Annotated in this window: 82 protein-coding genes, 2 pseudogenes and 1 riboswitch; of the genes and pseudogenes, 44 read left to right on the forward strand and 40 right to left on the reverse strand. The window is 64.1% G+C overall.

Annotation, left to right across the window (positions count from 1 at the left end; translation table 11 throughout):
• The first annotated feature begins 360 nt into the window (after positions 1-360).
• Positions 361-621 carry a hypothetical protein gene (locus tag BZL41_RS24725; protein WP_095601717.1) on the forward strand — a complete coding sequence of 87 codons (261 nt, stop codon included), beginning with the start codon at positions 361-363 and terminating at the stop codon, positions 619-621.
• A 39-nt stretch (positions 622-660) separates the two neighbouring features.
• Here the strand turns inward: BZL41_RS24725 and BZL41_RS24730 are convergent, their stop codons facing one another.
• Both BZL41_RS24730 and BZL41_RS24735 read right to left on the reverse strand, forming a co-directional pair.
• Positions 661-1752, reverse strand: a complete 1092-nt coding sequence (locus tag BZL41_RS24730) for a GlxA family transcriptional regulator (protein ID WP_095601718.1) — start codon at positions 1750-1752, stop codon at positions 661-663.
• Positions 1753-2168: 416 nt separating this feature from the next.
• Positions 2169-3545 carry an L-serine ammonia-lyase gene (locus tag BZL41_RS24735; RefSeq protein ID WP_095601719.1) on the reverse strand — a complete coding sequence of 459 codons (1377 nt, stop codon included), beginning with the start codon at positions 3543-3545 and terminating at the stop codon, positions 2169-2171.
• 524 nt (positions 3546-4069) lie between these two features.
• Here BZL41_RS24735 and BZL41_RS24740 point away from each other — a divergent pair.
• From BZL41_RS24740 to dbpA, 8 genes are all read left to right on the forward strand, one after another.
• The gene (locus BZL41_RS24740; RefSeq protein ID WP_143518157.1) at positions 4070-4282 is read left to right on the forward strand and encodes a hypothetical protein; all 213 of its coding nucleotides are present in this window, start codon (positions 4070-4072) and stop codon (positions 4280-4282) included.
• 275 nt (positions 4283-4557) lie between these two features.
• Entirely contained in the window at positions 4558-5496 is a 939-nt protein-coding gene (locus tag BZL41_RS24745) for a choline ABC transporter substrate-binding protein (protein WP_095601721.1), read from the forward strand.
• Between the two features lie 43 nt (positions 5497-5539).
• Positions 5540-6385, forward strand: coding sequence for a choline ABC transporter permease subunit (choW, locus tag BZL41_RS24750; protein ID WP_084336124.1), 846 nt, complete (start codon positions 5540-5542; stop codon positions 6383-6385).
• Positions 6382-7623, forward strand: coding sequence for a choline ABC transporter ATP-binding protein (gene choV / locus BZL41_RS24755; RefSeq protein WP_095601722.1), 1242 nt, complete (start codon positions 6382-6384; stop codon positions 7621-7623). The genes choW and choV overlap by 4 nt, the downstream gene beginning before the upstream one ends.
• Before the next feature lie 360 nt (positions 7624-7983).
• Positions 7984-8577, forward strand: a complete 594-nt coding sequence (betI, locus tag BZL41_RS24765) for a transcriptional regulator BetI (RefSeq protein WP_095601723.1) — start codon at positions 7984-7986, stop codon at positions 8575-8577.
• A 179-nt stretch (positions 8578-8756) separates the two neighbouring features.
• On the forward strand, positions 8757-10229 hold the full coding sequence (gene betB / locus BZL41_RS24770) for a betaine-aldehyde dehydrogenase (protein ID WP_095601724.1): 1473 nt from the start codon (positions 8757-8759) through the stop codon (positions 10227-10229).
• Positions 10230-10309: 80 nt separating this feature from the next.
• Entirely contained in the window at positions 10310-11992 is a 1683-nt protein-coding gene (betA, locus tag BZL41_RS24775) for a choline dehydrogenase (protein WP_095601725.1), read from the forward strand.
• A 91-nt stretch (positions 11993-12083) separates the two neighbouring features.
• On the forward strand, positions 12084-13460 hold the full coding sequence (gene dbpA / locus BZL41_RS24780) for an ATP-dependent RNA helicase DbpA (RefSeq protein ID WP_095601726.1): 1377 nt from the start codon (positions 12084-12086) through the stop codon (positions 13458-13460).
• A gap of 101 nt (positions 13461-13561) precedes the next feature.
• On the opposite strand, the gene BZL41_RS24785 is transcribed toward dbpA, so the two are convergent.
• Positions 13562-13969: a helix-turn-helix domain-containing protein gene (locus BZL41_RS24785; RefSeq protein ID WP_095601727.1), complete on the reverse strand. Its 408-nt coding sequence runs from the start codon at positions 13967-13969 to the stop codon at positions 13562-13564.
• A gap of 206 nt (positions 13970-14175) precedes the next feature.
• Between BZL41_RS24785 and BZL41_RS24790 the strand changes: the two genes are divergently transcribed.
• The 3 genes from BZL41_RS24790 to BZL41_RS24800 all read left to right on the forward strand — a co-directional run bounded on the left by BZL41_RS24790 (position 14176) and on the right by BZL41_RS24800 (position 18337).
• Positions 14176-14607, forward strand: a complete 432-nt coding sequence (locus BZL41_RS24790) for a hypothetical protein (RefSeq protein WP_095601728.1) — start codon at positions 14176-14178, stop codon at positions 14605-14607.
• Between the two features lie 287 nt (positions 14608-14894).
• Entirely contained in the window at positions 14895-17078 is a 2184-nt protein-coding gene (gene yccS, locus BZL41_RS24795; protein ID WP_095601729.1) for a YccS family putative transporter, read from the forward strand.
• A gap of 77 nt (positions 17079-17155) precedes the next feature.
• Positions 17156-18337, forward strand: coding sequence for an NAD(P)/FAD-dependent oxidoreductase (locus BZL41_RS24800; RefSeq protein ID WP_256578240.1), 1182 nt, complete (start codon positions 17156-17158; stop codon positions 18335-18337).
• A 150-nt stretch (positions 18338-18487) separates the two neighbouring features.
• Here BZL41_RS24800 and BZL41_RS24805 read toward each other — a convergent pair whose 3' ends face one another.
• From BZL41_RS24805 to BZL41_RS24825, 5 genes are all read right to left on the reverse strand, one after another.
• Entirely contained in the window at positions 18488-18673 is a 186-nt protein-coding gene (locus BZL41_RS24805) for a hypothetical protein (RefSeq protein ID WP_095601730.1), read from the reverse strand.
• A gap of 81 nt (positions 18674-18754) precedes the next feature.
• Positions 18755-19408, reverse strand: a complete 654-nt coding sequence (locus BZL41_RS24810) for a protocatechuate 3,4-dioxygenase (RefSeq protein ID WP_095601731.1) — start codon at positions 19406-19408, stop codon at positions 18755-18757.
• Positions 19409-19414: 6 nt separating this feature from the next.
• Positions 19415-20536, reverse strand: a complete 1122-nt coding sequence (ald, locus tag BZL41_RS24815) for an alanine dehydrogenase (RefSeq protein ID WP_095601732.1) — start codon at positions 20534-20536, stop codon at positions 19415-19417.
• Positions 20537-20718: 182 nt separating this feature from the next.
• Complete coding sequence (locus BZL41_RS24820) at positions 20719-21483, reverse strand: slipin family protein (protein ID WP_168191066.1); 765 nt, start codon at positions 21481-21483, stop codon at positions 20719-20721.
• Complete coding sequence (locus BZL41_RS24825) at positions 21480-22868, reverse strand: nodulation protein NfeD (protein WP_095601733.1); 1389 nt, start codon at positions 22866-22868, stop codon at positions 21480-21482. Before BZL41_RS24825 ends, BZL41_RS24820 begins: the two co-directional genes overlap by 4 nt.
• Before the next feature lie 386 nt (positions 22869-23254).
• Here BZL41_RS24825 and BZL41_RS24830 point away from each other — a divergent pair, with 386 nt between their 5' ends.
• On the forward strand, positions 23255-24652 hold the full coding sequence (locus BZL41_RS24830) for a cytochrome B6 (protein ID WP_095601734.1): 1398 nt from the start codon (positions 23255-23257) through the stop codon (positions 24650-24652).
• A gap of 25 nt (positions 24653-24677) precedes the next feature.
• Here the strand turns inward: BZL41_RS24830 and BZL41_RS24835 are convergent, their stop codons facing one another.
• Positions 24678-25448: an ABC transporter substrate-binding protein gene (locus BZL41_RS24835; protein ID WP_095601735.1), complete on the reverse strand. Its 771-nt coding sequence runs from the start codon at positions 25446-25448 to the stop codon at positions 24678-24680.
• A 273-nt stretch (positions 25449-25721) separates the two neighbouring features.
• Here BZL41_RS24835 and BZL41_RS24840 point away from each other — a divergent pair, with 273 nt between their 5' ends.
• A complete protein-coding gene (locus BZL41_RS24840) occupies positions 25722-26186 on the forward strand; it encodes an aminoacyl-tRNA deacylase (protein ID WP_095601736.1) in 465 nt (154 codons plus the stop codon).
• Positions 26187-26233: 47 nt separating this feature from the next.
• On the opposite strand, the gene BZL41_RS24845 is transcribed toward BZL41_RS24840, so the two are convergent.
• Together BZL41_RS24845 and BZL41_RS24850 are read right to left on the reverse strand one after the other, a co-directional pair.
• Positions 26234-26440 carry a hypothetical protein gene (locus tag BZL41_RS24845; protein WP_084336110.1) on the reverse strand — a complete coding sequence of 69 codons (207 nt, stop codon included), beginning with the start codon at positions 26438-26440 and terminating at the stop codon, positions 26234-26236.
• 205 nt (positions 26441-26645) lie between these two features.
• Positions 26646-27404: an ABC transporter substrate-binding protein gene (locus tag BZL41_RS24850; protein ID WP_095601737.1), complete on the reverse strand. Its 759-nt coding sequence runs from the start codon at positions 27402-27404 to the stop codon at positions 26646-26648.
• A gap of 296 nt (positions 27405-27700) precedes the next feature.
• Here BZL41_RS24850 and BZL41_RS24855 point away from each other — a divergent pair, with 296 nt between their 5' ends.
• Positions 27701-29311, forward strand: coding sequence for a M28 family metallopeptidase (locus tag BZL41_RS24855; protein ID WP_095601738.1), 1611 nt, complete (start codon positions 27701-27703; stop codon positions 29309-29311).
• A 496-nt stretch (positions 29312-29807) separates the two neighbouring features.
• Positions 29808-30200, forward strand: a complete 393-nt coding sequence (locus BZL41_RS24860; protein ID WP_095601739.1) for a GFA family protein — start codon at positions 29808-29810, stop codon at positions 30198-30200.
• 15 nt (positions 30201-30215) lie between these two features.
• On the opposite strand, the gene BZL41_RS24865 is transcribed toward BZL41_RS24860, so the two are convergent.
• From BZL41_RS24865 to BZL41_RS29570, 3 genes and pseudogenes are all read right to left on the reverse strand, one after another.
• Positions 30216-30725 carry a YgjP-like metallopeptidase domain-containing protein gene (locus tag BZL41_RS24865; RefSeq protein ID WP_095601740.1) on the reverse strand — a complete coding sequence of 170 codons (510 nt, stop codon included), beginning with the start codon at positions 30723-30725 and terminating at the stop codon, positions 30216-30218.
• A 46-nt stretch (positions 30726-30771) separates the two neighbouring features.
• Positions 30772-31653, reverse strand: a complete 882-nt coding sequence (locus BZL41_RS29565) for a methyl-accepting chemotaxis protein (protein WP_371916568.1) — start codon at positions 31651-31653, stop codon at positions 30772-30774.
• Positions 31630-32394: pseudogene (locus tag BZL41_RS29570) on the reverse strand (MCP four helix bundle domain-containing protein); the annotation flags it as partial. The pseudogene BZL41_RS29570 and the gene BZL41_RS29565, both read right to left, overlap by 24 nt.
• A 344-nt stretch (positions 32395-32738) precedes the next feature.
• On the opposite strand from BZL41_RS29570, the gene BZL41_RS24875 reads away from it, so the two are divergent.
• The 3 genes from BZL41_RS24875 (at position 32739) to BZL41_RS24885 (ending at position 35444) form a co-directional block, all read left to right on the forward strand.
• The gene (locus tag BZL41_RS24875) at positions 32739-33410 is read left to right on the forward strand and encodes a polysaccharide lyase family 7 protein (protein ID WP_095601742.1); all 672 of its coding nucleotides are present in this window, start codon (positions 32739-32741) and stop codon (positions 33408-33410) included.
• A gap of 509 nt (positions 33411-33919) precedes the next feature.
• Positions 33920-34594 carry a polysaccharide lyase family 7 protein gene (locus tag BZL41_RS24880; protein ID WP_095601743.1) on the forward strand — a complete coding sequence of 225 codons (675 nt, stop codon included), beginning with the start codon at positions 33920-33922 and terminating at the stop codon, positions 34592-34594.
• Positions 34595-34769: 175 nt separating this feature from the next.
• Positions 34770-35444 carry a polysaccharide lyase family 7 protein gene (locus BZL41_RS24885; RefSeq protein WP_095601744.1) on the forward strand — a complete coding sequence of 225 codons (675 nt, stop codon included), beginning with the start codon at positions 34770-34772 and terminating at the stop codon, positions 35442-35444.
• 64 nt (positions 35445-35508) lie between these two features.
• On the opposite strand, the gene fba is transcribed toward BZL41_RS24885, so the two are convergent.
• The 8 genes from fba to BZL41_RS24925 form a co-directional block, all read right to left on the reverse strand.
• Positions 35509-36573 carry a class II fructose-bisphosphate aldolase gene (fba, locus tag BZL41_RS24890; RefSeq protein WP_084339792.1) on the reverse strand — a complete coding sequence of 355 codons (1065 nt, stop codon included), beginning with the start codon at positions 36571-36573 and terminating at the stop codon, positions 35509-35511.
• Positions 36574-36679: 106 nt separating this feature from the next.
• Positions 36680-36874, reverse strand: coding sequence for a hypothetical protein (locus BZL41_RS24895; RefSeq protein ID WP_095601745.1), 195 nt, complete (start codon positions 36872-36874; stop codon positions 36680-36682).
• Between the two features lie 11 nt (positions 36875-36885).
• A complete protein-coding gene (locus BZL41_RS24900) occupies positions 36886-37203 on the reverse strand; it encodes an MliC family protein (protein WP_095601746.1) in 318 nt (105 codons plus the stop codon).
• A gap of 26 nt (positions 37204-37229) precedes the next feature.
• Positions 37230-37430 carry a hypothetical protein gene (locus BZL41_RS24905; protein WP_095601747.1) on the reverse strand — a complete coding sequence of 67 codons (201 nt, stop codon included), beginning with the start codon at positions 37428-37430 and terminating at the stop codon, positions 37230-37232.
• A gap of 72 nt (positions 37431-37502) precedes the next feature.
• On the reverse strand, positions 37503-38663 hold the full coding sequence (locus tag BZL41_RS24910; protein ID WP_095601748.1) for a phosphoglycerate kinase: 1161 nt from the start codon (positions 38661-38663) through the stop codon (positions 37503-37505).
• 26 nt (positions 38664-38689) lie between these two features.
• A complete protein-coding gene (gene epd, locus BZL41_RS24915) occupies positions 38690-39736 on the reverse strand; it encodes an erythrose-4-phosphate dehydrogenase (protein WP_095601749.1) in 1047 nt (348 codons plus the stop codon).
• A gap of 85 nt (positions 39737-39821) precedes the next feature.
• The gene (gene tkt, locus BZL41_RS24920; protein ID WP_095601750.1) at positions 39822-41819 is read right to left on the reverse strand and encodes a transketolase; all 1998 of its coding nucleotides are present in this window, start codon (positions 41817-41819) and stop codon (positions 39822-39824) included.
• Positions 41820-41965: 146 nt separating this feature from the next.
• Positions 41966-42901: a LysR substrate-binding domain-containing protein gene (locus BZL41_RS24925; RefSeq protein WP_095601751.1), complete on the reverse strand. Its 936-nt coding sequence runs from the start codon at positions 42899-42901 to the stop codon at positions 41966-41968.
• Positions 42902-43065: 164 nt separating this feature from the next.
• Here BZL41_RS24925 and BZL41_RS24930 point away from each other — a divergent pair, with 164 nt between their 5' ends.
• From BZL41_RS24930 to metK, 4 genes are all read left to right on the forward strand, one after another.
• Positions 43066-43956 carry a TauD/TfdA family dioxygenase gene (locus BZL41_RS24930; protein ID WP_095601752.1) on the forward strand — a complete coding sequence of 297 codons (891 nt, stop codon included), beginning with the start codon at positions 43066-43068 and terminating at the stop codon, positions 43954-43956.
• Positions 43953-44558, forward strand: coding sequence for a LysE family translocator (locus BZL41_RS24935; protein ID WP_095601753.1), 606 nt, complete (start codon positions 43953-43955; stop codon positions 44556-44558). The genes BZL41_RS24930 and BZL41_RS24935 overlap by 4 nt, the downstream gene beginning before the upstream one ends.
• A 74-nt stretch (positions 44559-44632) precedes the next feature.
• Complete coding sequence (locus BZL41_RS24940; RefSeq protein ID WP_095601754.1) at positions 44633-45634, forward strand: metalloregulator ArsR/SmtB family transcription factor; 1002 nt, start codon at positions 44633-44635, stop codon at positions 45632-45634.
• A 15-nt stretch (positions 45635-45649) separates the two neighbouring features.
• Positions 45650-46840 carry a methionine adenosyltransferase gene (gene metK / locus BZL41_RS24945; protein ID WP_095601755.1) on the forward strand — a complete coding sequence of 397 codons (1191 nt, stop codon included), beginning with the start codon at positions 45650-45652 and terminating at the stop codon, positions 46838-46840.
• Positions 46841-46899: 59 nt separating this feature from the next.
• Here the strand turns inward: metK and BZL41_RS24950 are convergent, their stop codons facing one another.
• The 4 genes and pseudogenes from BZL41_RS24950 to BZL41_RS24960 all read right to left on the reverse strand — a co-directional run bounded on the left by BZL41_RS24950 (position 46900) and on the right by BZL41_RS24960 (position 49637).
• Entirely contained in the window at positions 46900-47346 is a 447-nt protein-coding gene (locus BZL41_RS24950; RefSeq protein ID WP_095601756.1) for a cytochrome c, read from the reverse strand.
• 73 nt (positions 47347-47419) lie between these two features.
• Entirely contained in the window at positions 47420-48283 is an 864-nt protein-coding gene (locus BZL41_RS29575) for a methyl-accepting chemotaxis protein (protein WP_371916569.1), read from the reverse strand.
• Positions 48275-49018: pseudogene (locus BZL41_RS29580) on the reverse strand (type IV pili methyl-accepting chemotaxis transducer N-terminal domain-containing protein); the annotation flags it as partial. The pseudogene BZL41_RS29580 and the gene BZL41_RS29575, both read right to left, overlap by 9 nt.
• Before the next feature lie 166 nt (positions 49019-49184).
• The gene (locus BZL41_RS24960; protein ID WP_095601758.1) at positions 49185-49637 is read right to left on the reverse strand and encodes a hypothetical protein; all 453 of its coding nucleotides are present in this window, start codon (positions 49635-49637) and stop codon (positions 49185-49187) included.
• A 272-nt stretch (positions 49638-49909) separates the two neighbouring features.
• On the opposite strand from BZL41_RS24960, the gene BZL41_RS24965 reads away from it, so the two are divergent.
• The 6 genes from BZL41_RS24965 (at position 49910) to BZL41_RS24990 (ending at position 58744) form a co-directional block, all read left to right on the forward strand.
• Entirely contained in the window at positions 49910-51157 is a 1248-nt protein-coding gene (locus tag BZL41_RS24965) for a sodium:proton antiporter (protein WP_095601759.1), read from the forward strand.
• Between the two features lie 93 nt (positions 51158-51250).
• Positions 51251-51360, forward strand: a riboswitch (S-adenosyl-L-homocysteine riboswitch).
• A gap of 22 nt (positions 51361-51382) precedes the next feature.
• Complete coding sequence (gene ahcY, locus BZL41_RS24970; RefSeq protein WP_095601760.1) at positions 51383-52792, forward strand: adenosylhomocysteinase; 1410 nt, start codon at positions 51383-51385, stop codon at positions 52790-52792.
• Positions 52793-52888: 96 nt separating this feature from the next.
• Positions 52889-53734: a methylenetetrahydrofolate reductase [NAD(P)H] gene (gene metF, locus BZL41_RS24975; RefSeq protein WP_095601761.1), complete on the forward strand. Its 846-nt coding sequence runs from the start codon at positions 52889-52891 to the stop codon at positions 53732-53734.
• A gap of 47 nt (positions 53735-53781) precedes the next feature.
• Entirely contained in the window at positions 53782-55944 is a 2163-nt protein-coding gene (locus BZL41_RS24980) for an outer membrane assembly lipoprotein YfiO (RefSeq protein WP_095601762.1), read from the forward strand.
• Between the two features lie 3 nt (positions 55945-55947).
• Positions 55948-56685 (forward strand): DUF3142 domain-containing protein, encoded by a 738-nt coding sequence (locus tag BZL41_RS24985; RefSeq protein ID WP_095601763.1) that lies wholly within the window; start codon positions 55948-55950, stop codon positions 56683-56685.
• A 250-nt stretch (positions 56686-56935) separates the two neighbouring features.
• Complete coding sequence (locus BZL41_RS24990) at positions 56936-58744, forward strand: DEAD/DEAH box helicase (protein ID WP_168191067.1); 1809 nt, start codon at positions 56936-56938, stop codon at positions 58742-58744.
• A gap of 70 nt (positions 58745-58814) precedes the next feature.
• On the opposite strand, the gene BZL41_RS24995 is transcribed toward BZL41_RS24990, so the two are convergent.
• The 3 genes from BZL41_RS24995 to BZL41_RS25005 all read right to left on the reverse strand — a co-directional run bounded on the left by BZL41_RS24995 (position 58815) and on the right by BZL41_RS25005 (position 61711).
• A complete protein-coding gene (locus BZL41_RS24995; RefSeq protein WP_095601764.1) occupies positions 58815-59393 on the reverse strand; it encodes a YceI family protein in 579 nt (192 codons plus the stop codon).
• 73 nt (positions 59394-59466) lie between these two features.
• A complete protein-coding gene (locus BZL41_RS25000) occupies positions 59467-60012 on the reverse strand; it encodes a cytochrome b (protein WP_095601765.1) in 546 nt (181 codons plus the stop codon).
• A gap of 214 nt (positions 60013-60226) precedes the next feature.
• Positions 60227-61711 carry a flavin monoamine oxidase family protein gene (locus BZL41_RS25005; RefSeq protein WP_095601766.1) on the reverse strand — a complete coding sequence of 495 codons (1485 nt, stop codon included), beginning with the start codon at positions 61709-61711 and terminating at the stop codon, positions 60227-60229.
• A 138-nt stretch (positions 61712-61849) separates the two neighbouring features.
• On the opposite strand from BZL41_RS25005, the gene BZL41_RS25010 reads away from it, so the two are divergent.
• Positions 61850-63253, forward strand: a complete 1404-nt coding sequence (locus BZL41_RS25010) for an adenosylmethionine--8-amino-7-oxononanoate transaminase (protein WP_095601767.1) — start codon at positions 61850-61852, stop codon at positions 63251-63253.
• Between the two features lie 95 nt (positions 63254-63348).
• Positions 63349-64068 (forward strand): 16S rRNA (uracil(1498)-N(3))-methyltransferase, encoded by a 720-nt coding sequence (locus BZL41_RS25015; protein ID WP_095601768.1) that lies wholly within the window; start codon positions 63349-63351, stop codon positions 64066-64068.
• Positions 64069-64130: 62 nt separating this feature from the next.
• On the opposite strand, the gene BZL41_RS25020 is transcribed toward BZL41_RS25015, so the two are convergent.
• From BZL41_RS25020 to pilG, 8 genes are all read right to left on the reverse strand, one after another.
• On the reverse strand, positions 64131-64601 hold the full coding sequence (locus tag BZL41_RS25020; RefSeq protein ID WP_095601769.1) for a chemotaxis protein CheW: 471 nt from the start codon (positions 64599-64601) through the stop codon (positions 64131-64133).
• A gap of 22 nt (positions 64602-64623) precedes the next feature.
• A complete protein-coding gene (locus tag BZL41_RS25025) occupies positions 64624-65643 on the reverse strand; it encodes a chemotaxis protein CheB (protein ID WP_095601770.1) in 1020 nt (339 codons plus the stop codon).
• Positions 65636-73000 (reverse strand): Hpt domain-containing protein, encoded by a 7365-nt coding sequence (locus BZL41_RS25030; protein ID WP_095601771.1) that lies wholly within the window; start codon positions 72998-73000, stop codon positions 65636-65638. The genes BZL41_RS25025 and BZL41_RS25030 overlap by 8 nt, the downstream gene beginning before the upstream one ends.
• 20 nt (positions 73001-73020) lie before the next feature.
• The gene (locus tag BZL41_RS25035) at positions 73021-73884 is read right to left on the reverse strand and encodes a protein-glutamate O-methyltransferase (protein WP_095601789.1); all 864 of its coding nucleotides are present in this window, start codon (positions 73882-73884) and stop codon (positions 73021-73023) included.
• 56 nt (positions 73885-73940) lie between these two features.
• Positions 73941-75989 carry a methyl-accepting chemotaxis protein gene (locus BZL41_RS25040; protein WP_084335789.1) on the reverse strand — a complete coding sequence of 683 codons (2049 nt, stop codon included), beginning with the start codon at positions 75987-75989 and terminating at the stop codon, positions 73941-73943.
• 84 nt (positions 75990-76073) lie between these two features.
• Positions 76074-76610 (reverse strand): chemotaxis protein CheW, encoded by a 537-nt coding sequence (locus tag BZL41_RS25045; RefSeq protein ID WP_095601772.1) that lies wholly within the window; start codon positions 76608-76610, stop codon positions 76074-76076.
• A 43-nt stretch (positions 76611-76653) separates the two neighbouring features.
• Positions 76654-77019: a twitching motility response regulator PilH gene (gene pilH, locus BZL41_RS25050; protein ID WP_084335791.1), complete on the reverse strand. Its 366-nt coding sequence runs from the start codon at positions 77017-77019 to the stop codon at positions 76654-76656.
• Between the two features lie 44 nt (positions 77020-77063).
• On the reverse strand, positions 77064-77471 hold the full coding sequence (gene pilG / locus BZL41_RS25055; protein ID WP_084335792.1) for a twitching motility response regulator PilG: 408 nt from the start codon (positions 77469-77471) through the stop codon (positions 77064-77066).
• A 252-nt stretch (positions 77472-77723) separates the two neighbouring features.
• On the opposite strand from pilG, the gene gshB reads away from it, so the two are divergent.
• The 7 genes from gshB (at position 77724) to BZL41_RS25090 (ending at position 83639) form a co-directional block, all read left to right on the forward strand.
• Positions 77724-78674 (forward strand): glutathione synthase, encoded by a 951-nt coding sequence (gshB, locus tag BZL41_RS25060; RefSeq protein ID WP_095601773.1) that lies wholly within the window; start codon positions 77724-77726, stop codon positions 78672-78674.
• Positions 78675-78804: 130 nt separating this feature from the next.
• Positions 78805-79698 carry an energy transducer TonB gene (locus BZL41_RS25065; RefSeq protein WP_095601774.1) on the forward strand — a complete coding sequence of 298 codons (894 nt, stop codon included), beginning with the start codon at positions 78805-78807 and terminating at the stop codon, positions 79696-79698.
• 60 nt (positions 79699-79758) lie between these two features.
• Positions 79759-80328, forward strand: coding sequence for a YqgE/AlgH family protein (locus BZL41_RS25070; protein ID WP_095601775.1), 570 nt, complete (start codon positions 79759-79761; stop codon positions 80326-80328).
• A complete protein-coding gene (ruvX, locus tag BZL41_RS25075; RefSeq protein ID WP_084335796.1) occupies positions 80325-80753 on the forward strand; it encodes a Holliday junction resolvase RuvX in 429 nt (142 codons plus the stop codon). The genes BZL41_RS25070 and ruvX overlap by 4 nt, the downstream gene beginning before the upstream one ends.
• A 72-nt stretch (positions 80754-80825) precedes the next feature.
• On the forward strand, positions 80826-81341 hold the full coding sequence (gene pyrR / locus BZL41_RS25080) for a bifunctional pyr operon transcriptional regulator/uracil phosphoribosyltransferase PyrR (RefSeq protein WP_095601776.1): 516 nt from the start codon (positions 80826-80828) through the stop codon (positions 81339-81341).
• Positions 81342-81354: 13 nt separating this feature from the next.
• Positions 81355-82365: an aspartate carbamoyltransferase catalytic subunit gene (locus tag BZL41_RS25085; protein ID WP_084335798.1), complete on the forward strand. Its 1011-nt coding sequence runs from the start codon at positions 81355-81357 to the stop codon at positions 82363-82365.
• Positions 82365-83639: a dihydroorotase gene (locus tag BZL41_RS25090; RefSeq protein WP_095601777.1), complete on the forward strand. Its 1275-nt coding sequence runs from the start codon at positions 82365-82367 to the stop codon at positions 83637-83639. Before BZL41_RS25085 ends, BZL41_RS25090 begins: the two co-directional genes overlap by 1 nt.
• A gap of 64 nt (positions 83640-83703) precedes the next feature.
• Here the strand turns inward: BZL41_RS25090 and BZL41_RS25095 are convergent, their stop codons facing one another.
• Positions 83704-84102, reverse strand: coding sequence for a TM2 domain-containing protein (locus BZL41_RS25095; protein WP_095601778.1), 399 nt, complete (start codon positions 84100-84102; stop codon positions 83704-83706).
• A 235-nt stretch (positions 84103-84337) separates the two neighbouring features.
• Between BZL41_RS25095 and BZL41_RS25100 the strand changes: the two genes are divergently transcribed.
• A complete protein-coding gene (locus tag BZL41_RS25100) occupies positions 84338-84868 on the forward strand; it encodes a C40 family peptidase (protein WP_095601779.1) in 531 nt (176 codons plus the stop codon).
• Positions 84869-84917: 49 nt separating this feature from the next.
• On the opposite strand, the gene BZL41_RS25105 is transcribed toward BZL41_RS25100, so the two are convergent.
• Together BZL41_RS25105 and pilT are read right to left on the reverse strand one after the other, a co-directional pair.
• Positions 84918-86063: a PilT/PilU family type 4a pilus ATPase gene (locus tag BZL41_RS25105; protein WP_095601780.1), complete on the reverse strand. Its 1146-nt coding sequence runs from the start codon at positions 86061-86063 to the stop codon at positions 84918-84920.
• Between the two features lie 105 nt (positions 86064-86168).
• Positions 86169-87203 carry a type IV pilus twitching motility protein PilT gene (gene pilT, locus BZL41_RS25110; RefSeq protein WP_095601781.1) on the reverse strand — a complete coding sequence of 345 codons (1035 nt, stop codon included), beginning with the start codon at positions 87201-87203 and terminating at the stop codon, positions 86169-86171.
• Positions 87204-87274: 71 nt separating this feature from the next.
• On the opposite strand from pilT, the gene BZL41_RS25115 reads away from it, so the two are divergent.
• From BZL41_RS25115 to BZL41_RS25135, 5 genes are all read left to right on the forward strand, one after another.
• Positions 87275-87976 (forward strand): YggS family pyridoxal phosphate-dependent enzyme, encoded by a 702-nt coding sequence (locus BZL41_RS25115; RefSeq protein ID WP_095601782.1) that lies wholly within the window; start codon positions 87275-87277, stop codon positions 87974-87976.
• 14 nt (positions 87977-87990) lie between these two features.
• Positions 87991-88812, forward strand: coding sequence for a pyrroline-5-carboxylate reductase (gene proC / locus BZL41_RS25120; RefSeq protein ID WP_095601783.1), 822 nt, complete (start codon positions 87991-87993; stop codon positions 88810-88812).
• A 9-nt stretch (positions 88813-88821) separates the two neighbouring features.
• The gene (locus BZL41_RS25125; RefSeq protein ID WP_095601784.1) at positions 88822-89415 is read left to right on the forward strand and encodes a YggT family protein; all 594 of its coding nucleotides are present in this window, start codon (positions 88822-88824) and stop codon (positions 89413-89415) included.
• Entirely contained in the window at positions 89415-89711 is a 297-nt protein-coding gene (locus BZL41_RS25130; protein WP_095601785.1) for a DUF167 domain-containing protein, read from the forward strand. The genes BZL41_RS25125 and BZL41_RS25130 overlap by 1 nt, the downstream gene beginning before the upstream one ends.
• A 200-nt stretch (positions 89712-89911) precedes the next feature.
• Positions 89912-91900 carry a dynamin-like GTPase family protein gene (locus tag BZL41_RS25135; protein WP_095601786.1) on the forward strand — a complete coding sequence of 663 codons (1989 nt, stop codon included), beginning with the start codon at positions 89912-89914 and terminating at the stop codon, positions 91898-91900.
• Positions 91901-92013 lie beyond the last annotated feature (113 nt).

The following is a 92013-nucleotide window of genomic DNA, read 5'->3' on the forward strand; positions in this document are numbered from 1 at the left end:
ATCAGAACGGCGGTTTTGGTTTTAGGGGTTTGGTCGCACAAACATCTTCAACCAAATCGCCGTTCTTGTTCAGGGCTCCCCGGAAATGCGCGAAGAACCAAAAAAAACCCCCGCAAAAGCCGACACGAAAGCGGGGGTACAAGAGGGTCCTGTGCTCGGGACCGCATGGCTGCATGCCCCGGTGGCGACCAACCACCTGAAGGGGCGAGCTGGAAAGGATTGTGCGGGGTCGCCGGCCGGGTGGATTAGCCGAAAACGACCTGTTCATGTGCGTTCCTGACATCTCGCCACATGGCCCCTTGCCGCGTTCCGGTGGGCTCACCAGAATCGAACCACAGCGACTCTCATGAGGACTTGGCGATGATGTATGCGGATTTGATCGATCAGGACGATTTGCGCGAACGCCTGCAGGCGCTGGGTATCGAGATTCCACCGGGGGCCACCGCCGAGCAGGCCTGCGAACGCGCCCTGGTGGGGCTCAGTGGGCCGCGCGCCCAGGCCTTGCGGGGGCTGGTGGAGCAGATGCTGGCCAGCGGTGCGGAGATGCTGCCGGCCGTGCGCGAAGCCATTTCGCGCCAGTTGCTGCCGGCACTGGCCCAGTACCGGCAGACCCACGGCTGATTTGCCGGCCCCGGTACAAACCGGGGCACGGGCATTCCCTTACAAGCGGACGCTTGCGAACGTGGACTCCCCACGCGCCTGGCTGAGTGCCGACATGGCGCCGGGCATGAGCGCCTGCGGAATCGGCAGCAGCGCCACCGGCTGGCTGTTGCTCGGCGTCATGCGTTCGTCGCGCGGCGGGATGCCGAAGTATTCGCGGTAGCACTTGGAGAAGTGCGGCGTGGAGACGAAACCGCACACCGAAGCCACCTCGATGATCGACATCGGGGTCTGTTTGAGCAACTGACGGGCGCGGATCAGGCGCAGCTTGAGGTAGTAGCGCGACGGCGAGCAATGCAGGTACTTCTGGAACAACCGCTCCAGTTGCCGGCGCGAGACGTTGACGTAGACCGCCAGCTCATCAAGGTCGATGGGCTCCTCGAGATTGGCTTCCATCAGCGCGACGATTTCCTGCAGCTTCGGCTGGTTGGTGCCGAGCATGTGCTTGAGCGGCACGCGCTGGTGGTCCTGCTCGTTGCGGATGCGCTCGTAGACGAACATCTCGGAGATCGCGGCGGACAGCTCGCGGCCGTGCTCGCGGGAGATCAGGTGCAGCATCATGTCCAGCGGCGCGGTGCCGCCGGAGCTGGTGTAGCGGTTGCGGTCGAGGGTGAACAGGCGGGTGCTCATGACCACGCGCGGGAAGGCTTCCTGCATCGCCGCCAGACATTCCCAGTGCACGCTGCAATCGAAACCGTCGAGCAGACCGGCGCACGCCAGCGCCCAGCTGCCGGTACAGACGGCACCCAGTCGGCGGCCCTGGCGGGCCTGGGACTGCAGCCAGCTCACATGTTCGCGGGTCACGCTGCGCTGGATGCCGACGCCGCCGCAAACGATGACGGTATCCAGCGCCGGGGCGTTGGCCACCGAGGAATCCGGGGTGATCTGCAGGCCGTCGCTGGCCCAGACCTGACCGCCATCCAGAGTCAGGGTACTCCAGCGGTACAATTCACGGCCCGATAGCTGGTTGGCCATGCGCAAGGGTTCGACGGCCGAAGCCAGGGAAATCAGGGTGAAGTTGTCGAGCAGCAGGAAGCCGATGGATTGCGGCGCACGGTTCTGGGCTTGCGCCCCGGGGTTGAACTGCGACATCACGGTATCTCCTCACGCAAAGCGGATTAGGCCCATTGGGGCTCTTGTTCTTTTATGCCGGCCGGTACGCCTGGCGTCCGGACTGTGAGAATTCGGAACGCAAATGTCGTGCCTATTTTGAATGACTGTTCAATCAAAAAAGGCGGAGTCACCGGAGTGCCTCTGTCATGCGGTTCCGAGGCACTCCTGCCCGGGTCGTCCGGCGGCCTTGCCGCTGCTCGCCACCTGCGTGACTGAGCAGTTTCGTAGCACCTTGACGGGTGCTACCGGGTCAGGATTGTCACCCCTTGCCTCGGGATTCCCCTACCCGTTCCCAGCCTCGTCCTTGAGGCCGGTACTTCATCCGGTGGGCGCGCCAAAAGATGGCATTGCCCGGCGCCCGTGTGCGAAGAACGGGCAGCCGCGGGAGCTCGGCATCAGCACTCGATGGCGCTGACCGCCAACCCTCCACGCGAGGTTTCCTTGTACTTGTCGTGCATGTCCGCACCGGTGTCGCGCATGGTGCGGATCACCCGGTCGAGGGAGATGAAATGCTCGCCATCGCCACGCAGTGCCATCTGCGCGGCGTTGATCGCCTTCACCGCGGCGATCGCATTGCGCTCGATGCAGGGCACCTGCACCAGCCCGCCGACCGGGTCGCAGGTCAGCCCGAGGTTGTGCTCGAGGCCGATCTCGGCGGCGTTCTCCAGTTGTTCCGGGGTAGCACCGAGCACTTCGGCGAGGCCGGCCGCCGCCATGGCGCAGGCCGAACCCACCTCGCCCTGGCAACCGACTTCAGCGCCGGAGATGGAAGCGTTCTTCTTGCACAGGATGCCCACCGCAGCGGCGCCCAGGAAAAATCTGACGACATCGTCATCGCAGGCATCCGGGTTGAACTTCATGTAGTAGTGCAGCACAGCCGGGATGATGCCGGCGGCGCCGTTGGTCGGCGCGGTCACCATGCGCCCGCCGGCGGCGTTTTCCTCGTTCACCGCCAGGGCGAACAGATTGACCCACTCCATGGCGCTCATGGTCGAGCCGATCACGTTGGGCTTGCCCAGCTCCTGCAGACTGCGGTGCAGCTTGGCGGCACGCCGGCGCACGTTGAGCCCGCCGGGCAGGATGCCCTCTTCGCTGAGCCCGTTGTCCACGCATTCGCGCATGGCCTGCCAGAGGCGCATCAGCCCTGCGCGGATATCCGCTTCGCTGCGCCAGGCCTTCTCGTTTTCCAGCATCAGTTCGGAGACCCGCAGCCCATGCTGACGGCACAGTTGCAGCAGCTCCACCGCGCTGGAGAAGTCGTAGGGCAGGCGGGTATGGTCCTGATCGAGCTGGCCGGCGGCGGCCTGCTCGGCATCGACGACGAAGCCGCCGCCGACGGAGTAGTAGGTATCGCTGTGCAACTCGCCGTTGTCGTCGCAGGCGATCAGCGTCATGGCGTTCGGATGGTAGGGCAGGTTTTCGTCGAGCAGGCGCATGTCGCGCGCCCAGTCGAACGCCACCGGCCGCTCACCGGCCAGCAGCAGGCTGCCGGTCTCCTTGAGAGCAGCGATACGCGGTGCGATCTGGCGCGGGTCGATGCGATCCGGCCATTCACCCATCAGCCCCATGATCACGGCGTTATCGGTGCCATGGCCGACACCGGTGGCCGACAGCGAGCCATACAGCTTCACTTCGACACGGGTGACCCGTGCCAGCAGGCGACGCTCGCCAAGGGCCTGGACGAAGAGCGCGGCGGCGCGCATCGGCCCCACGGTATGGGAACTGGAAGGCCCGATCCCGATCTTGAACAGGTCGAACACACTGATGGCCATGGAACAACCTCCTGAGACGAAGCGGCATGCGGACTGCCTTTACGGGCGGGCATCATCGGTCCTTTGTCCGATGTCACGGAGTCCCATTCCGACGCACCCTTATCCACCAGCGTCGTCGCCATACGTGCTTCATAAATACGCCTGGACGTCGCGGACCGACGCACCGGAAACGACATTCCACACACCAAAAACGACGACCCGATAGGCGTACCGTTTCATCTGGCCGCTCCCTCGGTTGCCGGAAGCGGCTTCGGCGTCGGTCGCATACGGGCATGGCAGATTCAGGGCGGACGGCGCGGGCCGCCCCACCGGGCTTCGTCGAACGCATCCGCGTGGACTCATCCAGATAAAAGGAAGTGGGGCGATGAAAACCATGACCTCCACGCTCCCGCTCCCGGCTCTCCGCAGTCCATCCGCGACACATGTAACGGAACCGGAAAGCTGCCGGCTGGTCCGTTTCTCCGATGTCGACTGCACCGACATCGCATGACCACCTGCAACGCCCCACCTGGGACCCCACTCTGGTGCTCGACCTCCTCACCCAGGTCAAGCACCTGTCGGGCCGGAGACCAGACAAGCAGCTCGAGGTGTTCAACGAGAACGCCAACCGTCGCCAGGCGGCCAAAGCGTGGCCGACGCCCGCCCGCAGGTGCTCGGCACCTGGCTGGCCGGAGTCGCCAGTAGGGACGATCGCCGACACTGGAGTGATCAAGGTACGGCTTGGTTTGTTTGAATGAAAAAGAGCCGAGGGCAGTCCAGCAGCGCCCCCGGATATTGCGCGGAAGGGGCCCGAATTACCGGATACGACCCCTCTCATGCTGGATACGACCCCGGCTGCACTGGTTGCGACGCCCCCCATAGGCGTTTGTTTTCCGCTGTTCCATGATCCTCTCGACTCAACCGCTAGGCTTGGTGTGCAGGCCGCCACGCACGAAGTGGCCTCACATTTTTCATACCGACTGCCAATGCCGCTCCCGAGAGGAGCTACAACAACCAGAAACGGAGTCCGCCCATGAAAATACGAACGTTTGCGATGGCCGCCACCCTAGCCAGCCTCCCTCTGCTGGCCCAGGCCGCCGAACCAGAATCTTGTGGCGTCGTTCGCTTTGCCGATGTCGGCTGGACCGACATCACCGTTACCACCGCAGTCACCAGCGAAGTGCTGGAAAGCCTCGGTTACCAGACCAAGACCAACATGCTGTCGGTGCCGGTGACCTACCGTTCGCTGCAGAACAAGGACATCGACGTCTTCCTCGGCAACTGGATGCCGACCATGGAGAACGACATCAAGGAATACCGCGACAAGGGCACCGTGGAAACCGTACGGGCCAACCTCGAAGGCGCCAAGTACACCCTCGCCGTACCGGACTACGCGTATGAAGCCGGCCTGAAGAGCTTCGCCGACATCGCCAAGTTTGCCGACAAGCTAGACAACAAGATCTACGGCATCGAGCCGGGCAACGACGGCAACCGCCTGATCCAGGGCATGATCGACGCCAACACCTTCGACCTCGGCAAGTTCAAGGTCGTCGAATCCAGCGAAGCCGGCATGCTTTCCCAGGTCCAGCGCGCCGTTCGGCGCAACCAGTGGGTCGTGTTCCTCGGTTGGGAACCGCACCCGATGAATACCCGCTTCCCCATGAAGTACCTCGAAGGCGGCGACGACGTGTTCGGCCCGAACTACGGCGGCGCCACCATCTACACCAACGTGCGCAAAGGCTATACCCAGGAATGCGCCAACGTCGGCAAGCTGCTGCAGAACCTGCAGTTCAGCCTGGATATGGAAAACCAGCTGATGGATGCCGTGCTGAACCAGAACCAGAAGCCGCGTGAAGCCGCCAAAGCCTGGCTGAAAGCCAACCCGCAGGTTCTCGATACCTGGCTGGCAGGCGTTACCACTCGCGACGGAAAACCCGCACTGGGCGCAGCCCAGGCCAAGCTGGCGCCCTGACCGGGGCGCCTTCCGCTCCTCCTGCAAGTGGATGTACGAGACCATGTTGACTGACCACAAACTCCCCCTAGGGCAGTACATCGCCGACTTCGTCGAATGGCTGACCCTCAATGGCGCCGAATTCTTCGACTCGGTGGCCGACACGCTGGAAATGCTGATCCAGGGCGTCACCCATGGACTGCTCTGGTTCAACCCGCTGGTGCTGATCGGCCTGTTCGCGCTGCTGACGCAACTGATCCAGCGCAAGTGGGCCCTCACCGCGTTCTGCGCGCTCTCCTTCCTGCTGATCCTCAACCTCGGCTACTGGCAGGAAACCATGGAGACCCTGGCCCAGGTGCTCTTCGCCACCCTTGTCTGCGTGGCGATCGGCGTGCCGCTGGGCATCGCCGCCGCGCACAAGCCGATGTTCTACACCTTCATGCGGCCGGTGCTGGACCTGATGCAGACGGTGCCGACCTTCGTCTACCTGATCCCTACCCTGACCCTGTTCGGCCTGGGCGTGGTACCGGGGCTGATTTCCACCGTGGTGTTCGCCATCGCCGCGCCGATCCGCCTGACCTACCTGGGCATCCAGGACGTGCCGCACGAACTGCTCGACGCTGGCAAGGCCTTTGGCTGCTCGCGCTGGCAACTGCTGAGCCGCATCGAGCTGCCGCATGCCATGCCCAGCATCGGCGCCGGCGTGACCCAGTGCATCATGCTGTCGCTGTCGATGGTGGTGATCGCCGCCCTGGTCGGTGCCGACGGTCTCGGCAAGCCGGTGGTCAATGCCCTCAATACCGCGGATATCGCCCTCGGCTTCGAAGCCGGTTTGTCCATCGTTCTGCTGGCCATCCTGCTCGACCGCGTCTGCAAACAACCCGAAGCCAAGCGGAGGACTGAAGCGTGAGCATGATTCGCTTCGAGAAGGTCGACGTCATCTTCTCCAAACAACCGCGTGAAGCCCTCGCCCTGCTCGATCAAGGCCTCACGCGTGACCAGATCCTGAAGAAGACCGGCCAGGTGGTGGGCGTGGAAAACGCCAACCTGGACATCGAGCGCGGCGAAATCTGCGTACTGATGGGCCTTTCCGGCTCCGGCAAATCCAGCCTGCTGCGCTGCATCAACGGCCTCAATACCGTGAGCCGCGGCCGCTTGCTGATCGAGCACGAAGGTGCCGAAGTGGACATCGCGTCCTGCTCCCCGGCTACCCTCAAGGCCATGCGCACCAAGCGCATCGCCATGGTGTTCCAGAAGTTCGCCCTGATGCCCTGGCTGACCGTGGAGGAAAACGTCGGCTTCGGCCTGGAGATGCAGCACCGCCCGGCCGCCGAGCGCAAGAAGCTGGTCGACGAGAAACTCGAACTGGTCGGCCTCAGCCAATGGCGCGACAAGCGTCCGGACCAGCTCTCCGGCGGCATGCAGCAGCGCGTCGGCCTGGCCCGCGCCCTGGCCATGGATGCCGACATCCTGCTGATGGACGAGCCCTTCTCCGCCCTCGACCCGCTGATCCGCCAGCAGTTGCAGGATGAGTTGCTGGTGCTGCAACGCAAGCTGCACAAGACCATCGTCTTCGTCAGCCACGATCTGGACGAAGCGCTCAAGCTCGGCTCACGCATCGCCATCATGAAGGACGGCCGGATCATCCAGTACAGCAAGCCGGAAGAGATCGTCCTCAATCCCGCGGACGATTACGTGCGCACCTTCGTCGCTCATACCAACCCGCTCAACGTGCTGTGCGGCGAGAGCCTGATGCGTCCGTTGCAGCAGTGCCGTCACGAAGGCAACGAAATCTGCGTGGATCAGGGCCGCGACTGCTGGCTCGGCCTGGACGACAACAACGGCGTGCAATGCGCTCGCCAAGGCGGCCAGGACCTCAAGCTACAGCGCTGGGCGCCAGGCGACCTGGTGGGCAACCTGCGCCGCGAACCGACCCTGGTCAATGTGCGCATCGCCATGCGCGACGCCCTGCAGATCCGCTACCAGACCGGGCACAAGCTGGTGCTGGAGGATAACGGCCAAGTGGTCGGCATCCTCGGCGACAGCGAGCTGTACCACGCATTGCTCGGCAAGAACCTGGAAAAGGACGACAACAGCGCGGCCAAACCGGTCCAGGTGCAGCCAGCGGAGCTCTCCCGAGTCGTCTGACCCGCCACACTGCTCGGCCCCTAGCAGGCCGTTGAAAAACGTAGGCGAGGCAGGCAAGACAAGGCAAAAACGGCCGAAAAAGCGGAGTTTACGTGCTGTAAATGAGCATATTGAGGCCGTTTTAAACGCAGTATTGCCAACGCAGGTAGTTTTTCAACGGCCTGCCAGTGCTCCGCCCCAACGGAGCGCAGGGGGGCTGCCGCGCACGGAGCGTTGAAAAACGCCCCGTGTCGTGGTTAGCAATGCCAGGTCGTTTTTGTTGATTGTTCGTTCAATAAAGATTCCATAGACTGCTCCAAGCTTAGTGCCATGCTGGCTCCAGCCATCCGGAGCAGTCGCCGAACGAACAGAGGTGTCGCCATGCCCAAGCTTGGAATGCAACCGATCCGCCGCTCGCAACTGATCCACGCCACCCTCGAAGCAGTCGACCAAGTCGGCATGGGCGAGGCCAGCATCGCCCTGATCGCCAAGCTGGCGGGCATGTCCAACGGCATCATCAGCCACTACTTCCAGGACAAGAACGGCTTGCTCGAAGCCACCATGCGCCACCTGATGGCGGCCCTGCGCCAGGCGGTGCGCGAACGCCGCCAAGCGCTGCCCGACGACAACCCGCGCGACCACCTGCGGGCGATCATCGCCGGCAACTTCGACTCCAGCCAGGTCAACGGCCCGGCAATGAAGACCTGGCTCGCCTTCTGGGCCAGCAGCATGCACCAGCCCTCGCTGCGCCGGCTGCAACGGATCAACGACCACCGGCTGTATTCCAACCTCTGCGGCGAATTCCGCCGTGTGCTGCCGTGCGAGGACGCGCGCGCCGCCGCCCGTGGGTTGGCTGCGCTGATCGACGGCCTGTGGCTGCGCGGCGCGTTGTCCGGCGATGCCTTCGACACCCAGGAAGCCTTGCGCATCGCCTACGAATACCTGGACCAGCAACTGGCCAAGCAGGCCGGCTGAACCGATAGACACTCCCTCTCCCTTCTGGGAAGAGGGCTGGGGTGAGGGGCGGAGGACCGTTCCAACACCCTGGCGGCGTCCCTCGCCTGACGCTCTCGAAAAACGAGGGAGATGCGAGGAGCGCGAACCCCTAACCCTGGCCCGTATCCCGGTATCGGCCACCTTATTCAGGAGTTCCCATGTCCCGATTCGAACTGCAAAAGCTCTACATCCACGGCGGCTACGTGGACGCCACCAGCGGCGCCACTTTCCAGAGCATCGACCCGGCCACCGGCGAAGTGCTAGCCGAGGTGCAGCGCGCCTCCCAGGCCGATGTCGAGCGCGCCGTGGCCAGCGCCGAGGAAGGCCAGAAGGTCTGGGCGGCGATGACCGCCATGCAGCGCTCGCGCATCCTGCGCAAGGCGGTGGACATCCTCCGCGCACGCAACGACGAGCTGGCCGAACTGGAAAGCCTGGACACCGGCAAGCCGCTGGCCGAGACCCGCTTCGTCGACATCGTCACCGGCGCCGACGTGCTGGAGTACTACGCCGGCCTGATCCCCGCCATCGAGGGCGAACAGATCCCGCTGCGCGAGACCAGCTTCGTCTACACCCGCCGCGAGCCGCTGGGTGTGGTAGCTGGCATCGGCGCCTGGAACTACCCGATCCAGATCGCCCTGTGGAAATCCGCCCCGGCCCTGGCCGCCGGCAACGCAATGATTTTCAAGCCCAGCGAGGTCACCTCGCTGACCGCGCTGAAGCTGGCCGAGATCTACACCGAGGCCGGCGTGCCGAACGGCGTGTTCAACGTGGTCACCGGCAGCGGCCGCGAAGTCGGCACCTGGCTCACCGAGCACCCGCGCATCGAAAAGATTTCCTTCACCGGCGGCACCGACACCGGCAAGAAGGTCATGGCCAGCGCCTCCAGCTCTTCGCTAAAGGAAGTCACCATGGAACTGGGCGGCAAGTCGCCGCTGATCATCTTCGACGACGCCAACCTCAACCGCGCCGCCGACATCGCGGTAATGGCCAACTTCTTCAGCTCCGGCCAGGTCTGCACCAACGGCACCCGCGTGTTCGTCCCGCGCGCCCTGCAATCGCGCTTCGAGTCCAAGGTGCTGGAGCGGGTCAGGCGCATCCGCCTCGGCAACCCGCTGGACGAAAACACCAACTTCGGTCCGCTGGTCAGCTTCGCCCACATGGACAGCGTCCTCGGCTACATCGAGAAGGGTAAGGCGGAAGGCGCACGCCTGATCTGCGGCGGCGAGCGGGTGACCGTCGGCGACTACGCCAAGGGCGCCTACGTGGCACCGACGGTATTCAGCGATTGCAGCGACGACATGACCATCGTCCGCGAGGAAATCTTCGGCCCGGTGATGAGCATCCTGGTCTACGACGACGAGGACGAAGTCATCCGCCGCGCCAACGCCACCGACTACGGCCTCGCCGCCGGCGTGGTGACCCAGGACCTGAACCGCGCGCACCGGGCGATCCACCGCCTGGAGGCCGGCATCTGCTGGATCAACACCTGGGGCGAATCCCCGGCGGAAATGCCGGTGGGCGGCTACAAGCAATCCGGCGTCGGCCGCGAAAACGGCCTGACCACCCTGGCCCACTACACCCGGATCAAATCCATCCAGGTCGAGCTGGGCGATTACGCCTCGGTGTTCTGACGAAAACAGCCCGTAGCCCGGATGCAATCCGGGACAGTCACCTCGTTTTCCCGGATTGCATCCGGGCTACAGGAGCTTCCATGCCCCAAGAATTCGATTACATCATCGTCGGCGCCGGCTCCGCCGGTAACGTACTGGCCACGCGGCTGACCGAAGACGCCGACGTCAGCGTCCTGCTGCTGGAAGCCGGAGGCCCGGACTATCGCCTGGATTTCCGCACCCAGATGCCCGCCGCCCTCGCCTATCCGTTGCAGGGCCGCCGCTACAACTGGGCCTACGAGACCGACCCGGAACCGCACATGAACAACCGCCGCATGGAGTGCGGACGCGGCAAGGGCCTCGGCGGTTCCTCGCTGATCAACGGCATGTGCTACATCCGCGGCAACGCCCTGGATTACGACAACTGGGCAAAGAACAAGGGCCTGGAAGACTGGACCTACCTCGACTGCCTGCCCTACTTCCGCAAGGCCGAGACCCGCGACATCGGCCCCAACGACTACCACGGCGGCGACGGCCCGGTCTGCGTGACCACACCGAAGCCGGGCAACAACCCGCTGTTCCACGCCATGGTGGAAGCCGGGGTGCAGGCCGGTTTCCCGCGCACGGACGACCTCAACGGCTACCAGCAGGAAGGCTTCGGCCCGATGGACCGCACCGTCACGCCCCAGGGCCGCCGCTCCAGCACCGCGCGCGGCTATCTGGACCAGGCACGCAACCGGCCGAACCTGACCATCGTCACCCACGCCCTCACCGACCGCATCCTGTTCAGCGGCAAGCGCGCCATCGGCGTCGCCTACCTGCACGGCAACGGCAGCGAGCCGGTCACCGCTCATGCCCGCCGCGAAGTGCTGCTCTGCTCCGGCGCCATCGCCTCGCCGCAAATCCTGCAACGCTCCGGGGTCGGCCCCGGCGCCCTGCTGCGCGACCTGGACATCCCGGTGGTGCTCGACCTGCCGGGCGTCGGCGCCAACCTGCAGGACCACCTGGAAATGTACGTGCAGTACGCCTGCAAAGAGCCGGTGTCGCTCTACCCCGCGCTGCAATGGTGGAACCAGCCGCCAATCGGCGCCCAGTGGCTGTTCCTCGGCAAGGGCGTGGGCGCCAGCAACCAGTTCGAAGCCGGCGGTTTCATCCGTACCCGCGACGAATTCGAGTGGCCGAACATCCAGTTCCACTTCCTGCCGGTGGCGATCAACTACAACGGCAGCAACGCGGTGAAGGAACACGGCTTCCAGGCCCACGTCGGCTCCATGCGTTCGCCCAGCCGCGGGCGTATCCAGCTCTGTTCGAAGGACCCGCGCAAGCACCCGAGCATCCTGTTCAACTACATGAGCACCGAGCAGGACTGGCAGGAGTTCCGCGACGGCATCCGCATCACCCGCGAAATCATGAACCAACCGGCACTAGACCCGTTCCGCGGCCGCGAAATCAGCCCCGGCGTCGACTACCAATCCGACGCCGACCTCGACCGTTTCGTCCGCGAGCACGCCGAAACCGCCTTCCATCCGTCCTGCTCGTGCAAGATGGGCGAGGACGACATGGCGGTGGTCGACGGCCAGGGCCGGGTGCACGGTCTGGATGGGCTGCGAGTGATCGACGCTTCGATCATGCCGCTGATCACCACCGGCAACCTCAATGCCCCGACCATCATGATGGCCGAGAAGCTCGCCGACAAAATCCGTGGGCGGACGCCGCTGCCCCGCAGCAACGCGCCCTACTACGTCGCCAACGGCGCGCCGGTCCGCGGCAAGCCGCTGCGCTGACCCACCTGCGGCGGCCTCCCGGTCGCCGCGCCCCGGCAACCGGCGCCGGGGCTGTTACACTGCGTGCCCATCCCCCTGCCGGACCCTCGCCGTGACCGCCGCCTTCACCTCCCTGCCGCTCTCCGCCGCCATGCTGGCCAACCTCGACGCCCTCGGTTACACCGAGATGACGCCGATCCAGGCGCAGAGCCTGCCGCTCATGCTCAAGGGCCAGGACCTGATCGCCCAGGCCAAGACCGGCAGCGGCAAGACCGCCGCCTTCGGCATCGCCCTGCTCGCCCCGCTGAATCCGCGTTTCTTCGGCTGCCAGGCGCTGGTGCTCTGTCCGACCCGCGAGCTGGCCGACCAAGTGGCCAAGGAGATCCGCCGGCTGGCCCGCGCCGCCGACAACATCAAGGTCCTCACCCTCTGCGGCGGGGTGCCGTTCGGACCGCAAATCGGTTCGCTGGAACACGGCGCCCACGTCATCGTCGGCACGCCGGGACGGGTGCAGGAACACCTGCGCAAAGGCACCCTGACGCTGGACGGCCTCAATACCCTGGTGCTGGACGAAGCCGATCGCATGCTGGACATGGGCTTCTACGATGCCATCGCCGACATCATCGGCCAAACCCCGGCGCGCCGGCAGACGCTGCTGTTCTCCGCCACCTACCCAGCCGGCATCGAGCAGCTCGCCGCCACCTTCATGAAAATGCCGCAGCGCGTGCAAGTGGAGGCCCTGCATGACGACAGCCAGATCGAGCAACGCTTCTACGAGATCGACCCGCGCCAGCGCCTGGACGCGGTGCTGCGCCTGCTGCTGCACTTCCGTCCGCAATCCAGCGTCGCCTTCTGCCACACCCGGCAGCAGTGCCAGGAATTGGTGGAGCACCTGCAGGCACGGAAGATTTCCGCCCTGGCCCTGCACGGCGACCTCGAACAGCGCGACCGCGACCAGGTCCTGGCGATGTTCGCCAACCGCAGTTGCAGCGTGCTGGTAGCCACCGACGTGGCGGCCCGCGGCCTGGACATCGCCGGGCTGGAAGCTGTGATCAACGTCGAACTGGCGCGCGACCCGGAGGTGCATATCCATCGCATCGGCCGCAGCGGCCGTGCTGGCGAAAAGGGTCTGGCCCTGAGCCTGGTGGCCCCGGCCGAAGCCAGCCGCGCCCAGGCCATCGAGAACCTGCAGAAGGCGCCGCTGAACTGGCACGAGCTGGACAACCTGAAGCCGAAGAGCGACGAACCACTGCTGCCGCCCATGACCACCCTGTGCATCGCCGCCGGACGCAAGGACAAACTACGCCCCGGCGACATCCTCGGCGCCCTCACCGGCGAAGCCGGCATTCCCGGCGCCCAGGTGGGCAAGATCGCCCTGTTCGACTTTCAGGCCTACGTCGCGGTAGACCGCAGCGTCGCCCGCCAGGCGCTCAAACGGCTGAGCGAAGGCAAGATCAAGGGACGCTCGATGAAGGTGCGGGTGCTCTGAGGGCCCCCTGCGGTTTGTCTTTCCCGGATTGCGCTTCGCTTATCCGGGTTACATTCATGTCGAGCCCAGGGAGCACACTCTGGGTTTCCGCCCTGTCCGACTCAGTCGGCGAGTGCCTGTTTCTTCTCTGAGGCACTTCTCCCAGCGTAGGACCTGCGGGCTTCGCAAATGGCCCCGTGGTGGGCATCCGCCCAGGCAACCAGCCCTTTCATGGGCACGAGGAACGAGCGACCGAGTGCGGTCAGATCATATTCCACTCGCGGCGGAACCTCCGGATACAGCGTGCGCCGGACAAAGCCATCCTGCTCCAAGTGCTTCAGCGTCCTGGACAGCATCTGCTTCGAGATATCGCCAATGGCTCGCATCAACTCGTTGAAGCGCATCGTCCCACCTTCCAGCGTTTCCAGGACAAGCAGGCTCCATTGATCGCCGATTCGGTCGAGTACGTCCCGGATCGCACAGGGCTGATCGAATTGATTGGCTTCGGTTTGGGTTTCATTCTCGAGCACAACAGTTTCTCCAAAGGTCAGGCCGCGCTGACCTGATGACGCAGCGATGACTTCTTGTGGAACCGCACCGGATTCCCGAGAATTTCGCACGAAGGTCTACATAGTAGACCTGATATGAATTTCGAACCAATGCCGGTATGGCCGCGCACTCGCAGCCGCCATGGTTGGCCTCCGGCGCCCCAGCCGGCAAATGAATCGGTACCGCCATGTTCACGTTCACCCCATTCACTCTCATTGCCGCTCTCCTGATGGCGCTCGCCATCCCTTCGTTCTCGCAGGCAGGCAATGGCTCCATCAAAAAGGAAACAACCGCTATGACCGCCATCGCCTTTCCCGCCATTGGCCACGTTTTCCGCGCCGACTATGGTGAGCGGGTCTACCGAGTCGCCTTCGATGCGGACGGCAAGACACTGCGCTGGGCTCCATTCCCCGCCGAAGATTTCGACGCCGCCGCGACGACGGAAACCTACCGGGCCCTGCCAATCCGCCCGGGCGTGTTCATGGTGACCTGGAAGGAAGCCGACGGTACGACGGTCACGCATGTGGAGGACTTCGAACATGACACTGTCCATGCCGCCATCACCTTACCCGACCACACATTCCTGAACCTGACGGGCTCCTGGACACGAGTCGATTGAGCAAGGAAACGCCCTTGCCAAGGATCCAGTTCCGCCACGCAGAGGCGAGGCAATATCTCGATCCAGACACCACCGGGCGGATGAATCCGCCCCCTGCAAGTCATCCCTAAAGGATGGCGAAACATGAACCGCCCCGTCCTCCGTCACGGACCTGCCTCACACCGGTCGGCAATGCCCATCGCGGAATGTTCCTTGCTTGCTCGAGAGCGGCTACGCTGGCGGCGTGACGGTCGTCGCGCCACGGCGTCCAACACTCCCAACGCAGTCACAAGGCCCCGCGCATTCCCATGCTTTCACCTTCGCTCCGGCAATCCCTGCGCCGTCTCTGGGCACTGGACAAGTTCGGCTACAGCCTGCGGGTCTTCGTCGCCCTGGCCGGAGCCATGGCGCTCGGCTGGTGGCAGGACCAGATGGGCATGGTCATCCCGCTGTTCCTCGGCATCATCGCCAGCGCCCTGGCGGAAACCGACGACAGTTGGCTCGGCCGCCTCAGCGCGTTGCTGGTCACCCTGTTCTGCTTCAGCGTGGCAGCACTGGCGGTGGAGCTACTGTTCCCCTATCCCTGGCTGTTCGTCGCCGGCCTGGCCCTGGCCACCTTCTGCCTGGTGATGCTCGGCGCCCTCGGCGAGCGCTACGCGGCCATCGCCTCGGCCAGCCTGATCCTTTCCATCTACAGCATGATCGGCGTCGACCAGCGCGCCGGCGTGACCGGCGATCTGTGGCGCGAACCGCTGCTGCTGGTGGGCGGCGCCGCCTGGTACGGCGCGCTCTCGGTGCTGTGGAACGCACTGTTCGCCCATCAGCCGGTGCAACAGAGCCTGGCCCGGCTGTACCGCGAGCTGGGCCTGTACCTGAAGCTCAAGGCCGCGCTGCTCGAACCGTTGCGCCAGCTCGACCTGGAAGCCCGCCGCCTGGAGCTGGCGCGGCAGAACGGCAAGGTGGTCTCGGCGCTCAACGCCGCCAAGGAGACCATCCTCAACCGCATCGGCAGCAGCCGTCCGGGGCCGAAGGTGAATCGCTACCTGAAACTGTATTTCATGGCCCAGGACATCCACGAGCGCGCCAGTTCCTCGCACTACCCGTACAACGCCCTGGCCGAGGCCTTCTTCCACAGCGACGTGCTGTTCCGCTGCCAACGCCTGCTCAAGCTGCAAGCCCGTGCCTGCCGTGAGCTGGGCGAAGCCATCCAACTGCGCCAGCCGTTCGACTATGGCGAAGCCAGCGCCCAGGCGATGGAGGATCTGCACGCCTCGATCGACTACCTGCGCCAGCAGAACAACCCGGCCTGGCGCGGCCTGCTGCGCTCGCTGAACGCGCTGTCCGGCAACCTCGCCACCCTGGAGCGGCAACTGGCCGGGGCCAGCAACCCCGACGCCCTCGCCGAGGAGCAGGACAGCAGCCTGCTCGACCGCTACCCGCGCTCGCTGCGCGAAGCCATCGAGCGCATCCGCCTGCAACTGACGCCCACCTCGCTGCTGTTCCGCCATGCCCTGCGCATGGCTGTAGCGCTGGCCACCGGCTACGGCGTGCTGCACCTGATCCACCCGACCCAGGGCTACTGGATCCTGCTGACCACGGTATTCGTCTGCCAGCCCAACTATGGCGCCACGCGGATCAAGCTGGTGCAGCGGATCAGCGGCACCGTGCTCGGCCTGGTCGCCGGCTGGGCGCTGTTCGAGCTGTTCCCCAGCCCGCTGGTGCAATCCCTCATTGCGGTGGTCGCCGGGGTAGTCTTCTTCGCCACCCGTGCCACCCGCTACACCCTGGCCACGGCGGCGATCACCCTGCTGGTGCTGTTCTGCTTCAACCAGGTGGGCGACGGCTACGGGCTGATCTGGCCGCGCCTGGTGGATACCCTGCTCGGCAGCCTGATCGCCGGTGCCGCGGTGTTCCTCATCCTGCCGGACTGGCAGGGCCGCCGGCTCAACCAGGTGGTGGCCAACACCCTCAGTTGCAGCAGCCTTTACCTGCGGCAGATCATCCAGCAGTACCGCAGCGGCAAGCGCGACGACCTGGCCTACCGCCTGGCCCGCCGCAACGCCCATAACGCCGACGCGGCGCTTTCCACCACGCTATCCAACATGCTGCTCGAGCCCGGCCACTTCCGGAAGGAAGCGGAGACCGGCTTCCGCTTCCTGGTGCTGTCGCACACCCTGCTGAGCTACCTCTCGGCCCTCGGCGCCCATCGCGAAAGCCTGCCCGCCGACACCAGCGACGCGCTGATAGACCGCGCCGCCGAGCAACTGACCCGGACCCTCGACCAGTTGGCCCAGAGCCTGATCGACAAACGCCCGGTGGCCATCTACAGCGACGAGGAGGAATCCCTGGCCAAGGAGCTGGAGCAGATCCCCGAGGAACTGGACGACGGCCACCGCCTGCTACAGACCCAGCTCGCCCTGATCTGCCGCCAGCTCGCGCCGCTGCGCAGCATGGCCAGCCACCTGCTCAAGCAGGAACAGGCGGCGGCCTGACCGGCGTGCGGCTGCGCGTCGCTCCTTTCGGGTAAGATGCGCGCGCCCGACCGGGTCGCAGTTCGACGAGGTTTTCCGTGCTCCCTTCTTCCGATGTCATCGTCCTCGGCGCTGGCGCCGCCGGCCTGATGTGTGCCTTCACCGCCGCCCAGCGCGGCCGCCGGGTGCAGCTGCTCGACCACGCCAACAAGGCCGGCAAGAAAATCCTCATGTCCGGCGGCGGGCGTTGCAACTTCACCAACCTGTACACCGAACCGACCAATTTCCTCTCGCGCAACCCGCACTTCTGCAAGTCGGCCCTGGCCCGCTTCACTCAGTGGGATTTCATCGGTCTGGTGGCCAAGCACGGTATCCCGTACCACGAGAAGAAGCTCGGCCAACTGTTCTGCGATCACAAATCCAGCGACATCCTCGAAATGCTGCTGAAGGAATGCGCTGAGGCCGGCGTCGACCTGCGCCTGAACACCTCCATCGAGCGGATCGAAAAGACCGACGGCGGCTACCATCTGGACACCAGCGCCGGGCCGGTGGACTGCCAGTCCCTGGTCATCGCCACCGGAGGCCTGTCGATCCCCACCCTCGGCGCCACCGGCTTCGGCTATCAGGTCGCCCGCCAGTTCGGCCACGAAGTGCTGCCGACCCGCGCCGGGCTGGTGCCCTTCACCATCACCGATCAGTTGAAGGAGATGTGCAGCGAACTGTCCGGCACCTCGGTGGATTGCCGGGTGAGCTGCAACGGCCAAAGCTTCCGCGAGAACCTCCTGTTCACTCACCGCGGCCTCAGCGGCCCGGCTATCCTGCAAATTTCCTCCTACTGGCAGCCGGGCGACGCAGTGGAAATCGACCTGCTACCGGATCGCGACGCCGCCGACTGGCTGGCCGAGCAACAGGCCGCGCGGCCCAACACCGAGTTGAAGACGCTGCTCGCCGAATGCTTCACCAAGAAGCTGGCGAGCCTGCTGGCCGAGCACTGGTTCGTCTCCAAACCGCTGAAGCAGTACACCCCGGCCGAACTGAACGCCATTGCCCAACGCCTCTCCGCCTGGACGCTGGTACCCGCCGGCACCGAAGGCTATCGCACCGCCGAAGTCACCCTGGGCGGGGTGAGCACGGACGAGGTGTCGTCCAAGACCTTCGAATCCCAGCGTTCGCCGGGCCTGTACTTCATCGGCGAAGTACTCGACGTCACCGGCCACCTCGGCGGTTTCAACTTCCAATGGGCCTGGGCCTCAGGGCACGCGGCGGGGGAGTACGTCTGAGCCCCACGGGCGATGAATTCACCTACACACAGGCCCGAGGGCTTTTCGTAAGAGCCAGCTCTGCTGGCGATTCGTGCGCTCAGCAAAACTCCGTTTCGCGAGCAGAGCTCGCTCCTACAGGGCCGTGCTGTGGCTGAGCCGCCTACGGACCTATTCCCGCTCCCCCGTCCCACTCCCCGGGCGCTCTTCCAACGGCGGTTCGGCCACGGTGTCCTGGTATTGCTGCGGGCTTTCCTGTGGGCCGCTCATGCTGTCGCGTTGTTTTTCTTCCGGCTGTTTGTCGCATCCCATCAGCAGCAGGCCGAGCAGGGTGGCGAGGAGGATCGGTGTGCGCATGGTCGGGCTCCGTTTCCAAGGCGTGATGCCGGCGTGAACCGGCCCTTGTTCGGTTGACCGCTTCCCGCGCTGGGAGTGCGCTCACTGAGCAGCGGTGAGTCCGAGGACGATGTCGAAGCGCGCGCTCAATTCACCGCTGGGCGGGTCGGGCAGCGGTGCGAAGTCGACAATCAGGCTGTCCCGTGCGCGGAGATCGCGGATGGCGTTGAGGATGCCGTCGCGCGCGTTCAGCGGTTCGCCACGGACGTAACACTGGGTGGTGAAGCGCGGCTGGCCGGGCGGGGTGACGGCCACATGGATGTGCGGCGTGCGCCCCGGGTAGGGCACCGGGCGAATGGTGCGAAAGCGGTAGGCACCGTCGCGGCCGGTTTCGAATCGGCCGTAGCCTTGGAAGTTGCCGTCGCGCCGCGCCGGATCGCCGCCCCGACTGTGCAGGTACTGGCCGTTGGCGTCCACTTGCCAGATTTCTATCAGTGTCCGGTTGAGCGGCGAGCCGTTGGTATCGAGCAACCGGCCATGCAGGTGGGTGATCGCGCCGATGGCCGGGGTGAGCCGGTCGTCGACGAGGATCAGGTCGTTGTCGCGGTCAAGCGGCAGCGCGTCCGGGTAGAACGGGCCCTGGGTCTGCCGGGGCGTCAGCAGCAGTTCGGCGAAGACGCCGGGCGCCGCCAACGCGAGGCCGGCGCAGCCGAGGCCCAGCAGCAGCCTGCGGCGAAGTGCATCCGGCCCCGACACGCTGCCTCACAACTCGGCGAGCACCGCGCCCGGCGGCTGGTGCGGCAGGCCGTGGGCGTCCGCCACGCTGGCGCAGGTGATCAACCCGCGCGCGACGTTGAGGCCGTTGAGCAAATGCGGGTCGCCCTCCAGGGCGCGGCGGGTGCCTTTCTCGGCCAGGGCGACGACGAACGGCAGAGTCGCATTGTTCAACGCCAGGGTGGAGGTGCGCGCCACTCCGCCGGGCATATTGGCGACGCAGTAGTGCACCACTTCGTCGACCAGGTAGGTGGGTTTGTCGTGGGTGGTGGGCTTGGACGTCTCGGAGCAACCGCCCTGGTCGATGGCCACGTCCACCAGCACCGCGCCGGGCTTCATCAGGCTGACCATCTCGGCGCTGATCAATTTGGGCGCCGAAGCACCGGGGATCAGCACCGCGCCGATCACCAGGTCCGCCGCCAGCACCTGCTCGCGTACCGCGCTGCGAGTCGAGTAGAGCGTGGTGATGCGGTTGCCGTACTGGGCATCCAGCCGGCGCAAGGCATCGACGCTCTTGTCCAGCACCGTGACGTCGGCGCCCAGGCCCACGGCCATGGCCAGGGCGTGGCTGCCAACCACGCCGCCGCCGAGGATCACCACCTTGCCCGCCGGCACGCCGGGCACCCCGCCAAGCAGTACGCCGCGCCCGCCACGGGCTTTCTCCAGGCAGGTGGCGCCGGCCTGGATGGACATGCGTCCGGCCACTTCGGACATGGGCGCCAGCAACGGCAGGCGACCCTGGGCATCGGTGACGGTTTCGTAGGCGATGCAGACGGCGCCCGAGGCGATCAGCTCGTCGGTCTGGGCACGGTCGGGAGCAAGGTGCAGGTAGGTGAACAGGGTGTGTTCCGAGCGCAGCCGGGCACGCTCTTCGGCCAACGGTTCCTTGACCTTGACGATCAGCTCGGCGACGTCGAACACCTCCTCGGCATCGCGGGCGATCCGCGCGCCGGCGGCCTGGTAGTCCTCGTCGAAGAAGCCGATAGCCGCGCCGGCCTGGGTCTGCACCGAGACTTCATGACCGAGCCCGGCCAGTTCGGCTACGGATTGCGGGGTCAGGCCGACGCGGTATTCATGGTTCTTGATTTCCTTCGGGACGCCAATACGCATGGGATTCTCCGGACAGTGGCGGCGATGCAGCCGATAGGAAAAAGTCTAGGAAAGCCTCCCTCGATCGCAGACCTGAATACGCATGGGCTTTCAGGAGATTTCGCTGAAAACCCACCTCTTTTTGGACGGCGGGCGCGGCCGAAGGCGCTGGCAAGCGGTTTTCTGCCTTCCGGCCGCGTGGATCACTTCGGCCCCTCGGGCGCGATGGTCATGCCTTTCAGCAACTCGATGGGCAGCGGAAAGACGATGGTCGAGCTTTTGTCTCCGGCGATCGATCCCAGGGTCTGCATGTAGCGCAGCTGCATTGCGCCGGGCTGGCGGCCAAGCATCTCGGCGGCCTGCATCAGCTTCTCGGAGGCTTGCAGCTCGCCCTCGGCGTGGATCACCTTGGCCCGCCGCTCGCGCTCGGCTTCCGCCTGGCGGGCGATGGCGCGGATCATGGACTCGTCCAAGTCGACGTGCTTGATCTCCACGTTGGAGACCTTGATGCCCCAGGCATCGGTCTGCGCGTCCAGCACCTGCTGGATGTCGCCGTTGAGCTGCTCGCGCTCGGCCAGCATGTCGTCGAGGTCGTGCTTGCCGAGCACCGCGCGCAGGGTGGTCTGCGCCAACTGGCTGGTGGCCGAGTGGTAATCCTCGACCTGGATGATCGCCCTCTGCGGGTCAAGCACCCGGTAGTAGACTACCGCGTTGACCTTCACCGAGACGTTGTCACGGGAGATCACGTCCTGGGTCGGCACGTCCAGCACCAGGGTGCGCAGGTCCACGCGCACCATCTGCTGGATACCCGGGATGATGATGACCAACCCGGGGCCCTTGACCCGCCAGAAGCGGCCGAGCTGGAACACCACGCCCCGTTCGTATTCGCGCAGGATACGGAACGCCGAAACCAGCAAGGCGAGTACCAGCGCCGCAAGAAACCCGAAACTCAATTGGAAACCGATCATTCAACCTCCTCCCGCTGGCCATCTTCGGCCGCGGTCACCTGTAGAAGAACCCCGTCTCGCGCCAGCACCCGCACCGTCTGACCGGCCTGCAACGGCGCCTCGCTCGACACCCGCCAGCGCTCGCCCTGCAACCGGACCCAGCCGCTGCGGGGGTCGTCCGCCTGCACCGCGTCCACCGCCACCCGGCTGCCGACCAGTCCGGCGTCGCCGCTGACCACTACCCGCTGGCGCGCCTTCAGCGCCATCCCCACCAGCGCCGCGATCAGTACCGCGCTGACCACCGCCACGCTGACGATCAGCGGCAGCGGAATGCCGAAGCCGGGGACTTCGGTGTCGATCAGGATCACCGCACCGACCACGAAGGCCACCACCCCTCCGATGCCGAGCACGCCGAAGCTGGGCAGGAAGGCTTCGGCCACCATGAAGGCGAGGCCGAGCAGAATCAGCCCTACCCCGGCATAGCTCACCGGCAGCAGTTGCAGCGAATAGAGCGCGAGGATCAGGCAGATACCGCCGAGCACACCGCCGATGCCGAGACCGGGGTTGGTGAATTCGAAGAACAGGCCGTAGATGCCCAGCATCATCAGGATCAGCGCCACGCTGGGGTTGGTGATCACCGCCAACAGGCGGGTGCGCCAGTCCGGCTCGTGGTGGATCAGCGCGGCACCGGCGGTACGCAGCGTCAGGTCCTGGCCGGCGGCATTCAGCGTCTTGCCGTCCAGTTGCCGCAGCAGGTCGTTGAGGTCCCGCGCCCGGTAGTCCACCACCTTGAGCCGCAGCGCTTCGTCGGCGGACAGGCTGACCGCCTCGCGCACCGCCCGTTCGGCCCAATCGGCGTTGCGCCCGCGCATCTGCGCCAGGCCCCGGATGTAGGCAGCGGCATCGTTGACCTGCTTGCGCGTCAGCGCATCGCCGGACTCGGGAGCGGCCGGCTGGCCACGCTGGCGTTGCGGGTCGTCGGGATCTTCCGGCTGCTCGGGCGGCGCGCCGGGCATGCCGCCGATCTGCACCGGGGTCGCCGCGCCCAGGTTGGTGCCTGGGGCCATGGCGGCGATATGGCTGGCGTAGAGGATGTAGGTACCGGCGCTGGCGGCCCGCGCCCCGCTGGGCGATACGTAGCTGGCCACCGGCACCGGACTGGCGAGGATCGCCTTGATGATGTCGCGCATCGAGGTATCCAGGCCGCCCGGGGTGTCGATGTTGATCACCACCAACTGGGCGCCCTCGTCCACTGCACGGGCCAGGCCGCGCACCAGGTAGTCGGCGCTGGCCGGGCCGATCGGGCCGTTCACCGTCAACACGCTCACCGCGCCGGCGGCCATGGTCGCCGCGGCCGGCGCCAGCAGCGCCAGACACAGCATGATGCGCGGGATCAGGCGATTCATAAGCCTCTCCACGGCAGAACCTGGGAGCCACCGGCGGGTACGCCGGATAACGGCTGCTCCTTGCAAGGATAGTTGACGACGCCTGCACGGGATGCACACGGGCCCCGGGCAGCCGCGTCACCGGCCCGCTCGGGGCGGTTTCGCTTCGACCGATTCGGCATAGCGCTAACCCGTTGAAAAACCATCGGTTCTAAAGCCAGTGGCCATCAAGTCGGCGCAGCCCTTGTGGCAAAAGCCCTACAGGGCCTGTGGGTTCGTTCGAGAGAGTGTCTCAATCGGGTCGATAGGGTGAGTCTATTTCCAGACGCCAAAGGCTTGACCTAGGCCTACCTACGCGCAGCCCCGTCGTACAGGGAGCCAATACCAATGAACAGGAGGCCGCATAGATGACCATTCCACTCGCCCGCAACCGTCTGGCGCTTGCCACCGGTCTGGCGCTTGCCGTGATAACCGGTGCCGGTCATGGCGCCGAACCGGAGAAGCCATCCAGTTACGCCCCGGTGATCGAAGAGGATTTCGATACCGTGTTCAAACGCATGTCGGCGGACAAACCGAAAGTCATGCAAAAACAGAAAGCGTTGCTGGAAGAGCGCTACGATCTCGCCGACAGGCCCGCCAATGGCGTCACCATGACCCGTGGTAAGCCGGTCCAGGCGGGGATCAGGGTCAAGCTGCCGAAGGGCACGACCTGGGACGAATTGGCGAAGATGAGCCCGGACGAGATTCGCGAGAAGAAGCTCTTCCCAGCCGGCTTCCTGCCCCTGCCCCACCCGAACCATGCGGAAGGCGGGATGGTTTTCCCACACTTCCAGATCGATGAGATCAACAAGCAGCAACAGCGCGACCTGACCCGCTTCGATCTGGATTTCGACCTGCCGGACCACTTCCTGCCCGAATTCCCGGCGCCGATCTTCCTCACCACCCGGCCAGACCTGGGCGACGTTTCCCAAGGCAAGTTGGTGACCCTGTCCAACTACTACGAGCTGTTCAACGGCATCCTCAATCCCAAGCAGATCGAGGGCCTGCGCCTGCTCGTCACGCCCTTCATGCAGCAGCAGTTCAACGCCACCGCCGACCGCCGCAGCGAGAAGCCCAGCTTCGGCGTGGCCTGCTTCGACTGCCACGCCAACGGCCACACCAACGCAGCCACTCACCTGGTCGGCGACATCCGTCCGCAGGAGCTGCGCCACCGCATCGACACCCCATCGCTGCGCGGGGTGAACATCCAGCGCCTGTTCGGCTCGCAACGCGCCCTGAAGACGGTGGAGGACTTCACCGAGTTCGAACAACGCGCCGCCTACTTCGACGGCGACCCGGTGATCGCCACCAAGAAAGGCGTGAACATCCTCGAGCGCGGCAGCCAGGTGCACTTCATGGGTGAGTTCCAGGCGCTGCTCGACTTCCCGCCCGCGCCCAAGTTGGATATCGAGGGCAAGCTGGACCCGAGCAAGGCCACCGAGCAGGAAATGCGCGGTCAGGAGCTGTTCTTCGGCAAGGCCGCCTGCGCCGGTTGTCATGTGCCGCCGTATTACACCGACAACCTGATGCATAACCTGAAGACCGAGCGCTTCTTCGAGCCGCAGACGATCAACGGCCGGCTGGCCAAGGCCGACGGCCCGATCAAGACCTTCCCGCTGCGCGGCATCAAGGACTCGCCGCCGTACCTGCACGACGACCGCCTGCTGACCCTGGACGACACTGTGGAGTTCTTCAACCTGGTGCTGCAACGCGGTCTCAGCGAGTCGGAAAAGGCCGATCTGGTGGCGTTCCTGAGGACGCTCTAGACAGGCACGGTGCGCCCCGCACCGCTCAGGGGCGCGCCGTGATCCGCAGACTGCTATCGCCGTCCCTCTCCCAGGCGCGCAACAGCTTCGCGTAGGTGCCATCGGCGCGCATCCCGGCCAGCGCCCGGTCAAAGGCAGCGACGATGCGGGCATGGTCGGTATGGTGGCGACTGACCAGTATATGCAGCGGGTTCTCGCTCAGCGGCCTGGGCAGGAACTCCAGCGCCGCTTGCAGGCGGGGCGACTCGCGGGACAAGCGAAAGCGCGCCACCCGCTCGTCGTCCAGGGTGAGGGCCACCCGTCCGGCATAGAGCATGTGCAGGGCGTTGTCGAAGCCCAGCACCGGCACCTTGCGCAATCGCTCGTAACTGTCGAAATGGCGCTCGTAGGCGTAACCGCGCACCACGGCGATATCCAGCGCCAGCAGATCGTCCAGCCGGCGGTAGCGGACGGGGTTGTCCTTGCGCTGGAGGAACAGAATCCGGTTGGTCAGGTAGGGCGTCGAGAATGCTCCGATCGCCTCCCGCTCGGGGGAATGCCAGGCGCAGACCAGCACGTCATAACTGCCGTTGCCGATACCATGCAGGGCCCGCGCCCAGGGCATTTCCATGTATTCGCTGGTGTAGCCGGCACGCTCCAGTGCCGTACTCACCAGTTCCACGGCCAGGCCGCCATGGGGCAACGACTGATCGGTGTAGGGAGGCCAGATGTCGCCCACCAGCCGCAGCTTTTCCGCCCACGCACCGGCGGGTAACAACAGCAACAGCAGCAAGGCGCCGGCGCGCGACGAAAACATTGGGGCGATTCCAGTCGGTCGAGGCTCGTTACGGTTCGGGCACGGTCAATCGCCGCCTCGCCATGAAATGGCGAATGGCCATTATGTGGCAATCTTATGGCGCCAGGAAAGCGCCATGACGGCAAGCCCTTTCCGACCGGTTACGTCTTCCTCGTCTATTCATCCCTCCCCATAGCACCAAGTGTTCCTGCCCCGGGGGACTGCCACAGCGCACCGCTGGCTAAACTTTGATCAGATAAAGCGACATGCCCGGAGCGGACGAGGAGGTGAATCATGCGTATGGCGGCAACCCTGCAACGCAGCCTTGAGGGCTCCGGATGCCAGTTCGAACTGGTATCCCACCCACATTCGGCGACCAGCCTGGAATCGGCACGGACAGCCGGGATACCGGCGGATCGCCTGGCCAAATCGGTGGTGCTGGACGACCGCCGCGGCCATTTCCTGATGGCCGTGGTGCCGGCCAACCGGCATCTGGATCTGAGCAAGGTGCGCAAGGATTCGCGTAAGTGGCAACTGACCAGCGAATACCGGATCGGCAGCCTGTTCAAGGATTGCGAGCGCGGCGCGGTCCCGGCCGTCGGCGAGGCCTACGGGATGAACATGCTGATCGACCCGATGCTGACCCGGCAGCAGGACATCTATCTGGAAGCGGGAGACCACGAGAGTCTGGTGCACATGCGCATGGACCAGTTCCTCAAGCTCGCGCCGCACGCCGAAGTGTGCGAGCTGAGCCAGTGAAGCTGAGACCCCAGGCGGCGCGGGCCGCCTGGGAAGCCCGGCAGGACCTACTGGCTCTGCCCGGTCCCGGTGCCAGTGCCGGTCCCGGTGCCTTGCGGCTGCTCCGGCGGTGGCGGGGGTGTGGTCGGCGGCGTGGTCGGCTGCTCGGTTGTGCTCGGCGGCGGAGTGCTCGGGCTCTGCGCGGGCTCGTCCTTCTTGTCGCAGCCCACCAGCAGAGCGCCTAGCAGCGCAGCCAGCAATAAGGGAGTTCGCATGGATCACCTCCATCAGGTTGAAGGCCGTCGAGCGGCCCGGAATCCAGGACCAAACTTGGCCCCCGCATGGATTGACCGTGCCATTCCCGCTTAGTGCCCAAAACCGTGACGCAGTTCTCCAATTTCTTGGGACACAGACCTTTTGCTTTCTACTGAAACGCCCCGACCGATGGCCTGCATCCCGCGAGATTCGTAGCCTTGCCGGTCAAGGCGTCTCCACCCCATGCTTCTTCGCCAACCGGGCCAGGGTGCCGTCCGCCACCAGGGCGTCGAATGCGCGATCGAACCTGATCCGAAGGGCATCGCCGGTGGTGTCGCGGGTGAAGGCGAAGTAGCCCCGCTGGGTATCGATGATCGGCTCGAGCCTGGCGATATGGGTGTTCAGCTTCAGGGACGTCAGCACCGGTGCGGTGTTGCGCTCGTTGCTGGCGAGCAGGCCGACCCGCCCGATGCTGAGCATGCGTAGCCCGTTCTCCACGCTGCCGACCATCACCAGATCGAGCTGCGGCCGGGCATTCTCGAAGCGCTCGCCGTACGTCCAGCCGCGCACCACCGCGATCTCCCGGTCGCTCAAGGCGGCCAGGTCGCCCTTCCAGCCGGTCTTCGTATCGAGACGGGCATAGAAAACGATACGGTCCTGGTAGAACGGGTGGCGGCCATAGGCGAAGCGCTTCTCCCGCTCCGCCGTCCAATAGGGGCCGATGAGGATGTCGGCATGCCCCTGCTCCACCATCTGCTGGGCGCGCAACCAGGGGTGGCGTTCGAAACGGACCGTGTCGCCGAAACGCCCCATGGCCGCCCGCAGCAGATCGGGTGCCAGGCCACGGTATTCGCCCGCTGTGGTCCGTTCGAACACGCCAGGGAACTGCGCTCCTACCGCCAGCCACTCGCGCGCCAGTACCGGGGAGCCGAGCAGCAGGCCGAACAGACAGGCAGCCAGCCGCATGGCGGAAAGAAATCGCATGCCTGGAAAATCTCCATCAAACAATTGGTGTCAGCCTAGCAGCAGCGGCCGGGCTTCTAAACAGACGGCCCGCTCGCAACCCGCTGCGCCTATGGCCCATGCGCGAAATTGACCGGTTGGAAAAATTTATCTGGTACGACCGAACCAAAACGAAGCGGCCCAGTCTAGGCTTTAGGTTCGCGTCCGACGATGCAGTAAAGGATTAGTGGCCACAAGCCATGCGCCGACCTGGCTAGCGCACCGTCTCGAAAACGAACAGCGCGCTGGTGATCTCTCCCTAAAGGATTGGAGGAACCATGTCTAACAAAAACAAAACGCTGCGTGTCGTCTGCAGTACCCTCGCATTCTCCCTCTCCACGACGCTGTACGCCGCCCCACCCCTGGAAACCGACCTGTTCAACGAGTTCTGGAGTCCGTCACGGCCCGATCCGTCCGGCTGCAATTCGATCCTGTTGAACAACACACCCATTGGCCTTCCCCGCTGCATGCAGGCCAGCAAGATCATGAACCACCTGCAGGCGCTGCAGGACGTCGCCACCGCGAACGACGGTACGCGCGCGGCCGGGCTGTCCGGCTACCAGGCGTCGGTGGACTACGTGAAGCAGACGCTGGAGCAGGCCGGTTATCAGGTCAAGTTGCAGTCCTTCCCGTTCACCGCGTTCTATCCACAGGGCCCCGGCGAACTGGCAGCCGTACTGCCGACGCCGGAAACCTACGAATGGGACGTGGACTTCACCTACCTGTCGCAGACCGAACCCGGCGACATCACCGGCAACGTGGTACCGGTGGATCTCGCCCTCGGCGCCGGCAACACCTCCAGCAGCGGTTGTGAGGCCGAGGACTTCAACGGCTTCCCGTCCGGCTCCATCGCGCTGATCCAGCGCGGCAGCTGCAACTTCGAGCAGAAGGCCGAAAATGCCGCGGCGGCTGGCGCCATCGGCGTGATCATCTTCAACCAGGGCGACACCGAGGACCGCAAGGACCTGATCAACGCCACCCTGGGCGATGGTTACGAAGGGGGCATCCCGGCCGTGTTCGCCACCTATGACAACGGCGTGGCCTGGGCCAGCACCGAGGGCCTGCAGTTGCACCTGGTGGTGGACGTGGTGCGCGAGCAGACCGAAACCTTCAACGTGATCGCCGAAACCCGCCGGGGCAACCCGAACAACGTGGTGATGGTCGGTGCCCACCTGGACTCGGTGTTCGAAGGCCCCGGCATCAACGACAACGGCTCGGGCAGCGCGGCCGTCCTGGAAATGGCCCTGCAGATGCGCAAGGCCCATCCGCGCAACAAGGTCCGTTTCGCCTGGTGGGGCGCCGAAGAGTCCGGCCTGGTCGGCTCGACCTACTACGTGAACAACCTCAGCGACGACGAGAAGAAGAAGATCAAGGTCTACCTGAACTTCGACATGATCGCCTCGCCGAACTTCGCGTACTTCATCTATGACGGCGACGGCTCCGACTTCGGCCTGGAAGGCCCACCCGGATCCGCCGCGGTAGAGAAGCTGTTCGAGACCTACTACCAACTGCGCGGTTTGCCCTCCGAGGGCGACGAGATCAGCTTCCGTTCCGACTATGCGCAGTTCTTCCTGGACGGCATCGCCTTCGGCGGGTTGTTCACCGGCGCGGAAGTGGTCAAGACCGAGGAACAGGCGGCCAAGTACGGCGGTGAAGCGGGCGTTGCCTTCGACCCCTGCTACCACCAGGCCTGCGACGACATCACCAACCTGGACCAGCGTGCCCTGGAGATCAATGGTGACGCCATGGCCTTCGCCACCAGCTGGTTCTCGCTGTCGACCAAACTCATCGACGACGAGATCGCCGGCTCGACCGGCACCGCCGCCCGCGCGCTCAGTGCACAGAAGTCCTACGACATTACCCATTGGGGTAAACACTGGGTCAAGTGATCCGCTGGCGTGACGAAAAGGGGACGGGCCTTGGGCTCGTTCCCTTTTTCTTTTTGTGCGTCGGCTCACCGCGTCCCTGATGGCCTCGTGGATAGGCTTTTCGCGCCGCCGCATATCGGTGGCTTGGGGATTGGCGTGGCTCGGCAATCCATTGCCAGAGTTCAGCAACCGCCCGACAGGTCGTCGCAGCGGACGTTTGAGCCGCAGCCATTTTGCTGGATCGTTCCCGCTCTGCGTGGAAACGGAACCCCTGACGCTCCGCGTCATCCTAAAGCCCTGCACACAGCGCCATCCCGTATTGACGCAGAGCTTCTCAGGCCGGGCTCCCACGCGGAACGTGGGTGCCATCAGCTAGCGGGAGTCTCATTCAGGCCCACTCTTTACATCAACCCCACTGCTATCTTCATTTATCTCGATAGCAGACGCAGTTCGCGCAGACGGATCGCCCGGCGGGGCTTGTGGTCAACATTTCGAGTGTTTGCAAAGGAGACGCACCATGGACCGATTCACAGGTGGCTGCCTGTGCGGAAACGTCCGCATCGTCGCCTCGGGGCGGCCGTATCGGGTCGGTCTCTGTCACTGTCTCGATTGCCGCAAGCATCACGGGGCGCTGTTTCATGCGTCGGCGATTTTTCCTGAGGATGCGGTGACGGTCGAAGGCGAAACGCACGACTACGCCGGACGGTTCTTCTGTCCCCGCTGCGGCTCGTCGGTTTTCTCGCGCAGTGCGGATGAAATCGAAGTGAACCTGGGCTCCCTGGATGCACCCGATCAGTTGATGCCAACCTACGAACTCTGGACCGTCCGGCGCGAATCCTGGCTACCGCCGTTTCCGCTCAAGAAACGCTACGAGCGCGACCGTGACGATACGAGCCGCTTCGAGGAGTAAGCGGGTTGACGGCGTTCAGCTATCGCTCCGACCGCCCTGCAATTCGCGCCAAGTGAGGTACAGGCGCAGGTCGAATTCCAGTTGGTGGTAGCCCGGCAGCATGTGTTCGCACAGTTTGTAGAAGGCTTTGTTGTGCTCGAACTCTTTCAGGTGGGCCAGTTCGTGCACCACGATCATCTTCAGGAATTCCGGCGCCGCATCCCTGAACAACGAGGCCACGCGGATTTCCTTCTTCGCTTTGAGCTTGCCGCCGTGCACCCGCGACACCGCAGTGTGCAGCCCCAACGCGCGCTGCACCACGTCGAGTCGGTTGTCGTAGAGCACCTTGTCGATGCCGGGGGCGTTGCGCAGGTGCTCCTGCTTCAGCGCCATGGTGTAGGTGTACAGCGCCTTGTCGCTCTGCACTTCATGGCGCGCCGGGTAGCGTTTGGCCAGGTATTCGCCCAGGCGATCCTCGGCGATCAGGTGACGGACCTGATCCAGCAAGGCGGGCGGATACGCCTGGAGAAACCTGAGCGCAGTCATCGGAGCGGTAAGAGTCATGGACGGGCCGCCAGTGTACCCGCGCCGCTCAGACGACGAAACGCGTCACCAGGGTGTTCAGTTCTACCGCCAGACGCGACAATTCCTGGCTGGCGGCGGCGGTCTGGTTAGCCCCGGCCGACGTCTGCAGCGACAGGTCGCGGATGTTCACCAGGTTTCGGTCCACTTCCCGCGCCACCTGAGCCTGCTCCTCGGCGGCGCTGGCGATCACCAGGGTCCGCTCGTTGATCGACTCGACCTGCCGGGCGATGGCTTCGATCGCCTGCCCGGCGGCCTCGGCTTCTTCCTGCATGCCCAGGGCCCGCTGGCTGCTGCCGTTCATCGCGTTGACCGCCTGGTTGGTGCCTTCCTGGATGCTGCCGATCATTTGCTCGATTTCCAGGGTGGATTCCTGGGTCCGGTGGGCCAGGGCACGCACTTCGTCCGCCACCACGGCGAAACCGCGTCCCTGCTCGCCGGCGCGCGCCGCTTCGATGGCGGCATTGAGCGCCAGCAGGTTGGTCTGCTCGGCGATGGAGCGGATCACATCGAGTACCTTGCTGATGTTCTGCGCCTGCTCGGCCAGGCTGCTCACCAAGGTGGCCGTGGTATTCACCTCATTACCCATACGGCGAATGGCAGCGATGGTCTGCCGTACCCGGTCGCGCCCCTGCCCGGCCGACTCGGCGGAAGCATTGGAGGCTTCCGAAGTCGAGCTGGCATTGCGCGCTACTTCCTCGACCGCGGCGGTCATCTCGTTGACCGCTGTCGCGGCCATCTGGATCTCGTCGTTCTGGCGGATCAGCGACCGGTTGCTTTCCTCGGTGACCGCACTCAGCTCCTCGGCAGCCGACGCCAACTGCGTCGCCGAGCCGCCAATCTGCTGAATGGTCCGCCGCAGTTGCACCTGCATGTCCGCCAGGGCCTGCATCAACTGGGCCGGCTCGTCCTCGCCCTCGACCTCGATGCGTCCGGTGAGGTCGCCCTTGGCCACGGTACGGGCGACCTCCACTGCGTCGCCGAGCGGCCCCACGATGCTGCGGGTCAGCATCCACGCCAGCAGGGCGGTGAGGGCCGCAGCCAGGACGAGCGAGACGATCACCTCCACTTGGCTGCTGGCGAATTCCTCATCCGCCGCCGCGCTGGCCGCCTCGCCACCGCGGCTGTTCAGTTGCGCGATTTCCTCGGCGGCCTGGCGCATGGCGTCGAACTGGGGTGCCATGCCGTTCAGGCTGGCGAAGGCATCGTCGGTACGGTTGGCGCGGGAGATGGCGAGAAAGGACTCGTGCGCTTTCAGGTAATCCGTGCGCTGCGAGCGGAACCGCTCCAGCAACGCCGTTTCCTCCGGACCGCTAGCGGTACGGAACAAATCGTTCTCGACCTTCTCCAGCTCCCCCAGCACCTCCTGCAATCGTCGCTCCACCGCTGACATGCCGGCCTCGTCATGGGTGAGGATGTGGGCGAACTGCTGCAGACGGAAGCGAGCAGAGAGCAGTTGCAATCGGCCAGATTTCTGCACGCCCGGCAACCAGTCTTCGCTGATCACGGTAGAAGCCTGGTTGATGACGGACATGTGGCTCAGGGAAAAGAGGCCGGTGAACAACAGCAACCCGGCAATCAGGGCGAAACTCACGGCGGCGCGCGGGCCGATACCGAAGCGGCGTAGCAGCATGCTGGAACTCCCCGGTGAGGTTTGTCATATTCCCTTGAGAACCATAGCCGATCCCAGAGATTGGGGCGGATCGGCAGCCAAGGCTCGATTCCGTGGTCCCCCTCATCCAACCTTCCCATTCATTCGATGAATGTTTTTGCTCGCCAGCGAAGCGGCAAAATGCCATTTAATTATGAATAGCACTCAATATCCATTCATCGCCACATGAGACAAAAGTCGCTAAAAGTCTGAGTTTTGCGAACGCATCAGCAAAAGCGATCCGGCCTCGAAGGCACACTCTCCGTGAAAAAATCTCACCACCAGAGCGGAATGCCGCCACAGGAAACAATCGAGGACGTTGCTCAATGGTCGATCTCGCCACTTGGAACCTGAGCGTTCCCGTCGGAACGCCGGCGACCATCATCGAAACCCCGAAGCTGGTCGAGGGGTATCAGGACAATTACTTCCGCACGCCTTCCGGAGCCGTGATCTTCTGGGCGCCGGTGACGGGTTCGAAAACGGAGAATGCGATCTATCCGCGCACGGAGCTACGGGAGAGCTATCCCGACGGCCGGGTGCGCAACTGGCTGTACGCCGATGCCGACAACTTCATGCGCGCCGCCCTGTCGGTCAATCAGGTGCCCTCGTCCGGCAGGGTCGTGATCGGACAGATCCATGCCTGGAACAGCACCAAGCCCATGCTGAAGCTGGAGTACCAATACGAGGATGACGAGAAGCTTGGGAATGTCGTCGCCAAGTTCCGCAATCGGCCGGACGACGAGGACCCGCTGGTAGTGACGGTGGCCGAGGGCGTTCCCCTGAACAAGCGTTTCACCTACAGCCTGCATGTGACGCCCAACGGCTCCCTCGCCGTGCATGCGGCCGGCTATCGCTGGGTGACCCGCCTGGACAGGAGCTGGGCACCGAGGCCGCTTTACTACAAGGCAGGCATGTATACCCAGGACAATACCGGCTACGCCAACGAAGGCGGGATGGCCACCTTCTATCGGCTGCACATCGAACACAAACCGCTCTGACCCCTCTCCCCCGTGGACAAGGATTCGTCCACCCCGTTTTGTCGATCAGTTCTCCTTTCAACTCTCCCCGATCCCCATTCCAGAGCGGCGCAACGACTACCGTTCGTCGGGAAACATCCTCTCCGCAAGCGCCCTCTTCGCATCGATTTTGCCGCTTCGCTTACAAAAAACCGGCGCCAGTCTTTTGAACGATCGCCTTGTCGGACAAGCCAGACGACAAAATGCCCTGCCATAGCCATTGGCCACACTGCAATGGCAAATCAATAGCAAAAAACCTAAAAATCAAATTTTTGACGCCAATATCACGTCAAAAAAGCCTTTCACCTCACACTCCGTAGGCCTTATAAAGCGACCGCGAGACGGTGTCGTAGACACCTTCGGACAAAGAACCCTTTTGCCACACCCCTTCTGTTCGTGTGTCACCGGCCGGATTGCCGAGTAAAGCTCTTTACTGACTCGTGGATTGAGATGTGCCCCGACTGAAGCAGTTTCTCTTAGGAGAATCAGTCATGATCGACCTCGCTACCTGGAACCTGACCATCCCTGTCGGCGTCCCCTCCACCACCATCGAAACCCCGGTTCTGGTCGGCGGTTATCAGGACTACTACTTCAAGAACAACGCGAACAACACCGTGTTCTTCTGGGCGCCGGTCAACGGCACCACCACCGATAGCGCCATCTATCCGCGTAGCGAACTGCGCGAAACCTATGCCGACGGGCGACTGCGCAACTGGGTGCATACGGCCGCCGACAACTTCCTGAGCGCCAGCCTGAAGGTCAGCCAGGTACCGTCCACCGGAAAGATCGTCATCGGCCAGATCCATGCCTACCAGAGCGACAAGCCGCTGCTGAAGCTGGAGTACCAGTACAAGAGCACCTACGGCTACGGGAACATCGTGGCCAAGGTCCGCTACACGCCGACCGAAGAGACCAGCACGGTCATCACGCTGTTCCGGGGCGTCCCGCTGAACCAGGACTTCGACTATGTCGCCCGCCTGGACCCGAAGGGCAAGCTGAGCGTGACCGTCAACAACACCACCTGGAGCACGCAGCTCGACTCCAGCTGGGCCCCGAAGCCGCTGTACTTCAAGGCCGGCGTGTACACCCAGGACAACACCGGCTACGAAACCGAAGCCGGCGCCGCAACCTTCGACGTGCTGAAAATCGAACACCGCGCACTCTGAGCCAAACCGGACTGGCCGCCTGCTTCACAGCGGGCGCCAGCCCTGATCTGCCAACCAACCGCTAAGAACGTTCCGCTCGTGTGTACTGGCAAGGAGCCGGGTAAGGCGCTTACCGACGATGGACATGCTGTGCCCCGACTGAAGCCGTTCTCCCGTAGTACAGAGAGAATCAGTCATGATCGACCTTGCAATCTGGAACCTGAGCATTCCCGTCGGCGTTCCCGCCACCACCATCGAGACCCGAGTCCTAGCCACCGGGTATCAGGACCACTACTTCAAGAACAACGGTTACAACACCGTGTTTTTCTGGGCACCGGTCAACGGCACCACCACCGAGAGCGCCAGCTACCCCCGGACGGAATTAAGGGAGACCTATCCGGACGGCAGACTGCGTAACTGGACCTATCCGAGCGCCGACAACTTCCTGCGAGCCGGCCTGAAGGTCAGCCAGGTTCCGTCCACCGGCAAGATCGTGGTCGGCCAGATCCATGCCTACAAGAGCAGCCGCCCATTGCTGAAGCTGGAGTACCAGTACAAGGCGCGCTATGGCTACGGCAACATCGTGGTGAAGGTCCGCCGCTCGCCGAATGACGAAACGTCGGAAGTCATCAATGTGCTCAGCGGCGTTCCGCTGAACCAACGCTTCATCTACAGCATCCACCTGACACCGAAAGGCACGCTGAGCGTGAACGTGAACTCGACGAAGTGGACCACGAAGCTGGACTCGGCCTGGGCGACAAAACTGTTGTACTTCAAGGCGGGCGTCTACACCCAGGACAACACCGGCTACGAGACCGAGGCCGGCGCGGCGATCTTCGACAAGCTACAGATCGAGCATCGTCCGCTGTAACCGGAGCAATAATGAAAAAACCCGCTTTTCAGCGGGTTTTCTTTTTGCGGGGAAGCGCAGGCGATCAGTTCACCTTCGGATTCAGCTCGCCCTTGGCATAGCGCTGATACATCGCTTCCAGGGAAATCGGTTTGATCTTGGAGGCGTTACCGGCGGTGCCGAAGGCTTCATAGCGGGCGATGCAGATGTCGCGCATGGCATCGACAGTCTTCGCCAGGTATTTGCGCGGGTCGAACTCGCTCTTGTTCTGCGCCAGGAAACGGCGGATGGCACCGGTGGAAGCCAGACGCAGGTCGGTGTCGATGTTCACCTTGCGCACGCCGTACTTGATGCCTTCGACGATCTCCTCGACCGGAACGCCGTATGTTTCCGGAATTTCGCCGCCGAATTCGTTGATGATCGCCAGCCAGTCCTGCGGCACGCTGGAGGAGCCGTGCATGACCAGGTGGGTGTCCGGGATGCGCTGGTGAATCGCCTTGATGCGATCGATGGCAAGGATGTCGCCGGTCGGCGGACGGGTGAACTTGTAGGCGCCATGGCTGGTGCCGATGGCGATGGCCAGGGCGTCGACCTTGGTCTTGGCAACGAAGTCGGCGGCTTCTTCCGGGTCGGTCAGCATCTGGCTGTGATCCAGGGTGCCTTCGGCGCCGATACCGTCTTCCTCACCGGCCTGGCCGGTTTCCAGGCTGCCCAGGCAACCCAGTTCGCCTTCCACGGACACGCCGCAGGCGTGGGCCATGTCCACCACCTGGCGGGTCACGCGGACGTTGTACTCGTAGTCGGTCGGCGTCTTGCCGTCCTCGCCGAGGGAACCGTCCATCATCACCGAGGAGAAGCCCAGTTGAATGGAACGCTGGCAAACCGCCGGGCTGGTGCCATGGTCCTGGTGCATGACCACCGGGATGTGCGGGAACTCTTCGACGGCGGCGAGAATCAGGTGGCGCAGGAACGGGGCGCCGGCATATTTGCGCGCACCGGCGGAGGCCTGGACGATCACCGGAGAGTCGGTCTTGTCGGCCGCTTCCATGATGGCGCGCATCTGCTCGAGATTGTTGACGTTGAAGGCCGGAATGCCGTAGCCGAACTCGGCGGCGTGGTCCAGCATCTGGCGCATGCTGATGAGAGCCATGGTATTTCTTTCTCCCGGTTGGGGTCGTTAAGCGTCAAAGCCTGCCGCAGGGGCAGGCGGTATTCAAGTTTTTCGGGCCGGGCATCTCCGGCCGTGGCAACCCTTGTCAGCCGTGGTGGCAGGCGGTGGGACGGCGCGCCGTCGTCGCCAGGCCGGTCCGGACCGGGGCGCCCTGCTCGGGCAGCGCTTCCCGCTGACTGAGCGAGTAGGCAGCCAATTCGCTGCACCAACGGTTTCCGACAGGAGCCAGCGAGCAGCCGGACAACGACAGCAGCAGGAGACTCAGCGACACGTAACGCATAGGTTCTACCTTCATTGGGCCTTGCAACCTCGACCGATCAGGTCGTTTCCGGCGACCCAGTAGGCCAGGCCTTCCTCGCCCTTGGCATGGAAGGCGATAACGCCATCGCTATAGAGAGCGCCGGAGGCGGCAGGTTCCCGCTGCAGCCGATAAACCACGTCGCTTCCGCTTACCCGCAGATCGACGGTATCGCGCCCGGCATCGGCGAAACGCCAGTTCAGCTCCGCGCCGCTGTCGCACGTCCAGCGACTCCATGGCTGCTCGGCCGGCGTACCGGCACAGCCAGCCAGCAGAACAACGGCCGCCGCCAGGGCGATAGTACCTTTCATCTCATCTCCCGCCGCGCGGCGCGCCTTCAAGGGCAGCGCTGCTCCGGACTGTCCTGGGCAGCGGTCGGATCGCCGCTGCTCTGTGTCTCGATCCGCTGATTGTCCTTCTCGGTGGGGCCCATCGCAGGAGGCGGGCTGACCACTTCGCAGGTACTGGTGACCGGCGAACCGCCGGAACAACCGATCAGGCCGATCGAACACACGAGAACGAGCAAGGGATAGCGCATCGCGATTTCCTCCGGGTGGATATCTCAAGGGACCACACCCGGCGCTTCGCTATCCGCCCGCTCGTCTTCACCTCACTTGGCGCGCTGCTCCAGCACTTCGACCGCCGGCAACACCTTGCCCTCGACGAACTCGAGGAAGGCGCCGCCGCCGGTGGAAATATAGGAAATCCGCTCCGCCACGCCGTACTTGTCGATGGCCGCCAGGGTGTCGCCACCGCCAGCGATGGAGAACGCGTCGCTCTCGGCAATGGCCAGGGCCAGGGCCTTGGTGCCCTCGCCGAACTGGTCGAACTCGAACACACCGACCGGGCCGTTCCAGAGGATGGTCTTCGACGACTTCAGCAGCTCGGCGAACTGGGCGGCGGTCTGCGGCCCGATGTCGAGGATCATGTCGTCGTCGGCCACGTCGGCGATGGCCTTGACGGTGGCGGCAGCGCTTTCGGCGAACTCCTTGGCCACCACCACGTCCACCGGCAGCGGCACGCTGACCTTGGCGGCGATGGCCTTGGCGGTGTCGACCAGATCGGCTTCATACAGCGATTTGCCCACCTTGTAACCCGCCGCGGCGAGGAAGGTGTTGGCGATACCACCGCCGACGATCAGTTGGTCGCAGATCTGGCTCAGGCTGTTCAGCACATCCAGCTTGGTGGAGACCTTGGAGCCGGCGACGATAGCCGCCATCGGCCGGGCCGGGTTGCCCAGGGCCTTGCCCAACGCATCCAGTTCGGCCGCCAGCAGCGGGCCGGCACAGGCGACCTTGGCGAACTTGGCCACGCCATGGGTGGAACCCTCGGCGCGATGGGCGGTACCGAAGGCGTCCATGACGAACACGTCGCACAGGGCAGCGTACTTCTGCGCCAGCTCGTCGGCGTTTTTCTTCTCACCCTTGTTGAAGCGCACGTTCTCGAACAGCACCAGCTCGCCCGGCTTCACTTCGACGCCATTCAGGTAGTCGGCAACCAGCGGAACGTCGCGGCTCAGGGCCTTGCCCAGGTAATCGGCGACCGGCTTGAGGCTGTTCTCTTCGCTGTACTCGCCCTCGGTCGGACGGCCCAGGTGGGAGCAGACCATCACCGCCGCGCCCTTCTCCAAGGCCAGCTTGATGGTCGGTAGGGAGGCGAGGATGCGTGCATCGCTCTTCACCACGCCGTCCTTCACCGGGACGTTGAGGTCTTCGCGAATCAGCACGCGCTTACCCTGGAGGTCGAGGTCGGTCATCTTCAACACGGTCATGGTGATCGGTCCTTCACGGAGGCTGGTTAATTGGAAGCGTTGGCGACGCGCAGATAGTGATCGGCGACGTCGAGCATACGGTTGGCGAAGCCCCATTCGTTGTCGAACCACGCCAGCAGGTTCACCAGCCGGGGGCCGGACACGCGGGTCTGGCTGCCGTCGACGATGGCCGAATGCGGGTCGTGGTTGAAGTCGCAACTGGCGTGGGGCAGCTCGGTGTAGGCCAGCAGGCCTTTCAGCGGGCCGCTTTCGGCGGCCTGGCGCAGCACGCGGTTGATTTCTTCGCTACTGGTGTCGCGGGCGGTCTGCAGGGTGATATCCAGGCAGGACACGTTAACCGTCGGCACGCGCACGGCTTTGGCCTGAATTCGTCCACTAAGTTCCGGCAGCAGGCGCTCGATGCCGCGCGCCAGCCCGGTGGACACCGGGATCACCGACTGGAAGGCCGAGCGCGTGCGGCGTAGGTCCTCATGGTGATAGGCGTCGATTACCGGCTGGTCGTTCATCGCGGAATGGATCGTGGTGATGGAAACGTACTCAAGACCCACCGTCTCGTTCAAAAGTTTCAGCAGGGGCACGCCGCAATTGGTAGTGCAGGACGCATTTGAGACGAGGGTCTCCTTACCGCCGAGACTGGCCTGGTTGACGCCGAAGACGATGGTGGCGTCGACATCCGCCTCGCTGGCCATGGGCTGAGAGAACAGCACCCGTGGCGCACCGGCCTCGAGGAAGCGCTCGCCATCGGCACGGGTGTGGTAGGCGCCCGAGCACTCCAGCACCAGGTCGATGCCCAGGCCGGCCCAGTCGATACCCTCCGGCGTCGCGCTGCGCAGCACCTTCACGCAATCGCCATTGATATGCAGGCAGTCGCCCTCGACCTTCACGTCACCGGGGAAGCGACCATGGGTAGAGTCGAAACGGGTCAAGTATTCGATGCTGGCCTGGTCGGCCAGGTCGTTCAGGGCAACCACCTCGAAGCTCGCCCCGGCACCACGCTCGTAGAGCGCACGCAACACGCAGCGGCCGATGCGGCCATAGCCGTTCAATACAACTTTGTAAGGGCGGTTGGGCATGGCAGCTCCGCGGCAAACGGCACGCTGCCAGCCATCGGACGGAGCGCTCCGACCGATGGCTGGCGGCAAGGCTTTCGGCTGGACGTCAGTCTTCCAGCAGCTCTTCGGCTACCGAAAGCACGTTGTCGACGGTGAACCCGAAGTGTTCGAACAGGGCAGGCGCCGGCGCGGATTCGCCGAAGCTGGTCATGCCGATCACCCGGCCGTCGAGGCCGACGTACTTGTACCAGTAGTCGGCATGGGCCGCCTCGATGGCGATCCGCGCACCGACTTCCACCGGCAGCACCGACTGCTTGTAGGTGGCATCCTGGGCATCGAACACGCTGGTGCACGGCATGGAGACCACCCGCACCTTGCGTCCCTGCTCGGTGAGTTTGTCGCAGGCCTGCACGGCCAGGGCGACTTCCGAACCGGTGGCGATAAGGATCAGCTCCGGCTCGCCGTCGCAATCCTTCAGGACATAGCCACCGCGGGCGACGGCGCTTTCCTGCTCGTGATCGCGTAGCTGATGCGGCAGGTTCTGGCGCGAGAACACCAGGGCGCTCGGGCCGTCCTTGCGCTCGATGGCGCACTTCCAGGCCACCGCGGATTCGACCGCATCGGCCGGACGCCAGGTATCCAGGTTCGGCGTCATGCGCAGGCTGGCCAGTTGCTCGATCGGCTGGTGGGTCGGACCGTCCTCGCCCAGGCCGATGGAGTCGTGGGTGAACACGTAGAGCACGCGCTGCTTCATCAGCGCCGACATGCGCACGGCGTTGCGCGCGTATTCCATGAAGATCAGGAAGGTCGCGCCGTAGGGGATCAGGCCACCGTGCAGGGCGATGCCGTTCATGATGGCACTCATACCGAACTCGCGAACGCCGTAGTACATGTAGTTGCCCGAGGCGTCTTCCTCGACCACCGGCTTGCAGCCTTTCCACAGCGTCAGGTTGGAGCCAGCGAGGTCGGCGGAGCCGCCAAGCAGTTCCGGCAGCAGCGGGCCGAAGGCGTTCAGGCAGTTCTGGCTGGCCTTGCGGCTGGCGATGGTTTCGCCCTTCTCGGCCACGGTGCGGATGAACTCGGAAGCCTTGGCGGAAAAATCGGCCGGCAGTTCGCCCGCCATGCGCCGGGTGAATTCGGCGGCCAGCTCGGGGTGCTCGGCCTGGTAGGCAGCGAAGCGCTGGCTCCAGTCGCTCTCGGCCTTGTTGCCGGCTTCCCGGGCATCCCACTCGGCATAGATGTCGGCCGGGATTTCGAAAGGCGGGTGGTTCCAGCCCAGGTTCGCGCGGGTCAGCGCCACCTCTTCGGCACCCAGGGCGGCGCCGTGGCTTTCTTCCTTGCCCTGCTTGTTCGGCGAACCGAAGCCGATGATGGTCTTGCAGCAGATCAGGGTCGGGCGGTCGCTCTTGCGTGCGGTCTCGATGGCCATGCGGATTTCGTCGGCGTCATGGCCGTCGACGTTACGGATCACCTGCCAGCCGTAGGCTTCGAAGCGTTTCGGCGTGTCGTCGGTGAACCAGCCATGCACTTCGCCGTCGATGGAAATGCCGTTGTCGTCGTAGAAGGCGATCAGCTTGGACAGGCCCAGGGTGCCGGCCAGGGAGCAGACTTCATGGGAAATGCCTTCCATCATGCAACCATCACCCATGAACACGTAGGTGTAATGATCGACGATGTTGTGACCGGGGCGGTTGAACTGGGCCGCCATGATCTTTTCCGCCACGGCGAAGCCGACGGCGTTGGCGATGCCCTGGCCGAGCGGCCCGGTGGTGGTCTCGACGCCGGCGGTGTAGCCGAATTCCGGGTGACCCGGGGTGCGGCTGTGCAGTTGGCGGAAGTTCTTCAGGTCATCGATGGACAGGTCGTAGCCGGTCAGGTGCAGCAGGGAGTAAATCAGCATCGAGCCGTGGCCGTTGGACAGCACGAAGCGGTCGCGGTCGGCCCACTGCGGATTGGCCGGGTTGTGCTTCAGGTAGTCGCGCCAGAGCACCTCCGCGATATCGGCCATGCCCATGGGGGCGCCGGGGTGGCCGCTGTTGGCTTTCTGCACAGCATCCATGCTGAGGGCGCGGATGGCGTTGGCACGGTCACGACGGCTGGGCATCGTTGAATCTCCTGCGGGGTACTGAACCGAAAAAGGCCGCCATTTTCGCCCAGCCGAGCCCCCAGGGGCAATGATGGATTGCGGAACCGCGGCCTCTGCTCGTCGACTGGCTGGCCGCAGGCCAGTATTCACGGCGAACGACTGTCTCACTCCAGCAAGGTCATATCGGCGGCGTCGAACGCCGGCAGGCACTCCAGCAAGTGCGCGCGGAGCAGCTCCAGCGTGCGGTTCTGCCGGCTGCGCGCCGGCCAGACCAAGTAGTAGCTGCCCTGGGAACGTACTGCCGTGCGGAACGGCAGGACCAGGGCGCCGCTGTCCAACTCTTCCCTGACCAGTGACAGATCGCCCATGGACAGCCCATGCCCCTTCATCGCCGCGGAGATGGCCAGCTCCAGGGTGTCGAACAGCTTGCCCTTGCGCCACGCCAGGCGGTCGCTGCAACCCATGCGCTCCAGCCAGCGCCGCCAGTCCCGGCGATCGCGCGTCGGATGAATCAGCTCGCAACTGGCCAGGCGGTCCAGGGTCCAGGGCTCGCTGCCGAGCAGCTCGGGTGCACAGACCGGCACCAGCCACTCGTCGAACAGCTTTTCGGACTCGTCCACCATGCCCACGCCGTCGCAACTCCCAAGCAGGATGGCGCAATCGAACGGCTCGGCGCGGAAATCGACGAAATCCTCATCCATCCAGACGCTGGTCAATTGCACCTGAATACCCGGATGGCGCGCGTGAAACCCCTCCAACACACCCAGCAGCCAACGCATCGTCAGCGTCGATGGCGCCTTGAGGCGCAGGGATATCTCGCGACTGGCCACCGCCATGCAGGCGTTCTCGATGGTCTCGAACCCCACCTGCAGGCCCTGGGCGAGTATCCGCGCATGCTCGGTGAGCACCAGCTTCGAGCCCTTCCGCTCGAACAAACGACAGCCCAGGGAATGCTCGAGGGAGCGCACATGCCGGCTCACCGCACTCTGGGTAATGCACAGTCGCTCCGCCGCCAGGGTGAAGGAGCCGAACCGGGCGGCCATCTCGAATGCCCGCAACGCATAAAGCGGCGGAATGCGGGCGCCCGACTTATCCACCATGACTAAAACTCATTCCAACCGGCCATTCTTTCCGCTTCAACTTGCCCGCCCCGTCCATAGAATTCGCCCCCAACGATTTGGCCGAACCGTTGATACGCCGAAGGCGGCCCGCGAAATACCCCGCCCTTCACATATCCGCAACCTATCCGAACACCCGTGGAAAAATGAGCGATATAAAAGGACTGCTGGTCTCCAGCATCGCGAATGGCGGCCTGCATCAGGACCACATCTCGAAAATCATCACCTTCCGACAGTTCGGCAATGAACAGGGATATCTGCTGCTCGAAAACATGCCCATCGGCCGCATCCCACCAACACCCAGGGATCGCCGCCTCATCGGCAAGCACGACAACCAGAGCGAACGCCTGATCCTGCAGACCACCGCCCTGCTCGGCGAGCCGATCGGTTATGTGCAGGAGTCGAACGGTAACATCGTCAATAACTTCTTCCCGCATAAACAACACAGCCGGAAGAAGACCTCCGACAGTTATGACACGGAACTCGACCTGCACACCGAAAACGCCTTCCATGCCGTCCAGCCGGACTACCTGGTGTTGCTCTGCCTGCGCCAGGACCCGGGCAGCGAGGCGATCACCTACATCAGTTCGATCGAACACATCCGGCAGCACCTCACGCCGGACTGCCTCGATTTCTTCTTTACCGAGAAGTACAACTTTCTTTCCGACTATTGCCCGAACGGCAAGAACTGCCGGCTCGACATCGGCAAGAACCAGACGGTTCTCTACGGCGACCCCGCAGACCCAATGTTCCGCTTCGATCCGCAGTTCATGGTCGCCCGCAATGGCTATGCGCAATACCAGATGACCCGCCTCCGCGACATCGCCTGGCGCGAAGCGCGGCCGATCAAGCTCAGGGCCGGCGACCTGCTGATCATCGACAACCGCAAGACGGCCCATGCCAGAAGCGCCTTCAGCGCCCGTTTCGACGGCACGGACCGCTGGCTCCAGCGCACCTTCGTGGTCTGCAATCACCGCTACTACACCGAGAAGCTCGGGAGGAGCACACGGGTCTTCGACCTGGTGGCCAACCTGTGATCACCTACCTCAGCTTTGCCCTCGCCATCACCTTGCTGATCGCATCGCCTGGGCCGGTGGTGGCGCTGGTGCTTGCCGATGGCCGGAGCACCTGGCCGACCTGGACCATCCTCGGCGGCATCCTCTCGGCCCAGATTCTCCTGGCCTGCGCCCTGCTGACGCTCTACCTGGCGCTGGACGTGAACCCCCTCGTGCTCGAGTGGGGCCGTCTCCTCGGCGGGCTCTACCTCGCCTGGCTCGGGCTATGCACCCTGCGCGCTTCCGGCGACGCCGCCCAAGGCAGCGACATGGGTGGCCGCCAGTGCTTCTGGCGCACCCTCCGGGTGGGGCTGTCGAACCCCAAGGACATCCTGTTCTTCTTGGCCTTCCTGCCCAGCTTCATCCTTCCCAGCCAGCCGTTCGCCCGGCAGGCGTGCATCCTCGCGCTGATCTGGGCAGTGATCGACCTGAGCGTACTGTCCACCTACGCCACCCTGTCGCAGCGCTTGTTCCGCCTCGACACCGGCAAGGCGCTGCTGACCTGGGTGCCCGGCATATGCCTCCTGGCCCTCGGCCTGTATTCCGGCCTCCAGGGACTGCTCGCCCTCTCAGGACAGGCGTGACACCGCCAGCAATATCAAAATCTTTTGATATTGGCCTTGCTGTACGAAAAGTGACCGACTAGACTGCGCGCCCTATGAACCTGCGCGTGCCCTCACTTCGTCACGAAGCCGGCGACCAGTTGGCCGCCCTGTGCAAGGCCGGTGGCGATCCGCTACGGCTGAACGTACTGCGCGCGCTGGCCAACGATTCGTTCGGCGTACTGGAACTGGCGCAGATTTTCGCCATCGGCCAGTCCGGCATGAGCCATCACCTCAAGGTCCTGGCCCAGGCCGGACTGGTGGCGACCCGCCGCGAAGGCAATGCGGTGTTCTACCGTCGCGCCCTGCCCCATGCCGAAGCGCTGGGCGGCGCGTTGCACGCGGCATTGTTGGAAGAGGTGGACGCCCTGGCGCTGCCAGCCGACGTACAAGGCCGGATCGCTGCGGTACATGCCCAGCGGGCGACCGCCAGCCACGACTTCTTCAGCCGTATGGCGGAGAAGTTCCAGGCCCAGCAGGACCTGATCGCCGGACTGCCGCAATACCGTGATAGCGTGCTGGCGCTGCTCGATGCCCTGAGCTTCGCGCCCGGCGCCACGGGGTTGGAAGTCGGCCCTGGCGACGGCGGCTTCCTGCCCGAACTGGCCCGGCGCTTTTCCCGGGTATGGGCGCTGGACAACAGCCCGGCGATGCTGGAACTGGCGCGTCTGCGCTGTGCCGAAGCAGGTCTGGGCAATGTCGAGCTGATTCTCGCCGACGCCCTGAACGACGATGTCGCCGCGGCCGATTGCGTGGTACTGAACATGGTCCTGCACCATTTCGCCGCGCCGGCCGAAGCGTTGAAACGGCTGGCCCGCCTGGTGAAGACCGGCGGCAGCCTGCTGATCACCGAGTTGTGCAGCCACAACCAGAGTTGGGCCAGGGAGGCCTGCGGCGATCTCTGGTTGGGCTTCGAACAGGACGATCTGGCCCGTTGGGCCGATGCCGCGGGGCTCACGCCCGGCGAGAGCCTCTACATTGGCTTACGTAACGGTTTTCAGATTCAGGTGCGGCATTTCGCCAAGCCAGCCGCTGATGACCGACTCACCCACCGGTAATTTAGGAACCGATAGATGAGCGAATATTCCCTGTTTACTTCCGAGTCCGTGTCCGAAGGCCATCCGGACAAGATCGCCGATCAAATCTCCGATGCGGTGCTCGACGCCATCATCGCTCAGGACAAGCATGCCCGCGTGGCCTGCGAAACCCTGGTGAAGACCGGTGTGGCCATCGTCGCCGGCGAAGTCACCACCTCCGCCTGGGTCGACTTGGAAGAACTGGTGCGCAAGGTCATCTGCGACATCGGCTACACCAGCTCCGACGTCGGCTTCGACGGCCACACCTGCGGCATCATCAACATCATTGGCAAGCAATCCCCGGACATCAACCAGGGCGTCGACCGTGCCAAGCCGGAAGACCAGGGCGCCGGTGACCAGGGCCTGATGTTCGGCTACGCCAGCAACGAGACCGACGTGCTGATGCCGGCGCCGATCTGCTTCTCCCACCGTCTGGTCGAGCGCCAGGCCGAAGCACGCAAGTCCGGCCTGCTGCCGTGGCTGCGCCCGGACGCGAAGAGCCAGGTCACCTGCCGCTACGAGAACGGCAAGGTGGTCGGCATCGACGCCGTGGTGCTGTCCACCCAGCACAACCCGGAGGTCAAGTACGAAGACCTGCGCGAAGCGGTGATGGAGCTGATCATCAAGCACACCCTGCCGGCCGAGCTGCTGCACAAGGACACCCAGTTCCACATCAACCCGACCGGCCAGTTCATCATCGGCGGCCCGGTGGGCGACTGCGGCCTGACCGGACGCAAGATCATCGTCGACTCCTACGGCGGCATGGCTCGCCACGGTGGCGGCGCCTTCTCCGGCAAGGACCCGTCCAAGGTGGACCGCTCTGCCGCCTACGCCGGCCGCTACGTGGCGAAGAACGTCGTCGCCGCCGGCCTCGCCGAGCGCTGCGAGATTCAGGTTTCCTACGCCATCGGCGTGGCCCAGCCGACTTCCATTTCGATCAACACCTTCGGCACCGGCAAGGTCAGCGACGAGCGCATCGTCCAGCTAGTCCGCGAGCACTTCGACCTGCGGCCGTACGCGATCACCCGCATGCTCGACCTGCTCCACCCGATGTACCTGCCGACCGCGGCCTATGGTCACTTCGGCCGCGATCCGTTCGAAATGACCGTCGGTGGCGACACCTTCACCGCGTTCACCTGGGAAAAGACCGACAAGGCCGCCGATCTACGCGTCGCCGCCGGTCTGTAAGTCCTGTCGAGAGAAACGAGAAAGCCCTGCCAAGTGCGGGGCTTTTTCTTTTCCGGCTCTCAGTACGCCCGGAACTCCTGATGGCAGGCCTCACAAGCGTCCTCGACGCGCTGTACCGGCGCCGCCAGTGACTCGGGCTGGAGCGGCTTGCGGGTGGTTGCCTCGACTAGCGCCGCCGTCGAGGCTTCGAGATCGCGGGCCAGTTGCTGGAAGCGCTCCTGGCGCTGCCAGACCTCGTCCCGCGCCGAGGTATCGTCCTCTTCCTTGACCTGCGGGAAATGCTGCCACGGCTGGCGCGACAGATCGTCCAACTTCACCGCCCCCTCGTTGAAGCGCGTCTCGTCGAAGGGAATGCGGCCGCGCAGCATGCCCCCAAGGTCTTCGCTGGTCTTGAGCATCGCCTTGAACAGCGCCTGGCGCTTGCCGAGGGGCGAGTTGGGATCGACGCCACCGCAGGCGGCCAGGCCCGCGCAGAGCACCACTATCGACAGGGACTTCAACTTCATGACGACCAATCGCTTGCATGGAGGAGCCGGGGATTATCCCCGTGCGTCCTGCCAGAGGCCAGCCCCGCTGCGTTCAGGTCCGGAAACGCTCGAGGAAGCCATGCAGTTGCTGCAAGCCGCCATCGATGACCGACACCGAGGTGCTCACCGTCTGCGCGTCGCCGCGGGTCCGGTTGGCCAGATCGGCAATCCGCCCGATGCGCTGGTCGATGTCCACCGCCACCTGGCTCTGCTCCTCGGTGGCGCTGGCAATCTGCAGATTGAGGGCGTTGATGGCATCCACCGCTTCGACGATGCCGTCCAGCGCCTGGGTCGCCTGCTGGATGTGCCCGAGGTTATCGCGGGCCTGGGCAGCACTGTCGCGCATGCTCGAACCGGCGCCATGGACACCCTCCTGCAAGCGCTGGACGATGGCGCGGATTTCTTCGGTTGAAGCCTGGGTCCGGCTGGCCAGGGTGCGGACCTCATCGGCAACCACGGCGAACCCGCGCCCGGCCTCGCCAGCCCGAGCCGCCTCGATGGCCGCATTGAGCGCCAGTAGGTTGGTCTGCTCGGCGATGCTGGTGATCACCGCCAGCACCTTGCCCACCTGCTCGCTGTCCTTCTCCAGCGCGCTGGCCTGTTCGGCGCTGCCATCCAGTTGCGCACTCAGCGCGGCGAGCTGGCCGGCACTGACCTGTACCGCCCTGCGCCCGTCCTGCACCAGGCGCTCGGCCCGCTGGCTGTTCTCCGCGGCCTGGGCCGCGTTGCGCGCCACGTCCACCACGGTCGCACTCATTTCATTCATGGCCGTGGCGACCTGCTCCAGCTCCTCCTGCTGGCGACTGACCCCGCCACCGGCCGCTTCCACGGCCAAGAGCACGTCGTCCAGGTGGCGCTGGGTGTTGCCGCAGGTATCCTTGATCCGCCCGAGCAGTTCGCGCACCTGTTCCAGCATGCGGTTGTAGCCATTGGAGATATGGGCGATCTCATTGTCCCGGTAGCGGCTGTCCAGGCGATTGAGGAAATCCCCGGAACCGACCCGCACCAGCGCGTGCTCGATCGCGCGCAACTGGCTCATCAGCGGGCTCAGGCCGAACTGGCGGCCAAACACCACCAGGGTCAGGATGCCCAGCACACAGACGAAGGCGATCCACATCTGGGTGCGCTGGGTCCGCTCGGCCAGCTCGGTCATCATGCCAACGGCGCCATTCATGTCCTTGAGCAACGCCACCGACGCCGCCTGGACCTCATCCAGCGACGCCTCGCCGGTCCGGTCGGCCAGTTGCTCAAGCAGTGGGCGCAAGGTCTGCCAGCGCTCTCCGACACGCGCCAGTTGCGCCTGCACCGTCACATCGGGAAACGCGCTGATGTTGCGTGCCGGGTTGCCGTTCGTCAGGTCCCGGTGCGCCTGTTCGAATTGTTCGAGGGTACCCTGGAATACCACCCGCTCGCCGACGCCCTGGCTCAGCAACAGCGCTTCCTTGGTCATCTTCTGGCTGAGCATGCGCTGCGCGCCTGCCACATTGAGGGTGTCCGGCGACACCGACATGCTCAGGTACAAGGCCACTGAGGCGCTGGCGGCCAGCACGAACATCAAGACATAGGAAAACAGGAACTGGTGGTTCAGCGTTCTCAGGCCGATACCGGCGAGCAACCGATCCAACACGTGGGTAACACTGTGCGACGACATCTCGGCGTCCTCCCTGGAGCGATACGAAAGAGGCGCCGAGCATGAAAGAGCCGAGGAGCGGATATCTTGATCTACCGCAGGTTCGCACCCTGTCCGACAATCGGGCAGACAAGCGGTACCGGCTCGATCGGATCAACCCGAGCCCGGCCGGTCCAGCACCACCGCCTCAGTGCGCCTCGCCTTCCGTCCAGCGGCCACCGCCGCTTTCGCAGTCGACTTTCGCCTGTCCCTTGTCCAGCGCCTGGTAATGGTAGGTGACGATCTTCGCTTCGTCCGGCACGTTCGGCGGCGTCCCCGCCTCCTGGCCGTAGCGGCCGGAGGACATTTCGTTGGCCAGGGTCTCCTGGGTCAGGGGCGCGACGCACTTGCCGAAGTAACCGGAGGGGCAGGTCTGGCGCTTTTCCTTGCGCATGCCGGCGACGTCTCCGGTCTTGTTGTTGCAGGACCAGTCCAGCGACCCTTGCGGCATACCCTCATGCTCGAAGCAATATTCGTTGCCACCGTTGCTCGGCGGGGTCTTGGCCTCGGCCTGGGCGGACACGTGGCAGGATTCGGCCAGCGCCGGCAAACACGCGGAAGCTACGAAGGCCAGGACGGTGGCGCGTAGAAGAGCATTCATGGCGAACCTCCAGCGAAAGCGGAATGGGAACCCTCGCGGTCCCTTGAATTGTGACGGCCTACCGACGGCAGAGTTCGTCCCCTCGGCGGTGATGAAGTCGACAACCTGGGCAAAGCGCCAGCAGTCCGACGATAGCCTCAGGTTAGAATCCGTCGCTCTCCGGCGGCCCCGCCGGACCAATGGAAACCTGACCGAACAGCCGCCGCCGGCCGGGGTCACTCCCCTATATCGCGCCCCAGGCGTCCATCGACCTCAGCCAAGGGATTGATCGCATGCTCGAAATCGCCGCCGTCTTCATCAGCCTCACCGCCGCGCTGGCCTACCTGAACCACCGCTTCGTCGGTTTCCCGCCGACCATCGGCGTCATGGCCATCGCCCTGGGCTTCTCGCTCCTGCTCCAGGGGTTGAGCGCGCTAGGCCACTCGGCGCTGGAGGACAGCATCGAGACGATGATGAACCGCATCGACTTCAACGACCTGCTGATGAACGGCATGCTTTCCTTGCTGCTGTTCGCTGGCGCCCTGCACATCAACCTTTCCGACCTGCGCGAGCGGCGCTGGGCTATTGGCTCGCTGGCAACCCTGGGCGTGCTGGTGTCCACCGCCCTGATCGGCGCCTGCGCCTACGGCGTCTTCCAGCTCTTCGGCTTCCAGGTCTCCTGGATCTACTGTCTGCTGTTCGGTGCGCTGATCTCGCCCACCGACCCCATCGCCGTACTCGGCATCATGCGTTCGGCGGGCGCACCCAAGCCGCTGGAGATCACCATCGTCGGCGAATCGCTGTTCAACGACGGTGTCGCCGTGGTGGTGTTCACCGTGCTGCTGGGCATCCTCGCCGCCGGCGAGATTCCCAGCGCCGGGGAGATCGGCTGGCTATTCATCGAAGAAGCCATCGGCGGCATGCTGTTCGGCGCCCTGCTCGGCTGGATCGTCTATCGCATGCTGAAAAGCATCGACCAGTACCAGGTGGAAGTCCTGCTGACCCTCGCCCTGGTCATTGGCGGCTATACCCTGGCGACCTACCTGCACCTGTCGGGCCCCATCGCCATGGTGGTGGCCGGCCTGATCATCGGCAATCAGGGCCGGCTCCACGCCATGTCCGACAAGACGCGGGAAAACGTCGACAATTTCTGGGAGCTGATCGACGAAATCCTCAACGCGGTGCTGTTCGTGCTGATCGGCATGGAGCTGCTGCTGTTGCCCTTCACCTGGCTCTACCTGGCGATCGGCGCAACCCTGATGCTATCGATCCTGATCATCCGTCTGCTGACCATCGGCTTGCCCTTTTCGCTGATCCGCCTGCGCGGCGACGTACCGCGCGGAACCATCCGCCTGCTCACCTGGGGAGGATTGCGCGGCGGCATCTCGGTGGCCCTCGCCCTGGCCCTGCCGGCCGGCGAGGAGCGCAACCTGCTGCTGAACATCACCTACATCATCGTGCTCTTCTCGATCCTGGTGCAGGGCCTGAGCATCGGCCGGCTGGTGCGCAACCTCTGCGGCAGCGAACCGCGCACACACTGACGCGCAGCTCGTCCGCAACGCTTGGGGATAGCCACGCGCCCGGCTATAATCGCCGGGCTTCACACGGCCGACTCCGCTCGGCCGTCCCGCCACCCATCCGAGGGGCGCTGCAGCAGAGACCCGGAGCCACCGCATCGCGCGTGCCTTCGTCCTGTCAGGCTCGGTTGGGGCGTTGCCAAACGCATCAACGGCGCCCATTCGCACATCACGAATGGAGACTCTTTCATGAGCGCTGTACTGACGCCTGCCGGTTTCACCGACTACAAGGTCGCCGACATTTCCCTGGCTCCCTGGGGCCGCCGCGAAATCATCATCGCCGAATCGGAAATGCCTGCCCTGATGGGCCTGCGCCGCAAATACGCCGCCGAACAACCGCTCAAGGGCGCGAAAATCCTCGGCTGCATCCACATGACCATCCAGACCGCCGTGCTGATCGAAACCCTGGTCGCCCTGGGCGCCGAGGTGCGCTGGTCGTCCTGCAACATCTTCTCGACCCAGGACCAGGCCGCCGCCGCCATCGCCGCCGCCGGCATTCCGGTGTTCGCCTGGAAAGGCGAGACCGAGCAGGAATACGAGTGGTGCATCGAGCAGACCATCCTCAAGGACGACCAGCCCTGGGACGCCAACATGGTGCTTGACGACGGCGGCGACCTGACCGCGATCCTGCACCAGAAGTACCCGCAGATGCTCGACCGCATCCACGGCATCACCGAGGAAACCACCACCGGCGTGCACCGTCTGCTCGACATGCTCAAGGCCGGCACCCTGAAAGTCCCGGCGATCAACGTCAACGACTCGGTGACCAAGAGCAAGAACGACAACAAGTATGGCTGCCGCCACAGCCTCAACGACGCCATCAAGCGCGCCACCGACCACCTGCTGTCCGGCAAGCAGGCGCTGGTCATCGGCTACGGCGACGTGGGCAAGGGCTCGGCACAGTCGCTGCGCCAGGAAGGCATGATCGTCAAAGTCTCCGAAGTCGACCCGATCTGCGCCATGCAGGCTTGCATGGACGGCTTCGAAGTCGTCTCGCCGTACAAGAACGGCCTCAACGACGGCACCGAAGCCAGCATCGACCGCGACCTGCTGGGCAAGATCGATCTGATCGTCACCACCACCGGCAACGTCAACGTCTGCGACGCCAATATGCTCAAGGCGCTGAAGAAGCGCGCCGTGGTCTGCAACATCGGTCATTTCGACAACGAGATCGACACCGCCTTCATGCGCAAGGCCTGGGCCTGGGAAGAAGTGAAGCCGCAGGTGCACAAGGTCCATCGCACCGGCGCGGACGGCTTCGATCCGCACAACGACGACTACCTGATCCTGCTCGCCGAAGGCCGCCTGGTGAACCTGGGCAACGCCACCGGCCACCCGAGCCGGATCATGGACGGTTCCTTTGCCAACCAGGTACTGGCGCAAATCCACCTGTACGGCGCGAAGTTCGCCGACCTGCCGGCCAGCGGCAAGCCGGCGCAGATCCGTGTGGAAGTGCTGCCGAAAAAGCTCGACGAAGAAGTCGCCCTGGAAATGGTGAAAGGCTTCGGCGGCGTGGTCACTCGCCTGACCGCCCAGCAGGCCGAGTACATAGGCGTGACCCAGGAAGGCCCGTTCAAGCCGGATAGCTACCGTTACTAACCACAGCCCCAAGCTACGGGCCGCAAGCTGCAAGAGGGAGCGAATCCACTTGCCGCTTGAGACTTGAAGCTTGCCGCTGAGAAGGGAACCTTCTCCATGTCGCAAGAACGCCGTTACAGCTTCGAGTTCTTCCCTGCCAAGACCGAAGCCGGACACGAAAAACTGCTGGCCACCGCGCGCCTGCTGGCTGGCTATAACCCCGATTTCTTTTCCTGCACCTATGGGGCTGGCGGCTCGACCCGCGACCGTACCCTGAACACCGTGCTGCAGCTGGACAGCGAAGTGAAGGTGCCTACCGCGCCGCACCTGTCCTGCGTCGGCGACTCCAAGGCCGAGCTGCGCGAGCTGCTGGCGCGCTACAAGGATGCCGGGATCAAGCGCATCGTCGCCTTGCGCGGCGACCTGCCGTCCGGCATGGGCATGGCCAGCGGCGAGCTGCGCTATGCCAACGAACTGGTCGAGTTCATCCGCGCCGAAACCGGCGAACACTTCCACATTGAAGTGGCCGCCTACCCGGAAGTCCATCCGCAGGCGCGCAATTTCGAATCCGACCTGGCCAACTTCGTGCGCAAAGCCAAGGCCGGCGCCAGCAGCGCCATCACCCAGTACTTCTTCAACGCCGACAGCTATTTCTACTTCGTCGAGCGCGTGGGCAAGATGGGCGTGGACATCCCGGTGGTGCCCGGCATCATGCCGATCACCAACTACAGCAAGCTGGCGCGTTTCTCCGATGCCTGCGGTGCGGAAATCCCGCGCTGGGTACGCAAGCAATTGGAAGCCTACGGCGATGACATCGACAGCATCCAGGCGTTCGGCGAGCAGGTGATCACCGAGATGTGCGAACGGTTGCTGCAAGGTGGCGCGCCGGGTCTGCACTTCTACACTTTGAACCAGGCCGAACCCAGCCTCGCCATCTGGAACAACCTCAAACTGCCCCGCTGACGGACGCAGCGGCCGCGAGCGCGGCCGCTGCCACTCAAGGACGAGCCATGAAACAGCACCGCCTTTCCCTCATCGCCCTGCTTTTCGGCGGATTCGCCGCTCCCTTCGCCCAGGCCAGCAGCGATGACGGCTGTTACCCGGAATGGTCGCTCATCCACCACCAACTGGATGCCTGCAGCAACCTGCCCTTCCTCAGCCCGGGCAACGACAGCCAGGTGAACCTGCGCTTGCTGCTGACCGATGCCGGCCAGGCCTCGCTGCCGGAATACCCGGTTTCGGAGTACGACCGCACGCTCGGCTACGGCCCGGTGCCCTTCAACCTGGCCATGCTCCACGAGCCCAGCACGCCCGTCGAAGCGGCAGCCTCCACGTCCACCGCCCCCGAGCCGGCAGACGATCTGCTGCAACGCATCGGCGGCGACGTCGCCAGCCTGAGCCTGGGCGACGAGGACAGTTATGCCGAGGGTGAAGGTGGACGTGGACGCAGTAACAACCGCGACACCGCCCGGCTATTCCTGACCCGGCTGCTCGAAGCCGACCTGCCCGACGCCGAGCGCCAGGAGCTGGCCCGCGTCCGTCTGCGCATGCTCCAGTTGCATCTGGAAGAGGGCTCGGAGGACGCACTCACCCCGACGGGTATCGAGACGCCGCTCGGCCAGCAGTTCGCCCGCTACCTTACCGGCGCCACGGCTTTCTATACCGGTGACTTCGACACGGCCCGGCAGGACTTCGAGGCGCTTGTCGACAGCGAGGACGACTGGCTGCGCGAAACCGCCCGCTACATGACCGGGCGCACCCAATTGAACGCCGCCCAGCGCAACGCCTTCGACGAGTGGGGCTACCCGCAGATGGAGAACGTCGACCACGATGCTCTGCAGACCGCGCGAACCGCCTTCGAGGCGTATCTCGCCGCCTACCCGGAGGGCCGCTACGCCCTTTCCGCGAACGGCCTGCGCCGCCGGCTCTACTGGCTGATGCAGGACCCACGCAAGCTGGCCGACGAATACGCCCGGCTGTTCGCCGAAGCGAATGCGCAACAGAACCCGGATCAGCAGGTGGCCCTGCTGCAGGAAGTGGATAACAAACTGCTCACCGTCACCACTCCCGATGCGGTCGACAGCCCCCTGCTGCTGGCCACGCTCGACCTGATGAAATTGCGTACCGACGCGCCTGGTGCCCTCGGCCTGGAGGCCCTCCAGGCCCAGCGCGGGTCGTTCCAACAACATCCGGCGCTGCATGCCTATCTGCTGAGCGCCTACCACTTCTTCGTCGAAGGCTCCCCGGAGAAAACCCTGGAAAGCCTGCCCAGCACACTCCCGACGACGCCGCTGGACTACCTGACCTTCAGTCAGCAGACCCTGCGTGGCCTGGCCCTGGAGGCCAAAGGCGACCGGCAGCAGGCGGCCAAGCTTTGGCTGGACCTGCTGCCCCTGGCCCAGCGCCCCTTGCAGCGCGCCCAACTGGAACTGGCCCTGGCCATGAACTACGAGCGCAGCGGCCAACTGGACGCGGTGTTCGCCGACGGCTCGCCCATCCGTACTCCCCGTGTCCGGGAAATCCTGTTGCGCCATGTCGCCGGCCCTGACCTGCTGCGCAAGCAGGCCCAGGCGGGCGGAGTTCCGAATGAAGAACGGGAAACGGCGCTGTTCGCCCTGCTCTACAAGGACTTGCTCCGCGGCCATTACGGCGATTTCTCCACCGACCTGGCACTGCTGCCGAAGACAACGTCGGAGCAGCCCGCCGCCAACGTCGACAGCCTGCGCAACCTGGCACTGTTCCGCTGGGCTGGCGGCGATACCTCGGGCTATCAGTGTCCGCCCCTCGCAGAGACAGCCCAGGCGCTACAGGCGAACGCACAGGACCCGAAAGGCTTGAACTGCCTGGGCGAATTCATCCTGCGCAATGGCCTGGACGGCTTTGCGCTGGACCGCCAGCCCGACGAACAGGTCCTCGGCGGCAGTGAGCCGCTGTTCCCCGGCCCGGTCTATTCGCGGCTGGACGGTTATCTGCAGGTGGTTGCCGATGCCAAGGCTTCCACCGAGGACAAGGCCTATGCGCTGTACCGGGCGATCAACTGCTACGCGCCGAGCGGCTACAACGGCTGCGGCCCGCAGGACATTCCACAGAGCCAGCGCAAGCAGTGGTTCCAGACCCTGAAGAACCGCTATGCCCAAACCACCTGGGCACAGACGCTGAAGTACTACTGGTAGCGCATGGGGCGGCTCGCGCGAACCCTGGCCGCCCGTATTCTGCTGGCTTTCCTGGCCGCTCCGTGGCCTTCCGGCCCGGCGAACGCTGCCGTGGAGGCCAGCGACTACGATGCCTTCTGGCTGTGGGGCGGCGTCCGCCCTCAGCCCGTCCTGGGCCAGGCCAGGACCCTGTACATCCTGCAAGGCCAGATCAGCGCCACACGCCGCAGTGCACGCCCCGAAGTTCGCTTCGCCGCTCAGGGCGTGGCCATTCCCAAGCCGGGCCGCAGCGAGGTCTGGCTGGCCTATCGCGCGCACACCCTGCGCTGGCCGGCGCACGTCCACGACACCCTGCTCGCGCAATTGCGCCGCTGGCAGCGCGCCGGACACCGGGTGGTCGGTGTACAGATCGACTTCGACGCCCGCACGCTGCACCTCCATGAATATGTGGATTTCCTCCGCGACCTGCGCCGCCGCCTGCCGGACGAATACCGCCTGAGCATCACCGGGCTGCTGGACTGGAGCAGCAATGCCGACCCGGCAGCCATCGGCCAGTTGAAGGGCATCGTCGACGAGGTGGTGGTCCAGACGTACCAGGGCCTTTCGACCATTACCGACTATCAGGCCTACCTGCCGCGGGTCAGCCGTTTGGGCCTGCCGTTCAAGATCGGGCTGGTGCAGCAGGGCGAGTGGCGGGCGCCGGACTACCTCACCCGCTCGCCCTGGTTCCGTGGCTACGTGGTGTTCCTGCGCAACCCGTGAAGCAGATACCGGAAGAACGGCAAGGCGAGTGTTCGGCCGATCACACCCCGGCGCACCGCGACAACCGTTCAGCAAGAGGAACGCAGCATCGCCCGCAGGCTCTGTTATACTCGGCGCTTCCCGCCAGGCTTACGCCCGGATGCGCGGCCCGAGTGGCCCCGCAGGACCGGACGGGATCGCACGCCAGTTGCGATTCAAGCCAGGCAGATCACCCCATCGGGCATCGCCCTAGAACTGAACAGGATTTCTCATGTCCTTTGCTTCCCTCGGTCTCTCCGAGGCTTTAGTCCGTGCCATCGAGGCAGCCGGCTACAAAGAGCCCACCCCAGTGCAACAGCGGGCCATTCCCGCCGTGTTGCAAGGCCGCGACCTGATGGTGGCCGCCCAGACGGGTACGGGCAAAACCGCAGGCTTCGCTCTGCCCATCCTCGAACGCCTGTTCCCCGGCGGCCATCCCGACCGCGAACACCGCCACGGCCCGCGCCAGCCGCGCGTGCTGGTCCTGACGCCGACCCGCGAACTGGCGGCCCAGGTACATGACAGCTTCAAGATTTACGCCCGCGACCTGAAATTCGTCAGCGCCTGCATCTTCGGCGGCGTCGGCATGAACCCGCAGGTCCAGGCGCTGGCCAAGGGCGTCGACGTCCTGGTGGCCTGCCCCGGTCGTCTGCTCGACCTGGTCGGCCAGGGCAGCGTCGATCTGTCCCACGTGGAAATTCTGGTGCTCGACGAAGCCGACCGCATGCTCGACATGGGCTTCATCCACGATGTGAAGAAGGTCCTCGCCAAGCTGCCGTCCAAGCGCCAGAACCTGCTGTTCTCGGCGACCTTCTCGAAAGACATCACCGACCTCGCCAGCAAGCTCCTGCACAACCCCGAGCGCATCGAAGTCACCCCGCCGAACACCACGGTGGAGCGCATCGAGCAGCGCGTGTTCCGCGTGGCCGCCAGCCACAAACGTGCCCTGCTGGCCCATCTGATCACCCAGGGCGCCTGGGAACAGGTCCTGGTGTTCACCCGCACCAAGCATGGTGCCAACCGCCTGGCCGAGTACCTCGACAAGCATGGCCTGCCGGCGCTGGCGATCCATGGCAACAAGAGCCAGAACGCCCGCACCAAGGCCCTGGCCGACTTCAAGGCCAACCAGGTGCGCATTCTGGTGGCCACCGATATTGCCGCCCGTGGTCTGGACATCGACCAGTTGCCCCATGTGGTCAACTTCGAGCTGCCCAACGTCGAGGAAGACTATGTGCACCGCATCGGCCGTACCGGCCGAGCCGGCCGCAGCGGCGAAGCCATCTCGCTGGTGGCTCCGGATGAAGAGAAGCTGCTGAAGAGCATCGAACGGATGACTAAGCAGAAGATTCCGGACGGCGACACCATGGGCTTCGATCCGGCCTCCGTCGAGGCCGAGCGCCCGGAAACCCGCGAGCGCCAGGAGCCGCGCCCGCCGCGCAACCAACAGCCGGCCGGCGAGCGCAAGGCCGGGAGCGGTCGCAAGGACAAGGGCAAGGAACGCAACAAGGCCAAGCCGAAGGGCCCGCGCCAGGATCAGCAGCAGCCCGCCAAGGCCACGCGTGCGCCCATCCCCGCGCTACCTCCGGACCGCGATCCCGAAGAATTCCTCGACGACGAAGTCGACAACTTCGGCAACCGGGTCGATTACGTCAGCCCGTACCAGAAGCAGCAAGGCCGCGGCCGCCGTGGTGCTGGCCAGGGCCAGCCGCAGGGTGGCAGCCAGGGTCGTAGCCAGGGCCCTCGTGGACAATCGCAAGGGCCGGCTCAGGGCCGTAGCAACAATGGCCAGGGGCAAGGCCAGGCCAAGGCCGGCCAAGGCCGTCGCAAGGGCCGGGGTGGCCAGGTCCGTCGCGAAGACAGCCTGCGCAGCGAATCGCCGTTGCGCGAACCGTCCGAGGCTCGGCCGCAGCGCGAGACCCAGCCGCGCATCCTGCACAAGTCCCGAGGTGAGCGCCTGCCTACGCTGGAGCAGTTGGAGCAGTTGCCGAGCCGTCCACGCGGTGAAAAACCGGCCCTGCTGACCCGTAACCGGGATAGCTGATACCGCTGGGCCTAAACGAAAAACGCCGACCTCGAGGTCGGCGTTTTTCGTTCCGCGTTACGCTTGGCTCTTATTGGCGCACACCTTCCACCGAGAGAATCAACTCCACCTCCTGGGAAGCCGGGCCGAGGTCCTTCTGAATGTCGAAGTCCTTCAGCTTGAGGGTGGTGGAGCCCTCGAAACCGGCACGGTAGCCGCCCCACGGATCGTCACCCTGGCCGACCAGCTTGGCCTTGATCACCACCGGCTTGGTCACGCCGTTGAGGGTCAGGTTGCCGGTAATGTCGGCAGTGCCGGTGCCGGTGGACTTCACCGCAGTCGATTCGAATGTCGCCGTCGGATGCTTGCTGACGTTGAGGAAGTCGCCGCTGCGCAGGTGCTTGTCACGCTCGGCATGGTTGGTATCGACGCTCTCGGTGTTGATAGTCACCTTCACCTTGCTCGCTTCCGGATTCTTCTCGTCGAAGCTGAAGGTGCCGTCGAAATCCTTGAAGGTGCCGTACAACCAGCTATAGCCCAGGTGGCTGATCTTGAAATTGACGAACGCGTGCTGGCCCTGCTTGTCGATCACGTAATCGGCGGCCATGGCCTGGCCGGCGGTCAGCAGTGCGGAGCCGAGCGCCAGTGCGGCGAGGGTTTTCTTCAACATGGGTAACTCTCCTAGTGAGGTCGGGTAGCAGGCAGAGGCGTTCCCACGCCCCCGCGATTCGTTTCGCGAAAGGTCAGCGGCCGAACATCCGCACCAGCGTCGCATCGCGGTCGATAAAGTGGTGTTTCAACGCGGCCAGGGCGTGGATGACCGCGAAGATCACCAGCCCCCAGGCCAGGTACTTGTGGATCAGCCCGGCGACGTCCTCCTGCTCCGGCAGGCCGCTGATCAGCGCCGGCACTTCGAACCAGCCGAAGACACCGATGCCGCGTCCGTCCGCCGTCGAGATCAGGTAGCCGGAAATCATCACGCCGAATAGCCCCAGGTAGAGCAGGCCATGCCCCAGCTTCGCGCCCAGGCGGGTCAACCGATTGTGCTCTGGCAGAGTGGCCGGCGGCGGGCTCACGAAACGCCAGACCAGGCGCCCCAGCATGAGGAGGAACAAGAGGATGCCGATGCTCTTGTGAATATCAGGAGCACGCTTGTACCAGCTGCTGTAGTAGTCCAGCCCGACCATCCAGAAACCAAGGGCGAAAAGACCGAAGACGGCCACGGCCACCAGCCAGTGCAGCAGGACACTGACCAGCCCGTAGCGGGCAGAAGAGTTGCGCAATTGCATGTCAGGAAGTCTTCCCCGGAAAAACGATTGAGAAAGACTAGCGATAAATCTATCGAGTTAAAGCGGAAAATTTCGCTTTGAAATATCGGGAAATACGATCGTTAGCGCGCCTGCGACAATCAACGAGACGCGCATCACAGAGCGAGATGGCGCATCGGCGAGCACACCGATGCAACCGTCGGCACATCCACCCGTTGCGGGCGGAGCGCATCGATTAGTTGAACAGTCCGGAGAAGAAACCCGGCTTCGGCTTGGCCTCTTCGGCCTTGTCCGGCTCGGGCTGTCTCGGTGCGATTGCCGCCGCCTTTACCGGCTCTATGGCCTTGCCGGCCAGCAGATCCTGCAACTGCGCGGCAGCCCGCTTGCCGCTGCTCAGCGCGCCTTCCAGCGTACCCGGATGCAGCGCATCGGTGTGTTCGCCGGCGAAGGCCACACGCTGCAACGGCTGCTCCCAAAGTCGCCAGAAGCGGCTGATCTGGCCCGGACCATAGGCGAGGTAGGCGCCGACCGTTCCCGGATCGGTGCTGTAGCGGCGGATCTCGTAGCCGCTGAACGCACCCCGCGCCTTGGGATAGTGCTTGTGCAGGCGGATCAGCACCTGATCCACCATCTGCCGGTCGCCGAACGCCTGCAACAGCCGCGCGTTATCGCCGGACAGGTTGATCAGCACATTGGCCCCGCCTTTCAGGGCCGGCTCGATCCAGAGCATGCCGAGCCCCTGGTCGCTGTAGATTTCCCCGGACATCCGCGCCTTGCTGTCCCAGACCGGACTCTTGAACTTCAGCAGCATCTGGTCGCGCCAACCGTAGTTGGTACTCTTCAGCGCGCCTTGCTGCCGCTCGGAAAGCGCCGGGCTGAACTGGATCTGCGCCAATGCGCGCAAGGGTACGGCGAGCACCACGTAGTCGGCGTGATAGCCGGTGGCGCCGACTTTCACGGTAACGCCGTCCTTGTCCTGGCTGATGGCGGAAACCCGCGCCTTGGTCTTGATCGTCTTCAGCTTCTTGACGAACGCCTGGGCCAGCACCTGGCTGCCGCCCGGCAGACGTGCCGCACGCAGGTCGCGGTCATCGATGCCACGGTAGACCCGAGTTTGTTGCGCCAGATAAAGCAGCGACAGCCGCGACGGTTCATCGTAGCGGGTACGAATGCGTTGGTTGACCAGAAGACGCGCGGTCGGCGGCAGTTCGAGCTTGTCCAGCCAGCGCGCCACGTTGATCTGGTCGAGAGCGAACAGCGTGTTGTTCGCCGCCGGATTGAGCGGGTCGTCAATGGCGGCGGCCAGCTCGTCGAGGGTCTTTTCGAAACGCGACAAGGCCTGAGCGGTTGTCGGCTGCTTGTCGGCCAGCTCAGTGGCGCTGAAATACTGGCCATCGATCAGATAGCCCGGCGTGCGTACGTAATCGGGTGCCGGTTGCGTCTTGATCCTGAAACTGTCGAGATAACCGTTGAGCACCGGCTGCGCCTTGGCGTTGCCGATCCACTCGCCAGCCGCCAGCCCGGAGCGCCCGCCGACGGTCGGTTTGGCTTCCAGCAGGGTCACCTGCCAACCGGCCTGCTGCAGTTCGTAGGCTGCGGAAAGCCCCGACAAACCCGCGCCGACCACAATCGCCGTGGGCTGCTTGTCCTTGCCCTGCGCCAAACCAGCGGCCAATCCAAGCACCAGCAGCGCCAGCGCGTGCGCCCAACGTAACGACATCTTGCAATCCCCTGCTTGAAACGACGGCGCGCAGCATACCCAGCCGCCCTCGGCGAAACCAGACGTATCCGCCGGCGTGCCGAAAACGTCCGGCCGCTCATCTGATAGGCTGTGCCGATCATTACAGGAGACGACCACATGGGCCTCAACGCCGAGTGGATGCAGCGCGACCTCGCCGTGCTCTGGCATCCCTGTACTCAGATGAAAGACCACGAGCGGCTGCCACTGGTGCCGATCCGCCGCGGCGAGGGCATCTGGCTGGAGGATTTCGAGGGCAAGCGCTACCTCGACGCGGTCAGCTCCTGGTGGGTCAACGTGTTCGGCCACGCCAACCCGCGCATCAACCAGCGGATCAAGGATCAGGTCGACCAACTCGAACACGTCATTCTCGCCGGCTTCAGCCACCAGCCGGTGATCGAACTCTCCGAGCGGCTGGTCGCCATGACGCCGGCTGGCCTGGAACGGGTCTTCTATGCCGACAATGGCTCGTCCTGCATCGAAGTGGCGCTGAAAATGAGCCACCACTACTGGCTCAACGTCGGCAAGCCGGAAAAGAAGCGCTTCGTCACCCTCAGCAACAGCTACCACGGCGAAACCGTGGCCGCGATGTCGGTAGGAGACGTTGCACTGTTCACCGACACCTACAAGGCGCTGCTACTGGATACGCTCAAGGTGCCGAGCCCGGACTGCTATCACCGCCCCGAGGGGGTGAGCTGGGAAGACCATTCGCGGCTCATGTTCGGCCACATGGAACAGGCTCTGGCCGAGCACCATCGGGAAATCGCGGCCGTGATCGTCGAGCCGCTGATCCAGGGTGCGGGCGGCATGCGCATGTACCACCCGGTCTATCTCAAGCTGCTACGCGAAGCCTGCGATCGCTACGGTGTGCATCTGATCCATGACGAAATCGCCGTCGGCTTTGGCCGCACCGGCACGATGTTCGCCTGCGAGCAGGCCGGCATCACCCCCGACTTCCTTTGCCTGTCCAAGGCGCTCACCGGGGGCTATCTGCCGCTGGCGGCCTGCCTCACCACCGACCGGATCTACCAGGCCTTCTACGACGATTACTCGACACTGCGTGCCTTCCTCCACTCGCACAGCTATACCGGCAATCCGCTGGCGTGTGCGGCGGCCCTGGCAACCCTGGATATCTTCGAGAGCGACCGGGTGATCGAGAACAATCGGCGGCTTGCCGCACGCATGGCCCAGGCCACAGCGCACCTGGCCGATCATCCGCAGGTGGCCGAAGTGCGCCAGACCGGAATGGTGCTCGCCATCGAAATGGTCCAGAACAAGGTCAGCAAAACACCCTACCCCTGGCAGGAGCGTCGCGGCCTGAAGGTCTTCGAGCATGCGCTGTCGCGCGGTGCCCTGCTCCGCCCCCTGGGGAGTGTGGTGTATTTCCTGCCGCCCTACGTGATCACCGAGGAGCAGATCGACTTTCTTGCCGAAGTGGCGAGTGAGGGCATCGACATCGCTACGCGCGACAGTGTGAGCATTCCGCTGGGCGACCGTTATCCCGGGTTCCGCGATCCCGGATAACGGCAGCCTGCTTCACGGCAGGCAACAAGCACTTCGAGACGAGGCCGGAACGCTTTAAGCTTGCCGCTTCTCACTTACCGCTTGCAGCCAACCCTATGCGTCTATCCCGCTTCTTTGTCGATCAACCGCTTTCCCTTGGCCAGCATGAGCTGCCCGAGGCCCAGGCTCACTATATCGGCCGTGTCCTGCGCCTCGCGGTGGGCGATGCGGTGCAACTGTTCGATGGCAGTGGCCAGGAATTCCTGGGCCAGTTAAGCGAGGTCGGGAAGAAAAGCGTGCGGGTCGAACTCACAGAGCAGTTCGACGGACAAGCGGAGTCACTGCTCCGAGTGCACCTCGGCCAGGGCCTCTCGCGCGGCGAACGAATGGATTGGGCCATCCAGAAAGCCACCGAGCTGGGCGTCGCAGCGATCACGCCCGTGGTCAGCGAGCGCTGTGAAGTACGCCTGAAGGACGAGCGCGCCGACAAACGCCTGGCTCACTGGCGGCAGATCGCGATCAGTGCCTGCGAGCAATGCGGTCGTTCGGTGCTGCCGCTCATCCACCCGCCCCTGCTGCTAAGCGACTGGCTGCGTCAGACCGAAGCCGATCTCAAGCTGGTCCTGCATCCGGTGGCCGAGCCGCTGAGCAGCCATCCGAAACCAGCATCGCTGGCCTTCCTCATCGGTCCCGAGGGTGGGCTCTCCGAAACGGAAGTCGATCAGGCGAAAGCAGCCGGCTTCCACGCCGCCCGGCTCGGCCCGCGCGTATTACGCACCGAAACCGCGCCCGTGGTGGCTCTGAGCGTGGCACAGCAGTTGTGGGGAGATTTTTAAGCGACAAGCAGCAAGCAGATCAGACTGAGGGCTTTACTTAGCGCTTGAAGTTTGTCGCTGCTTCAAATCAAACCCGCGTCGGCGAGCATCTGCTCCAGCCCGATCAGGTCTGGGATCTTGACGATGCCTTCGCCGAGGTCGGCTGCCGCCAGTTCCAGCGGCGCCAGTGGGGCATTGGATTGCAGCAGATGCGTATCGACCTTGATCGAGCGCGGGATACCTTGCACCAGCAGAGCCAGGAACTTCACGTGGGCCCGACCGCCAAGCGCGTTGATCACGGCCACGCGAGCGCCCATTCCGATTACGGCCTGACCGTCGGAGGCCGCCTCGAATGACAGCAGCGGCAGGCGCAGGTCACGCCAGGCGACCTGGCCCAGGAACCAATCCGGCAGCCCAGGGCTGGCCTGGGGAGCCCGGAAGGGAATCAGTTCGGCGACCGCCACGTTGGGCAGGAGCAGGGTCCGGTCCGTCAACGGCAGCAGGAGACCGGTCAGCTCCTTGGCAGTGCTCTGGGTGGCGATGGCTTGGCTCATGAAATCCTCGATACGGTCAGGGTCAGGCGTACTGCGCCGCCAGATGGTTCACCAGAGCCTCGGCCAACTCGCGAGGATCGGCGGTGAAGCTGCTATAGCCTCCCTCACGGAGGCTGTCCGGTATGCTCGAACAGGCGCAGCTATCGGCCCGCTGGGTCCAGATGTGTCCGCCCTGCCGCCGCACGTAGGCCGCCGCAGCCGTACCGTCGCTGCCCATGCCGCTGAAGGCGATGATTCCGCAGTTCGCGCCGAACTGCTGCGCCAGGTTGAGCATCATCTGGTCGATAGAGGGACTGTACGGGTCCGGCCATCCCTGCTCGGCAATCTGCATCGCCCCGTCGTCGCGGAAGCCCAACTCATGGGCGATAGGGGCCACAATCACTTCACCGCACCGCACCGCATCGCCGTCGCGGGCCATGCAGACATGCCATTGGCTATGTCGCCCGACCGCCTGGGGCAAGGCGGCTTCGAAAGCAGCGTCGATGTGCTGCGCGTAAATAAAGCCGATCGGCAAACCGCCCGGCAATGCATCGAGAAACGCCTTGACCGCCGCCGGTCCGCCGAGGGACGCGGCGAGCAGCCAGACCTGACGGGCCGGCTCACCAGCGATCAGCGGAGTAGAGGCCAGTGATTGCGGCAACTCCAGCCGGGCTGGCCGCTGCGCCTCGGTCAACAAAGCTTGCAGACTGGGCCCGACCGCCTGGGACGGATCGCCGACCAATCGCTTGAGCTTGCCGAACAACCGACGTTCCCAGCGCGGATAGTTTTCGGAATGGCGCTCCGGAGCATGACCTTCGCCGAACAGCACCGGAGCGCTGGCTTTTTCGAGCAGGGTATCGACCAGTGGAGAATCTTCCAGCTGAGCCAGGTCCACCAGCCAGAGATCGGTCTCGCAAGCCGCCAGCGCCTCTTCGTCGAGGCGCGCTGGGTCACTATTGAGTACGACGTTATAGCCACTTCCGGTCAGCGCCTGCTGCAGCACATGGCGCTGCAGAGAAGTGTCGGCGATGACCGCGATACGCGCGGCGCTCTTTTCAGTCATGTCCCTTGACCAATCGCTGAATGGTTTCGAGCAACAGGGATTCCTGGTACGGCTTGCCCAGGTATTCGTTGACACCGATGGACATGGCACGATCGCGGTGCTTCTCGCCGGTCCGCGAGGTGATCATGATGATCGGCAGGTCTTTCAAGCGCTCGTCGTGGCGTACCAGAGTGGCGACTTCGAAGCCATCCATGCGCGGCATTTCGATGTCCAGCAGCATGATGTCGGGCCGCTGTTCCTGCAGTTGCGAGATCGCATCCACCCCGTCCTTGGCGGTCAGCACGTTCATCCCGTTCCGCTCGAGCAGGCGACTGGTCACCTTGCGCACGGTAACCGAGTCGTCCACCACCATGACCAGCGGCGGGCGTTCGACATCGACCTCCGACGGCAACTGGAACGGGGTGGAAGTACGCGGCAACAGTTGGGTGAGATGCGCATGCAGGCTACGGATGGTCGCCAGCAGGTCGAGAATCACCACGACCCGGCCGTCGCCGAGGATGGTCGCACCGGAAATACCATGCACCCCGGCGAATTGCGGACCGAGGCTCTTCACCACGATTTCGCGGGAGCCCGCGAGGCTGTCCACCTGCACTGCCACGGCGTGCTCGCTGGATCGCACCAGGATCACCGGCAGCGGCAGGCTCTGGCCGATCAGCTTGGGTTGCTGGCCATTGTTCAGCAATTCACCTAGGTAGCGCAGCTCATAGGCTTGGCCGGCATATTCGAAGCGCGGCGCATCGGGCTGGTAATACGCCTCCAACTCATAAGGCGAGACCCGCACGATACCTTCGATGGTGTTCAACGGAATCGCATACAGATCTTCGCCGGAATACACCATCAGCGCACGGTTCACCGACACGGTGAACGGCAGGCGGATGAGGAAACGGGTGCCCTCGCCCGGCGTCGAGTCGATGCTCATGGAGCCACCGAGCTGCTTGACCTCGGAGTGCACCACGTCCATGCCGACGCCACGGCCGGAAATCTGGGTGACCTTCTCCGCCGTGGAGAAACCCGCCTCGAGGATGAACTGCAGGATCTCGTGATCCGACAGGTCGGACTCGGCATCCATCAGGCCACGCTCGATGGCCTTGCGACGCACGGCTTCGAGCTTGATGCCGCCACCGTCGTCGGACAGCGTGAGAACGATGTCGCCCCCTTCGCGGCCGAGGTTCAGGCGGATCGTGCCCTGCTCCGACTTGCCGGCGGCACGGCGGACTTCCGCCGGTTCGATGCCGTGGTCCACAGCGTTGCGCAGCATATGCTCCAACGGCGCGACGATGCGCTCCAGCACGGTACGGTCCATCTCGCCCTCGGCGTTACCGACGACGAATTCGACCTGCTTGCCCAGTTCGCTGGCGACCTGACGGACGATCCGGCGCAGACGCGGCACCAGCCGGTCGAACGGCACCATGCGGGTACGCATCAGGCCTTCCTGCAGCTCGGTATTGACCCGTGCCTGTTGCAGCAGCAGCGTTTCCGCGTCGCGATTCCGCGCGGCCAGGGTCTCCTTGAGGTCGAGCAAGTCGGAAGCGGATTCGAACAATGCGCGCGAGAGCTGCTGCAATTGCGAATGGCGGTCCATTTCCAGCGGGTCGAACTCTTCGTAGCCCGCACGCTCGGCTTCGGCCTGGTAGCGACTGAGAATCTGTGCCTGGGTCTCGGTATCCAGGCGGCGCAATTGGTCACGCACCCGCTCGATGGTGGCTTCCATTTCGCTGAGAGTGAAACCGACGTCGCTGACCTGTTGCTCGACCCGGCCACGGAAAATCGAGGTCTCGCCGGCCAGGTTGACCAGCCCTTCGAGCAGATCCGCCGGTACCTTGACCAATTCCTGCGGCGCACGCCGGGCAGCCGCCTCCATGGCGGCTTCCTGGGCCCGCCGAACGAACGGCAGGACCTTGGCCGCCGAAGGCTGGGCCACCGGCAAGGAGCTGGCGGCAACGATCGGATCGACCAGGGCAGGGGTCGGTGCAGGAGCAGGCGTTTCGACAGGCTCGACGGCACCTTCCGACAGACTTTCGTCCAGGCGCTGGCGTAGCAGGTCTACTTCCTTTTGCAGCCCTTCGAAACCGGACTGCAGGTCGACGAACAAACTCTCCGGCCAGGGGGCGCCTTGCTGTTGCGCCTCGGTGAGATGCTGTTCCAGATCGTGGGTCAGGTCGCCGAGGCGTCTCTGTCCGGCCAGCCGGGCTCCGCCCTTGAGGGTATGCAGGACACGCAGCATGTCATCGAGCATCGCCCCGTCCGTGCGGTCCTGCTCCCACAGGCCGATGGACTCTTCAAGAGACTCCAGCAGGTCATCCGCCTCTTCCAGGAAGATGTCGAGGATATCGGCCTCCGCGACCTCGTCCTGCTGCTGTTCGGGCACTGCCTGCAGGTGAACGCTGGCCGGCGTGCTCAGTTGTTCGTTCGGATTGGCACGGAACCGCCGGATGGCCTCGATCAGGCCTTCGCCACCGGGAACCGGGCGTTTATCACGCACGGCTTCGAGCATTTCCGCCAGACGGTCGTGGCAGGCCTGGAGCAGTTCGAAAAGCTCCGGACTGGCGCGCAGGCGCCCGTCGCACAAGCCTTCGTACAAATATTCCAGCTCATGGGCGAGATCGCCAATCTGACGGATCTCCGCCATCCGCGCACCGCCCTTGAGGGTGTGCAGGTCACGCTGCAACGCTTCGACTTCAAGGCTGTTATTGACGTCCCCCATCCAGCGCTGCAGGGCGGCGGCGGCACTTTCGAGGATGTCGAAACCCTCCTCGAGGAAGATTTCCACCAGCTCGGGATCGCGCTCTTCATCGAAGGAAACGACCGGCTCCGGTTCTTCAATCCGCGGCTCATCGGCCACCGGCGCCGCCATGGACAAGGTTTCCAGCGGAGGAAGCGCCTCCGTCGGCTCGTCCACCTCCTCCAGCTCGATGGCCTCGAACGCTTCCGGCTCGTTTTCGAGAACAGGTCCGGTGGCGTCCGATACGGGTTCGAATTCCGGCTCGACCACCATGGGCTCCTCCACCACGTCCAGCGGCGGCGGAAGTTCGGTATCGAAAGAAGGTTCGGCTTCGGCTTCGGCTTCGGCTTCGGCTTCGGCTTCGGCTTCGGCTTCGGCTTCGGCTTCGGCTTCGGAATCAGTCTGGGGGAGTGCGAAAGCGGCCGACAAGGACTGGCCGCCACCCTGGCGGAAATCACGAATCGCTTGAATCAGCAACTCGTCCGGATCACCCAGAGGGCGTCGGGCCTGCAACTGCTCCAGCAAGGTGGCCAGACGATCATGGCTCTGCTGCAATAGGCTGCCCAGCAAGGGGGAATAGCTGAAACGCCGGTCGACCAGCCCCTCATAAAGAGACTCCAGCTCGTGGGCCAGATCGCCTATCGGGCGAATCTCGGCCATTCTCGCCCCGCCCTTGAGGGTATGCAGGTCACGCTGCAGCGAAGACAACACGCTGTGATTGTCCGGCTCTTCCAACCAGCGCTCGAGTGCTTGGGCAGCGCTTTCCAGGATGTCCTCCGCCTCCTCGAGGAAAATGGCGACCATCTCCTCGTCAAGCTCGTCGGTCTCCAAGGGCTCGAACGTCTGCGCCTGATCGACGGGTGCCTGGAGTCCGGCTTCCGGCTGTGCGTCGCTCTGCGACGCCACCGGCCAAGCCTCCTCCAGCTCACTGGCTTGCTCTTCGTCGAGCTCCAGTACCTCCATCCCCGGCATGGCATCCGGTTCCAGCAGCGCCAGGGCGGCCGGATCGAGCGCCTCGTCGAGAAGCGAGCGCAGGGCAGCGACACGTTCCGGTTGGGCAGTGACCTGGAGGGCAGCGGCAACTTGGTCCATCATGCCAATCAGCGCTTCATGGGCCTGCTCGGCCTCGTCGAAGAAGCGCTCGCTGACCGCCAGACGGCCTTCGCCGACCGCACCATAGATATCCAGCAGCGCTTGGCAGAGCTCATCAATCTGCGGCAACTCGGCCATCTGAGCACCGCGACCGAGGGTCGTCAGCTCATCAAGCAGAGAACTCAGTTCCTGACGCTCGGCAGGGTGTTCCCGCCAGCGATGGAGCAGGTCCTCGGCATCGAGAAGAATATCCATGCCCTCGGCGAGGAAAATGGAAATCAGCTGCGGGTCGCGGGCCTCGCCTTGTTCACCCTTGCGAGCGTTCTCGGCCACTTCCAGGCGGTCCTGATGCAGCTTGTGCACTCGGGCAAGGAACTCGGCCGCTCCTTCGATGGGCGCCAAGGGCTGGCTTTCCAACTGATCGAGACCGCGGCGGAACAGCGTCTCGGCCGTGCCCAGCAACTCGGCCTCGGCCAAGTCGATGGGGATCAGGTTGGTCTTGAACTCCTTAACCAGCTTTTCCAGCGGCATGGCGATCTCGGCGATCGGCAGGATACCAGCCATGTGCGCACTCCCTTTCAGGGTGTGCAAGGCGCGCTGGAGGCTGTCGTTCACCGGCTGCGGCAACTCCCGGTCGCACTCGGCGAGGAAGGCGTTCAAGGTATCGAGGTGGGTCTCCGCCTCGTTGCGGAATATCTCCAGCAACTGCGGGTCCAGCGCCTCGTCCTCATTATCTCCAGCCCCGGCAGCAGCCACGGTCGCTCCCTCGGGCTCGACCGCCGGAGCTGAGGCCGGGGCTTCAGTTTTTGGGAGGCCAAGCCCCTTGGCCAGCGCATGGGCATTCGCCGCCAGACGGTCCACGTCGTCGCGTTGACGCTGGGCCTTGGCCGCGAACTCTTCGACCAGCACCGGCATCAACGCCACCACGTCGGCGACCACTTGCTGCACGTCGTCGCTCGGCTCGATCGTACGATCCAGAACCCGATTCAGCAGATTCTCGATGGACCAGGCCAACTCGCCGATGACCAGGGCGCGGACCATGCGGCCACTACCCTTCAGGGTGTGGAAGGCACGACGTACCTCGGTCAACGACTCGCGGTCGCTCGTGTCGGCACGCCAGCGCGGTAGATACTCACCGATGGTTTCCAGCACTTCGCCCGCTTCTTCGATGAAAACCTCCAGCAGGTCCTCATCGACCGGCTCCTCATCGGCCGGCGGAGGCAGCAGGCTCGGCGGAATGTCCTGTGCCGGGGGGTTGATGGCCTGCACGGGAGCAGCCATGACGTCCGCGATGGACAGCGTCGGCTGCTGGACAACCGGAGGCAGTTCAGCCTCCTCGGGGGCGCTCGGCAACTCCACTTCCGGCAAGTCGAGCGCGGCGAACTCCGCTTCGTTCCACTGGACCGGGCTTTCGTCCTGCGGCTCGAGGCTCAGCGTCTCCAGCTCCAGGTCGAACGTCTCGGTGGGCCGGTACGCCAACTCTTCTTCCTGAGCCGGCGGCTCTTCGAGCGGCATGTCGAGGCTGAAATCGATGACCTCGGAGTCTTCGAGAGGAACGGTCTCGCCCAGGCTCCAGTTGTCGTCGGAAACCAGCAGTTCCCCTTCGGTAGCGGTGGGCTCTTCCGTGGCGAGGAAAGCGTCGTCACCCAGAGTCAGCTCTTCGCGCGGCGTTTCGGGCTCTGCGGAAATTTCCGGAACGTCAAGTGCGGGGCGCTCGTCCCAAGCCATCGGCTCAAAATCCTGAACCAGCTCGCTTTCCTCGGCAGCGAGGACCTCGATGTCCTGCAACGGGTCGGCCAACGGCGCCAGGGGCTCTTCCTCTTCGACCGGCTCCGCAGCATCCAGAATCGACGGTTTCTGCTTCAGCGGGTAGCCGAGGCTTTCCAGGCTTTCTTCCGCGACATCGAGGATCAGGTCGCCCTGTGTCGCATGGTCTTCGGCCAGACGCTCAAGGTAGTACTCGACGCTGGTGATGGCATCGGCCAGGGTATCGAGGCTCTGCCAGTTCGGGACCGCCTTGCGCGCCAGGAGCTGCTCCTGGATGTAATGGTTGCAGGCGTTGAGCAGTTCGGCCGCGCGATTCAGGGGAATCATGGCCAGCCCGCCACGGACCTGGGTCAGCAGGTCGGGTACCCGGGCCAGATGCTCATGGTTCCACTGCGAGGCGATGAATTCGATGATGGCGTCCTTGGCCTGCTCCAGACCATTGCGCGCCTCCTTGATCACCAACTGGTGAATCTGCGCCACATCGGTGGTCGGCAAGTGGCTTTCTTCACGGCCGGCTTCTTCCGCCGGGCCGACCATGCCGGCCAGGGTGGCTTCGACATAGAGCAGCGCTCCCGCGACATCCATCAGCACCGCATCGGTTGGCTCGCGCTGGCCGAGGGACAGGCTGTGAACGACGTCGATCTGATCGAGAATGACCTTGCGCGGTTGGGCGAAACCAAGAACGGCGAGGGTATCCGCGATCTGCTTGAGCGGTGGCAACAGGGCATCCAGATCGGTGATCCCTTTGCGGTCGCTGCGCACGAACAGGTCGAGGCTGTCCTTGACCCGCACCAGCTCTTCGCAGAGAGCCGTGACCACCGAACGCATGGCATCGCGATCGGGACCGGCCATGCGGGCCCGCTCCTCATCGACCACATCGCTGCCCGGCAAGGCATCATCCAACCGATACTGCTCCTTCAGCGCCCCAATCCGAGGCGACTGTGCCGGCGCCTTGGCGATGTAGAAAAGCAGGTTCTTGGTCAGTTCGTCCGGAGCTGCCTGGTTGATACCGTCGGCGCCCTGCTCGACCAGTCGCTTGAGCTCGCGATCGACTTGGCGCAGGAGGGTCCGCACCGAAGCACCATTGACGACGCTGCCATTGGCCAAGCCTTCGACCAGGCCGGAAGCGATCTGCCACAGCGGGCCGAGCGGCGCATCCTTGCACAGGGTTTCCAGACGGGCGAAAACCCGAGCCATGTAGCCGAGATTGGTCGCCAGGTCCTGATTCCGAATCACTCCGACGAGCGCCATCTGCAGCATCTGCCGCAACTTACGCAGCAGGACAGGCAGCTCGGCCGTGCGCAGACGGGCCAGTGCTTCGACCGGCAAGGCAGGCAAACGCCCGGACATATCCGGGGCGAACAGGCTGGTTTCCGAAAGGAGCTTTTCACCACGGGCCGCGCGCAGATCGTTGAGCAGCGGCAGCACTACCACGGTCAGGTCACGACGGGCGCTCTGGATTCGGTCGAGATAGACCGGCAACTGCAGGATCGCCTGCATCAGCACTTCCAGGGCTTCGCCCTGGCTGGCCACGCGGCCTTCCATCAGTGCCTGCGACAGTTGTTCCATTTCTTCGGCCAGCAGCGCCGCGCCATAGAACTCGACCATCTGCAGGGTGCCGTGGACCTGATGCACATAGGCCAGGCAGAAACGCATGCGTGTCGGGTCCTGCGGGTTCTCGACGAACGCCTCCAGAGCCTGACGCGCCTGTTTCAGCGTCTCGGCGATTTCGCCCTTGACCCACTCCAGGGCGACATAGTCGTGCCGATCACCCATAGCGACTCCAATCAACTGTGTTACCCCTTTCGGGTAAAAGCCAGAACCCTGTCATCGGCCACCGGCTGCATGTCCGGATGTTGCCAGCCGACCACTTCCCCCACACCGATCACCATCAGACCACCCGGTGCCAGGCGCTCAGCCAGACGGTTGAGGATCTCGCGGCGGCGCCAGCGGCGAAAATAGATCAGCAGGTTCTGGCAGAAGATAACGTCCATGCCGGACATCGGCGCCTTGGCCAATTCCAGCACATTGAGCCGGGCGCAGCAGACGCGCGACGCCAAGCTCGGTAAAACCTTGAAGCTCCCATCGGCCAGCGCCTCGAAATAACGCTGGCTCAGATCGGCATCCAGTTGTTCCAATTTCCGTGCCGCATAGCGGCCTTCCCGCGCCTTGTTCAACGCGCTCAGGCTGATATCGGTACCCGTAACCCCGTAGTGTTCGGGCCACTGACTTTCACGCAGCACCTCTGCAGCGCAGATCGCCAACGAATACGGCTCTTCGCCGCTCGAACAGCCTACGCTCCAGAGCGACCAGGGACGCCCGGCGCCCTCTCGCTCCAACCGTTCTCGCAGATAGGTCTCGAGCACATCGAAGGAAGGGCGATGACGAAAGAAGCGAGTCTCCTGCACGGTCAGCCGATCCAGCAGCGTCGACCACTCCACCGCTCCTCGAGGGCCGGCAGTTACCTGCCGGTAGTAGCTGGCGTAGTCGGCAACCCCCAGTTCGCGCATGCGTACGCTCAGGTTGGTCTGTAGAAACGCGCGACGCTGCTCGTTGATCACCAGTCCAGTGCGTTCTTCGAGCAGCGCCTGCCAATCATGAAACTCAGCCGCTGACATATCGGCCAGGGGTTGCAAGGCCCAAACGCCGCTTGGCTGCATGCCGTGCCCCTCGTTCATGGCCCTGTGGCGGTATCAGACCGCTCCGTCTCCCTTGTTCAAACCTGCTCCGACGCTTCCGGCAGGGTGAAGCCCGATACCGATTTGCGCATCTCGCTGGCCATCTTGGCCAGGTTACCGATGCTCTTCGCGGTGGCGGTCGTACCGGATGACGTCTGCGACGTAATTTCCTGAATCACGTTCATGGTGTTGGAAATGTGGCCAGCCGAAGAAGCCTGCTGACGAGCGGCGTTGGAGATGTTCTGGATCAAGGCCGCAAGGGTCTTGGATACCTTCTCGATCTCTTCCAGCGCTACACCGGCGTCTTGGGCCAGACGCGCACCGCGTACCACTTCCGCGGTGGTCTGTTCCATGGAGATCACCGCTTCGTTGGTGTCGGTCTGAATGGTCTTTACCAGCGCCTCGATCTGCTTGGTTGCCGCGGAAGAACGCTCTGCGAGGCGCTGCACTTCGTCCGCAACCACGGCGAAGCCTCGGCCTGCGTCGCCAGCCATGGATGCCTGGATCGCGGCGTTCAGTGCGAGGATGTTTGTCTGGTCGGCAATGTCGTTAATCAGGCTTACGATGTCACCGATCTCCTGGGAGGACTCACCGAGACGCTTGATCCGCTTCGAGGTGTCTTGGATCTGCTCACGGATGTTGTCCATGCCGGTGATGGTGTTGTGCACCACTTCGTTGCCCTTGTTGGCGATGGCTACGGAGCGCTCCGCTACCGCCGAGGACTCCGAGGCGTTCGCCGACACCTGGTCAATCGACACCGCCATTTCGTTGATCGCGGCGGAGGCGCCGGCGATTTCCTGCGCCTGGTGCTCGGACGCTTCGGCGAGGTGCATGGCCGTGGCCTGGGTTTCCTGGGCGGCCGCAGCCACCTGTACGGCGGTCTGGTTGATGGTCAGTACCAGATCGCGCAACTGGTCGATGGAGTAGTTGATGGAGTCAGCGATCGCACCGGTGAAATCTTCGGTCACGGTCGCGGCCACGGTAAGGTCGCCGTCCGCGAGGTCGGCGATCTCGTCGAGCAGTCGTAGAATCGCTGCCTGGTTACGTTCGTTCTTCTCTGCGGTCTCGGCAAGACGACGGCGGGTGTCCTGTACCATGACCAGACCGATCAGAATGATCGATGCCAGAGCCAACGCACCCAGCACATAACCGGCCAGGATGTTGAAGTAACGGCCGGACGCCAGGTTCTCGAAGCTGTCTGCCAGCGCCGAGGCACGATCCAGCAGGGTCTGGGAAACGGTGAAGATGGTGCCGGCGGATTCACGGACCTGGAACAGCTCCGGCGAAGTCTCGAGGATTTCGTCCACCGAACCGGATACGAATTCGAACAGTTCGGAAATCTCGGCCAGGCGCTCCAGCGCCTCGGGGTCAGTCACCTTGGTGATTTCCATCGCCGCGTTGCCTTCCAGCATCGCGTTCAGTACGCGGCCGAACAGGCTGGCGTCGCGACCGAACATATCGGCGGCCTGCACCGAGTCCTCGTCACCAGCCAACACCTTGTTTACCGAGCCGAGAATACGTTCTGCCAGCAGGGACTGGCGCTGGGCCACGGAAACCTGAACGGCAGGAGCCCCGCTTTCCAGCAGGATGTCCACGACCTCTTCGTACTCGACCTGCAGCTGCGGAATGGTTTCCGCCAAGGTCGCGGCTACCTGGTGCAGGGACAGTACGGTCTGTTCGCTGGCAAGAATGGCGTCGGCGTTCTGCCGTAGAACGTCCCAGTCCTGCTGCACCGCTGCCATTTCCGGCTGGACGGCCTCGGGCGCGGGCGGCAGGCCAGATGCCTCATCGCCGTTACGCAGGACGCCCCAGCGCTTCTCGAAGTCGTTACGCGCATCCTTCAGCAGAGCGAAGGCCTCGGCCTTACCCGTCGCCGCTTCGGTGGCGTTCTTCGCGATACGCTGCGACAGGACGCGTAGCTCACCGGAGTGGCTGAGGTAGTCCTTGTCGTTGTTCGACTGGGTGTTGAGATAGGCGAAGTTGGCGAACAACAGCACGATGGATACGATCAGGACGACGAAGAGCCCTGCGATCAAGGTGCTGCTGCGCATACCTGCCAGCAAGTTTCCTGCGTTTAGTTTTTTCATTATCCGGCCCCCGCCTGGACCTACCGCACAACGTTTTCCATATAACGCCAAAGGGCCGACAGGTGCCGACCCAACCAGAAATCTTTATAACGCCACGTCGAGAAAGCCTTGGTGCTGCGCCAACGCGTGTGGGCTGAACACCAGCCAGGGTTGTTCGCGCTGAAAAACCCCATGTATGAAAGGCTGGATGACCGCCTCCAGAGGAGGCAACTGCTCAGAAAACGCGTCCACCGGAAAATGCTGCATACCGAAGACTTCGTCGACGGTCAGTCCAGCGAAAATTTCCTGGTGATCGACCACCAGCACCCGCCGCTGCTTGCGCAACGGCGACAACTCGCTGCCGAAGAACCCACACAGGTCCATGACCGGCAACAGCCGTCCACGCACATTGGCTACACCCTTGACCCAGGACTTCACACCGGGCAGCAAGGTATAGCGCGGTTCGTGGAGTACTTCACCGACTTCCCCCATCGGTGCGACGAAAAGACGATCGCCCATGCGGAAACCGATCCCACTCCAGGTCTGGACGACTTCCTGCTGCGAGGGAAGGCCAGCAGCCAACTGACGGCAACGCTGGTCAATCTCGATCAGGAGTTCAAAGGGAGTCTGGGCTTCCGACATGCGGGCCTTGGCCTTCTTCTAGTTCTCGACAGGCTGAACCGGCTTAGCCGGCCAGGACCGCGTTAAGGGTTTTCAGCAACGTATCTTCATCGACCGGCTTGGTCAGATAGTCGCGCGCACCCTGACGCTTGCCCCAGACCTTATCGGTTTCCTGGTCCTTGGTGGTGACGATAATCACCGGAATGTGACTGGTGTCGGCATCTTTGGTCAGTTGACGGGTTGCCTGGAAGCCATTGAGGCCAGGCATGACGATATCCATCAGTACGGCGTCGGGTTTTTCCTGGCGAGCCAAAGCCACACCATCGGCGCCATTTTCAGCCTTAAGTACCTGATGACCATGCTTTTCCAGCATGGCGGTCAGCTTGTACATCTCGGTCGGCGAGTCATCAACTATCAGAATACGAGCCATGGTGTTCCCCTATGGAATAGGCGTCACCGGCCTGGGGCCGGACGTCAGGATGCTTGCTCCACCGGGGTGAAGTCGGGCACATGGGCCTTGATGGCGCCGAGCAGCTCTTCCTTGCTGAAAGGCTTGGTGAGGTACTGGTCGGAGCCAACGATACGGCCCTTGGCCTTGTCGAACAGGCCGTCCTTGGAGGACAGCATGATCACCGGGGTGGATTTGAAAGCACTGTTATTCTTGATCAGGGCGCAGGTCTGATATCCATCGAGCCGCGGCATCATGATGTCGACAAAGATGATACTGGGATGGGTATCGGCGATCTTGGCCAGCGCATCGAAACCGTCGACCGCCGTAATAACGTCGCACCCCACTTTCTTCAGAAGAGTTTCCGCGGTACGACGAATCGTTTTTGAGTCGTCGATCACCATCACTCTCAAACCTTCGGAATGCTGTTCCATGTCTGCCCTACCATCGCCTCGGCGAGTCGTTGTTTTTTGCGCATATATCAGTACGCCAGAGGCCCTGCCACCGACGGCCTGCGACCCAATCGTCGGGCCTTTTTAGCACACCTACAGGACGCAATCCATAAGCCCCGGAAGCACAAGGTTTTTCCTTGACCGGAAACGCGACCGGAGCCACCCTGGCGCATCGCAATCTTGCTCCGGCAGCGTCCCGCCACCGTCTATCCCACTTTTTATGGAGGATTCCCAATGAGCGTTCGCCTCGGGATTGTCATGGACCCCATCGCAGGCATCTCCTTCAAGAAGGACAGCTCGCTGGCCATGCTGCTTGCTGCCCAGTCTCGTGGCTGGGAGCTGTTCTACATGGAGCAGCAGGATCTGTACCAGATCAAAAGCGAAGCCCGCGCACGCATGCGGCGGATCGAAGTATTCAACGATCCCCAGCACTGGTTCGAGCTGGCCGAGGAAATCGACACGCCGCTGTCCGAACTGGATGTGATCCTGATGCGCAAGGACCCGCCCTTCAACAGCGAGTACGTTTACGCAACCTATCTGCTGGAACTTGCCGAGAAGGCCGGCACTCTGGTGGTCAATCGCCCACAGAGTCTGCGTGATTGCAACGAGAAGTTCTTCGCCACCCAATTTCCGCAATGCACGCCGCCGACCCTGGTGAGCCGACGCGCCGATATTCTGCGCGAGTTTGCCGAAGAGCAACGTGACATCATTCTCAAACCCCTGGACGAAATGGGCGGCGCCTCGATCTTTCGCCATCGCCAGGGCGACCCCAATCTCTCAGTGATTCTGGAGACCCTGACCCACCACGGCGCCCGCCAGATCATGGCGCAGCGCTACCTGCCGGAAATCAAGGACGGCGACAAACGCATCCTGATGATCGATGGCGAACCCGTCCCCTATTGCCTGGCGCGTATACCGGCAGCCGGAGAAACTCGCGGAAACCTCGCCGCCGGCGGTCGCGGAGTAGCCCAGCCGCTGTCACCACGCGATTTCGAGATCGCCGCCGAGGTAGGCCCCGAATTGCGCAAGCGGGGGTTGCTGTTCGTCGGCCTGGACGTGATCGGCGACTACCTCACGGAAATCAACATCACCAGTCCAACCTGCATCCGCGAAATCGACAATGCCTTCGATACCCGCATCGGAGAGCGCCTGATGGATGCTATCGCCGAGAAACTGAAGGCTTGATCCTGCGGCACGATGCCGCCGGGCGCTTCGCAACGAGATGAACCGAGACGCCAAGGTGCAGCCTGGTTCATAGACTTTTGCGCGGCCCCTCGGCAGACTGCGCGGCATCCCGAACTGACCTGACCGTGCGATGAACGCAGCCGCTAATTTGCCCGAACTATCTACCACCGGCGTCCGACCGGGGGACAGGCTGGGCTTTACTCTTTTTCTCGCCGCCGCGATCCACGCAGCGCTGATCCTCGGCCTCGGCTTCACTTTCGCCGAGCCCAGCCAGGTAAGCAAAAGCCTGGAAGTGACGCTTTCCACCTTCAAGAGCGAAGAAAAGCCGAAGGACGCCGACTTCATCGCCCAGGACAACCAGCAGGGCAGCGGCACGCTGGAGCACAAGGCCGCGCCGAAGACCACCGAGCAGGCGATGTTCCAGGACAGCGAGATCAAACGTGTCACGCCGCCCACCGCTCCGCCCCAGACGCAACCCAAGGAAACACCCAAGGCAGCGGTGGCGACCCGAGCACCGCAACCGCAGAAAACCCCGGTCAAGCGTGAAGAAACCAAGCCGGAACCGGAGGCGCGCCCGGCTCCCGTCTTCGATAGCGCCCAGTTGTCCTCCGAGATCGCCAGCCTCGAGGCGCAACTGGCTCAGGAACGCGAGCAGTACGCCAAGCGACCCAAGATCCACCGCCTGAACGCAGCTTCGACCATGCGCGATAAGGGTGCCTGGTACAAGGACGAATGGCGCAAGAAGGTCGAGCGGGTCGGCAACCTCAACTACCCTGAGGAGGCACGCCGGCAGCGCATCTATGGCAGCCTGCGCCTGCTGGTTTCCATCAATCGCGACGGCACACTGTATGAAGTCCAGGTTCTGGAATCGTCCGGCCAGCCGATACTGGACCAGGCGGCATTGCGTATCGTGCGTCTCGCCGCGCCCTTTGCGCCGTTCAGCGGAGACCTCTCCGACATCGATCGCCTCGAGATCATCCGTACCTGGCGCTTCGAGCGCGGCGACCGTCTGTCGAGCAACTGAGGCCGGGCCGAAGTACGCTTCGGCTTCCAGGCCCCGGCCACAGGCTTTAAGCTAACCGCCATGAAAAGCACCTCGCCCAGCTACCTCAAGCACCACTTTCTCATCGCCATGCCCCACATGGCCGACCCCAGCTTCGCGCAGACGGTCACCTATCTGGTCGACCATAACGAGCAGGGCGCCATGGGCCTGGTGATCAATCGGCCCAGCGGCCTGAATCTCGCCGATGTGATGGAGCAACTCCGTCCGGATTTCGACGCGTCCCCGGCTTGCCAGAACATTCCCATCTTTTCCGGCGGCCCGGTGCAGACCGACCGCGGCTTTGTCCTGCATCCCGCCGGGCAGAGCTACCAGGCCACCCTGGAGCTGGGCGAACTATCGCTTTCCACCTCGCAGGACATTCTGTTCGCCATCGCCGACGGGCAGGGCCCCCGGCGCAGCCTGATCGCACTCGGCTATGCCGGCTGGGAAGCCGGCCAACTGGAAGCCGAACTGGTCAGCAATGCCTGGCTGACCTGCCCGGCCGACCTGTCGATTCTCTTCGATACCCCCGCCGAACAGCGCCTCGAAGCCGCAGCATCCCGTCTGGGCATCAACCTCAGCCTGCTGACCGCTCAGGCCGGCCACGCATGAGCGCCCCACGATTGCTGCTTGGTTTCGATTACGGCACCAAGCAGATCGGCGTGGCGGTCGGCCAGGCGGTCACCGGGCAAGCCCGCGAGCTGTGCGTGCTGAAAGCGCAGAATGGCGTACCGGACTGGCAGAAGGTGGAAGCGTTGATTCGCGAATGGCAGCCGGACGCCATTGTCGTCGGACTGCCGCTGAACATGGATGGCACCCCCAGCGACATGAGCGAGCGTGCGGAGAAGTTCGCTCGCCGCCTGCACGGCCGCTTCAACCTGCCCGTGCATACCCACGACGAACGACTGACCACCTTCGAAGCCAAGGGTCAACGCCTGGCCCAGGGCCAGCGGGGCGGTTACCGCGAGCGCCCGGTGGACGCCCTGGCGGCGGCACTGCTGCTGGAAGGCTGGCTTGCCGAACACAGCAACGGTTGACCGGCAGCAGTCTTTCGACCGACGAAGCCTTTATCATGCAAGGGCACGCCGCGCCCGACCCAAGGAGAGCCCATGACATTGCCGATTCCCGCCGAACTCCTGCCTGGGATGGCCACCGCACTGAAAACGCACCTGGCCAACCGCAAGATCACCGAGCCCCGCTTCATCGGCATCCGCACCGGCGGCGTCTGGGTCGCCCAGGCCCTGTTGGACACCCTTGGCAGCCAGGAGCCGCTGGGCAGCCTGGACGTATCGTTCTACCGCGACGATTTCACCCGCAATGGCCTGCATCCTCAGGTGAAGCCCTCAGCCCTGCCGTTCGAGATCGAAGACCAGCATCTGGTGCTGATCGATGACGTATTGATGAGTGGCCGCACCATTCGCGCCGCGCTCAACGAACTGTTCGACTACGGCCGGCCCGCCAGCGTAACCCTCGTCTGCCTGCTGGATCTCAATGCCCGCGAGCTGCCGATCCGGCCCGACGTGATTGGCGCCACCCTGTCGCTCGGCGAGGATGAGAGAGTAAAATTGCTCGGTCCGACGCCGCTCACCCTCGAGCTTCAGACCCTCGCCCCCGCCGACCATTGAAAGAGTCCCCGCGATGACGCCGACCGACGCCAAGCGCCCGCTGCAGCTCAATGACCAGGGCCAGCTGCGCCACTTCCTCTCGCTCGACGGCCTGCCCCGCGAGCTGCTGACCGAAATCCTCGATACCGCCGACTCCTTCCTGGAAATCGGCACCCGCGCCGTGAAAAAGGTCCCTCTGCTGCGCGGCAAAACGGTGTGCAACGTGTTCTTCGAGAACTCGACACGCACCCGAACCACCTTCGAGCTGGCCGCCCAGCGCCTGTCCGCCGACGTGATTACGCTCAACGTATCCACGTCCTCCACTAGCAAGGGCGAGACGCTCTTCGACACACTGCGCAACCTGGAGGCCATGGCCGCCGACATGTTCGTCGTCCGTCATGCCGATTCCGGCGCGGCGCACTTCATCGCCGAGCATGTCTGCCCCGACGTGGCGATCATCAACGGTGGCGACGGTCGTCATGCGCACCCGACCCAGGGCATGCTCGACATGCTCACCATTCGTCGGCACAAGGGCAGCTTCGAGAACCTCTCGGTGGCCATCGTCGGCGACATCCTGCACTCCCGGGTCGCGCGCTCGAACATGCTGGCGCTGAAAACCCTGGGCTGCCCGGATATCCGCGTGATCGGTCCGAAGACACTGCTCCCCATCGGCATCGAGCAATACGGCGTCCGCGTCTTTACCGACCTCGCCGAAGGGCTCAAGGACGTCGACGTGGTGATCATGCTGCGCCTGCAACGGGAACGCATGCAGGGCGGCCTGCTGCCCAGCGAGGGCGAGTTCTACCGACTCTACGGCCTGACCACTGCGCGTCTCGCACTGGCCAAGCCGGAGGCGCTGGTCATGCACCCGGGGCCGATCAACCGTGGTGTGGAGATCGAATCGGCGGTGGCCGACGGCCCGCAGTCGGTGATCCTCAACCAGGTCACCTACGGTATCGCGATCCGCATGGCGGTCCTGTCCATGGCCATGAGCGGCCAAGCCGCACAACGTCAATTGAATCAGGAAGCCGAGGAGCAGAACTGATGCGAACCCAGATTCTCGGCGCCCGCGTCATCGACCCTGCCAGCGGCCTGGACCAGCTTGCCAATCTCTATCTGGAAGGCGGCAAGATCATTGCGATCGGCCAGATGCCTGCCGGTTTCGAAGCCGACCGCACCATCGATGCCGCCGGGCTGATCGTCGCTCCCGGGTTGGTCGACCTTTCCGTCGCCCTGCGCGAGCCGGGCTACAGCCGCAAGGGCAATATCGCCAGCGAAACCCTGGCCGCAGCGGCCGGAGGCGTTACCAGCCTGTGCTGCCCACCGCTGACCCGCCCCATCCTGGATACGCCGGCAGTCGCCGAACTGATCCTCGACCGGGCGCAGGAAGCCGGCCATACCAAGGTGTTCCCCATCGGTGCGCTGAGCAAAGGCCTGGCAGGCGAGCAACTGGCCGAACTGGTCGCCCTGCGCGATGCCGGCTGCGTGGCGTTCGGCAACGGCCTGAACAACTTCGCCAACAATCGCACCCTGCGCCGTGCGCTGGAGTATGCGGCCACCTTCCAGTTGACCGTGGTCTTCCACTCCCAGGACGCCTCTCTCGCGGAGGGCGGCCTTGCCCATGAAGGCCCCACCGCCGGCTTCCTCGGCCTTGCCGGCATTCCCGAAACGGCGGAAACCGTGGCCCTGGCCCGCGATCTGCTGCTGGTCGAGCAGACCGGCGTACGCGCCCACTTCAGCCAACTGACCAGCGCGCGCGGCGCCCAGATGATCGCCGACGCCCAGGCCCGCAGGCTGCCGGTGACCGCCGACGTGGCGCTTTATCAACTCATCCTGACCGACGAGACACTGGAAGGCTTTTCCAGCCTCTACCACGTTCAACCGCCACTGCGTACCCGTGCGGACCGCGATGGACTGCGCGAGGCGGTAAAAAGCGGGGTGATCCAGGCCATCGCCAGCCATCACCAGCCCCATGAAGCGGATGCCAAGCTGGCCCCGTTCGGCGCGACCGAACCCGGCATCAGCAGCGTCGAACTGCTGTTGCCGCTGGCAATGACCCTCGTGGAAGACGGCCTGCTCGACCTGCCGACCCTGCTGATGCGGCTCACTGCCGGCCCGGCGAAAGCCCTACGCCTGCCTGCCGGCCGCCTGGCTGTCGGCGCACCGGCCGACCTCGTGCTGTTCGACCCCAACGCCTCCACGCTGGCCGGGGAAGCCTGGTACTCCAAAGGCGAAAACTGTCCGTTCATCGGCCATTGCCTGCCGAGCAATGTGCGCTACACCTTGGTGGACGGTCGCATCAGCTACCAGGCCGAATAGCCGGCAGGACAACGAAATGGCTCATTCGCGACGGGAGACCTGCCGTGAATGAGCCCTTCGCCTATCAGCCACGCCCCGCGTTACGCTCGGATACCTGCTCGTTCAGGGTCCAGAAGTCATACAGCACGCCCAGCATGAAAAGGCCGCCGGTGAGCAGGTAGAGGATGCCAGTGATCCACTTGCCCTGGTACATCCGGTGCACACCGAAGATCCCGAGGAAGGTCAGCAGAATCCAGGCCACGTTATAGTCCAGGCCCCCCGCGGTGTAACGCTGGTCAGCCTCCCGGTCCATCGAAGGGATCAGGAACAGGTCGATGATCCAGCCGATGAACAACAAGCCCAGGGTAAAGAACCAGATCGTCCCCGTGACGGGCTTGCCGTAGTAGAAACGGTGCGAACCGAGAAAACCGAAAATCCACAGCAGATAACCGATGGCTTTGCTGTGGGTGTCCTGGGTCTGCATGACTGCCTCCTGCAGTGTTGGAACGATGGATCGACAAGCGGCACGGTGTTTTGCAACAAGCCGCCAGAGCGGAGCGAGCACCATAACAGAGCGGCTGAAGCGATCAAGACTCGTACGGCAACGGCATTTTTTCGCGCGAAGCAGATAGCCCACCCCCGTTTCGAATCGACGAATGGGCCGTTGGGACTAAAAAAACCTGTTATAAAGTTGCGCGAATTTTGACCAAGCCGTACTTATGCGTTTCTTCATCCTGACAGGTCTGCTTGCCTGCCTGTTTCTACCGCCAACGGCCGGGGCGACCAACCGCCACAAGCTACTGCATCCCGCGGACTCGGTGCATCTCGCGGCGCGCCAGAGCAGCGATGTATTGAGCCGTGCCGTAAACAGTCTCGGTACGCCTTACCGGTGGGGTGGCACCACGCCCGAGAAAGGCTTCGACTGCAGCGGACTGGTGAAATATGCCTTCAGCGAGATCGATGACGTCGAGCTACCACGCACCTCCAGCGCCATGGCCAGGTCCGGCGGAAAACAGGTCTCGCGCAACCAACTGCAACCAGGCGATCTGCTGTTCTTCAGGCTGAGAAACCGCCGCATCGATCACGTGGCCATCTACCTGGGCGGCAACCGCTTCATCCATGCGCCACGCCGCGGAAAGACCGTGAGCATCGACACCCTGGAGAAGCCCTTCTGGAAGCGTCACTACGTCATGGCGAAACGCGTACTGCCAGCCATACCGGCGGATGGGCCGGCGCTGACCTCACGCTGACTCGATGATTCCGGCGCCCAACCGATAATGCGCGGGCGCCGTTCGACCCTCAGCGGAAGCGCCGCCCCGGGTCCTCTTCGCTGACCTCAAGGCTCAAGCCCTGGCTGATGCTGGTCAGGTGGTCGCCGTCCGTCTCCGAACCCAGCTTGATCATCAGACGCAGGTCGTTGGCCGAATCGGCGTGGGCCAGTGCGTCTTCGTAGGTGATTTCGCCCTGGGTATAGAGCTGATAGAGCGCCTGGTCGAAGGTCTGCATGCCCTGCTCGGTGGAGCGCTTCATCAACCCCTTGAGCTCATGCACTTCGCCCTTGCGGATCAGGTCGGCGGCCAGCGGGGTATTGATCAGCACCTCGATCACCGCGCGACGGCCCTTGCCGTCCGGGGTCGGGATCAGTTGCTGGGCGACGATCGCCTTGAGGTTCAGCGAGAGGTCCATCCAGACCTGCTGCTGACGGTCCGCCGGGAAGAAGTTGATGATGCGGTCCAGCGCCTGGTTCGCGTTGTTGGCGTGCAGGGTTGCCAAGCACAAGTGGCCGGTCTCGGCGAATGCCACCGCGTAGTCCATGGTCTCGCGGGTACGCACCTCACCGATCAGGATCACGTCGGGCGCCTGACGCAGGGTGTTCTTCAGCGCCACTTCGAAGGACTCGGTATCGATGCCGACTTCGCGCTGGGTGACGATGCAGTTCTGGTGCTGGTGGATGTATTCGATCGGGTCTTCGATAGAGATAATGTGGCCGCTGCTGTTCTTGTTGCGGTAACCGATCATCGCCGCCAGCGAGGTGGACTTACCGGTACCCGTGGCACCGACGAACAGCACCAGACCGCGCTTGGTCATCGCCAGTTTCTTCAGCACGTCCGGCAGCTTGAGGTCTTCCAGCGTCGGGATGTTGGTCTCGATGCGACGCAACACCATGCCCGCGAGGTTGCGCTGGTAGAAGGCACTGACCCGGAAACGACCGATGCCACGTGCGCTGATGGCGAAGTTGCACTCGTGATTCTCGGTGAATTCGCGGCGCTGCTGCTCGTTCATCACCCCATGCACGGTTTCCCGGGTCTGCTCTGGGGACATGGGATTCTTGGTCACCGGCATGATCTTGCCGTTCACCTTCATCGACGGCGGCACGCCGGCGGTGATGAAAAGATCGGAACCACCCTTTTCCACCATCAGGCGCAGCAGCTTCTCGAATTCCATAGGTTTCTCGCCTAGCTGTTTGATTGCTGTTCACCGCAACGCTCTTCCCGTCGGCTCATTGCCGGCGGGCGCCCTGCGGCGGAGAGGCGGACGCGCCGCCTCCGGTCAGAAGTTCTCCGGCGTCTTCGCCTTCTCGCGGGCGGCCTCTCGGCTGACCAGGCCCTTGGCGACCAGGTTCTTCAGGCACATGTCGAGCGTCTGCATGCCCAGGGAGCCGCCGGTCTGGATCGACGAGTACATCTGCGCGACCTTGTCTTCGCGGATCAGGTTACGGATCGCCGGGGTACCGATCATGATCTCGTGGGCCGCGACCCGGCCACCGCCGATCTTCTTCAGCAGCGTCTGGGAAATCACCGCCTGCAGCGACTCGGAGAGCATCGAGCGAACCATCGACTTTTCCTCGGCGGGGAACACGTCGACCACCCGGTCGATGGTCTTGGCCGCGGAGGTGGTGTGCAGGGTGCCGAATACCAAGTGACCGGTTTCCGCGGCGGTCAGCGCCAGGCGGATGGTTTCCAGGTCACGCATCTCACCCACCAGGATGATATCCGGGTCTTCCCGGAGGGCCGAGCGCAGGGCTTCGGAGAAGCCCAGGGTGTCGCGATGCACCTCGCGCTGGTTGACCAGGCACTTCTTCGACTCGTGAACGAATTCGATCGGGTCTTCGATGGTCAGGATATGGTGGTACTTGGTGTTGTTCAGGTAGTCGAGCATTGCCGCCAGGGTGGTGGACTTGCCCGAACCGGTGGGCCCGGTCACCAGTACCAGGCCGCGCGGCACGTCGGTGATCTTCTTGAACACCTCGCCCATGCCCAGGTCTTCCATGCTCAGGACCTTGGAGGGAATGGTCCGGAACACCGCGCCCGCGCCACGGTTCTGATTGAAGGCGTTGACCCGGAAACGCGCCACGCCGGGGACTTCGAAGGAGAAGTCGGTCTCCAGGAACTCCTCGTAATCCTTGCGCTGCTTGTCGTTCATGATGTCGTAGATCAGCGCGTGAACCTGCTTGTGATCCATGGCGGGCAGGTTGATCCGGCGCACATCGCCGTCGACGCGGATCATCGGCGGCAGACCGGCAGAGAGATGCAGGTCCGAAGCGCCTTGCTTGGCGCTGAAGGCAAGCAACTCGGTGATATCCATTGGGACTCCCCAAAAACAGGCAAGCAGGTAGAATGCCGAACCCAGACGGGCTGGCCGCTAGAGCGCAGGTAATGTCCACGATAGCAAAGAATATTGCAAAGGTCGGAGCTCGCATCCGTGAGGCGGCGCAAGCCTCGCAGCGTGATTTTTCGACTATCGGTCTGCTCGCCGTGAGCAAGACCAAGCCCGCCGATGCCATCCGCGAAGCCTACGCCGCGGGTTTGCGCGATTTCGGCGAGAACTACCTGCAGGAAGCTCTGACCAAGCAGCAGGAACTCACCGATCTCGATCTCTGCTGGCACTTTATAGGTCCCATCCAGTCGAACAAGACCCGGGCCATCGCCGAACATTTCTCCTGGGTACACTCCGTGGATCGCCTGAAGATCGCCCAGCGCCTGTCCGAACAGCGACCAGCGCAGTTGCCCCCGCTCAACGTCTGCCTGCAAGTGAACGTCAGCGGAGAAGCCAGCAAGTCCGGCTGCGCTCCCGAAGAACTGCCAGCCCTCGCTAACGCCGTCGTGCGCCTGCCGCGACTCAGGCTGCGCGGCCTGATGGCGATTCCCGAGCCCACCGACGACACGGCCGCCCAGCATGCCGCCTTTGCCCGCCTGCGAGAACTGCAACAGGCCTTGAATATGCCGCTGGACACCCTATCCATGGGAATGAGCCACGATCTCGAGGCCGCCATCGCCGAAGGCGCGACCTGGGTCCGCATCGGCACCGCACTCTTCGGCGAGCGCGACTACGGCCGCGCCCAGCCACAGAATCCATAAAAGGAAGCCTTTATATGAGCACACCCCGCATTGCCTTCGTTGGCGCCGGCAACATGGCTGCCAGCCTGATCGGCGGCCTGCGTGCCCAGGGCGTCGACGCGGCCCTGCTGCGCGCCAGCGATCCGGGCGCCGAACAACGCGCACGCATTTCCGCCGAACACGGGATCGAGGTATTCGCCGATAACGCCGACGCCGTGAGCGGAGCCGATGTGGTGGTACTGTCGATCAAGCCGCAGGTCATGAAAACCGTCTGCCAGACCCTGGCGCCGAGCCTGCGCGACGGCCAACTGATCGTCTCCATCGCCGCCGGCATCACTTGCGCCAGCCTGGAAAACTGGCTGGGCAACGATCGCTCCATCGTGCGCTGCATGCCGAACACCCCCGCCCTGTTGCGAGAAGGCGCCAGCGGCCTGTACGCCAACGCCAATGTGTCCGCCGAACAACGCGCACAGGCCGAGCAATTGCTCTCGGCGGTCGGACTGGCGCTGTGGCTGGACGAGGAACACCTGATCGACGCGGTTACCGCCGTTTCCGGCAGCGGTCCCGCCTATTTCTTCCTGCTGGTCGAAGCCATGATCGCCGCCGGCGAAAAACTCGGCCTGCCGCGCGAAACCGCCGCCCGCCTGACCCAGCAGACCGCCCTCGGCGCCGCACGCATGGTGATCGGCAGCGACGTGGACGCCGCCGAACTGCGCCGTCGGGTGACCTCGCCGGCCGGCACCACCGAAGCGGCGATCAAGACGTTCCAGGCTGGCGGCTTCGAAACCCTGGTCGAGCAGGCGCTTGACGCCGCCGCACGCCGCTCCGCCGAGCTGGCCGAACAACTGGGTCAATAGGAGCCTCGCATGTCCGGATTCGCCGAAGCCCTCATCTATGTCATCCAGACGCTGGGCAGCCTGTATCTGCTGATCGTCCTGCTACGCTTCATCCTGCAACTGGTCCGCGCCGATTTCTACAATCCGCTGAGCCAGTTCATTGTCCGCGCCACCCAGCCGTTGCTGCGTCCGATGCGGCGGGTGATTCCCAGTTTCGCGGGGCTCGACCTGTCGTCGCTGCTGCTGGCGGTACTGGTCCAACTGCTGCTGATGGTCGTCACCCTGGTTCTGATGGGCTACGGCGTGGGCGGCTACCTGCTGCAATTGCTGGTCTGGTCGATCATCGCGGTCACCTCGCTGTTCCTCAAGGTGTTCTTCTTCGCTCTGATCGTCAGCGTCATCCTGTCCTGGGTCGCGCCCGGCAGCTACAACCCGGCCGCCCAACTGGTGAACCAGATCTGCGAACCCCTGCTGGCGCCGTTCCGCCGCATATTGCCCAACCTCGGCGGCCTGGATATCTCGCCGATCTTCGCCTTTATCGCGATCAACCTCATCGACCGCTTCGTGCTGGGGAACCTCGCGGTGATGACCGGCATGCCGAGAATCCTCAGCCCATTCCTCTGATGAGCTATTTCCGCTGGGATGGCGAGGACTTGGTCCTCGACTGCCACCTGCAGCCCAAGGCGAGCCGCGACGAATTCGCCGGGCTGCACGGTGAGCGCCTGAAAATCCGCCTCACCGCCCCGCCGGTGGAAGGCAAGGCCAACGCCCACTTGCTGGCCTTCCTCGGCGCGGCCTTTGGTGTCGCCAAGAGCCAGGTCCGCCTGGAGAGCGGCGAACTGAACCGGCAGAAGCGCGTGCGCATCCTGTCGCCGAAGCAACTGCCCGACCTGCCCGGACTGACCACTCGTTCCCCTTGACCAACCATAAGGCGGGACTGTGATGTATCCGAATTGACGCAAAACGCATCCATCGCATAATTGCCGGCACGTCAGAAGTGGCTTTTCGCCTCTTCATCGTTGCCCTTCAAGACAAGGCGACATGCCTCATGTCGCTGGCGACACCCTTTGGACGATACCCATAACCACCCGCGGGATGCGCAGCGAGAGGAAAGAATCGGATGAGCATGGAACGTCTTGGCCAGCAGGTCGACGCCTACGTCGGCTGGAAACGCGAGCTCATGCGGGAGATCACCCGCTACCGCAGTTGGTTGGCGAACAACCGGCTCAGTTCCGATGCGGTGGAGGCCAAGCTCGAACGGGCCCTGCGTCTGCTGCGTACGGACCACATCACCCTGGCCTTCATCGGTGAGTTCTCCCGCGGCAAGACCGAGCTGATCAACAGCCTGTTCTTCTCCGGCTATGGCCAGCGCATGCTGCCGTCACAGGCCGGGCGCACCACCATGTGCCCCACCGAACTCCTGTTCGACCCGCGCTCCGAGCGCTCTTATATCCGCCTGCTGCCGATCGAGACGCGCGTCTCCGACGCCAGCATGGCGCAGTTCAAGCGTATTCCCCGGCATTGGGTGAACATCCCGCTCGACCCCAGCGACCCGGACAACATGGTCCAGGCCTTCGCCCAGGTCGCCAAGACCAAGCCAATGGCAGTGGAGCAGGCGATCCAGCTCGGCTTCCATCCGGACATGCTGGAGAGCGCCGGCAAACCGGGCCAGGTGCTAGTGCCGGCCTGGCGACACGCCATCGTCAACTTCGACCATCCGCTGCTGCGCCAGGGCCTGCGCATTCTCGATACCCCCGGCCTGAATGCCCTGGGCAGCGAGCCCGAGCTGACCCTGTCGATGCTGCCCGCCGCCCAGGCGATCATCTTCCTGCTGGCCGCCGACACCGGCGTCACGGCCAGCGACATGGCGATCTGGCAGCAACACATCCGCCAGCTCGACGAGGACACCCAGACCAGCCTGTTCGCCGTCCTGAACAAGATCGACGTGCTCTGGGACGATCTGGCCGGCGAAGCCTTCGTGCAGAACGCCATCCAGCAGGTTCAGGCCACCACCGCCCAGCAGCTCGGCATCGCCCCCGAGGATGTCCTGCCGCTGTCGGCCAAGCAGGCGTTGCTGGCCAAGGTCCGCCGCGACCCGGCGCTGCTCGAGCGCAGCCAGATGGCCATGCTCGAGCACCTGCTCTGCGAACGCATCGTCGCGCAGAAGGAGCGGCTGCTCGAGGAACAGGTGGTCCGTCAGGTGCTCAACCTGCTGCAAAACAGCCAGCACGTGCTCAACCTGCGCCTGGAGAAGGTCCGCGAGCAGCGCAATCTGCTCGACAACCAGCGCCAGGACAACGGCCAGCTGCTGTTCGAACTGACCGCCCGGACCAAGGACGACCACAGCTTGCACCACAAGCGATTGCTCGGCCTGAAGACCAACCAGCGGCTGCTCAAGCGCCAGGGCGACCTGCTGCGCGCCGCGGTACGCAGCGAACGTCTGGAAAACCACCTGCGCAAGGTCCGGCGGAACCTGACCGGAAGCTGGACGACGCTCGGCATCAACCAGGCGATCCTGCATTTCTTCCGTTCGGTGGAAGCCGACCTGCACACCCTCGAACACGAGGCCGAGATGGCCAACAAGATGGTCGCTGCCATCTACCGCCGGCACAACGAGGAAAACCCGCTGCACGGTATCGACGCGCCGCAGTTCGATGTGCGGCGCTACCTGCGCGAGCTAAAGCACCTAGAGGCCAAGGCCGACCAGTTCCGTCTGCATGTGAAGACCCTACTCACCGAGCAGCGCGCCCTGACCCGCCGCTTCTTCGCCACCCTGGTGCAGGAAGTCATGGGCCTGCACCAACGCCTGCGCTTGGCTGCCGGGCAGTGGGCCAACGATGCGTTGATGCCGCTGATGCAGCACACCCTGGAGCACAAGCAACTGCTCGAGGCCCACATGCTGCAGCTCAAGTCGCTGGCCCAGGACACCCAGCAGGCGCAAAAGCGCAGCCAATTGCTGGCCCGCTACGCCAGCGACCTGGAACAGCAACTGGCCCAGGCCAACGAAATGCTGCGCGTCCTGCGCCGGCCGGCGCCGATCCAGCGTCAGGGCAAGGTGGTCAGCCTGCATCCGGCCGCCTGGCAGGCAACCGCCGTCGACCAGGCCTGATGCGGCGGTTCCGCACCCGTTGCGGAACCGCCCCCCCCTCCTCTTTCAGCGCGCCGGACAACCCGCTTCGGTTAAGGGTGAATTTCCGCGCGCTTCCCATTAGACTTTTGCGC

This window comes from Pseudomonas sp. PIC25 (genome assembly GCF_002286785.1).
Taxonomy (GTDB): Bacteria; Pseudomonadota; Gammaproteobacteria; order Pseudomonadales; family Pseudomonadaceae; genus Pseudomonas_M.

Excerpts from the sequence above, each read along its gene's own strand:
- BZL41_RS24725 (WP_095601717.1), top strand. The coding sequence starts at position 361 with ATGATGTATGCGGATTTGATCGATCAGGACGATTTGCGCGAACGCCTG.
- BZL41_RS24730 (WP_095601718.1), bottom strand. The coding sequence starts at position 1,752 with ATGTCGCAGTTCAACCCCGGGGCGCAAGCCCAGAACCGTGCGCCGCAA.
- BZL41_RS24735 (WP_095601719.1), bottom strand. The coding sequence starts at position 3,545 with ATGGCCATCAGTGTGTTCGACCTGTTCAAGATCGGGATCGGGCCTTCC.
- BZL41_RS24745 (WP_095601721.1), top strand. The coding sequence starts at position 4,558 with ATGAAAATACGAACGTTTGCGATGGCCGCCACCCTAGCCAGCCTCCCT.
- choW (WP_084336124.1), top strand. The coding sequence starts at position 5,540 with ATGTTGACTGACCACAAACTCCCCCTAGGGCAGTACATCGCCGACTTC.
- betI (WP_095601723.1), top strand. The coding sequence starts at position 7,984 with ATGCCCAAGCTTGGAATGCAACCGATCCGCCGCTCGCAACTGATCCAC.
- betB (WP_095601724.1), top strand. The coding sequence starts at position 8,757 with ATGTCCCGATTCGAACTGCAAAAGCTCTACATCCACGGCGGCTACGTG.
- betA (WP_095601725.1), top strand. The coding sequence starts at position 10,310 with ATGCCCCAAGAATTCGATTACATCATCGTCGGCGCCGGCTCCGCCGGT.
- BZL41_RS24790 (WP_095601728.1), top strand. The coding sequence starts at position 14,176 with ATGTTCACGTTCACCCCATTCACTCTCATTGCCGCTCTCCTGATGGCG.
- yccS (WP_095601729.1), top strand. The coding sequence starts at position 14,895 with ATGCTTTCACCTTCGCTCCGGCAATCCCTGCGCCGTCTCTGGGCACTG.
- BZL41_RS24805 (WP_095601730.1), bottom strand. The coding sequence starts at position 18,673 with ATGCGCACACCGATCCTCCTCGCCACCCTGCTCGGCCTGCTGCTGATG.
- ald (WP_095601732.1), bottom strand. The coding sequence starts at position 20,536 with ATGCGTATTGGCGTCCCGAAGGAAATCAAGAACCATGAATACCGCGTC.
- BZL41_RS24820 (WP_168191066.1), bottom strand. The coding sequence starts at position 21,483 with ATGATCGGTTTCCAATTGAGTTTCGGGTTTCTTGCGGCGCTGGTACTC.
- BZL41_RS24825 (WP_095601733.1), bottom strand. The coding sequence starts at position 22,868 with ATGAATCGCCTGATCCCGCGCATCATGCTGTGTCTGGCGCTGCTGGCG.
- BZL41_RS24830 (WP_095601734.1), top strand. The coding sequence starts at position 23,255 with ATGACCATTCCACTCGCCCGCAACCGTCTGGCGCTTGCCACCGGTCTG.
- BZL41_RS24835 (WP_095601735.1), bottom strand. The coding sequence starts at position 25,448 with ATGTTTTCGTCGCGCGCCGGCGCCTTGCTGCTGTTGCTGTTGTTACCC.
- BZL41_RS24840 (WP_095601736.1), top strand. The coding sequence starts at position 25,722 with ATGCGTATGGCGGCAACCCTGCAACGCAGCCTTGAGGGCTCCGGATGC.
- BZL41_RS24845 (WP_084336110.1), bottom strand. The coding sequence starts at position 26,440 with ATGCGAACTCCCTTATTGCTGGCTGCGCTGCTAGGCGCTCTGCTGGTG.
- BZL41_RS24850 (WP_095601737.1), bottom strand. The coding sequence starts at position 27,404 with ATGCGATTTCTTTCCGCCATGCGGCTGGCTGCCTGTCTGTTCGGCCTG.
- BZL41_RS24855 (WP_095601738.1), top strand. The coding sequence starts at position 27,701 with ATGTCTAACAAAAACAAAACGCTGCGTGTCGTCTGCAGTACCCTCGCA.
- BZL41_RS24860 (WP_095601739.1), top strand. The coding sequence starts at position 29,808 with ATGGACCGATTCACAGGTGGCTGCCTGTGCGGAAACGTCCGCATCGTC.
- BZL41_RS24865 (WP_095601740.1), bottom strand. The coding sequence starts at position 30,725 with ATGACTGCGCTCAGGTTTCTCCAGGCGTATCCGCCCGCCTTGCTGGAT.
- BZL41_RS29565 (WP_371916568.1), bottom strand. The coding sequence starts at position 31,653 with ATGCAGGCCCTGGCGGACATGCAGGTGCAACTGCGGCGGACCATTCAG.
- BZL41_RS24875 (WP_095601742.1), top strand. The coding sequence starts at position 32,739 with ATGGTCGATCTCGCCACTTGGAACCTGAGCGTTCCCGTCGGAACGCCG.
- BZL41_RS24880 (WP_095601743.1), top strand. The coding sequence starts at position 33,920 with ATGATCGACCTCGCTACCTGGAACCTGACCATCCCTGTCGGCGTCCCC.
- BZL41_RS24885 (WP_095601744.1), top strand. The coding sequence starts at position 34,770 with ATGATCGACCTTGCAATCTGGAACCTGAGCATTCCCGTCGGCGTTCCC.
- fba (WP_084339792.1), bottom strand. The coding sequence starts at position 36,573 with ATGGCTCTCATCAGCATGCGCCAGATGCTGGACCACGCCGCCGAGTTC.
- BZL41_RS24895 (WP_095601745.1), bottom strand. The coding sequence starts at position 36,874 with ATGCGTTACGTGTCGCTGAGTCTCCTGCTGCTGTCGTTGTCCGGCTGC.
- BZL41_RS24900 (WP_095601746.1), bottom strand. The coding sequence starts at position 37,203 with ATGAAAGGTACTATCGCCCTGGCGGCGGCCGTTGTTCTGCTGGCTGGC.
- BZL41_RS24905 (WP_095601747.1), bottom strand. The coding sequence starts at position 37,430 with ATGCGCTATCCCTTGCTCGTTCTCGTGTGTTCGATCGGCCTGATCGGT.
- BZL41_RS24910 (WP_095601748.1), bottom strand. The coding sequence starts at position 38,663 with ATGACCGTGTTGAAGATGACCGACCTCGACCTCCAGGGTAAGCGCGTG.
- epd (WP_095601749.1), bottom strand. The coding sequence starts at position 39,736 with ATGCCCAACCGCCCTTACAAAGTTGTATTGAACGGCTATGGCCGCATC.
- tkt (WP_095601750.1), bottom strand. The coding sequence starts at position 41,819 with ATGCCCAGCCGTCGTGACCGTGCCAACGCCATCCGCGCCCTCAGCATG.
- BZL41_RS24925 (WP_095601751.1), bottom strand. The coding sequence starts at position 42,901 with ATGGTGGATAAGTCGGGCGCCCGCATTCCGCCGCTTTATGCGTTGCGG.
- BZL41_RS24930 (WP_095601752.1), top strand. The coding sequence starts at position 43,066 with ATGAGCGATATAAAAGGACTGCTGGTCTCCAGCATCGCGAATGGCGGC.
- BZL41_RS24940 (WP_095601754.1), top strand. The coding sequence starts at position 44,633 with ATGAACCTGCGCGTGCCCTCACTTCGTCACGAAGCCGGCGACCAGTTG.
- metK (WP_095601755.1), top strand. The coding sequence starts at position 45,650 with ATGAGCGAATATTCCCTGTTTACTTCCGAGTCCGTGTCCGAAGGCCAT.
- BZL41_RS24950 (WP_095601756.1), bottom strand. The coding sequence starts at position 47,346 with ATGAAGTTGAAGTCCCTGTCGATAGTGGTGCTCTGCGCGGGCCTGGCC.
- BZL41_RS29575 (WP_371916569.1), bottom strand. The coding sequence starts at position 48,283 with ATGCTGGAACAGGTGCGCGAACTGCTCGGGCGGATCAAGGATACCTGC.
- BZL41_RS24960 (WP_095601758.1), bottom strand. The coding sequence starts at position 49,637 with ATGAATGCTCTTCTACGCGCCACCGTCCTGGCCTTCGTAGCTTCCGCG.
- BZL41_RS24965 (WP_095601759.1), top strand. The coding sequence starts at position 49,910 with ATGCTCGAAATCGCCGCCGTCTTCATCAGCCTCACCGCCGCGCTGGCC.
- ahcY (WP_095601760.1), top strand. The coding sequence starts at position 51,383 with ATGAGCGCTGTACTGACGCCTGCCGGTTTCACCGACTACAAGGTCGCC.
- metF (WP_095601761.1), top strand. The coding sequence starts at position 52,889 with ATGTCGCAAGAACGCCGTTACAGCTTCGAGTTCTTCCCTGCCAAGACC.
- BZL41_RS24980 (WP_095601762.1), top strand. The coding sequence starts at position 53,782 with ATGAAACAGCACCGCCTTTCCCTCATCGCCCTGCTTTTCGGCGGATTC.
- BZL41_RS24985 (WP_095601763.1), top strand. The coding sequence starts at position 55,948 with ATGGGGCGGCTCGCGCGAACCCTGGCCGCCCGTATTCTGCTGGCTTTC.
- BZL41_RS24990 (WP_168191067.1), top strand. The coding sequence starts at position 56,936 with ATGTCCTTTGCTTCCCTCGGTCTCTCCGAGGCTTTAGTCCGTGCCATC.
- BZL41_RS24995 (WP_095601764.1), bottom strand. The coding sequence starts at position 59,393 with ATGTTGAAGAAAACCCTCGCCGCACTGGCGCTCGGCTCCGCACTGCTG.
- BZL41_RS25000 (WP_095601765.1), bottom strand. The coding sequence starts at position 60,012 with ATGCAATTGCGCAACTCTTCTGCCCGCTACGGGCTGGTCAGTGTCCTG.
- BZL41_RS25005 (WP_095601766.1), bottom strand. The coding sequence starts at position 61,711 with ATGTCGTTACGTTGGGCGCACGCGCTGGCGCTGCTGGTGCTTGGATTG.
- BZL41_RS25010 (WP_095601767.1), top strand. The coding sequence starts at position 61,850 with ATGGGCCTCAACGCCGAGTGGATGCAGCGCGACCTCGCCGTGCTCTGG.
- BZL41_RS25015 (WP_095601768.1), top strand. The coding sequence starts at position 63,349 with ATGCGTCTATCCCGCTTCTTTGTCGATCAACCGCTTTCCCTTGGCCAG.
- BZL41_RS25020 (WP_095601769.1), bottom strand. The coding sequence starts at position 64,601 with ATGAGCCAAGCCATCGCCACCCAGAGCACTGCCAAGGAGCTGACCGGT.
- BZL41_RS25025 (WP_095601770.1), bottom strand. The coding sequence starts at position 65,643 with ATGACTGAAAAGAGCGCCGCGCGTATCGCGGTCATCGCCGACACTTCT.
- BZL41_RS25030 (WP_095601771.1), bottom strand. The coding sequence starts at position 73,000 with ATGGGTGATCGGCACGACTATGTCGCCCTGGAGTGGGTCAAGGGCGAA.
- BZL41_RS25035 (WP_095601789.1), bottom strand. The coding sequence starts at position 73,884 with ATGCAGCCAAGCGGCGTTTGGGCCTTGCAACCCCTGGCCGATATGTCA.
- BZL41_RS25040 (WP_084335789.1), bottom strand. The coding sequence starts at position 75,989 with ATGAAAAAACTAAACGCAGGAAACTTGCTGGCAGGTATGCGCAGCAGC.
- BZL41_RS25045 (WP_095601772.1), bottom strand. The coding sequence starts at position 76,610 with ATGTCGGAAGCCCAGACTCCCTTTGAACTCCTGATCGAGATTGACCAG.
- pilH (WP_084335791.1), bottom strand. The coding sequence starts at position 77,019 with ATGGCTCGTATTCTGATAGTTGATGACTCGCCGACCGAGATGTACAAG.
- pilG (WP_084335792.1), bottom strand. The coding sequence starts at position 77,471 with ATGGAACAGCATTCCGAAGGTTTGAGAGTGATGGTGATCGACGACTCA.
- gshB (WP_095601773.1), top strand. The coding sequence starts at position 77,724 with ATGAGCGTTCGCCTCGGGATTGTCATGGACCCCATCGCAGGCATCTCC.
- BZL41_RS25065 (WP_095601774.1), top strand. The coding sequence starts at position 78,805 with ATGAACGCAGCCGCTAATTTGCCCGAACTATCTACCACCGGCGTCCGA.
- BZL41_RS25070 (WP_095601775.1), top strand. The coding sequence starts at position 79,759 with ATGAAAAGCACCTCGCCCAGCTACCTCAAGCACCACTTTCTCATCGCC.
- ruvX (WP_084335796.1), top strand. The coding sequence starts at position 80,325 with ATGAGCGCCCCACGATTGCTGCTTGGTTTCGATTACGGCACCAAGCAG.
- pyrR (WP_095601776.1), top strand. The coding sequence starts at position 80,826 with ATGACATTGCCGATTCCCGCCGAACTCCTGCCTGGGATGGCCACCGCA.
- BZL41_RS25085 (WP_084335798.1), top strand. The coding sequence starts at position 81,355 with ATGACGCCGACCGACGCCAAGCGCCCGCTGCAGCTCAATGACCAGGGC.
- BZL41_RS25090 (WP_095601777.1), top strand. The coding sequence starts at position 82,365 with ATGCGAACCCAGATTCTCGGCGCCCGCGTCATCGACCCTGCCAGCGGC.
- BZL41_RS25095 (WP_095601778.1), bottom strand. The coding sequence starts at position 84,102 with ATGCAGACCCAGGACACCCACAGCAAAGCCATCGGTTATCTGCTGTGG.
- BZL41_RS25100 (WP_095601779.1), top strand. The coding sequence starts at position 84,338 with ATGCGTTTCTTCATCCTGACAGGTCTGCTTGCCTGCCTGTTTCTACCG.
- BZL41_RS25105 (WP_095601780.1), bottom strand. The coding sequence starts at position 86,063 with ATGGAATTCGAGAAGCTGCTGCGCCTGATGGTGGAAAAGGGTGGTTCC.
- pilT (WP_095601781.1), bottom strand. The coding sequence starts at position 87,203 with ATGGATATCACCGAGTTGCTTGCCTTCAGCGCCAAGCAAGGCGCTTCG.
- BZL41_RS25115 (WP_095601782.1), top strand. The coding sequence starts at position 87,275 with ATGTCCACGATAGCAAAGAATATTGCAAAGGTCGGAGCTCGCATCCGT.
- proC (WP_095601783.1), top strand. The coding sequence starts at position 87,991 with ATGAGCACACCCCGCATTGCCTTCGTTGGCGCCGGCAACATGGCTGCC.
- BZL41_RS25125 (WP_095601784.1), top strand. The coding sequence starts at position 88,822 with ATGTCCGGATTCGCCGAAGCCCTCATCTATGTCATCCAGACGCTGGGC.
- BZL41_RS25130 (WP_095601785.1), top strand. The coding sequence starts at position 89,415 with ATGAGCTATTTCCGCTGGGATGGCGAGGACTTGGTCCTCGACTGCCAC.
- BZL41_RS25135 (WP_095601786.1), top strand. The coding sequence starts at position 89,912 with ATGAGCATGGAACGTCTTGGCCAGCAGGTCGACGCCTACGTCGGCTGG.